This window comes from Streptomyces sp. 2-1 (genome assembly GCF_048564895.1).
GTDB classification, from domain to species: domain Bacteria; phylum Actinomycetota; class Actinomycetes; order Streptomycetales; family Streptomycetaceae; genus Streptomyces; species Streptomyces phaeochromogenes.
Window position 1 is genome coordinate 8,180,354 of sequence record NZ_CP183383.1, and the last position, 115,343, is coordinate 8,295,696.

Genomic DNA, 115,343 nt, shown 5'->3' on the forward strand with positions numbered 1-115,343 from the left:
TTCGTCATGAGTTGCACGCCCTCTCACCGGGTGCACCGGACCTACGGTCGGGGTATGGCACGGTCTCCTTCCTCACCCTCCTTCTGGCGCAGCCCGGTGCGCGGCCCCTGGTTCACCTCCGTCCTCGGCGTGGTGCTGCTCGCCGGGATCACGGTGCTCTTCCTGACAGGGCTGCTGTCCTACGCCGCCTACAACCCCGGCCTGGCGCCGGTGAACGACAAGACCCCGGACAAGGGACTGCTCGGCTTCTACCTGTTCGCCTGGCCGACCGACCCGCACTGGCTGTACCGCCTCAACCAGGGCGTTCACGTCACACTCGGGATCACCCTGGTCCCTGTCCTGCTGGCGAAACTGTGGTCGGTCGTACCCCGGCTGTTCCAACTGCCGCCGGCCCGGTCGCTCGCGCACGCGCTGGAGAGGATCTCGCTGCTCCTGCTGGTAGGGGGCGCGCTGTTCGAGTTCGTGACGGGTGTGCTCAACGTCCAGCTGGACTACCTCTTCCCCGGCTCCTTCTATCCGCTGCACTTCTACGGCGCCTGGGTGTTCTTCGCCGCGTTCGTCGTGCATGCCGTCCTGAAGACGCCGGCCGCGGTACGCAATCTGCGGCGGCTGCGGGAGGAAAGGGCGGGGGAGGCCGGTTCGGGGGAGGAACCGGCGGAGGCGGTGCCCTCGCTGGTCTCCCCCGACCCGGTCGCGCCCACCACCTCGCGGCGCGGGGCGCTGGGGCTGGTCGGAGGCGGCTCGCTGCTGCTGTTCGGCACCACGGTCGGGCAGAACTTCGACGGTCCGCTGCGGCGCACCGCCCTCCTCGCGCCGCACGGTGGCGCCGATCCCGGCAGCGGTCCCGGCGGTTTCCAGGTCAACAAGACGGCCGTGTCCAGGGGGATCAGCGCGGCGGAGACGAGCGAGGAAGCGTGGCGGCTGGTCGTCACCGGGCCCTCCGGTACCGTCCGGCTGAGCCGCGCCGAGCTGCTGGAACTGCCACTGCACAGCGCTGCGCTGCCCATCGCCTGCGTCGAGGGCTGGTCCACCTCCGACCAGTGGTGGCGAGGCGTACGACTGCGGAACCTCGCTGCCCTTGTCGGCTACGAGGCCGATGCGGCGCCCGACGTCATGGTGGAGTCCCTCCAGCGACGCGGCGCCTTCCGCCGGGCCGCCCTGCGGTCCAACCAGGTGCGCGACATGCGCTCCTTGCTCGCTCTGGACGTCAACGGCGAGCCGCTGACCCCTGACCACGGCTACCCGGCCCGGATCATCGTGCCCGCGGCGCCCGGTGTGCTCAACACCAAGTGGGTGGCCCGGATGACGTTCGGAGACCTGTGATGAAGAAGCTGCGCCTGAGCGTGGGCAGCCCGCTCCAACTGCTCCTCCTCGCCTGCTCGTTCACCCTCGTCGGATACGCAGGAGTACGGCTGCTCGCGGACGACTGGCTCCAGGTCGCGCTGTGGTTCGTGGGCGCGGCGGTGGTGCACGATCTCGTCCTGCTGCCGCTGTACGCGACGCTGGACCGTGCGGTCGTACGGGCATCCGGCGCGATCGGCCACCGGGAGCGGGCTGTGTACGTACGCGTGCCCGCTGCCTTGGCCGGGCTGCTCCTGCTGGTGTGGTTCCCGCTGATCAGCGGCCGGGTGGCGGACCGCTACGAGTCCGCCACCGGGCTGTCGGCGAGCGACTTCCTCACTCGGTGGCTGCTGATCACGGCTCTGCTGTTCGGCGCTTCTGTGCTGCTTCTGGTGCTGCGGCTGCGCAGGGAGACGAAGGACCGGCCGCCTGCCGTCCACTGATCGGTGGTGCACCAGCCGAGCGGGTGGGCGTGCCGCAGCAACGCCGGGGAGCCGAGCCGGGCCCAGGGGAACGTGGCGTCGGCCGAGCCCCCGGTTGCGGCGGCCCCCACGAGGTGGACCTCGACGCGCTCGTCCACGTCCACCGGGGCCGTCTCGGCGATCAACAGGCCGCCTGGACACAGCAGTTCACCCAGTCGCCGGAGCAGGGCGCGTGGGTCGCCGCCGATGCCGAGGTTGCCGTCCAGAAGCAGGGCGGTGTTCCAACGGCCCTCGCCCGGCAGCGGTTCGAAGACCGAGCGCCACAGGGCAGGCCCGCCGAGGCCCAGGGTGTGGGCGACGGCGGCCTCGCTGACGTCGACACCGAGCGCGGTCCGGCCCCGGGCGGCGAGCTCCGTGACCAGCCTTCCGGGCCCGCAGCCGACGTCGAGAACGGCACTCTCGCATCGGTCCAGGACCTGCCGGTCCACGGCGTCGGCCCGCGCACACCAGCGCTCGACGTCCAGGGGCAGCAGCCAGCCGTCACTGCGGCGGAGGAAGAGGGGTCCGCGTCCGGCCCGGAGGGCGTCGGCGTAGGGGTCGGCCGACCAACTGTGGTCGGCGGGGCCCCGCGCCATCACCTCATGCGCTGTGCTCATCGGCGGTCGGCCGTCCGCAGCCGGGACAGTTCCGCGGCGAAGCAGCCGTGCGGCGCCAGGGCGGCGACCGCTTCGGTGTCGGCGGACGTGTCCACGTCCCGCAGGCGCGGCAGGTCGCGCACCCGCAGGCCGGCGGCGACGAGCCGGGCGCGCTGTACGGCGCCCGTGGTGGGCGTCGACATCGGGACCCCGCGCAGCAGGTCCGGGTCCGGCTCCGCCAGCCCGAGCGCCCAGAAGCCGCCGTCCTCGGCCGGGCCGAAGCAGGCGTCGTACCCGTCGAAGTCCGCAGTGAGCAGGCCGGGGGTGACCTGCGGTGTGTCCATCCCGATCAGCAGGGCCGGTCCGTCGCAGCCGGCGAAGGCCGCGGCCAGGCGCTCGTCGAGGCCGCCCGCACACTGCGGTACGACGTCGAAGCCGGGCGGCAGCCAGGGCCCGGGTCTCCCGTCGAGGACGAGGACCCGGCGTCGGGCGGGTGCCGCGGCCACCGTGCGCAGGGTGTCGGTGAGGGCCGCCTCGGCGAGCGCCGCCGCTTCCTCGGGTGTGAACGGCGGTGTGAGCCGGGTTTTCACCCGTCCCGGCCGCGGTTCCTTGGCGATGACGAGCAGGGTGGTCACCGGCGGGATCCTCCTTGTGCTTGTGCTTGTGCCTGTGCCGTGGCCGCCGCGGGTACGGCGGGTCGCTCGGCCAGGACACGGCTCATGTCGCGCACCGCCTGCCAGGTGCCGCGCCAGGTCCCGGTCACCTTCGAGGCACCGGACCGCGGCAGATACGGGACGTCGTGTTCGGTGACGTGCCAGCCCGCGTCGGCGGCCCGGACGACCATCTCCAGCGGGTAGCCGCTGCGCCGGTCGGTGAGGTCCAGGGCGAGCAGTGCCTCGCGGCGGGCGGCGCGCAGTGGACCGAGGTCGTGCAGGCGCAGACCGGTGCGGCGGCGCAGCATCAGCGCGAGTGCGAGATTGCCCGCCCGGGCGTGCACGGGCCAGGCGCCCCGGCCCTGCGGTCGGCGCCGCCCGAGCACCAAGTCGGCCTCGCCGCCTCGGGCTTCGGCCACGAACGGCACGAGTAGGGCCGGATCGAGCGAGGCGTCGCAGTCGCAGAAGCACACGATGTCGGCCGTGGCCGCGGTCAGTCCCGCATGGCAGGCGGCGCCGAAGCCGCGGCGCGGTTCGTGGACGACGGTGGCGCCCAGTTCCCGGGCGATGTCCGCCGAGCCGTCGGTGGAGCCGTTGTCCACCACGAGGGCACGCCAGCCGGGCGGAATGCGGTCGAGTACCCAGGGCAGTGCCTCGGCTTCGTTCAGGCAGGGGAGGACGACATCGACGTCCTCGGGTGTGGAAGAGGTCATCACGGCTCTCACCCTACGAACACGAACGGCACATATCGGACTTCGGCTCCTTACGAAACACGGACGTCAGGGCCGGTTCGTGCCGGGTGGGCGCCGCAGTAGCAGGGCGTGGTGCGAGGCTGGCCGCATGGAACAGCAACCGAGTGGGCCGGCACCGACTCGCATCCTGGTGGTCGACGACGACCCCACGGTCGCCGAGGTCGTCGCCGGATACCTCGACCGGGCCGGGTACGCCGTGGACCGCGCTGGAGATGGACCGGCCGCGCTGGCCAGTGCCGCCGCGCACTGGCCCGAGCTGGTGGTGCTCGATCTGATGCTGCCCGGCATGGACGGCTTGGAGGTGTGCCGCCGGTTGCGGGCACGCGGCCCCGTGCCGGTCGTCATGCTCACCGCCCGGGGTGACGAGGACGACCGCATCCTCGGTCTTGAGGTGGGGGCGGACGACTACGTGACCAAGCCGTTCAGCCCTCGGGAGCTGGTGCTGCGGGTGGAGTCGGTCCTGCGCCGCACGCGGCCCCGCGCGGGCACGCGTTCCCACAGCGCGGCCGGACTCACCGTCGACCAGGCCGCCCGCCGCGCCACCAAGAACGGCGGCGAACTCGCCCTGACCCTGCGCGAGTTCGACCTGCTCGCGTTCTTCCTGCGGCATCCGGGCCGGGCGTTCAGCCGGGAGGACCTGATGCGGGAGGTGTGGGGCTGGGACTTCGGCGACCTCTCGACCGTCACGGTCCACGTCCGGCGCCTGCGCAACAAGGTCGAGGACGATCCCGCCAGGCCCCGCCTGATCCAGACGGTGTGGGGCGTCGGCTACCGATTCGACCCGGCCCGGACCGATCCCGACTGCAAGGGGGTCTGACCATGCGCGACACTCTGCTCATAGCTCTGTTCGCCTTCTGTGGCGCCGGCGCGGCCGGGCTGCTCGGCGCGGGTGCGCTGTGGATGCTGCGCCGCCGTTCGCTCACCGCATCGCTCACCGTGGTGGCCGCCGTCGCGGTGACCGCGATGCTCGCGGGCACCCTGGCCGTGGCGCAGGCGATGTTCCTGTCCCCGCACGACCTGACCGTCGTGACCATGGTCGTCGCGATGGCCGCCGTCGTCTCCCTGGCCACGGCGCTGCTGCTCGGCCGCTGGGTCGTCGCCCGCAGCCGCGCCCTCCAGCTCGCCGCCCGCGACTTCGGCGACGGCGGCGACTTTGCGGCACCCCACGGTGCGGCCACCGCCGAACTCGCCGCACTCAGCGGCGAGTTGGCCGCCACGAGCGCGAAGCTCGCCGCATCCCGGGAGCGGGAGCGTGCCTTGGAGGCCTCCCGGCGTGAACTCGTGGCCTGGATCTCGCACGATCTGCGTACCCCGCTCGCGGGCCTGCGTGCGATGGCCGAGGCGCTGGAGGACGGGGTGGCCGCCGATCCCGACCGCTATCTGCGCCAGATCCGCACCGAGGTGGAACGCCTCAACGGTATGGTGGGCGATCTCTTCGAGCTCTCTCGCATCCACGCGGGCGCCCTCGCTCTCACGCTCTCCCGCATGTCCCTGTATGACCTGGTCGGCGACGCCCTGGCAGGTGCCGACCCGCTCGCCCGCGAACACGGGGTACGGCTGGTGGGCGGCCGTGTCGAACCCGTGCCGGTGGAGGTGGACGGCAAGGAGATGAGCCGGGTCCTCGGCAACCTGCTCGTCAACGCGATCCGCCGGACACCGGCCGACGGCACGGTCGCCGTGGCGGCTGAGTGGTCTCCGGACGGCGTGGTGTTGTCCGTGACGGACGGTTGCGGCGGCATCCCCGAGGAGGACCTGTCGCGCGTCTTCGACACCGGCTGGCGCGGCACCCACGCCCGTACCCCGCCTGCCGGGGCCGGCCTGGGCCTGGCCATCGTCCGGGGAATCGTGGAGGCCCATCAGGGCTGTGCCACCGTACGGAATATCCCCGGTGGCTGCCGCTTCGAGGTGGTGCTGCCCGCGGCCGCTTCCTGAAGCGGGCAGCACCACCGGTCCAAGGGGCGCTACGCGCCACGCATCCCGGCCCGTGCGAACTCCCGCATGCCCTCCGCGAAGGCGACCTCCGGCTTCCACCCCAGCTCCGCCCGCAGCCGGGACGAGTCCGCCGTGATGTGCCGCACGTCGCCCAGCCGGTACTCGCCGGTCACGACCGGCTCGGGCCCACCGTCTGCCGCGGCCAGCGCCGTCGCCATCTCTCCGACGGTATGCGGCTCGCCGCTGCCGACGTTGAACGCGGTCAGCGCTCCGGCGGGCGAATCCGCCTCCAACGCCGTCGCGTTGGCAGCCGCCACGTCCCGTACGTGCACGAAGTCGCGCCGCTGCCGACCGTCCTCGTACACGCGCGGGGCCTCACCCCGGGCGAGCGCCGAACGGAAGAAGGAGGCGACCCCGGCGTACGGCGTGTCCTGCGGCATCCGGGGCCCGTACACGTTGTGGTAGCGCAACGACACCGCCGACCCGCCCGTCGAGCGTGCCCACGCGGCGGCCAGATGTTCCTGGGCGAGCTTGGTGGTGGCGTACACGTTGCGCGGGTCCACCGGCGCGTCCTCCCCGACCAGCCCTGGCGACAACTCCTGCCCGCACACCGGGCACCGCGGCTCGAAACGCCCGGCCGCCAGGTCGGTGACATCCCGGGGCCCGGGCCGTACCACCCCGTGCCGCGCGCACGTGTACTTGCCCTCCCCGTAGACCACCATCGAGCCGGCCAGCACCAGGCGCCGGACGCTCTTCTCGGCCATGGCCGTGAGCAGTACGGCGGTGCCGAGGTCGTTGCGGGAGACGTACTCCGCCGCGTCCGTGAATCCGGTACCCAGGCCGACCATCGCCGCCTGATGGCACACGGCGTCCACACCGGCCAGCGCACGGGCCACCGCCTCCGGGTTCCGCACGTCCGCATCCGGGTCGTCACGAACGTCGAAGACGACGGGCTCGTGCCCGCACGCCTCAAGCGCCTCGACGACATGGGACCCGATGAACCCGGCACCGCCGGTGACCAGTACTCGCATGCGCCCACGGTAGGGCGGCCCACCCGTCGCGACCGCGGACCGCGCGCACCACGTCACGAGTCCGTAAGGGAAACAAGACAACAGACGCGACCTGCCGAGCCGTCCCCATGCCCGCACGCGTACCCCCGTGCCGTGGCGTAAGGATTTCGTCACCGGCCACCCCAGCCCGGACGGCCCTCTTTTCCGTTGAATAGGAAGTGACGAGGCAACTCCCGGAACGGAAAGAGGAACGGCATGGGGCGCGTGCGAGTGGGGCCGTTGGCCATCGGGGTGCTGGTGGCGGTGGTCGTAGGGGTAGGTGCCGGGCTGTACTGGTTCCAGCCGTGGAAGCTCTGGCAGGACGAGACGGTGACGGAGGCCCTGCCCGGCGTCGAAGAGCCCTCCCGGGCCCCGGAAGCGAAGCCCGGGACATCCGCCCTGCCCGGCGTCGAAGAGCCCTCCCGGGCCCCGGAAGCGAACCCCGGGACGTCGTCCTCCCCGTCGGCGCCGCCCGGGCCCGTGACACTGGCGAGTGGTGAGCTGATCAGCCACGAGCACACCACATCGGGCACGGTGAAGCTCGTACGTCTGGCCGATGGCTCCCACGTCGTGCGACTGGAGAGCCTTGACACCAGCAACGGTCCGGACTTGCGTGTATGGCTGACCGACGCGCCGGTCAAGCAGGGGCGGGCCGGCTGGCACCTCTTCGACGACGGCAAGTACGCCAGCCTCGGCAAGCTCAAAGGCAACAAAGGCAGTCAGAACTACGCCCTGCCGGAAGACGTCGATCCGTCCCGCTACAGCAGCGTCAGCATCTGGTGCGACCGCTTCGACGTCTCCTTCGGCGCCGCCGAACTCATCCGCGGCTGAAGGAAGTCCACGATGAAGCCGCGAGCCGGCACCAATCCGGTGCCGGAACCGCTCTGCTGAGGCGGGGTGGGCCTGCCGCCCCAAAGGGAAGAAAGGGGTGCTCCCTCATCCTTTCCCGGGGCGGCGAAGGCTGGCCTGTGGTGCGATAGTGACGAGAGGTTTGCCGAGTACCTGTGTTGTTGACCAGGTCGGCATAGGCCTGGAATGTCTGCGGTAAGGGCCCCGGCCTCGGACCGTGGAAGGCGCTGGTCTGATGACACGCCGCCTCACCCGCCAGAAGAAGAGTCCGGCCCCTGCCCATCACCCCACCAGCACGGACTCAAGCGGCCTGACCAGCCCGGTCACATCAGATGGCCCGCAGGACCCCCGCCGGGGTCGTCGGCCAGCACAATCGCGGCCTTCACGCGCTTGCCCACCGGCTCGCGCCGCACCTCGAAACTGCGGCACACCGCCATCGCGATCTCCAGGCCATGCTGCCCGACCCGGCCCGGATCAGCAGGACAGGCCGCCGGCAGTGTCGGATCGGTGTCCCACACGCTGATCTCCACGGCACCGTCGCTGAGCTCCAGGTCCAGCAGGCACGGTCCGGGCGCGTACTTATAGGCGTTGGTCACCAACTCGCTGACCACCAGTTCCACCATGCCCATCGCACGCTCCGACACTGGGAGCCCGTGAACGGCCTGCACCTCGGCCATGAAACGGCGGGCCGAATGCCGGGCCTCCGCGATCGGCTCGCTGCCGTCCAAGGCCATGACGGACAGGATCGGGTAGCTGGCTAGCGCCTCATATTCGTCCTCATGCACCACTGAGCCACACCGCCACCCTCGTCCTGAGCAACACGGGTACCGACGCCCGCATACCCCTGAAACGGCGCCGCACACCAGACCTGAAATCGGAAGATCCGACCCTGACATGCATCGTCGCCTCGCCGGCCGGCTGACCGGCAGCCACTGACCGGGTCGGCCGTCCTCGCCGACCACGGACGTCGTGGGGAGGGCGGTCTCTCTTTCCCGCAACCCCGGCCCGGAACCGTGCTCTGACGGCCCAGGCCTGGCCCGCGCTGATCACTGGCACCGCCCTGGCGCGGCGCTCGGGTCTGGAAGCAGTCGCCGGGGTGACGGGCACGGCACGGCCCTACCCCCTCAGATGTTCTCGTGTTCAGAGCGCGGACCGACGCTGCCACCGTGATGAACAGCGACCTCACCATCTCGGCGAGGGCACGGACTCCAGCCCGCCGGCCCGTTACCCGGCCCTGCGGACTGCCCATCGTCAGGACGTACCGGGGCCGTCGAGGTGCCGTCCTCCGAGCGGGGTGCCTCAGCAGGCAAGGGCCGCCTACGAAGATGGCCCCGCGGAGCCGGATTCGCGCGGGAAGTGAGATGCGGTGGACAGCTCACTGGGCGCTTCCTCCAGCCGCTGCACGGTGGTGTCGTCCGAGGTGTCACGCGGGAGGTCCCCGCCGGTGGACAGCAGTGACCAGGCCCCGAGGGCCAGAGAGATCGCGGCCGCTGTGGAAGCCACGCGGCCGACGCGCCGGAGCCTGGCTCGGCCGCCCAGGTCCCGCCAGGCCGGTTCGGGCCACGGGCCCTCCGGCTGCCACAGGTCGCCAACCGCGTGCGTACCGCATTCCGCCGGCTCGATGTGCGGACGACACGCCCGCCGATCAGTTCTTCCGACGTCAAAAGGCCGGAGGTGCAGTCCTTGGGCCCGTTCCAGCGCGGAGGGTTCCCTGAGAGCCGACTGGCGGATGGCACGCTCACTGTCGGTGAGGAACTTCAGCCAGACCTCCTCGGGCCGGGACGGCACGCCGTCCGGCTCTTCGGGCGGCCCATCGCCGCCCCGCCCTTGGATGTTCACGGTCCCCTCTCCCCCTGCGTTCACGCTTTACAGGCGGCACAGGCTTCGCCCCGTGAAGTGCCGCGCGGCTCCGTGACCTGTGGAGCGTCATCGATCCTGATGTCGCGGAACCGTGGGAGGCGAGCCCGCCGACGGCCGGAATGTCGGCTCGTGCCGCATAATTCTGCCGCTGTACCTCCTGGGCGCCGAACAGCAATCGGCCGTCGGCTCGCCCCCGACTCGATCATTGCACAGTGCAAAATGAGATCGCCAGCCATTCCGGTCCGCTTCTCGTGACGTGCGCCCGACTGCTTCCGGCGACGGAGCGCGTTCCCGGGTGGTGGCCGGTGGATGTTGCGGCCCCGGGGGCGCGGACCTTGCGAGAGCTCACGCGGCCGTGAAATCCGCCCTGCCTCGCTCGCCCTAGAGGTGACTCTGATTCCGCCTGCTCACCCCGAGGGGCTGAAGCTATTGCAGGGTTCGTGCCTCTCCCCGGACCGGTATCACTGATCAGCAGTTGGTGCGGCCGGTTGTAGCGCAACAGGAGCAGCGGTCTCCCGAAGGGCGGGCCGACCCTGTGTGAAAGAACAGGATCGGCGGCCGCGCCGTCAGGTCCCGTCGTCCGTGGGGGGGTTGGGGAGGGCTGCAGGGTGTGGTTTCTCTGGGTGTCATCGCTGCCTGCCGCAGGCCGGGAATGTCGGCTATCGGTCTCAATCAGTCAAAGGTCCGGGGTTGAAGGCCATCGCAAGCGAGCAACCTTTGCATAGCCTAAAGGTGGGAGAGGGCCGCCTGCGGAGACGAGGGGGCGGCTCTCGAAGCGCTGCGACCCGCTGGAGTACGTCATGACCGACCGGAAGCCGTCATCGAACTGGACGGTGCTGTCCTGGATGCCGACCGTGGTGATGGCGGTGGTGGCGGGCGTGGACGTGGTCGCCGGACCCGGAGTGGGCCTGTTGCCGCTGGTGTCGCTCGGACCGGCCTTCTCGGGGCTGATCGGAGGATGGCGCCGCACGGCCGGGACCGGCGCGGCAGCGCTGCTGCTGTGTGTGGGGCTCGGCTTCTACAACGGGCAGTTCGACGAGAGCCGGGGCTTCGCGGCCCTCGGGTCGGTGGCGGGCGTGACTGGTGTGGGGATCGCGGCGGCTGTGATGCGTTCGCGCCGGGAGGCGGAGCTGGCCAGCGTCCGGTCGATCGCCGAGGTGGCCCAGCGGGTGCTGTTGCGGCCGGTGCCGTTGACCGCGGGTCCGCTGCAGGCGGCGGTGTCGTACACCTCGGCGGTCGCGGAGGCGCGTATCGGCGGGGATCTGTACGAGGTGGTGGCCTCGCCGCACGGTATCCGGGTGATCGTGGGTGATGTGCAGGGCAAAGGCCTGGCCGCGGTGGAGACGGCTGCCGTGGTGCTCGGCGCGTTCCGGGAGGCGGCGCACGACGAGCCGGACCTGGTCGGGCTCGGCGAGCGCCTGGAGCGGAGCGTGGCCCGGGAGCTGGAGGGTGAGAAGTTCGTCACCGCGATCCTCGCCGAGATCGGCGCACGCCATGAGGTCGTCTTCCTCAACTACGGCCATCCGGCGCCGATGGTGGTACGTCGGGACGGCGCCGTCGACTTCCCGCAGCCGCCCGCCCATGCCCTTCCGCTGGGGCTGGGCGCACACGGAGGCGAGGACCCGAAGTCCTATCGGGTGGACTTCGCTCCCGGTGAGCAGCTCCTGCTGTACACCGACGGCGTCACCGAGGCCCGGAACGAGGACGGCCACTTCTATCCCGTCGGGGAACGCGCGCATCTGCTGAAGGACCCCGACGCGCACCGCGCCCTGGAGACACTGCGCGCGGACCTGGCCCAGCATGCCGGCGGACCGCCCCACGACGACGCCGCGATGCTCCTGCTCCGGTACCACGGTCATGAGGAAGGAAAATCTGCCCCCATCACGTGAGCGAGCAGCGACTTCGGCACGGTAGAAAGGACACATGTCAGAGCGCGAGACCCCCGCGGGGGCGATGGACGATGTTCGCACGGTGAGCCGTGCGGTGCTGACCGCAACCCGGCTGTTGGTGGCGGTCTCCGCGCGCTCTCTCGCCGCGGTTGAGGAAGGCGTGACGCTGCCGCAGTTCCGGATGCTGGTGGTGCTGTCCACGCGTGGGGCCACCAAGCTGGTCGCGCTGGCCGACCTGCTCCAGGTGGCGCCGTCCACCGCGATGCGGATGGTGGACCGGCTGATCGCGGCCGGGCTCGCCGACCGGCAGACCAACCCCGCCAACCGTCGTGAGACCCTGCTGCAGCTGACGGACGAGGGGCGACGCACGGTCGAGGACGTCACCACCCGGCGTCACGCCGAGATCGCTGCGATCGTCGAACGGCTGACCCCGACACAGAGACTGGCACTAATCGAGGCCCTTGCCGCCTTCAACGAGGCCGGGGGAGAGCCACCAGCGATGACGCTGGAAGACGTGGAGCCGTACCCGCTGGGCTGGGCGGTGGATCTCCCAGTGGCCCGCGACGCCTGACCTGCCCGCTGCGCCCTCAATATTCTGGCCGGTCTTCTCCGCCCCTGGTGCATTTTGCATAATGCAAGGTGGTGATGCGCGGCCGACCTGTCGGCCGTCTTCCGGCGATGCGGGCCGTGCCGCCGGTGTCTTGCCGACAGCCGCCCCGACCTCGCGGCGACCCACACGGCCGATGGCGATGACCGGCCGCCGGGCCTGTTCTGGGAACTGCACTCCGGATACGTCCTGCACCCCGAGGACCGGGTCGCGCCGGCCTCGACCCGTCAAGGTCTCGCCGAGCTTCTTGGCCGCCGTCCCCGCCCGCGCGCGGCCGCACCGTAGGCGGCGACACGACTTCGCCGGGTTCCGACAGGAGGCGGGAACGGTAGGGACCCCGCACTGGCCGCCGAGCTGAACGGTTTCCAGTACGACGCCACCGCCGTACCTGCAGCCCGGTTTTCCTCCGTACCCACTCCCGTTCCGTTCGGATCAGCCCGTTCTCCGCCCCCACCGTGTGTCGATCCGCTCCCACTCTGCGGCCCACTGCGCCATGCGCCACCGGTCCAGCCCCAGGCGTGCGCCCCAGGTGAAGCCCAGCACCGCACCGCCCGTGCCGACCGCCGCCAGCAGGCCTCCGAAGGCTGCCTGGAGCTGCGCTTCGCCGCTGGTCGGGGGCTTGGCCGTGGGGTTGCCGCTCCTGTCGATCCACACAGTGACCCGGCTTCCGGCCGGTGTGGTGGGTGGCACCCTGGCCTCGTCCGTACGCATAGATCCGTCCGGTGCGGTCCAGTGGACGGTGGCCCACACCCGGTGGTCGCTCATCGCTCGGGCCGGCGCTTTGTCGTCCGCGTCTTCGGCGAGGACGGCCGAGACTGTGCGGCGCTCTGCCCGCTGCTGGTCGGCGGCCCTCTCGACTGCGTTCGCCGCCCCCAGACCCGCCCAGAGACCGCTCACCAGGGCGAGGATCCACCCGGCGAGCACGACCCAGGCTTCGATGACGTCGCTGTGCCGCCTCAGCGGATTGCGCCGCCACCGCCACGAGCGCATGGCGGCCTGCCGTGACGTTGCCATCGGTCGACACCCCCTCGTGGGCACCGACAGCCTCCTTCCAGTGTCCTACGAGGAAGGACGATCGACCCCATCTGTTCATCGCTTCCGGCCACGTCCACGGCCGGTGCTTCCCGCTCCTTGGCTCCGTCCGGGCCGTGCGTCCGACAAACGGGCCCGGCCGGCTGTGGCACCACGTGTCCGATGGGCGATGCCAGGAACTGGCCGATTGCCGGGGAAGCAGTGTCGGGGTGGGTCAGATCACCTCAGCGGTCCCCGGGGCCAGGGGCCGGGCGTACGGCGTGGCGGGCTGTGGGGTTGGCGATGAGGTGGCGGGGGTCGGTCGCGCGCGTGATGGCCGACTCGACGGCGGCGACGCGGTCGGCGAGGAGACCGAGGGCGGCGACAGCCTTGCTGAGCGGGTCGCCTTCTGCGCCGCCGAGGGCCTGTGCGCGAACGTACGAGGCCTTCAACTCGGTCCAGCGTGCAGCCTGTTCGGTGCTCAGGGTGCCGCGGAGCTCGGCCAGTTTGAGCAGATTCGCCTCGGCTCCGGTGGTGAGGGTCTGGGCCTCGGCCGTGTAGTGGTCGTCGATGACGGCGGCGAGTTCGGCGTCGTTCATGACGGGCTGGATGCGCTGGGAGAGCTTGTTCATGTTGCGGTAGGAGCCCTGGAGTTGGAAGGGCGGTTCCGTGCGGGTGGCATCGCTCTGGGCGGCGGAGGCGATGTAGGCCGTGTTCACGGCGAGGACTGTCTCTCGGGCGGTGAGCAGGTGGCGCAGGACTGCGAGGATCTGCTCCAGTTCGGCCGGGGCGTACGGGTGGGTGAGCTGGTCGGCGCGGGCCATGGGGTCACCCTCGGCGAGCCGGGTCAGCAGGTTGAGGTCGGTGCGGTCGCGGCCTGCGAGGGGGGCCAGGACCGGGTTCGCGGTCAGGGCGTTCTCGATGAAGCTGGCGGCGAAGGCGTCCTGTTTGCCGGTCAGTACGTCGCCGAGGTTCCAGACGTCGGCGCGGTTGGCGAGCATGTCCGGGACGTGGAAGCGGCTGCCGGACTCGGTGTAGGGGTTGCCGGCCATGCAGACCGCGAAGCGCTTGCCGCGCAGGTCATAGGTGCGGGGCTCGCCGTTCCATACGCCTTCGATGCGGCGGGTGGCGTCACACAGCGGGATGAACTTCTGCAGCAGCTCGGGGGAGGTGTGCTGGATGTCGTCGAGGTAGAGGAGGGTGTTGCTGCCCGCCTCAAGGGCAAAGTTGATCTTCTTGATCTCCTGGCGTGCTGTGGCGTTCGGGGCTTCGGCAGGGTCGAGCGAGGTGACGGAATGGCCGAGAGCCGGACCGTTGACCTTGACCAGGACGAGCCCGAGGCGGTCGGCGACGTACTCCATGAGGGTCGTCTTGCCGTAGCCGGGCGGGGAGATGAGCAGCAGCAGGCCACCGGTGTCGGTGCGCTTGGTGTCTCCCGTGGTGCCGAGCTGTTTGGCGAGGTTGTCGCCGATGAGCGGGAGGTAGACCTCGTCGATGAGAAGGTTGCGGACGAACGCGGACATCACGTGCGGGCGATATTCGTCCAGCCGCAATCGAGACCGCTCCGCGGCTACGAGGGCGGTGCGCTGCCGCTGGTAGGCGCGGTGGCCGGGGACGTCGCGGGTGCGGAAGTTTGTGGTGCGGGTGAGGAGTTCGTCGATGCGTAGGGTGAGCGTGCCGCCGGTGACGCGGGGGTGGGAGCCGAGCAGCCCCTCGACCGTCTCGGTCAGCGGCGCGTCGGACTCGTAGCGCGTCAGATCCGGGCAGAGTTCGGCGGCCACGGCTTCGGCGAGGTCGCTAGGGCGCAGGTCCGCACCCGTGGCGGAGGTGTACGACGACAGCCACGCCTCGATCACCTGGCGGCGTGGGGGCAGGTCATCGAGCGCGACGAGGTCCTCGTCGTAGGCCGAAGTTCCCACCGTGCGACGGAACTTGTCCAGCAGGGTGCGCGTGGTCGTGCTGATGACGAAGCCCTCGGGGCCGGCCGTGAGTTCCTCGAAGAGGTATGCGGCGGCGTGCGCCCCGGTCTCCGCATGGCCTATCGCGGCTGCCAGCTCCGCTTGGAGTTCCGCGATCGCCGGGGTGAGCCCGAACGTGTCGCGGGCACGCGCGAGGGATACCGCGCGGCGCGCCCAGGCCGCGCGCTCGTCGAAGGTCGTGCCATGAGTCCAGAAGAGCTGGGCGGTGGCCCGGGCCGCGGGCGCGTGGCGCAATGGACCCGCTGCCTCGTGCAGGCGCAGCAGCGCCGTGAGGATCGCGGTCGTGTCGTGGTCGTGCACGCCGCGTTCGTAGCCCTCGTCGTAGGCGGCTTCCGTAGCCTGTCGTACGAGGGTGGCGAGGTCGTCGGTCCCGGCCAGAGTGGCCGGTCCGTGTTCGTCGAGCAGGCGGGCTGCGAGGTGCTCGGCCCGGTAGACCTCCGGGGACTCGGAGGGCAGCGGCCGGTCCCAGTAGGGGCGGGTGGTGGCGAACTCGGGGTCGATCACCGGCGAGCGGTAGTCCGTGCCGGTGAGCGCGAAGGCGAGGCCGTCGCCGTGCGGGACCAGCGTGAGGTCGAGCGGCTGGGTGTTGACGGCGAAGCGGTGGCGGCCCAGGCGGAGGGTGTGGCCGCCGTCGGCGTACAGGTCGGTGCGGTCCCGCAGGGCGCGGGCCGCCTCCTGACGGGCGGCTTTGAGGCGGCCCGCCAGCTCCTCGGCCCGTACCTGGTCGCCGAGGTCGCGCAGCTCGTCCGCTGTCCGCCGGACCTTGGCGACCATCGGGTCCGAGGCGAAGTACGTGGCGACCGCGTCCGCGTTGGGGAGCGCGGCGGCACGGCGGGTGACCGTCTCCAGGACCCGGTTCGCCGAGTCCGCAAGGCGCTCGGTGCGGCGGGCGCGGGCGTCTGCGAGGGTCTGCTTTCGGGTGGAGAACGCCTCATGGATCTCGTCGCGCTTGTCCGCCAGCTCGCCCAGGAAGTCGTCGAACTCGGCGAACCGGGATTCGAGGTTCTCGACCTGCACCAGCATGCGGGAGAGCTGCTCGTCGCAGGTCTTAGGACTGTCGGCGGCCGTGAGCGCGCCGGTGACCGTCTGCCCGAAGAGCGCGAACTCGGCGGCGAACTCGGCCCGCCCCTCGTGGTCGAGGAGCGCGCGGCGGCGACCGTCGAGGACGGCGCGGGCACGGTTGACATTGCCGAGGACCTCGGCGATGCGCTGCAGGATGGAGGTACGGACGGTGGTGTCACCGATGTCGAGCCCGGCGACGACCTCGGTCACTGTGCGCAGCTGGTCGGCGAGTTCGTCGAGGCGATCCGTGACGGGTGCGGCTTCGGCGACGGTGGCGATCGACTCGGCGTCTGCGACGAGGTGTTCGATGTCGGCTTGGTGGTCGGCGAAGGCGTCCTCTCGGGCGAGGTGGGCGACGGCCCGCTGCCCGAACGCGGTGAGGTCGGCCTCGGCATCCGCTGCCAGTTGGTCGATGCGGACGGTGTCCGCGTACCGCATCTCCTTCAAGGTGAGCAGGTGCCCCTGCGCTTGCCGGAGGTCGGCCAGGCCCGACACCCAGGCGGCAGCACCGCGCGGGACCTCACCACGCAGCCGGCGCACCACCGCCGCGACGCGGCTCGCCGCCTCGCTGAGCGCGTCGGTGGCCTGCCGGGTCAGTGCCTGGACGGTCTCGAACTCGGCCAGCACCTGCTCGGCCGTCGCCTGCACCTGCTCCAACGGGCTCAGCAGATCACCGAGTTCGGCGTCGCCCAGCCAGTGGTAGGAGTCCGTTGCCCGGACGCAGGCGGCGGCCAGCGCCTCGTACACCTCGCCCGTCGGGGAGGTCTCGGCCACGGCGCGGGTGATGGACAGGCAGTCGGAGAGGCCGCGTACGAGGTCGGCGTTGCCTATACGGGCGAGCGGCCCGGTACCGGTCGGCCGGATGGCGGCGTGGGTGTCGGAGACGTACGGGGAGCGCCACAACTGGACCGGGTGCACGCGCTGCGGCTCATCACTGTCGGCGCGCAGCACCACAAGCGTGCCGTCGTCGAACAGGGCCCAGCCGTGGCAGGACAGCGGCGTCGCGACCTCCTTGCGGATCACGTTGTAGGGCAGCAGCAGGCTGCGGCCCTCCGCGCGCGCGTGGAACGCGAACAGCACGTCCTCGCCGTTGGGCGAGCGGACCGTGCGCTCGAACTCCAGGGCTGCCATGTCAAGGGGGGCGGCCGTGCCGTCGAAGGTCTTGTACGCGCCCGTGGCCAGGCAGTAGCCGCCGGGGAAGACGATGCCCTGGTCCTCGGGCAGGCGGCGGCAGGCCTGCCCGATGCCGTCGAGGCGTACGACGGTCTTGGTGAGGGTGTTGAACACCAGGTGGCGGTGGGTGCCCTCCTTGTAGGGGCGGATCCGCAGCAGGATGAGGGCGCCCACGCGTGCGTGGGCGATGTCCGCGTCGGCGAGGGACTGCAGTGGCTCGTCGACCGGCTCGGCGTAAACGCCCTCTCCGGTCTCGGTGTTGTCCTCGACCTTGACGGTGAGGGTGCCACCGACCGTCTCGACGAACACCTCGCCCTGGATGGAGACGTGTGGGTGGCGGCCGAGGACGTGGTCCTCGCGCGTCGTGTCGGTCCACTCGAAGTCGTGAGAGGGCGGGAAGACGTGGTCGCGCTCTCCGCGCGCGTCGAGGAAGGCCGCCTGTCCGTCGGCGGACAGTGCCCAGCGCAGGACGCGGATGTCGGCGGCCTTCTCGCCGGTCTGGAAGACAGCCAGCACCTTGCCGTCGGTGCGGCGCAGTTGGAGGAGGTGGGTCTGGCGGTAGTAGCGGTAGAGGGCGGCGAATTCCCGGAGGAAGGCAGGGTCGTCGAGCAGGCCGGGCACGGCGTCGTCAGGTAGCCGGTTCAGGTCGCGGTCGTGGAGTGCGAAGACGTCGCCCACAGCGGTGTCCGGCTTCAGACCGAGGAAGACGTTGTGGCCGAAGAGCAGCGCCTCGCCGACGGAGACGATGTCGCGGGGCACGCAGGTGTGCTCCGTCCGGAGCCGCTCGGTGCCCGTCAGTTCGAGCCGGGTCGAGCCGAACTCCTCGGTGCGGCGGGTGTTGAGCGCCTCGGCGCGCCGGGCGAGTTCGGCGGCCTGAGCGGCGAGGCGATCACGCAGCACCTCGTAGGTCCCGGTGTCGAGTGCGTCGTACGTACCGGTGTCCAGGCCGGTTGCCATGGGTCAGTTTCCCTTCACGTTCGCGTGGTTGCGCGCAGGTCACGGGAGAGGGGCCGGAGCTGCCGTCCCCTGTGCTGCAGCTCCGGCCCCGGTCGCCGGGTGATCAGGCCTTGACGCCGCCGTTGAGTTCGGCAAGCGGCAGGTCGGCCAGGCCCAGTTCGCCTGCCCGGTCCATGAGCAGCTCCAGCCGGCCGGCGTTGACACCGTCCGCCTTCATCAGCTTCATCAGCAGCGCCGACACGGTCAGGTTCTGCACGTCGGCCGTGGAGACCGAACCGAGGACGCGGCTCACGTCGTCGGTGAAGCTCGACGTGCCGTCCAGCCAGGGTTTGGCAAGCGCCTGCGCGGTCTCGGAGTGCTGCATGAATCCGTCGACGCTCTTGCCGAGCCCGATCGAGGAGACGAGGCGGTCGAGGAAGACGGACTCGCCGCCGACGATGTTGATGTCGGCGTTCTCCAGGCCGGTCGCCAGTACCGTGGCCTGCGCCTCGGCGACCTGGCGCTGCACGTCCAGGCCGGCGAGCCGGATGTCCTTCTCGGCCTCCAGGCGCAGCCGGTACTCCTCGTGGCCGCGGGAGGCGTCGTCGAGGGCGGCCATCGCGGCGGCCTTCTCGGTTAGCCCGGCCGCCTCGGCCTTCAGCCTGCCGCCGATCGCCTCGGCCTCGGCGTGCGCCTTGGCCCGGGCGCCCTCGGCCTCCGCCTTGAGGCGTGCCTGGGTGGCTTCGGCCTCCGCGAGGCCGGCCTTCTCGATGACCTCGGCCTCCTTGTCCCGCACCTGGACGGCCGCGAGCCCTTCGGCCGCCGCCTCGGCCTGGATGCCCTCGGCGAGCCGCAGCTTGGCACGAGCGTCCAGGTCGGCTGCCTTCAACCCGGCTTCCGCCAACGTGAGTTGCTCAGCCGCCCGGTGGGTTGCGGCCTGCTCGGCGGCCTCCGCCGCCTTGATGTCCTTGACCAGCTTTTCCTGCGCCTGGGCCTCGGCGGCGATGATCACCGTCTGCCGGCCGCGTTCGGCCTCCTCCACGGCACGCAGCTTCTTGATGGACTCCTCCTGCTCGGCGACGGTGCGGTCCACCGCGACGCGCTCCCGGACGACCTCGGCGATCTCCCGCTTCTCCGCCTCCACCTCCTTCTCGGCGGAGATCCGGGTCAGCTCCGTCTCCCGCTCCCGGGCGATGACCTCAAGGACGCGGTCCTTCTCGATGCGCTCGTTCTCGATGGCGATGACCCGCTCGCGGTTCTTCTGCGCGACCGCGACCTCACGGGCCTGGTTCTCGCGCTGGATGCCGAGCTGTTCCTCGGTCTTGAGGAACGCGCCCTGTGCCCGCAGCCGCTCCTCCTCCACCACCCGCGCGGTTTCGGCCTCCTCACGGGCCCGTACGGTGTCGATCTCCCGCTTCTGCTTGATCTCCGCGTCGGCCTGACGGCGCTCCAGTTCGAGGATGGCCTCCCGGGCATCCACGTTCTGCCGGGTGATCTCCTTCTCCTCGGTGCGCTGGAACTCGTTGGTGCGGACGTGCTCGATTGCTGTCAGCTCGGTGATCTTCCGGATGCCCTGGGCGTCCAGGACGTTGGCCGGGTCGAGCTGGGTCAGCGGCGTCTGCTCGAGGTAGTCGATCGCCGCGTCCTCCAGGTGGTAACCGTTGAGGTCGACACCGATGACCTCGATGATCCGGTACCGCAGCTCCTCGCGCTTGGTGTACAGGTCGGTGAAGTCCAGTTGCTTGCCGACGGTCTTGAGCGCCTCGGAGAACTTCGCGTGGAACAGTTCCTGCAACGTGTCCCGGTCACTGGCCCGAGCGGTGCCGACGGCCTGCGCGACTTTGATGACGTCCTCGACGGTCTTGTTGACCTTCACGAAGAACGAGATCCGGATGTCCGCGCGGATGTTGTCCTGGCAGATCAGACCTTCCCGGCCGGCCCGCATGATCTCGATGGTCTTCACCGAGATGTCCATGACCTCGGCCTTGTGCAGCACGGGTAGGACGACCTGCCCGGTGAAGGTCACGTCGACCTTGCGCATCTTGGAGACGATCAGGGCCTTGCCCTGCTCCACCTTGCGGAACAGCCGGGAGAAGACGAACAGCATGACGAGGGCGACGAGCAGGCAGACGGCGACGAGCGCGCCGATGCCCACGGTGATGGCATCCATGAGTGACGTCCTTGAGGCGTAAGGGAGTTGGAAGTGTGAGCGAGGGAGGGCGGAGCGCGACGGTGCGGCGGTCCTGCCCCAGGTGGAGGTGAGGCTCAGGCGGCGCGGTCGCGAGCGTCGGACGTCACCTTGTACGGCGTGTCCCGGACTTGGTCGTCGGTCCCGCCGGGAGGACGGGGCACACCGATGCCGCCACTGGCGAGGGCCTCGACGGGCCGGGGCGCCCCGGGTTCATCGGGGAAGAGGCGGTGCAACGGTCGTACGAATAGACGCGTCAGTCGCCAGGCGGCGAGCAGCGCTCCGACCGGCATCACGATCTTCAGCAGGCCGATGGCGACTCCCGCGGGAGCGGCAGCGTGCAGCAGGACGACTGTGCCGAGACTGAGGAGCCAGGCGAACGCCGCCAGCATGGAGAACGCGACCGCGACCGGTACTCCGCCCATACCCCAGGCGTCGAGATCCGCGTCCGCGTCGAAGCTGTCGGCGCCGGCCGCGCCGAAGGCGACGAGAAGCCAGAAGGCGAAGATCACGATCATGGCGGCCGTGAACAACAGGGAGGGGAATCCGGTGGCCGCTTCGAAAAACGCGCGCATACTCACCCCCCGATACCCGTTGCCCGACGATGCGGGCTGTTGGGGAGTCTTCGTGGCCCCGGCGCAACGCACCTGCCGGTGTCCGGCACCGGGGCCATCCCCCTGTGCTCCCCGCCACCCATCGTGCCTGCTCAACGGCGACGGGCGCATTGCCGGGTCCCGGCAGTATTCGCCGTGGTTGGTATGCCGGTTGCTGTTAAGGGTTCGTCAGCGCTGCGTCAGGATTCGGGGGAGCGAGAGGCACGCTCTTGAGGTCCCGCGGACCAGCAGGCAGCGCACGGTGCCGGAACCCGGCGCGTGGCCCGGCTGGGTTTGTGCGTGGGAGTCGGTTCTGGCTCGTTTTCCGCGAAGATCCAGTGCCTGGTCGTGGACGTCGCGCGAGTGCCAAGATACGTGGCCAGGGCGATTGCAAAGTCGTGGTGATCTCTCGGATGTGCAGGTCACGGCGGTATGACGATGCTGGGCGGGTGCGCGACCGGACACAACGAAGCTCCGTTGTGGAGGTGACCTTGCCAAGTCGCCGTCCCACAACGGAGCCTCGATGTGCCGTCAGCCTGCCACCGTCTGTCTGGTCAAGTCGCCCACCTGTCAGCACCGTGCGATCGGCCCGTTGGCCGAGCGGCTGCGGGCACTGGCCGATCCTCGGTGCCGACGCGGGAAGCGCCACCCCTTCAAGGCAGTACTGCTGATCGCCTGCTCCGCCGTGGTGACCGGTGCGAGGAGTTTCGTGGCAATCAGCGAGTGGGCGGCCAAGGCCCCGCAGGACGTCCTGGCCCGGCTCGGTGCCCGCACCGCAACCGCCCTGACCGTGCGCATCCCGCCCAGTAGCGCGACGGTCCGCCGGGTCATCAAGGACACCTGCCCCGGCAGCCTGCCCCGACCTCCTCGGACACGACCCGTCCGGCACCGACACCCTCGCGATCGACGGCAAGAGCGCCCGCGGCTCGCGCCTCGGCGCCACCCCAGCCGCGCACCTGCTCGCCGCGATGACCGGCACCGGGATGACCGTCACCCAGCTCAGGGTCCCCGAGAAGACGAACGAGATCACGTGCTTCGCCGCCCTCCTGGACCCCTATGACCTGCAAGGAGTCACCGTGACCGGCGATGCCCTGCACACCCAGCGCGAGCACGCCCGCTTCCTCGTCGAGGCGAAGAAGGCGCACTACGCCTTCACCTTGAAGCGGAACCAGAAGAACCTCTACGAGCACCTGCGGACCCTGCCTTGGGAGAAGGCGACGGCGAAGTTCTACGACCGCACCACCGGCCACGGCCGCAAGGAGACCCGGGTCGTGCAGGCCCTGACCGTCACCGGTCTCGGCGTTGGCTTCCCCCACGCCGCCCAGGTCGCCAGGGTCGTACGCCACCGCACCGACACCAAGACCGGCAAGCAGAGCCGCGAGACCGTCTACGTGATCACCGACCTGACCAGCCGTCAGGCATCTCGCCACAGCGCTCACGCCAGGGCGTCGCACGCAGCACCTCCCAAGATCCACTGCACCACACGCGTCGCCTCCCACCAGGACGGGTGAGGTTTTCGGCAAGGACAGGGCTCATGCCTTCCTCAGAAAATCCTCAGACTTCCACCAAGCGGCGGCCTGGTGCCAGGCCCGATGTTTGAAGCACTCGCGCTGCAACGGTGCCAGGTCATGCATCGATGGCTCATCGCCACCCAACACCGCAGTGCTCGCGAATCCGTCGTGTCGAGGGAGGGCGAGTCGGAAAGGGGCCCGTGAAGTGTCGGCACTCGCCGAGTGGTGAGCGGTCCCAGGATGCCCATTCGGCTGGGCCTGCGGCACAGCCGAACAGTCGAACAAGCTCTGCCGGTCCAATCGGAGGGAAACAAGATGTTGATTCGTGCCTTACAGGCTGCGGCCACGCTCGGGGCCATGGCCCTGTTCACAGCTTCGGCCGCCGCTCCGGCTGCCGCCGCCCCGGTCCCGGTGACCGGCTTCGCGTGTGACGGGAACACCTACAAGTGCACGGCGGCACTCGACTTCGGCGACGGAAACTGGAAAGCCGACTGGAGCGTCAACGGGTACCACTCACGGGCCGCCAAGGTGAGCGCGAACCAGGCACTCGCTCCGGTCCCGGTGACCGGCTTCACGTGTGACGGGAACACCTACAAGTGCACGGCGGCACTCGACTTCGGCGACGGAAACTGGAAAGCCGACTGGAGCGTCAACGTGTACCACTCACGGGCCGCCAAGGTGAGCGCGAACCAGGCACTCGCTCCGGTCCCGGTGACCGGCTTCACGTGCGATGGGAACACCTACAAGTGCACGGCGGCACTCGACTTCGGCGACGGAAACTGGAGAGCCGACTGGAGCGTCAACGTGTACCACTCGGCCTGACACCTTCCGCCCGCCGGCGATTCGCCGGTGGTCGTGGTCGACGCGAGCGGCTCTCGCACCGAGGGCGTGAACCCTGGATGGCGATGAACCGGTAGGCCCTCACGGTCACCCGGCGCTCAGGCCCAGTACCTGAACGGCGGCGGCCATCGGGCTTCCGCGGTAACCCTTGCGCCTGCTCAACCGCAAGACCCGCAACGCCGCTCGGTTCGCCAAGGCGGCCGTCGAAGCCACCGAGCGGCGGTACGCCGCACTGCCCACCACCCATGAAGTGGCGGGTCCGCTGGTTGTGTCCCGATGCCGTCACCAGGACACAACCAGTTCTGTGCCTACCGTACGGGGGTGAAGTCGCGGGCCCCGATGAACTCCGGTCTGCGGACGGGGGCGGCGAAGGGCTCGGCCGCGGTGTTGTCGACGCTGTTGAAGGCGATGAACACGTTGGAGCGAGGGTAGGGGGTGATGTTGTCACCGGAACCGTGCATGGCGTTGCAGTCGAACCAGACGGCCGAGCCGGCCGGGCCGGTGAAGAGGCGGATGCCGTGTGCGTCGGCCAGTTCCTTCAGGGTGGACGTCCTGCGGGGCCTTGGCCGCCCACTCGCTGATTGCCACGAAACTCCTCGCACCGGTCACCACGGCGGAGCAGGCGATCAGCAGTACTGCCTTGAAGGGGTGGCGCTTCCCGCGTCGGCACCGAGGATCGGCCAGTGCCCGCAGCCGCTCGGCCAACGGGCCGATCGCACGGTGCTGACAGGTGGGCGACTTGACCAGACAGACGGTGGCAGGCTGACGGCACATCGAGGCTCCGTTGTGGGACGGCGACTTGGCAAGGTCACCTCCACAACGGAGCTTCGTTGTGTCCGGTCGCGCACCCGCCCAGCATCGTCATACCGCCGTGACCTGCACATCCGAGAGATCACCACGACTTTGCAATCGCACGGGTTACGTGGCCCGAGCGCAGACGGACGCGGAGGGAACGTACGCGAGCGTTGTTGGCAATGCGTGAGTGGAGTACACGGCGAAAAGTGACTGCTGCTGTGATGCTGCAAATGCTATGGCTTGGCATGCTGATCACCGCCGTGATCATCTGGGATCTCTCACTTTCTGTCCCCGTCGCCATCGCGATATGGGCCGGGCCGGCCTTGGGAGGAGTGGCAGGCACCTGGGCCGCCTCGAAGGCACCTGCTGGATGAGGCTGTGGCCGTGGCTGAGACCGTTCTGGGCCGACTGACAACCCTCGGATCTGCCACTCTTGACCATCGTGCGTTAGGAATGGGTCAGCAGAGCGTCAAGGACAGAGGAGAACAGGTGACAGGGCGGGAGATACCCGACGAGTATCTGGAGGGGTATGCCCAGATACTGGCCGAGGCGGGTGCAACCGGTCGTCGCCTCACTCGGGACGAGCTGCAGTCCCTGCGTGCCCGTGGCGAGCGCGCGGCCGAGGCCGGTCTCGGGCTACGAGCTCTGGTCCGCGGGCACCTGTCCGCGACCCGGGAGAGCTGGCCCACCCTCCCTGCCACAGAAGCCGCTCCAGTGCTCGCCGCGGTCGAGCAAGCCATCGACGCCTTCGCCGAAGGCCACGAGCGGTCGCAGAAGCTCGCGGTACGGCAGGAGGAGGCCGTACGGCGGGAGTTCATCGACGACCTGCTCTACGGCCGCAGCGACCTGGGGCGCCTGGCCGAACGCGCCGAACGCTTCGGGCTGCTCCTTGCCCGGGCCCACGCGGTCGCCGTCGCCCAGGGCGGCAAGTCGCTCGAAGACATGGACCCGGCCACCCGGCAGGTGGAGAGTGCCCTGGTCGGCCGGTTCGGCCAGCGGCGCATCCTGCTCACCACGAAGGACGGGCGGCTGATCTGTATTGCGCCCGGAGACCAGGAGGACGTGCTGACGTTCTTCGCCAAGCAGGCACACGCGGCCACGGACGGCGGCCGGGTCGCTCTCGGACGGCCGCACCCCGGGCCCGGGGGAGTCGTCCACTCCTACGAAGAAGCCCTCAACGCCCTCGACCTGGCCGACCGGCTCCGACTCGACGAGCCAGTGCTGCGCGCCGCCGACCTCCTCGTCTATCCCGTGCTCACCCGGGACCGGCAGGCCATGGCCGACCTCGTCCACAACACACTCGGCCCGCTTGACACCGCACGTGGAGGGGCGCAACTGCTCATCGACACGCTGACCGCGTACTTCGACACGGGCTGTGTCTCGGCCGAGGCGGCTCGCCGCCTGAACCTGAGCGTGCGGGCCTTTACCTATCGCCTGGAACGCGTTCAGAAGCTGACCGGCGCCAATCCGGCGGATCCCGTGCACCGCTACACCTTGCAGACCGCGGTCATCGGAGCCCGGCTCCTGGGCTGGCCGGACAAGGAAGTGTGACGGGCCGGGCGTCGCGAAGCGGCTGGTGAAACCGCACTCTGTGCGTCTAACGTCAGTGTTCTTGAGTCACCGGATGGTGCGTGTGGCACAGAAGCTGGGGGAGCCGGAGTGTCCTTCCTGAAGTTCGCGGGCGATGAAGTGCTGGAGATGGCGGGCACGCTGGAGACCAGCGGGGGTCAGATGAAGTCGGCTTCCAAGGAGATGAAACACGCCGACTCGAAGCAGATCGGCCACGGTGGCCTCGAATCCGCGTGTGACGACTTCGCGGATTCCTGGGACTACGGCTTCGGTGAGCTCTCCAAACTCACCAAGGGCGTCTCGAAGTTCGCCAAGAAGGCCGCGGAGGAGTTCCGGAAGCTGGACGACAAGCTGTACGAGGAGTTGAAGAAGGCGGGCGAGGGCAAGAAGTAGCCCTCGCTCAGCCGACTTCGGCCGGTTCAGGGTTTGGCCGGCTCCGGAACGTCGAAGGTGAAGGTCCGGCCGATCTGCGCCAGACGGCCGCAGTAGGAGTCCAGCAGGAACACCGATGGCGTGGAGATCGTCACGTACGCGCAGTAGTCGCGCGGCGCCGGAACGATCAGCTGGAGCAGGGCCATGGGAAGAGTTGGGCGCACTGCCTCCCCCGTACCGGCGACGTCCGCGATGCCGGTCTCGGCCGCGAAGCTCGCGGGCAGGGTGAGCATGCGCAGGGAGGCGGACATGACGCCCGGCCCGGACGGCAGTTTGGCCGCCAGCAGCATGTCCTGCCTGCCCTGCACACCCTTGCCGAGAGCGAAATCCAGCTCCTGGAGGTGGCCCTCGCGGGCGAAGAACTTCTGTTCCTTCGCGCGGTAGATGCCCTCGGCGGCCAGCAGCCGGTCCCGGTGCCCGCTCGGCTTGACGGTGACGGCGAGCAGGCCCATGGACAGCCGCTCGTCACCGGCCACGTCCTCGGTGCCCAGACACATGGCGGTGAGGGCGACGGTCTCCTCACCGCCCGCGGACAGGCCGGGCAGGGTCGCACGCAACTGCTCGGTGGCAGAGGCGAGTTGCTGCTCGTCGGCATCCGGCATGAGTTTGGCCAGTGCGTCCTGCCAGCCGTCGGAGGCGGCGGGGTCGGGCAGGCGCACGAACTCGTCGGGGACGGTGTACTGGAAGGCGTACGGAATTTCCCGTGCGATGGCGGCTTCGACTGGGCTGTGGGTCATGCGACGGTTCCGAAGTTCGAGGGCTGCAGGCCTTTGGTGAAGCTGTCTCCGGCGGAGGTGAGCGTCGTGGCGGTGTCGAACTGCGGTCCCAGCGGGCCGGGGGCCATGGTCGTGGGCTCGTTGTCCGGTGCCTCGTAGTCGAAGAACCCGGCTGCCGGGCCGACGACGGGGATGTCGGAGATGTTCCAGTCGCCGTCCAGCCACCGGCCCTCGTTGGTGTTGGAGCCGAACGCGAAACCCGCCCCGGTCACCGTGCCGACCACGTCGAGGGTCCGGCCGGCGGCGACATGGACCCAGCCCTGCCCCGCCATGGCGAAGCCGCGCATCGAGTTGGCCATGCCGCTGGGGATCTTGGCGATGTTGCCCCAGGCGCCGGGGCCGATCCTGCCGAGTGTCGCCATGAAGCCCTCGGAGGCCCGCAGTGTCCGCCCGGACTGCACCATCAGCCGGCCCGCCTGGGCGAGCTTGGCGCCCGCGAGACCCACACCGCCGGCGACCACGCCGAGCGCGTCCCAGGCGAGCGTCTGCCAGGTCACGCCCTCGGCACCGCCGATCATCGCGGCACTGTGCGCGGCCAGCGCACCCACGCCGACGATGAAGCCGATCAGACCGAGTGCGCCCACCCCGGTACCCAGGGCGAGGGCGACGAGGCAGATCACACCGATGACCATGGCGATGTCGGCGAGGATGTCGCCGACCAGCTTCCAGAAGTTCGGGTCCGACAGGACGTTCCAGGCATCGGACAGAAAGTCCGTGAACCCGTCCACCAGGTCGTCGAACCAGCCGGGTTCGGGCGGAGCGTCGTCCGCCGCGTCCTTGATCGTACGAGCCGTCGCGTCCGCCGCGGTCGTGTACTCCGTGTGCAGAGTGCGGGCACGATCTCGGATGGCCTCCAGCTCGTCGTTGGCTGTGTCGTACGCCTTCTGCTTGTCCTTCTTGTCCTCGTCGTGCTCGTCCTTCTCCTTCTCGGAGAGCGTGGATGTCTCCTTCGGCAACCCGTCGAGAGTGCCCTTCGTGGTGCTCACCTTCTGCGCGGCTGCGGCGGCTTCCTCCTCCAGTTTGCGGGCCCGCGTCTGGAAGCCGTCCAGGCTGGTCTCCCAGCCGGACAGCGCCCGGTGGGCCGAACTGATCGAGCCGAGCGCCTTCTTGAGATACGGGGGAATCTTCTCCACGGACTTCGTGAACGTGTCGGCGGACTTGCCCACCCAGATCCCGTCGGACGTACCGATCTTGCTGAGCTGCGTCTGCGCGGTACCGCTGTCCCGGTCGACCCGGCCGATCGCGGAGACCATCAGCCGCACGGTCTCCAGGTCGCCCGGCGCCGGATCGAACCCGAGATGGGGATACTTCGACGAACCCACTGCTTGTCCCCCTACATTGCTGTTCGCCTCCCGCCGGTGGGGAGACGGATCATCCAGGTGATAGGAAGCTATCCGTGAGGTGAGTGGTTCCGCCATCGGCGTGACCACACCGCTACGGCATGCTGACAGTGCCTACAAATCCGGATCCAGGAGGCGCGATGTTCCTGCAGCCCCAGCTGAAGGCTCTGTTGAGGGACGGCTCGCAGGGCTCGCAGCGGCACGATGCCCGCAATCTTCAGCGGTCCTGGCGGAAGTTCGCCGCCTTCGCCTACATCGCCGAGCAGTACGGCTACGAGTACGACGGCCTCTCCCCGATCTCGCCGAAGGGAAGCCCCAATCCGTACTTCGCCTTCCGCCGCACACCGGACGCGATGGAGCGCGCCACCCAGACCGCAGGGCAATACCCCACCGCGCTCCAGGGCGGCCCGCTGCCGGGCATGCGCCCTGGTGGGAACCGCCTGCGCCCGGTGGCCGAAGCCCGGCGGGACGTCGACCTGCTGCACGCCCGCATCATGGTCGACTACAGCCGCACCCACCGGCGGCGCGGCCTGATCGCGCTGGTGATCCTCCCGCTCGCCATGCTCATCCCGCTCTCCCAGACCGGCTTCACCCCGGCCGCCCTGGGGGTCTGCGCCGCTGTCTGGCTGTTCTTCGCCGCCCTGTGGGCCCTGGGCCTGCTTCTCGCCAGGCGCCGCCTCACCAAGTACGGACGCGTACTGACCGCGGCCGGAATCGACTGGCCGACGGCGCAGGCGCGCACGTGATTGCCGGACTCCGGAAGACGCCCAGGGCAGGTATGTGCCGGTGACGGTCAGTGATCCGGGCAGGCCGCGTCCGCAGGATTGAGCGTGTGTCCGAACTCCATCCTGTGAGGTGGATGAGGAGTTGGGGCGGAGGGCTTCCGGTTGGCACCGGCAGAAGCCCCTGACGAACGGGGATACGGATGGTCCTTGTGGTGATCACCGGCGTCGCTATGGTCATGCTTGTGACCTGGGCAACGGGGGTTCTTGTCCGGCGAGAGCGCCGACGGCTCGGCACCAGCGCCGAAGCGCACCGGATCGAGTCGGCGGCCACCCGAGGTATCCGAGACGCGCGCCGCCATGCCCGGTCCCTTCACCACATCGGGGGTGCCGGAGGCATCAGCCGGCTGCCTGACCACGATTCGCGCCACTGAATGCGTGCTGTTTCAGCGGAACGACCGGTCTTCCAGCCAACGCTGCCGTGTCCGTTGGAACCAGCCCGTGAGGTGGGAGCACAACGGGCCACCACGCGGCAGCGCCACCGTCGTCTCCCGCGCCATCGCGGTGAAGAATCCCCGCCCGGCTCGGCTCTGCAACGTGGTACTCCACCGGTAGCCGGGGCGGCGGGCGAGCAGCGAATGGACCAGCTCGCGTCCCAGCCCTTGACCTTGCCAGATGTCGCAAATCCAGATGTCCAGAATCCGCCCTGCACGGCACGTCTTGCAGGCGCGGAAACGCAGCTGTCCAATGACGCGATTTCCCCGGTTCAGCGAGACGATCTCGGTGGATGCGGCCGGGACGGACGAGGTAGTCCTGTTCACCCGTTCCGGTTGATGATTCTGAGCGCTGCCAGTCCATACCCAGACCAATGAATTCCGCCTTCCGAAATCGCCGATGCACGGTGAGGAGCGGACTGAAGGAGGAGATGCGACGCTGGTCCCGGCGTCGCCGCCGGTTCAACGATGCGCATCGTTCGAGTCCTCCCCCCTCACTGCCGCAGGGCCGGTACGCAGGTCGACGATGTGGGCGACGAGCGCCCCGGCAAGCACTGCCCAGGCCGTCGCGGCGAAACCGACCGCCTGCCAGCCGCCGACGGAGACAAGCGAGACCGTGGCGCATCCCGCAGCCATCGCACAGCGGTTGGAAAGGAAAGACCACTCGCGGCGGCAGCTTCCCGGCTGACGGATTTCCACCAGAGCGGTCCGGATGACCAGCATGGCCACGACGGTCACGGGCGCGATCACTGACGAATCCACGTGTGCTCTCGTTTCGATCCAAGTCGTCGGGGTACGGCGGCGGGCGGTGCCTGAGCGAGGCACATCGAGCAAGTGTCAGGCGGAATGCCTTGCAGGCCCAGGCTGCGGTCGAGGAGGCGGGCGGGCGCGAAGCAGCCCTGCCAGACACAGTTCGCAACCATGGCCGCACCAGTCGCTCATGAACCTCCGGTGAAGTGCTCCAACAGCGTGGCCGCGGTGATCGCGCCGATCAGGGCGGCTTTGTGGCCACTGTGTTCGACGACCGCGACGACCGAGGTGTCCTTGCGCGCCATCAGCGCCGCGATCTGCATGGCCGAGGCGTCCGGGCCGACCACGGCAGCGGTGATGGTGCGGCGCGGCAGCCACTCGATCACCGATCGCCCCACCATCGACGCTCTGACGTCGTCGTCGAACCGGTCGTCGATCACCGATGCGAGGAGCGGGTCATCCTGGACGCTGTCGGGCACAAGCGCCGTGACGAGACGGGTGGCGGACACGATCGCATACGGGTACTGGTCCGGGTCGAGGACCAGCAGGGCCGGTACCTGCCCGCGCGCCACCAGCCGGACTGCATCGAGAGCGTCGTCGTCCGCGGACACGGTGGGATAGCTCCTGGCCAGATCACGTGCGTACATCAGCGGAGGTCTCCTTGGTCGGTGCGTCGGCGTCCTCGCGGCCCGACGGGATCCCGGCGAGGTCGTCGACGTCGAAGGCATGGGCGATCGGCACGTCCGTGGAGCTGTGGGCGATGATCGAGAAGGCGATGCAGACCGCGATCAGCGTGAACGCCGCTTCGGCCTGCGGGATGCCGGACTGCAGCACCAGCAGGCCGTAGACCACCGACGCGAAGCCCTTCGGGCCGAACCAGGCGGCCACCAGCCTCTCCCTGCGCGAGATGCTCGTGCCGAGCAGGGAGAGCAGCAGTGACGCCGGGCGGATCAGGACGATCGCCAGGACTGCTGCCACGTAGCCGCCGACCGACAGGTCGCCGAAGAGCTGGGGCGTCAGCAGCGCGCCGAAGACCAGCAGCGCCGCGAATTTCGCGAGCTCTGCCAGAGCCTCGCCGAGCGGCTCGAAGGACTGCTTCGCCTCCGGAGAGACGTGGACCAACGTCGCGCCGGCCGAGAACGCCGCCAGGTAAGGGTTGGCGTGGGTCAGGTGGCAGGCCGCGTACAGGATGATCCCGGTCGCCAGCGGCAGCAGCGGCTGCAGCTTGGGCTCCGCGCCCAGCAGCCGGAAGCGCACCAGCCCACTGACGAGCAGCGGGAGCGCGACGCCGAACACGAGGCCGAGCAGCAGCTCCAGAGCGATCTTGGAACCCGAGGCCTCAGCACTGTCGGCCGTCGGGCCCGCGGCGGCGATGAGGATGAGCACGATCGGCAGGGCCAGGCCGTCGTTGATGCCGCTCTCCACGTTCAGCAACTGCCGCAGCTTGGCGGGGACTTCATGGCGCCCCACGATCGCCGAGGCGAACACCGGGTCGGTGGGCGCCAGGACCGCACCCACCAGGAACGATGTCGTCCAGTCCAGGCCCACCAAGAAGTGCGTGATCAGCGCCATGAAGACAAATGCGAGAGGCATGCCCAGCCCCAGAGCACGCGCCGGATTCTTCCAGTTGGCCCGCAGCTTGGGCAGGGAGACGTGCATGCCGTCGGTGAACAGCACCGCGAACAGCGCCAGGTCGGCCGTTATGGCCACGATCTCACTGTCCGGCGTGATGTGAATCAGGCCGAGGAAACCGTCGCTGACGAGCGCTCCGCCTACGAGGAAGAGGAATGACGTGGAAAGCACCGTCCGGGCCGCCAGACCCGACAACAGAACCGCCACCAACAGTGCAACACCGAACACCGCCACAAGCACCATGACGGACCCCCGATCGGAAGAGAGAGTGATCCCCTACTCGCCGACCAGGCTTCCCGGCACACCGAGGGAAACCCTACAGGTCCTTGACGCATCTTTGACAGAGTCCGCCTGCGCACGATGCGCTCCCCGCGATTGCTGGATCTCGGCAATCCTGAATGCCAGAAGTAGCCTCGACGTGCGTAGACGCCGTTCAGCGCAATGCCCGGTCCTCCGAACGGCGGCCGCGGCGCGAGGCCCGTACGCTGATACTCAGGTGCGCCGGGAAGTCTGGTCGGCAGGTAACCGCCCACTGCCCTGGAGCCCCGCATGCCGGACTCTTCCCCCGCCCAGTACCCAGCCGGACATCTTGCGCGGCTGGATGCGGGCAGTCGCCTGCGTCATCCGTTCCGAGGGCGCGGGCTCAGAACCGAGATCACGCGTGACCGGGCCGTCGTCCATCTGTCGGGGGAGATCACCTCGGAGAACGCGAGACGGCTCGGAACGGATCTCGCGGAACTCCTGCGCTCGGAAATCGCCTTGCTCGTGATCGACTTCGGCAAGGTGACTTACCTCAGCAGCGACGGCGCGGGGATGATCTTCATGGCGCTGCGGGCCGCGCGATCGCACGGCACACGAGTGATCGCCACCCACGTGGGTCCTCAGCCCCGCGCCACCCTCGAACAGCTGGGGCTGCTCCGGATTGTCGACGTGTACGCAGGCGACGGCCCGAACCTGTCACAAGGCAGTGGTGAGTAGCCGCTGCCGACACCCTTGCCGTCCCCGGGCGCCGGGCAGCAACCGCGCGTCAGGATCGCGGTCGCAGACCCTACCTGCGAGGACGTCGGATGGACCGAGGCTTGCGCAGCCTGGCCAAGCCGATGCGGTCTCCTTGGCAGAAGACTGCCGGGCTCCGGCATCGACGGCGCAAAGACAGCCGATCTACTCTCGCCCCGGCAAAGGAGGTCGGGGCCTGGTGGTCTTCTTCTGGTGCTGCATCGGCCTGCCACCACGGCCCTGCTGCCCTTCGGTATCGCCCCCCTGAGAGGCCGGGCGCCGCAGCGAACGCGCGAGCGCTGGTCCCGGAGTACGGTTCTCAGGCCGACGCAGCCGGTATCCATGCCAGATCGGCCATGGAGCGGCGCAGGAAGACGGAGTCTTGCTGCGTAGACGATCCTCGGCTTTGGTACAGCGGCGGGGCGGGGCCACCGCGATCGGTCGCGGCTCGGGCTTTGCCGGCCGGTCGGGTTACGGGGTGCTGCCCATCGCCGCGGTGAAGACCTCGGGGTCGCTGTCGAATCCCCGGACCATCTTGTGGAACTCCCATGATGTGGAGGCGTCCCGGGTGAACTCCGCGACCGTTGTGGCGGTGCATCCGGAGACCTGCGCGAAGTCGTCCTTGAGGAGTTCCTTGTAGCCCTCGGCGACGAGCACTCCGGCGTTCGACAGGTCACCGAAGGTTTTGGGGCCGCTGTTCTGGTGGATTGCCACGCCCACGACCACCCGTGCGAAGGAGGGGGCGAGGCGATCGAGCTCCAGGGTCATCACTTCGACGTAGCCGAAGCCCTGGCCGGTCTGGCTGTGCCGGCTCATGTTGATGGTGCCGTCCGGTGAGCGGCTGTCGAAGTGGACGATGTACACCGGTCTCCCGTACGGGGCGTCCGCCGAGTAGGTCGTGGCGATGATGTCGAGATGGTGGGGTGGCTGGTTCCAGGGACTCGGATCCCACTTGAGCCGTACCTCGGCCTTCCGCACGCCCTGGTTGCCGCTGCTCACCGGATTGCTGCCTCTCGCGTATCGAGTCGTCAAAGGATGGTCCCCGCATGGTCAAGTATGGCTCTCGGGCATCCTGTTGAAGCCTCGGGCGGCAGCCCGCGTATGGGATCGAGGTGTGCACACGCTTTGGTCGGCGCAGGGGGTTGAGGCGTATGGCGAGCTGCGGGGCGGCGCACGACTTGGATCGTCTGCAGTGCCTCGTCTCGTAGGCGGCCCGTGACTGGGGCTGCAACTGGCGCCGCGTTCGCTCAGCACCGCTGGGCCTGAGCATCTGGCTTCTTGGCCGCGCATGCAAGGGTGCAATTCGTTCAACGTCACCCGGTCCATGAGAAGCCCCAGTTCAGGGCCTGGGGCTTCTGTTGTGGAAGGCGGCTCTCCGATTTGGAGGAACCTTCCGGGCGGCCGCGGAAGTCTGTGCTTCTGGATGGGCCTCTATGTGACGGTCGTGTCCGTGTCAGACGGCGGCGATGCCCTCCATGCCGGACTCGTCGAAGGCGGGCAGGCCTTCGGCCGTCGTGACTTTGGTGAGGGCACCGTTAGCCTCGACGCGGAAGCCGTCGACGGTGCCGGAGACGGCGTTCTGGACGTAGACGAACCTCTCGTCCTCCGTCACGGCGAGGTCGATCACGCCCTGCGAGTTGGCGGAGGGCGGGGTGGCGATACCCACCTCGTTGGTCAGGGCCAGCTTGCCCCGCTTGTCCATGCGGTACCCGGTGACGGTGGAGTTTCCGGTGTTGCCGCCGTAGAAGTAGTCGCCCGCGCGCTCCAGCCAGCACAGGACCTCCTGGCCACTGGCCAGGGGCTGTTGAAGGACCTTCAGCTTGCCGTCGCGCTTCACCTTGTACGTGGTGACGGTGGACTTCTCGGCCTCGGCGACCAGCATCCGCTTCCCGGTCCTGTCGAAGCTGATCGCGAACGGCACGCCGCCGGCCGACTCGTTGACGACCGGTTCGGCGACGGCGGGCAGGCCGTTGCGCTTCATTGGGAAGACTTCGACGGTGTTGTTCCCCTTGGTGGTGACGATCAGATTGCGACCGTCCGGGGCGAATTCGACCTCGCCCGGCGAGGTGTCAAACCGGGGGATGTCCTCGTTGTCCAGGCCCAGGGAACGGTGGGAGCCCGTCAGCGGTTTGAGCCCCTTGCTGGTGATCCTGAACCCCTGCACGCTGCCCTCGCCGCCGGCGTTCATGACGTACGCGATCGTGCCGTGCACCGCGATACTGGCCGGGAACTCGCCGCCGGAGTCCACGACGCGCCGGTCCTTGAGCTGTTGCCCTTCGACGCGGAAGGAGGTCACCGTGCCGCTGCCCGCGTTGACCGCCAGCAGCATGCCCGAAGCGTCGTCGTAGACGAGTGAGCCCTGGGAGGCGAGCGAGTCGGTGGGTGCGTCGACCTGGTCACCGCCCTGGCCGCCGGTCGCGAAGGTCCCTGAGGGACTCAGTTTGCCGTTGTCGTCCCGCGCGAACACATGGATGGTGTTGCCGTCCAGCTCGTTGCCCTGGACGAAGACCGCATGGTCGGCCCCGGCCGTGCTCCCGGAGTACTGGCTCGCCGAGGCCAGTGACACAGCCACCGTCGCGGCCCCGGCGATGGCCAGGGCCCCGCCGCCGACCACGATGCGCCGTGTCCTGGACTTCACCCGGTGACCGCCATGTATGTCGGCGGACCGGCTCGTGCGACGGTGGGTCTTGCGGCTGCTGTGCATGTCTATGTCCCGTTCCTCTGTGTCGGCGCAGTGCGGTACACGGCTGTGGACGACACCAGAGTGGCCAGTGGGAGCGGTGTGCCGGTACGGAACGGTGGCCGCGTCAGACTCTCGTAAGACGGTCCTGGCAGGACGACAGGGCTTACCCCTGGCGGCGGGCAGGCGACGAAACCTCCTCGCCGGGCGCGGGTTCTCGTGCCCGGCAAGCCCTGTGTTCGCGAATCACCGAGTCAATCGGTCTGAGGACGGCAAGCGTCTTACGGAACTCTTACGCGGCCGTTTCGGAGGCCCTCACGCACCTACGCTCGCAGGCATGTCGACCATCCGACGCATTGCTCTCGTCACCGCCGCCCCACTGGTCCTGGCTGCGGCGGGCATCGCGCATCCGCACGGGCTGTCCAGATCGACGGCCGCGGACTGGGCGCACCTTCACATCGCACTGTTGCCGGTCTTTCCGCTGCTCACGGTCGGCATCCTGGTTCCTTTGTGGCATCGGCCCCGGCTCGGCCTCGCGGGCTTTGCCACCGTGGTGGCCTGGGCGGGTGCCTTCGTCTACGCGGCCTTCTACACCGGCCTCGACGCGGTCGCCGGCATCGCGGCCGGAACCGCGGTCGAGCACGCCGGCGCGACAGCGAGCCTCGGACCGGTCAAGCGCCCGCTCTACGACACGGGCGAGGCGCTGGGGCAGGCCGGCGCCTACGCCCTCATCGGCGCCATCGCGGCCACCGCGGTCGCGCTGCTCGCGAAACACGGTGTCCGAGTACTTCCCGGCACGGTGGTGCTCCTGGCGGCGGGCTGGTCCTTCGTCGACAGCCACATCTTCTGGCCACGCGGCGTATGGACGATGCTCGGCTTCGCCCTGGGCTTCGCGCTGCTCACCTGGGGGACCGCGGTTGAGCGACCCACCGGCGAGACCGGCGTGCTGCCCCGCCACCCAGCGGGCGATCACGGGACCGGAGAGTGACCGTGCCGCAGCCCATGCCGAACAGGTGCAGGACATCTACCGATCCGGCATCGTGGAAGGCAACGCGACCGCCGGGACCGAGCCCCGGCTGTGGCCGCCTACGACATGACCCTGCTGTACAGCCCTCGCCTCGGCGCCAAGGAGCGGGCGCACAGTCCTCTTGCTGGATCGCCGCTCCACGCGTCTTCGACAGCTGCAGGAAGTCGATGCGACCAGAAGGGACATGCGGCAGGTCACTACGGTGTGGCAGTCGCCGACACTGGGCCCCGGATGACCGGCGTTGGCTGCCGGTAACTCCCGACGGTCTGTGTCAGCTGTCGTCCTGGACGGCGAGGGCGTGGTCCGCTTCGGTCGCGGAACGGACTGGATGGTCGGCTGGGGCAACGGTCGCCGTGGCTCGGACGGCTGCGGTCGCCAGGTATCCGCCGCCGATGACACTCAGTGGACTCGGTGCTGCGGGCTTGTGGTTGTCGCGCTCGTTGGGCCTGCTCATGCTCGACTCCTCGCGGTTCTGCCACCGCCGCTTCGGTCCGGTGGCGAGGGGCCAGGCTTGCCGGTTCAGGAGCCTGAGTGGAGCTGGTTGGTCACCGTGTCAACCTCTCGTAAGAACTGGTCCGTACGCCTCCCGCTTCAACTACGTTGACCCGAACCTGCATGGTTCACCACGCATCGGGGCCCGCATATACGAGCCCGGTCAAGAAAGAAGAACGCGACGTCCTGGCGCCCTCGGCCTGTGCAGCGCCGCGATACCGGCCCGACAGCCTCCTGGAACTGGCAGTCATCACGTCAGCGGTAACGGAGGCCGACCCCAGGTACGCACCTGCCCGGCGCCCTGACGTGTCGCCGCTGTGATCCTCCGGTGGAGCGGCGTAGTACCACCGCACGCCTGCGAACCGCAGTCGGGGTGAGGGCTGATTCCAGCGTCGCGGGCGTCATCAGCCAACCCAGCCCTCCCGAAGTCGCGGCTCAGCGCGGCGAGTTCTTACGAGAACCTGACGCGACGACCCAATGCCTCCGTCACAGCAGCCCCATGGACAACTCTGGTTCCTGAACGAGACCTCGACGGAAGCGTCGAGAGCCAGAGAAACCCGCGAGTGAACAGACCAAGCAGGCCCGAGGGACGAGGGGCGAATGCTTCGCACGACAGCCCAACCGACCCTTCGTCGGCAACACGCCCCTCAACGGGACCACCTGGCAGGACATCGCTTTCTTCTGGTCCGACCCGCCTCGTGAAGTGGCGTTTCGCCCAGAAGAGTTCGGAGGAAAAACATGCGGCGCAACACACGCAAACGATCGAAGACCACGGGCGGCAAGGCGATAGCCGCCGCCGCGGCTCTCACGCTCGGAGCAGGCGGGCTGGTGGCCGTGAACGTGTACGCCTCCGCCCACGAGACATCGGGCGACAACACCGTCAAACAGTCGCCTCAAGGCGGGACCGGCCAAGCTGCGGCCTCGGAGGCCTCGACCATCGACTGCCCCGACGTCGGTAGCCGACTGCAGCAGGTGCCGGACCAGGCCCGGGCGGAGGTCGACAGGGAACTTGCCGCACTGGACAGCCAGGTATCGGAGGCTTACCAGAGGCTGCAGAGTTCAACCCGGGCCATACAGCAGGACAACAGCTTCGCAAACAACGCGATCATTGTCCCCCTCAAGGACAAGCGAGCTGCGACGATCGACCGGATCTCCATTGCCATCGGGAGGGTGGGGAACAAGCCGCAGGGACTCAAGGCACTGGCCGCCTGTACGCTGCGCGCTTCCGGCAACCAGAGCGACACCGGCGGCAACCAAAACGGCCAGGAGCAGGGCCAGGAGAACGGCCAGGGACAAGAGCAGGGCAACGGGCAAGGCCGGCCCGCCAATGGCGGACAGGCAGGCAACGGGCCTGTCGCCGCCGACTTCGTCGACATCACCTCGGTGAAACCCAACGTGACAGCACCCCGAGGGTCGCAGCAGGCCTCCCGGGGTTCCTTCGCCACCCAGTGCGGTGTGAACGAGAACAAGCTGTACAACAGCGACAACGTCATCGTGGCGCCCGGTGTGGACAACGGTGCTCATCACACGCATGACTACGTCGGCAACCAGGCGAACGACGCGTTCGCCGACAACGACGACTTCGCGGGCGGCGACACGACCTGCCAGAACCAGGGGGACAAGTCGTCCTACTACTGGCCGGTCCTCCGGCTGCAGGACGGCACCAAGGAATTCGACGCCGAGCAACAGGGCGGAGGCGCCGAGGGCAACGCCGGCAAGATCCTCACCGCATCGCAGGTGACCCTGGACTACGTGGGCAACGCGAGCAGCAAGGTCGTGGCCATGCCCAAATTCCTGCGGATCATCACCGGCGACGCCAAAGCATTCACCAACGGCACGACGAACGCCAACGCGGCGTGGAGCTGCACCGGCTTCGAGAACCGCCAGCTGACGGACAAGTACCCGATCTGTCCCGCGGGCAGCAGCCTGGTGAGGACGTCGAAGTTCCAGAGCTGCTGGGACGGCCAGAACGTCGACAGCGCCAACCACCGCGACCACGTCGCGTTCGCCGATCCGAAGACAGGCGCCTGCCCGAGTGGCTTCAAGGCCGTTCCCCAGCTCGTACAGCGGCTGGTCTACGACGTGGACGCACCCAGCCTCAACGATAGCGGCCAGTCCAGCCCGTTCTACGCGGTGGACGGCTTCCCGGAGCAGATGCACAAGCCCATCACGGACCACGGTGACTTCGTCAACGTCTTCGACGAGCAGCTGATGAACAAGATGGTCCAGTGCATCAACACCGGCCGCCAGTGCCAGTGACGACCTGCCTTGAGCACCACGGTGCACGCCGCGGCCGATGGCGAGATCCGACTGCACGGTGATGCTGTCCGCACCTTGGACGAGGGTCCGCAACGCCCACCGGCACTCACAATCCGGCCTACAGGAGCAGGAGTTGCACCATTCCTTCCCGATGCGGCTTCGCGCTACGGGCGTGTGAACACCGCGTGCGTCAGCTCTGGGCGGGCGCTTCGCCGCCCGGTCGCGTGGTGGACTGGGGTGCATCGGTGGGCGGTCTGCCGGGTGTGCTGGTCTCGCCCAGGATCACGCGGGGGCCGGCTGCTCCCCGGCCGTACCCTGCTCCTGCTTCATCTCCTTCATTGCTCTGGCCTCCGCTTTGAGGATGCGTGCCGGCTTACCCGCAGAGCGGGCGAGTTCGGGCAGTTTCTTGGCGGCGAGGACGGCTATGACGACGATGAGGATGATCGCGAGCTCGCTGAGTACGAACATGCGGGTCCTGCCTGATGGGGCCCGGTCCGGGTACGGCCGAGGGCATCGGGGGAGGCGGGCGGGGCGTCCTGGTCTACAGGTGGAGGCGCGATGGACGGCCGCAGGTCCTGGAAGGTGCGGCCGGTGGCGGGTTCGCCGATGGTCCTCATCTGCCAGCCGCTGCCGGCGCGCTGGACCTTGGCCATGATCTGGGCGGTGGCTCACCGCCGCCGGTGAGTGTGTAGCGGGCCAGTTCGGCTCCAGTGGTCTCGTCGACCAGGCGGCAGAAAGCGTTTTGTACTTCGGTGAAGGTCTGGCCGGCGAAGGAGTTGAGCGTGGAGACGATCTGGTCGACCTGCGCGGGGACGCGGGGGCCAGGTCGACGAGGACGGCTTCGTCGTCGCCTCCGGCGCTGGCCCCGCCGGTGGTTGTCGCCGGTGAGGCGGACGGAGCCGTCGTCGCTGCCCCGTCCGGGCTCAGCAGATGCACACCGTCGACCATGCGATCACCCCGGCCGAGCTGGAGCGGACGGCCGCCCGCGTTGGGTACTCCCGCTTGCCCGCCGCCGGATCGGACAAGGTCCTGCTCGGCTACCTCCACATCGAGGACACCCTCGGCATCGCCGACCGGGACCAGCCCTCCCGCGCAGCGCCCTGCATCCCGTCACTTGCGGTCTGACCGCCCTGTCAGGTGTAGATACGCCCAACCGGATGCCGAGACCGTGAGCACTATGGCGTACCCCAGCAACATGCCACGTTTGAACGCGAATATGAGGGTGTCGTGGTTGATCACGACTGCCAACAAGCCGACGAAGACCAAAACCCCCAACGCCACCAGACCGCAGATCCACTTCGCAAGGTGCCTGGCCACAGCCATCGGCTCCACGTGGTTCCGCTGACTCACGTCCACTCCCGTCCGATAAACGGCCTGGCTCCCAGGCGCGATACAAGAAAGCCCGGGAGCCAGACGTCTCATGCGTACTGGTCAGCCTGCGAAGCGTTCCAGTTCGGGGTGACCCCTTCGACTACTTCGCCGTTGTCCGAGGTCTCGGTATGCCTCTTGCCTCCAGTGGTGGTGCCGTTGCTGGTGTTACTACCAGATGACGGTGATCGTGTAGCAGTACAGGCCTCACGGCACACACTGCATGGCCACCACCCCCAGGACGCGGCCGAGAGGGGAGCGTGCAACGCCTCAGGCAGGGTGGCAGTGGGAGACGGACGCGCAGCCCGTACCGAAGAGCGCTACGGGCTGCCTGCATGCTGGTCCGGGACTCTGGGCGAGGCAACTGAGGTTCCCGGACCTGCATGGATCCGCACAGCCGATCACGTTGAGGGTGCAGGGCAGAGGAGTCAGGCGGTCGTGACGCTCTGCTTATCCCCGGGGTTGGTGGAACTCTGGACGCTCCGGCCCCGGACGAAGTCTGTGAAGGAGGCGAGCTCCCGCTTGACGACGGGGGCCAGCAGATAGAGGCCGATGATGTTGAACACCGACAGCAGGAAGAGGGCCGAGTCGGCCAGGCTGATCAGTGAGTCGAGGGAGAGCAGGGAGCCCAGGATGACGAACACGCTCCAGATGATCTTGAAGGCGATCTCGCTGGTCCTGCTCTTGCCGAAGAGGTACGTCCAGGCCTTGAGGCCGTAGTAGCCCCAGGTCAGGATTGTGGAGAAGGCGAAGAGCAGCACCGCGACAGTCAGCACGTCCGGGAACCAGGGCAGCACCGTCCCAAACGCGTCGGAGGTGATGGTTACTCCGCCGATGCTTTCGCCCGCGCGGGCCTCGGCCCAGCTGGCCGGGTTGGCGATGATGATGGTCAGCGCGGTCATGGTGCAGATGACGACTGTGTCGATGAACGGCTCCAGCAGGGCGACCAGACCCTCGCTCGCGGGGTGCTTGGTCTTGACCGCGGAGTGGGCGATCGGGGCAGAGCCCAGACCGGCCTCGTTGGAGAAGGCGGCACGCTGGAAGCCGACGATCAGGGCACCGATTACACCCCCTGTGACGCCGTCGGCCTCGAACGCGCCCTTGAAGATGGCCTGGATCGCGTCGGGCACCGCGGTGACGTTCGTCAGGATGACGACCAGACAGGCCACGATGTACATACCGGCCATCGCCGGGACCAGCCGGCTGGTGACCGAAGCGATGGACCGGATGCCGCCGAGTAGCACGAGGCCGACCAGTGCGGCAACCACCAGACCGAAGAGGACGGCACCGGCAGAGGAGGCCATGAAGCCGTCCTCGCCGCCGACGGTCGAGGCGATCTGCGCGTAACTCTGGTTGGCCTGGAGCAGGTTGCCGCCGAACAAGCCGAAGAAGAGGATCATGATGGAGGCGAGGACGGCGAGCACCTTGCCGAGCTTGGCGCCGCCGTTGCCGAAGCGCTCGGCGAGACCCTTGGGCAGGTAGTGCATCGGGCCGCCGGACACGGTGCCGTCCGCGTGCTCTTCCCGGTACTTCACGCCGAGGGTGACCTCGACGAACTTGGTGGCCATGCCGAGCAGGCCGCACAGGATCATCCAGAAGGTGGCGCCGGGGCCGCCGATGGAGACGGCGACGGCGACGCCGGCGATGTTGCCGAGGCCGACGGTGCCGGAGACGGCGGCGGTCAGCGCCTGGAAGTGGTTGACCTCGCCGGGCGCATCCTCTTCGTCGTATTTACCGCGCACCACCTTGGTGGCGAGCGTGAACTTGCGTATCTGGACGAGTCCGAACCAGGTGGTGAAGATCAGGCCGGCGACGACGAGCCAGGCGACGATGAGCGGGAGTTCGGTGTCACCGACAGGGACGGCGTAGAAGACGACCTCGCTGACTTTCTCGGCAATTGGTTCGAAGAAATCACTAACGGCGTCGTCGATGGATTGCGTGATGGAGTCGAGTGACATCTGACTACCTCAGGGCGCGGGGACGTGCTGGCGTACTACAGCGGAGCGGGTGTCGTGCGCACCGGCGGTGGCCGGCGCCTCAACCACGGCAGGCGTGCAGCCGTAACGAAGTTGGGAAGTCTTACCACGTTCTTTGCCGACCCTTTAGTGACTCAGATCACGCAGTCGCGCCTCTGGGGTGCAATCGCCTGCGGTGGTGACTGGATCGTTATCCGGATTTGAGCGTCCCATGAGTGAACGTGCTCAGAAATGCAACGAACAAGTCAGGACACAATTGCCTGGACGGTCATGACATTGGGCCTCAATCAACGTCTCTTGCAGCCCGTCGAGCTGTGAAAATATGTGACTTTGTCCTCGTCGTCCGCTGTACGTTGTGCTGGCGCATCGAAGGAGAGGCGTTGCGTGGGCGGCCCACCGCGGCTCGGCGTTCTCACCGCTACGAGGTCGTGGAAGGGCCAGGAGCAGTGATCGCCGAGGCGCTCTCTCTCACCGCTGAGGTTCACAGGTGCCCGGCTGGTGTGCACGCGTTGTGCGCACGGGTTCTACAGCCCATGTGTTTCCGCAGATCAGAAGATGTCTTGAGGTATTTTCACAGTGTTCCTGACGTACAGCCGGTCTGGCCTGCTGTTAGGCCTCTGACCTGGTCGTATGGCCCGGTGAGGGCCATTTTCCCTGGGGATCGGCTTCCCCCTTCTACCTGGGAGTTCCCGGGAGTTCCTGTGGAAGTGTGCACTCGTTGTGCACTGGGACGGTTCGTCGGATCGGCTGCTGATGCCCACGTGGAGGGCACAGAAGGCGAAGGACCCCTTCGCGCTGTGCCGGGCGGTGGTGGGTCTGATGGGTGATGCGACGGGACCCGAGGAAAGAACCGCCCGGAGCGGGGGCTTCGAACTCGACGAGTTGATTCGGCACTTGTGTGCCCTCGTGGTTGCCGGCGTCGCTGCGTACGCCTCGTATGTGCATCAGCGGGAGTTCGCTCTGCAGGGCGGGGCGGATGCGGTCAGTGCTGCGTTGTGGCCGCTGTCGGTGGATGGACTGCTGCTTCTTGCGACGGTGGGACTGCTGAAACCCTCTCAGCTCCGCACGCGCCGGGCCCGGGGTGCGATCTGGTCGGCGTTCTTTTTGGGGATTGCGGTGTCGTTGGCGGCGAACATCGCGGCAGCTCCGGATCTGGTGTGGAAGGCGGTGCTGGTTGCTGGGTGGCCGCCTGTTGCGCTGCTGCTGTCGGTGGAGCTCCTCGTCCACCGTGGGGTCGATGCTGTGGTCGCGAGAACTGAGCACCTTTTGGGTGGAGATGAATCTGCGAGGAGCGAGCGTCCGCATGAGGGCGACGATCCTTTGCTGGTTAGGGCTCGGGCACTTGATGCCCGGCACCGGGAGCTGTACGAGCGGCCCGTTTCGGCTGAGACTCTGCGCAAGGAGCTGCACGTCGGGGCCCGTCGATCGAGGCAGTTGACTGCTCTCGTGAGGGGCCCTCAGAGGGACGGCAAGGGTGGCGACGGGTCACCTCTGTCGGCAGACACCTGAGCGGAAGCAATGCGTCCCGAGAGGGCTGAACCGGTTGACGGTTTGACGACCGATGAGGCGGGACCGGGTGTGCCGCAAACATGGGGAGCGGCCTGAGGCTCGCGCCCGCGGCGGGGCACCGGCAGCATCTGTACGGGCCCGCCGCGGCCGTGAGCTGGTGCTTTCCGGCACGGTCACTGTGCCGCAGGTGCGTCGGCGCCGTCGTAGGGGTGGTGCCCGGTGACCGCCCCGAGTGGAACACCGCGCGGTGAGTCTGCGGGCATCCGTGACGCTCCTCCGAGCGCCGTGGGTGCAAGCCTTGACGTTGAGGTATGGGTGCGGCGCGGCTGCGGGCTGGTGGTGGCGTCGGTGGCCGCGTACACCTCGTACGTGCATTGGTGCGAGTTCGCCCTGCAGGGTGCGGCGGATGTAGTGAGCGCGACGTTGTGGCCGTTGTCGGTGGACGGTTTGTTGCTGCTCGCGACGGCTGCGAGGTCGGCCAACATTAGGTTAGGCCCGGAAATCGGTTGGCGGCTCTGACACAGCGACTTCTCAATCGATTGAGTGGAGCCCGGTTTAAGAAGGAGACTTGCGCGAACGCCAGTCGCACGCAGAGTGCCGACCCACGATGCACTCCACACAGGAGAAATATCTTAGATCCGGCGAATGGGTGTAATTTCGATCGTCCGGGATGTCATTCCGCACGGCGATCCCTGCGCCGTCGAAGCCCCGTCATGCGTGAGGCTTCGACAGGTAGAGCCGCCTCCTGCAGTCCCTGGCTGGGGCAGCTGCGACCGACGGGTGGGATCGGATATCGCGTTGTGGTTGTCCGCGTCGGCGAGGATCCTGAGGCAGCGTGAACGAAGATGTACGAACTGCTCTGACCGGTGCCGTGCGTGGACTGCTACCGGCACCGGACCCCATGCGTCGACGCCGAGTCCGTGGGGCTGCACGTACGCTAGTGGACTGCAACCCGTGGCCGGCGGACGATGCTACGACCGGGGTTGATGTCGCCAAACTGGCGCTGTTGCGGGTACTGCACCTTCAGTCGGAGAGTCACAAGGCTGCGCATGTTTCGGGTGAGGCCACTGTGCTGCTCGCACGCTCCTCTGTCGAAGCATGCTTGCTGGGCCTGTACGCGCTGGACGAGCCGGACATTGCCACCCAGTTGAAGGGCGCGTACGTGAAGGCCCTGGATGGGCTGCTGGGCTACCTCATCGACGACGGGCTGGTCTCGCAGGAGCTCGTCTCTCAGTCCGTGACAGCGATGGGCCCGTCCAGCAATATGGCCAGTGTCTGGAAGATGGCCCAGCGGGTCGATGTCGCCATGAACAAAACGCATGCAAGGGGCCTCTACCGCCGGTTCTACGGACCTACCAGCACGCTATTCGTACATGCCAATGCATCGTCACTCCTGCGGCACGTAGGCACAAACAATGCCCTGGCCGGGCGGCCGTCGATGCCGTGGACGCGTCGTTCCGCCGTTCACATCGGCGACGCGTGCGTGGGGATCTTGGCCTCGCCCATCGCCGCGCGCGAGGGCAAGCCTGTTGCCGCATTCGACGAATATGCGGAAGTGCACTTGGCGTCCGCGTACACACCGCTCGGGGCCATGGTCGTGAAGAATCTTTTCCGGTCTGTGCGCCCCGCGCAGTTGCCCGCCTTGGCCGGGGCGATGAAGGCTCTCCGCGCCTACGGCAACTCGCCCCAGGCGGCAGAGGACTCGCCTGACGTTCGCGAGGCGCGTGCGCAGGCGGGCTTCGATCAGTTCATCAAAGTACTTGGTCCTGGCCTCCCCAATGACATCGTGCTCCTGCTTCGCGAAGACTTTGTTGCACGTTTCCTGGAGGCGATCGTTGAGCACACCACGGAGAGCAAGGGAACTGCGTCGGCTGGAGCTTGATGGCCGCCTCCGTCGAGGCTTGCCTTTTGCGCTCCCTGAGCTGCCCGCCTCCCCGTGATACGGCCCCGTACGAAAGACGCCCCCGGCTCGTGTCGAGCCAGGGGGACAGGAGCGTAGGAGGGTGGATCTTCGCTGTATTGCCGCACTCTCCAATGGGCGTCTATAGCCTGTGTGGATGCCTGCCCTCCAATCGGCTCATCGCGGCTACGAGTACCAGGACCTGCTCTGCGCGATGCGGCTGGTCGACCTCACGCTCGGGACACTGTCCGTCGTGCGGGTCGATGAGAAACTGGTGCCCGACGATCGATTCGACGATCTCACGGTAACGACGGCGAGCGGTCGGCACGAACGTACTCAGTTCAAGCACACGGATAGTGATGACAAGCAGCTAACCTGCCAGACGTTTACCAACGATAGGCGAAGCCTTCGTCTGGACAGGCTTGTCGCAGCAGCTACTGCATACCGTGACGGCCCAGGCTCCGGAGTTGAGTGCCTGTTCCGTGTGATCCTCCGTGACGTGCGGCCGGTGGAGGGTCTACTCACAGAGGTCCTGGTGCCCGCCACCCCTGACCCTGGGCCGTTCGTCGAGGGCATGTCCACGCTACGCCTTCGTTTTGATGTTGATCGTCTGTGGCCGCTGATTCAGGGCGGTGGGACGGCAGTGCCCTCACCGTTCGACTTCCTGCGCTCCGGACCGAGGGCGGTGGACCGCTCGGATCTCGTATGGATGTGTGAGCGCCTGTTCGTCGAAGTGGAGGCTCCGAGCTCAAGCGGAAGCCTGGTGGCGCCCGATGGCGCAGAGCGGATCTTGCTGACGAGGATGCGCGCTGAGGTTGGTGCGGGTTCTTACCCGAACGCCAGCAGATCCGCCGAGGATGTCGCGGAGGCATTTGCGAGCTACGCGCGGCAGGCTCGGCAGGGTCGCGTGGTGCCTTCCACTGCGGAACTGCTGCGTCGTGCAAAACTCCGACAGGACTTCGGCGCAGTCGACCGGGTGGACCCGGTCGACCATGCGATCGAGGTGGGACGTCCCTCGGCGCTCGCGCAGGTTGAAGACGCCGCCGGGCAGGCAGCCCAGCATGGTGTGCCGTTGTTGCTGACCGGCCCCCCGGGACAGGGAAAGTCGTGGTTGAGCGCCCAGTTGATCAAGACGCTGGAGGTATCCGGCTGGCTCGTGGCCGAGCATTTTTGCTACCTCAATGACACGACCGATCAGCGCGATGAACGGGTCAATGCAGAGTCTGTTTTCGGTAGTCTCCTCGGGCGACTAGCGGACCTGGATGGGGCGTTGGTCTCGGACTTGAGGCCCAGGTTCGCAGCGGACGAGTCCGCGCTGATTGGCACTGTAAAACAAGCCGTTCTGTCCCGCCCGGACCGGCCAGTGGCGTTGATCGTCGACGGCCTCGACCATGTCGCGCGCGTTGCTCCCGCGCGCCCAGGAGCCGATCCATCCACAGCGCTGGCTGCGGAGCTCGCTGCGATGGAGCTGCCGACCGGCAGCGTCTTGATCGTGCTGAGCCAGCCGGGCGTTCACCTCGATCCCCTGCGGAAAAATGAGGCAAAGGAACTATCGATCCCTGGACTGAGTGACCCAGAACTGCACGAACTCGTCGGCCGCTTCGGACTGCTCGAAGCCGCCGGGGCGCCCGAGCAATTGACTGGCGAAATGTTGGAGGGTGACTTCATTGCGGCCCTGAGAGACCGATCTCGGCGTAATGCGCTGTATGCAACGTATCTGTGCCGCGAAGTGCTACGGCGCCCCTCAGGCCAGGCAGACCTTGTCGGTTTGTTGCGTTCTCTGCCTGAGTTTGACGGCACGCTGGAGAACTACTACGCCCATCTCATGGTGAGGTTGGGGTTTGGCTCCGTCGTTGCTGAGGTTGTGGGTCTACTCGATTTTCCGGTCACCAGGACTGAACTGGCTGAGATGAGGCCGGACCTGGCCCATTGGCTCGACGAGTCCCTTGCGACACTCGCCCCTGTACTAGCGGAACGCGCCACTCAGGGCGGCTTGCGTGTCTACCACGAATCCTTCGCACGCTTTCTGCGGCGCCGAATGGATCAGCAGCCGGGCGCGCTGGCCGCAAATCTGAGCTTCATCATCGACTGGCTCCTAAAGCGGGGTTTCTTCCGTGACGAGAGAGCATTTCGGCATCTGCTGCCAGCTCTCGCGGCGGCCGGTCGGCACCGAGAGGCGCTCGACCTGGTAAACGTCAATTTCGCCGCAGATGCGGTCACCGCAGGACATCCGGCCTCGGCCATTTCCGTCAACCTCGCTCTTGCCAGTGGCAGCGCCGTGCACCTCCGTGATGTGCCGGCGCTGGCGAGATGTGTGGAACTGGCCCGCGCAGCCGAGTCCTTCGAGTACGAGCGCTTGGACTCCGTCCTGCTTGAACACGTCGACGTGCCACTAAAGTTGCTTGGAGAGCAGCAATTTGTCAGCCGTCTCCTGTTTGACGGTAAGCCGTCCCTGCCAGCGAGGGCGGGATTGCAGCTTTGCGGCGCACTCGACGTGGCCGGTGTAGCGCCACCGTGGCCAGAATATATCGCCGCATATGCGGCTTGGGAGAGTAGCGATAACACATCCTACGGACCTGAATCTGACATGGCTGTCGGGCTAGCCTGGCTGCGCGGCCAACTTCGACAGTTCACAGGTGATTTGAGCGATGATGATGGACGCGCCAGGATCACCGAATACCTCAATGAAAGCGATTTGCCGGTTGACGAAATCATTCCGATTGTCGCGAACGTATTCGGCATCGAGGAGACCTCACACCTGATCGATCTGCTCAATGTCCCAGGACATGCGGCTCTCGCTCTGGCCGAAGTCGCCATTTTGGACTCGGGGTCGGTGGAAGACGGCCTCATTGCACAATTTGTGGCCAGCGCCTCGCGCCAGTACCCGCTCGGTCGCGCCCACCGACTTATCGCGCTTGGTGCCGAAGCTCAGAGCCTGGGGCCATCCAAGAACGCTGACTTGAGAATCCAACTGATCGAAGCGGCCCGCTCTGTGACCAGCGATCAGGCAGTACACATTGACGGCGCGGTGCCTATGTGGCTGGACCTATGCGTTCTTGCGGCTCATCGAGATGGTGCGATCCTCGCGACGGTCGAGGGGATGCTGACCGGTGAGGGATGGTATCGGTGCTGGCTTCGATTCACGCTGGCGCTGGCTCAGGCGGAAGCAGCCCCAGCCAGAGAGCGTGCCAGCCAGGCGCTTGGAGCGCTCGACCTGCTCACCGGCGACCTGCGCCCCTTCAAAGGCACACCTCGGGCATGCGACCTGCATCCGATCCATCCCCAGATCGGTGAGACCCTGCGCCGCGTGGTCGCCCTGCTCGGTGACGAGCAGTGGCCAACGGCACTCTCGATTCTCGCGAATGTTACCGATGGCCTGGGGCTGTCCTTGCGAGGAATGGATGCTGGCCCGCTAACCCAGGATGCCCTGCTCGACATCGCGATTCGTGAGACCACCGCACCGGCACGCCGCCCAGCTACCCATGCGCTCGTTGACAAGGCGCTGGCAGAAGGAGGGAGAGGTCGATACTACTCGGCATCGGCTGAATACCAGCTCAAGGCTGCGCGCCTGGCCATTGCTTTCGAGGAATTCGACGAGGCGCAAGAGCACTGGCACGCGGCTTGCCGACTGATGACCGCATACGGCTGGCGAAAGGACGCCACCGTCTACGACATTCTCGACCCCTTGTCAGACCTAGTTTTGGCGGACCGAAACCGCGCCCGTGTCCGCCTGGCGCGGGCACAGGCGACCTGCGAGCGAGTGGCCCTTCACACGGACGGCAGAGGAACCCGGAGGGCTTGGGCTCAATGGTGGACTGTCCTGGCTGAGGCCGATCCCGCTGCTCTGGTGGATCTCACCGTGCCGGCGCTTCTACGTCGATGTGGCAAGGTCGACGACCTCTACAACGAGGCTCTCGGGGACGTATGGCAGGCCTGGCAACACGTAGCCAACCCGATCGTCGCAGCCCTACTCCGCCTAGCGCTGCCTGCTGCCCTGTATGACCAAGACGTCGACTTGGTCGAACGGGTTGCGGCGCTGGCTGACGGGTCGGGGGCAGATCTGCCCGGCAAACTGCTGAATCTTCTGCTCGCTCGCCTCGACGAGCGCAGTCTGAAGGAGTCGGACACCGATGATCAGGAGACCCACCAGACTGCCGAACGCGTCGAAGCGCTCAACACGATCGCGGCACAGGTGAACGCACCGCAGGTTGCCATTGGTCCGGCCTTTCCCTCGCGTGGAGCCCCAAGGAGGTCACCACAACCGACTAAGCTCAACAACTGGGTTCGTACTTCATTGCCTGAGGGTCCGGCAGGTATTGCCCGCGCGGTCAGGGTTTGGCGACAACGGCCCTACGAGAGTGCGGATTCCGCCTGGGACGTGGACCGCTTTGCCAACGCCATTGGCTACCGTCTCGTGGAGCTCGCCGACGCCGGTGACGAACCGGGTGCCGTCGTGGCCCTCCACGCTCTCGCGACTTCACCAGGCCTTATGGAGAGTGACGGCCTACTCGCGTCTGTAGGGCATGGACTCGAACGGCTCGGTTACCCTCGCCTCGCTGCAGTGGCGCTCGCCCTTGCTTGGACACATGCCCGCGGTCAGGGCGGCTGGATGAATTTCGGCGGTCAGACTGAACTCGACTCTCTTCATCGTGCGACCAACTTGGCTCCAGACACAGCGCTTGCGACCGTCACCTCCGAAATCGCCAGAGTGGTCGCTAGCGGGCGTGGCACCACATACGGAGTGACTCAGGCCCTTATCTTCGCCCTCACTGACGGGGCCCTTGTCGCAGGATCCGCGCCGCTCGACACGGCCTTTGCTGCTTGGGACCAGGCACACGCAGTGATCGCGGCTAGGACACCCCGTATGGCAGATGACGATGACCCCGATGAGCCCTACATGCCCGAGGCAGCTGTGCCCGACAGCGAGGCGCCTGCCGACATCGACCTTGTTTTCGCCAAGGCGATCATTGGAGCGCTCGCCCATCCCGGTCAGGAGAGTCGCCGCCGCGTGCTCCTAGGCTTCACGATCCTGCTCGACATCGAACTAGACGTTGCTGCGGCCGCTCTGGGCGCAACCCTGCCTAGCCTGACGGAGCCCGCTGTCCTTTCCTGGCTGTTCAAGATTGTTGACGACGCAGGCGAACCCGCGCGTCGTGCCATCGCGCGGGCCTGCCAGGACACCCTCGACACCTTGGCCCGCGGTCCTCACCTGACCGTGCGAGCCTTGGCGGCTCAGTTGCTGGGAGAACAGGCCCCCGAACTGCCGATGACCACACCAGACGATTCGTTGCTCCATGGCGGTGACGGGCTCTGGCTGCCCGATTTTGATGAGATCCCGGTCAGTGATGCAGCTCGGATGGTCGCAATGCTGGCCGGGGAACGACTTAGTGCTGCTGAGCCGATGCTTCCGCTCCTCGGACAAGCCGTCACGGCGCGCTTTGAGCGTGCCTTGGCTGAACCTGGTGTCGCCGAGGCCATCGATCATGAGCACCAGGAGCTCTCCGACAGAATGCACAGGCGCTGGGCCGATGCCTTCACTGGGAGGCCGAGCCTGCTTGAAGACACACTCCAGCAAACAGCGTCAGGTGGGCGTGCAAGCTTGGTTGCCTCTGGTGTGCCGCCTACAGATCCCGCCGCATGGGAATACGCTCTTGCACACCTTCTCGTTAACGACCCCGCACTGCCACTAGCGATCGAGGCAACACGCCACCCTCGGATCAGCACGCCGCCGCCGCCAGGGCCAGGCGATCCGGCCTGGTCCCAGATCCAGCCCGAGTGGCAACCGCGACCGGCCCAGAGAGTCAGGGCTGACCTGCTCATCACCTCACTCATTGCGCCGTTGGAGTGTTGCACTGTCCTGGAGACAGGTCGGTTGCAGGGTTGGCGGATCATTGCCGCGTCAGAGGAGCACACCTTTGACGCACCAGGCTCGGCGCGTCATCCGCTGCGTGTTGCCAGTCGAGCCCAGGCCGTGGAGTTGCGACTGCCTGACGATCAAGCGGGTCTTGACAGTCAGCCTTTCGCTGTCGGCCACGTCTCCGACTGGTTTGATGCGGCACTACCTCAGCCCGCAGCTCAGGTCCCTCGCCGCAGTGGACCTCTCATTGCAATTGACGTGGAGGGAGTCGGCAATGGCCTCGATGATGCTCGCCTGGGACTGGGCGTCCACCAGCCACTGCTCGCCCCGACCTCACTTCTCAGGTCGGCCTTGGGACTACGTCCTGACGAGCGTTTCGTCCTCCACGATGACTGCGGCCCCGCCCTCGCTTTGATCATCTGGCGCAGCCACTACGAGACCGGCGCGTACCACTTGCCGTGGCCTCGCCGGCTCGGCTCAGCCGTCGCAGTGAGCCCATCGGCATTCGACCGGCTTCTGAACTGGGGGGAGGGACGCCTGTCAATGCGCGAGGTCATTGAAGGCAGCCCCACGTTTGCCGAACTCAACTAGGGCCGACCGATATCTGGGGGCCCATCTCGTTCCCGCAGCACAGAGCCTCGGAGAACAGTGAGTCACGTGAGCACGCCACCAGGTCAGGCCTGGGCGTGTTCACGACGCTAGCCCCGTAGAACGTCCGCGGTGTTCGACATGATGGCCCGTCAACTGCCAGGCTGGCGGAACCGAGAAGAGAGCGCGCCCACGATGACGGACGAGAAGAAGGGCGTGGCGCTGGCCGTGCAGGCCGCGCTGGCGATGGGCGGCGAGGACTTGGCCACCGAGGTCCATTACCCGCCGGTGGACAACGGCCTGGACTACCTGGCCAGCGGGGTCGATCACCTACGTGGCGAGGAAGTCGGGCGCTGGGAGTGCCTTTTCGACCGGAAGAGCTGGATCGTCAGTTCGAAGAATTTCGACTGGAGTGTGTCAGACTTTGTGACAGGGCCCGAGGTTGACCGGCGGTCACTAAGGCTGTCTGGGTGAGCAGATCGCAGAAGCCGTCCCGGCAGGTGTCCGTGGACGAGTAGATCCGCTGTCGGGCACTCATCGGTCAGGCCACACCGAGGGCCAGTTGACCACCACGCCAAGCAGATGATCCGTACGAAAAGGAAACCTCCGACGTACCGGCGGGGACGAGACGAGCCCGCCGCCACCGCTGTGATCTGCGCTGTTGCAGATACCCCTATGGTGAAAATGGCACTGACCGGAGGCTGAACATACACGGGCTGAGCCCAGGTATACCAAGATCAAACCCTGCCAACTCCTGACGCATGACACGATGTGGCAGCACTTTCAGTGGCAGTTGGCTGCCGGTCGTGTTCCCAGCGGTGCAGAGCTGGACCGGGTGGCGGGCACGAACAACTACGGCTGCGCCGTACTGGCCCGTCGGTGGAGCGATGGCCGGATCCCGAGCAGAGTGGACCGAGCCGACCTGAACGGAAGCCGTGGCCGCCCATGAGCCCGGTCCGGATTCCTTGGCATGGCTGGGGAAATGGCACTGGTCCGGCAGTGTGACCTGGGATTGCGGGTGGCCTGGTCAGACCGGGACCGTTGTCTTGTCCGGCTTAGCGGATTTGGCGGTGTCGGTCAGCGCGGCGAGATACTTCTCGGCGTCCAGGGCGGCCGCGCAGCCGCTGGCGGCGGCGGTAATCGCCTGCCGGTAGGTGTGGTCCACGACGTCACCGGCGCCGAAGACGCCGGAGATGTTCGTGCGCGTAGACGGCGAGGAGACTTTGAGATAGCCCTCGGAGTCCAACTCCAGCTGTCCCTTAAACAGTTCGGTGCGCGGGTCGTGGCCGATCGCGATGAACAGGCCCGTCACGTCGAGGCCGCGGGTCTTGCCGGTGAACACGTCGCGGAGCATGACGCCGGCGAGCTTGCTGTCCTCTTCTTTGATCTCCGCGATCTCGCTGTCGAAGGCGAAGGAGATCTTGTCGTCGGCGAAGGCGCGGTTCTGCATGACCTGGGAGGCGCGCAGGGCCGAGCGGCGGTGGACGACGGTGACCGAGCGGGCGAAGCGGGTCAGGAAGGTGGCCTCCTCCATGGCGGTGTCGCCGCCGCCGACCACGACGATGTCGCGGTCGCGGAAGAAGAAGCCGTCGCACGTCGCGCACCAGGACACGCCCCGGCCAGACAGCTCGTCCTCCTTGGGCAGATTGAGCTTGCGGTAGCCGGACCCGGTCGCGACGATCACCGTCTTGGCCCGGTGCACGGTGCCAGTGGTGTCAGTGACGGTCTTGACGTCCCCCGACAGGTCGACCTCGACGATGTCGTCGTCGACCATCTCCGCGCCGAACCTCTCGGCCTGAGCGCGCATGTTGTCCATGAGGACCGGGCCGTCGATTCCCTCGGGGAAGCCGGGGAAGTTCTCGACCTCGGTGGTCGTGGTCAGAGCGCCGCCGACAAAGATGGCGCCGCCGAACACGAGCGGCTTGAGCTCGGCCCGGGCGGTGTAGAGGGCGGCGGTGTACCCGGCGGGGCCGGAGCCGATGACGATGACCTCGCGTATGCCGTCCGTCGCGGTCACTGTGTTCACGCCTCCTGCTTGGCGTCGATCTCGGCGATCAGGGCCTCGATGCGGGTCTTGATCTCGTCGCGGATGGGGCGTACCGACTCGACGCCCTTGCCTGCCGGGTCTTCGAGGGCCCAGTCGAGGTATTTCTTGCCGGGGAAGATTGGGCAGGCGTCGCCGCAGCCCATGGTGATGACGTAGTCCGACGCCTGCACGGCCTCGGTGGTGAGGATCTTTGGCTGCTGGTCGGAGATGTCGACGCCGACCTCCTTCATGGCCTCGACCGCGGCCGGATTGACCTGGTCGCCCGGAATCGAGCCCGCGGAACGGACCTCGATGCGGTCGGCGGCGAGGTGGTTGAGGAATCCGGCGGCCATCTGCGAACGCCCTGCATTGTGGACACAGACGAACAGCACCGAGGCGAGCGGAGTCGAGGACATCGGTTCTTCCTTCACGAAGCGGTTCAAGTGGAGCTCTGGTGGTGTCGGGGCCGGCAGGTCAGGCGTGCGGCAGGGAGTCGAGGAGTTCGGTGATGTGGGCGTCGATCTCGTCGCGGATACCGCGGACGACGGTGATCGGGGCGCCCTCGGGGTCCGTGATGGGCCAGTCGAAGTATCGACGGCCGGGCAGGATCGGGCAGGCGTCGCCGCAGCCCATGGTGATGACGACGTCAGCGGTCTGGACCACTTCCTCGGTGAGTGGCTTGGGGAACGCGTCGGTCAGGTCCAGGCCGGCCTCGGTCAGCACTTGGGCGACGGCCGGTTCGACCTCGGCGGCCGGGTGCGTGCCCGCGGAGGAGACGGTCACGCGACCTGCCGCGCGGTGGGCGAGGAGGGCGGCGGCCATCTGTGAGCGTCCGGCGTTGTGGGTGCACACGAACAGCACCCGCGTCAGGCCGACGCCGGGCGCACCCTCGACGTGGGCGAGCGCGTCGAGCCGGTCGGTGGCCAGGTGCTCGGCCAGGACGACGAGGTGGGTACGGACGCGTGCGTGCTCGGCGAGACGCTCGTAGGAGTCGGTGACGAGACGCTGGATGGTCTCCGGCGAGAAGTGGCCGCGGTAGCGCAGGGCGAGGCGGGCGATGCCGGACGCGAGGCGTTCGTCGGGCAGGACAGGCGGTGGGGAGGCAGTCACGGGAATCCCCTTCGGGGTGTGGGCCCCCACGGATGTGAGGATGCGGGTCCCAGGGATCAGTCCGGGCTGGTATCAGCTCGGAGTGATGTGAGAGTATCAGTCCATGCTGACGTCAGTCGACACTGATCTGATGCGGGTTCTCTCGGACCCGCTCCGCCTCCAGATCGTCACCCTGCTTGCCCGGGAGACGCTCTGCACCACGCACCTGATCGAGGAGACCGGTGCGAAGCAGACCAACCTCTCCAACCACTTGAGAGTCCTGCGCGAGGCCGGAGTCGTCGAGACCGAGCCGTGCGGCCGGTACACGTACTACAAGCTGCGCCCGGACGTCATCGCCCAGCTCGCAGGACAGTTCGCCGATCTGGCCGAGTCCGCTCGCACTGCCGCCGACAACAAGAGGGCCTGCCCGTGACCCCCACCGAAGCACCCGCGACCGCCGCCGAGGACCCCTCGGTCGTCGCGAAGCTGTCGACGCTCGACCGTTTCCTCGCTGTCTGGATCCTCGCCGCCATGGCTGTCGGCCTGGGTCTCGGCAGGCTCATCCCCGGCCTGAACGGCACCCTGGCCAAGGTCGAGATCGGGGGCATTTCCCTGCCCATCGCTATCGGCCTGCTGATCATGATGTACCCGGTGCTGGCCAAGGTCCGCTACGACAAGCTCGACGCCGTCACCGGCGACCGCAAACTCATGGCCTCGTCGCTGGTCATCAACTGGATCGTCGGCCCCGCGATCATGTTCGCGCTGGCCTGGATCTTCCTGCCGGACCTGCCCGAATACCGCACGGGCCTCATCATCGTCGGGCTGGCCCGCTGCATCGCCATGGTCATCATCTGGAACGACCTGGCCTGCGGCGACCGCGAAGCCGCCGCCGTACTCGTGGCGCTGAACTCGGTATTCCAGGTGCTGGCGTTCGGCCTGCTCGGCTGGTTCTACCTCGACCTGCTGCCCGGCTGGCTGGGCCTGGGTGACGGCGAGCACCTCGACATCTCTATGTGGAAGATCGCCCTGAACGTCGTCATCTTCCTCGGCGTCCCGCTGCTGGCCGGGTTCCTTACCCGCCGCATCGGCGAGAAGAGGCTCGGCCAGGAGAAGTACGAGTCCAACTTCCTCCCGAAGATCGGCCCCTGGGCCCTCTACGGCCTGCTCTTCACGATCGTCATCCTCTTCGCCCTGCAGGGTAAAACGATCACCTCGCAGCCCCTGGACGTCGCACGGATCGCGCTGCCGTTGCTCGTGTACTTCGCCCTCATGTGGTTCGGCACGTTCGCCCTCGGCAAGGTCATCGGTCTCGCGTACGACCGCACGGCGACGCTCGCTTTCACCGCGGCGGGCAACAACTTCGAGCTGGCCATCGCGGTCGCCATCGCCACCTTCGGCGTCACCTCCGGCCAGGCCCTGTCGGGTGTTGTGGGCCCGCTCATCGAGGTGCCGGTCCTGGTCGCGCTCGTCTACGTGTCTTTGGCCTGGCGGCGGAAGTTCGGTGCCGACCGGCAGCTGACGGCCGCGTCGCAGGAGAGCTGATGCACTGTCTGGACTGCTCCGGCATCGGGGCGCAGGTCGCCGCCGTCGGCATCTGCGCCCAGTGCGGAGCCGCCGTCTGCCCTATCCACTCCGAGCTCTCCGAACAGTTCCTGACCTGCACGAAGCCGATCTCCCGCCCGGTGGCCACCGAGCCACCGGTGCGACGGCTGCTGTGCGGCGCCTGCGCCACGGCCCACCGCGCCCACGCGGCGTGCTGCCCGCAGTCTGCCCACGTCATCCGCACCTCGTGATGGGCGACCGGCACAACGCAGGTGGTGATTGTCGGCGGCGGCCAGTCCGGACTCGCCGCCGGGTACCACCTGCGCCGCCTCGGCCTGGACTTCGTCATCCTCGATGCCAGGCGGAACCAGGCGGCGCATGGCAGCACATCTGAGACGCGCTGCCTGTTCTGCCCGGTGGCTTTCTCGTCTCTTCCGGGCAGGCTCATGCCCTTGCAGGCGGGCGTGGAGCATCCGGGTCAGGTGGTCATCGGCGGGTCGGTGAGCAGGTCGTCGACATGCTCACCGGTGGCGAGGTAGACCACGCGTTTGGCCACTGCCACGGCGTGGTCGGCGAACCGTTCGTAGTAGCGGCCGACGAGCGTGGCATCCACGGCCGTCTCGACGCCGTGATGCCACCGGTCATCCATGAGGTGCTGGAAGATCGTGCGGTGCAGTTCGTCCATGCGGTCATCGTCGCGCTCCAGCTGGAGTGCCGCATCGATGTCCTGGGTGATGAGCACCTCGGCGGCCTGTGCCATCAAGCGTTGCGCGAGCTGGCCCATCTCCAGGATGGTGCGGCGCAGATCGCGGGGAATCGCGTGGGCGGGATAGCGCAGCCGGGCCAGCTTGGCCACGTGTTCAGCGAGATCTCCCGACCGCTCCAGATCAGCGCTCATGCGCAATGAGGTGACCACGGTGCGCAGGTCCGTGGCGACCGGCTGCTGCCTCGCTAGCAGCGTGATCGCCCGGTTCTCCAGGTCGCGCTGCAGATCGTCGACCCTCTCATCACCTGAGATCACGTTCTCTGCAAGCTGTAGATCAGCATCGAGAAGAGCAGCGGTGGCTCGACCGATGGCCGAGCCGACGAGGTTCGCCATCTCCACCAGGCCGTCAGTGATCGATTCCAGCTCTTCGTGGTATTGGTCCCGCATCGCGTGCCTCCCCGCGTCATCGCTCGTGCGCCAGCCTCCGCCGACGGCCAGGTTTGCACATCTCACGCGCGGGCCAGCGGCCCACCCGCCGCCAACGCGTTTGAGCGCCAAGGTGGCTAACTTAAGTAGACCGTGGCCAAGGAGGACGCTCAGTCACATCGGCGTTGGCCGCCCGGCTCGTGACACGGCTCGCGAGATAGTCGAACACCTGTGTGACTGGCAGGCGAAGGAGCAAGGCACCGCCTGCACCCACCTCCCGGTCCGCCAGAGCAGTTTGCCGATGTCCTCACGTACCTGGGTGGCGATGATTTCCGGCAGCGGTGCGTAGCGAATCCTCCGGAATATCTTATGACCTTCCTCGCCCACGGTGTGGGTGAGGAACGACTTCACCACGCCCAGGATCTCGGCCGTAGTTGCTTCGGTCGGCCGGGTGACTCTCAGGCGAACCCCATCCAGCCTGCGGGGCCAATTCCCGTGAAGAGGTGGCCAGTTCACGGCTCGCTGTCCGCGAGCTGTCACTCAGACCATGAGCATGCCCTCGGCAGCACTGACGGTTGAGGAAGCGCCTGAGTCAACGACGCACCGCACCAAGCGAAGAGTCGCAGCCCTCGCCTTGGGTGCCGCGCTCGTCACCCTGCTGGGAGCACCCTCTGCGGGGGCGGGCGTGCCCGGTCTTCCGGTGGTGACCGCCACCAGCGAGAGCGCCGCGCCCTTGTGAGCCCGCGCTCTGGCGGACGGGTATCGCCACCAGGGAGGATGCCCGTCATGGCCACCGACCAGAACACCGTTCCCGCACGTTCTACCCATCCAATGCCCCTGGTCTTCGGTGCGGGAGCGGCCATCGGCGTCCTGGGCGGGATGATCGGCCTGGGCGGCGCGGAGTTCCGGCTGCCGCTGCTGATCAGCCTGTTCGGGTTCGCCGCGCTCTCCGCGGTCATCCTGAACAAGGCGATGAGCCTGGTCGTGGTGCTGGTCGCGCTGCCCGCCCGGCTCGCAGCGGTCCCCGCCACTGTGCTGGCCGCGCACTGGACGATCGCGGTCAACCTGCTGGCCGGGAGCCTGATCGGCGCCTGGGCCGGTGCGACGTGGGCGGTGCGGATGCGCAGCTCCACCCTCTACAAGGTGCTGGCCGCCCTGATGGTGCTCATGGCAGCGGCCCTGCTGGTCACCCACGTCACCACCGTCGGGACGCTGTCGATGCCGCTGTGGGCGCAAGTGCCTCTGGGTGTGGTCGCCGGGTTCGGCATCGGGGTGGTCGCCGCGATCATGGGCGTGGCCGGCGGCGAACTGCTGATCCCGACGATCGTGCTGGTGTTCGCCGTCGACATCAAGACGGCCGGGAGTCTGTCCCTGCTGGTGTCGCTGCCGACCATGCTGGTTGCCTTCGCCCGATACAGCCGGGACGGCAGCTTTGCGGTGCTGGGCGCCAACCGCCGCTTCACCCTGGTCATGGCAGCGGGCTCGATCGCCGGCGCGCTGCTGGGCGGTCTGCTGGTCGGCGTGTTCTCGGACCTGGTGCTCATTCCCGTGCTGGCCATGATCCTCTTGGTTTCCTCGGCCAAGCTCGCACGGCACGTCTGACGTCGCGCAGGCGGCGGCCAGCCCCTGCGGCCGCTGCGGCTACGGGCTGCCGCGTTGTCCGACACCTCCCAAAGCGGAGTCACTTCTGATCTACCAAACGAGACCCTCCGGCCGCCAGGTGGAGTCAGAACAGACCTACCGATGGAGCCGGTTGCCACCTACAAAGCCAAGTGCGAGGGCGGCTTGCGGATCGGGGCCGCCACGTCGACGCTCGACAGCGTCGAGGAGTGTGATAGCGCCGTGCTCAACGCCCCGTTGGGGGTGCGGTATCCGCGCGGCTGCTGGTCGTCCAGGACGGCAAGGAGGCCCCAGCGGTGCCGGACGGCGAGGGCGGCACGCGCACGGCGACCGGCTTCAAGTTCGTCGACCTCGGCGCCGTGGTGGACGCGGCCGACATATGAGTGCCCGCGGTACGTCAGGGCGTGGTTCAGCGCATTCAGTAGCTGTCGTGAGGCGGGTCAGGCCACCTTGGCGGAGGCGGGTGTAGGTGTCAGGAGATGGCCCATGGCGGCGAGCACGGACGGCTCGACGCGGTAGTAGACCCAGGTGCCGCGTCGCTCGGAGGCGAGCAGTCCGGCCTCCTTGAGCTTTTTCAGGTGGTGGGAGACGGTCGGCTGCGAGACGCCCACATCGGCGATGTCGCACACGCAGGCCTCGTTGTCCGGGTGGGAGGCCACCTTGGAGAACAGGCGCAGCCGGACCGGGTCACCCAGGGCCTTGAACATGGCGGCCGTGAGTTCGGCCTCTTCCACCGTCAGCTCCCGCTCAGTGAGGGCGGGGCAGCACGGCTGGGCCGGGAGCGCGGCCACCGTCTCCTGAAGCTTCGACATACGTCTATGTTGACACTCGTTTACCGAGATGCCAAGATCGACTGTTTAGATGACCGTCTAATCAAGGGTTGCGGGGGACCGGTTGATGGCAATACCCACTCAGTCGCGTACAGCGGTGATCACCGGGGCCAGCAGCGGCATCGGTGCGGCCACAGCGCGGGAGCTTGCCCGCCAGGGCTACACGGTGGTGCTCACGGCACGGAGGGCGGACCGTCTGGAGGCAGTCGCCAAGCAGGTTCATGCCGACGGCGGAACGGCCCGGGTGTATCCGCTGGATGTGACCGACCGTGAGGCCGTGACCGCCTTCGCCGGGCAGCTGGAGTCCTGCGACGTGCTGGTCAACATTGCAGGCGGCGCCTACGGGACGGAGGAGATCGCCCAGGCCGATCCGGCCGACTGGCAGCGCATGTACGAGGTCAACGTGGTCGGCGCGCTGCACATGACCCAGTCCTTGCTGCCGCTGCTGGTGGCGAGCGGCGACGGTGTGGTCGTCGTGCTGTCGTCCACCGCTTCCTTCACCTGCTACGAGGGCGGCGGCGGTTACAGTGCGGCCAAGCACGGGGCCCATGTGCTGGCGCAGACGCTGCGGCTGGAGGCGAGTGGGCAGCCTCTGCGGGTCATCGAGATCGCGCCGGGCATGGTGCAGACGGAGGAGTTCTCCCTCAACCGCTACCGCGGCAGCAGCGAGAAGGCTGACGCGGTCTATGCGGGCGTGCCCGACCCGCTGGTCGCCGAGGACGTCGCCGACGTGGTGAGCTGGGCGGTGATGCGTCCGCCGCACGTCAACATCGACTTGCTGGTGGTGCGCCCGCGGGCGCAGGCCGCCCAGCACAAGGTGCACCGCATCTCCTGACCAACGGGAGTGGGGCCGTCTCCTCCCTCGCTTGGGGGGTGGAGACGGCCCTTGGTGTGCTGTCAGCAGCCGGTGGCGCCGGGTGCGTCGAACTGATCGGCGGCGTAGGCGGCCAGTTGCAGTGCCGCGGTGTGGTCGATGCCGAGTTCGGTGGCCGCCGACAGGACCGCCTCCGCGGCGCTGGAGGAGGTGCCCAGGTGCTTGGCGGTGACCTGCAGCAGCTGCTCGTGCTGTTCCTTGCTCAGTCCCAGGCGCAGTGCGATGGCCTCGCCGCCGGCCGTCACCGAGCACACTCCCGTCTCCGGGAGCTGCAGTTCCACCGACTGGGCGGCCTCAAGGTCGCCTGCCAGGGCGGCGGCGATGGACCGCACCTGCTCGTAGCCGGTGAGCATGAGGAAGGTGGGTGCGCGGCCGTAGCTCTTCATGCCGACGATGTAGTAGCCCGGTTCGGGGTGGGCCAGTTCGCGGTAGCCGTGCGGGGTGACGGTGCCGCAGGAGTGCTGGTTGGGGTCGATCAGCGGAGCCAGCGCGCGGGGCGCGGACATGATCGGGTCCAGTTCCAGGCGCAGTTCGTCGCTGATGCTGTAGTCCGGGCGGAAGCCGGTGGCTGCCACGATCCGGTCGGCTGCGATGGTCTGCTCGCCGCCGTCGCGGGAGACCAGCTCGACCTGGTTGTCGCCCAGGCGGCGGATGCTGTGGGTGCGGAAGTTCGCCGCCAGGGTGACGCGGCCGGTGTCGACCAGCATCTTCAGGCCCGAGCCGAGGGCGCCGCGGGCGGGCAGTTCGTCGTCGCTGCCGCCCCCGAACGAGGCGGCCGGGTCGGCGCTGCGGATGGCCCAGGTGATGGTGGTGTCCGGCGCGCTGTCCGCCAGCTCGGCCAGAGCCAGCAGGGTGTTGGCGGCCGAGTGCCCGGCGCCGACGACGACGGTGTGGTGTCCGGCGTGCTGGTCGCGGTCCGCGCCGAACACGTCGGGAAGCCCGTGGGTGATCCAGGCGGCTGCGTCGTGCTCGCCGTGGGCGGGCAGGCCGTTGGCGCCCACGACGTTGGGCTGGCGCCAGGTGCCGGAAGCGTCGATGACGGTGCGGGCCAACAGTTCTTCACCGTCGTTTAGGCGGACGACGAAGGGGGCCTGCTCGCGGCCTGCGGTGCGCAGCCGGTCGATGCCCAGGCGGCTGAGGGCGGTGACGGTCGCGCCGTAGCGGATGTGCGGGGCCAGGGCGGGCAGTTCGGCCAGCGGCTGCAGGTACTGCTTGACCAGGTCCCCGCCAGTCGGCAGCTCTGATGCGTCCGGTTCCTGCCAGCCGGCCTCGGCGAGCAGGCGGCGGGCGGCGGGGTCGGTGTTGTACTCCCAGGGGCTGAACAGCTGGACGTGGGACCAGGCCCGCACTGCTGCTGCCGGTGTGTCGCCGGCCTCCAGTACGACGAAGGGGACGTTGCGTTCGGCCAGGTGTGCGGCGGCGGCCAGGCCGATCGGGCCCGCTCCGATCACGGCGACGGGGAGCTGGTCGAGGCTGTGGTCAACCACGGTGTCGTGTCCTTTCAGACGCTGGGGGTAAGGCGGTCGGCGGCATTAGGCGACGCCGGAGGGTGCGGGTGACGGTGTGTTGCCGTCCGCGCCGGGCTCGGTCTCCTGCGCGCGAAGTGCTGCGGCCTGTTCGGCCCGCACGCGCAGCTCGGCGATGGCGGCGCAGCAGCCACCGTTGCTGGGGGCGGTCTCTTGCCCGGGGTCGACCGGGCCCGACGCTGTGGTCTGTTCGCTCAACGAGATCGACTCCTGTCGAGGCTCTCCGCATGGCGTGTCCGGCGGTCCATGTGTCGCCGTCGCGGCAGGTTCGCCGCTGTCGCCTATATAGATAAATGACGAATCAAGACTCCAGGATCTTTCTTGATTCGATGGATGTCAACCTGAACCCAGAGATCTGCAGCGTGTGACGAGGGTCACTTTGACGCTCGTTGCGAAGTGCCCCTTCACAAGCCAATCTCGATACATGTCGAAACAACGGGGGCGTTCGGCAAGGGGCAACCGCTCTTCGCCGCAACGACGTTGGAAGACCGGCGGCTTCGCCGACAAGCTGCCACGGCTCATTGACCGCACGACGCACTCGCCATGCGCCGTGCCACCGTCCTTCTAGACGGAGCCGATCTTTCCCTTCACCCTCGAACACCATCCGCGTGCATGCCCGCCACCGAGCCGGCATTGCTGCCCGCTCGCCGCGTGCACGCATGGGTCCCCACGTGCTGCGTACCAGTGAACGGCTTCGCCATGCCCGGAAGGACACCTATGCCGCACGACCCCATACCTGCCGCAGCACTTGTCAGCGAACCGATCGCGATCATCGGCATGGCCGGACGGTTCGCCGACGCCACCAGCCCTCAAGAGCTGTGGAAGATGCTCATTGAGGGCCGCGACGCCATCACCGAGATCCCTTCCGAGCGTTACGACATCGACGCCGTCTACGACCCCGCCCCCCGCACGCCCGGCCGCACCGTCAGCCGCTGGGGTGGCCTGCTGCGTGACATCGATGCCTTTGACGCCGAGTTCTTCGGCATATCGCCACGGGAAGCGGACCGGATGGATCCCCAGCAGCGGCTGCTGCTGGAGACCACCTACGAGGCACTCGAGGACGCCGGTCAGTCCGCCGCCCGCCTCGCGGGCAGCGACGCCGGGGTATTCATCGGCCAACTCGGCGGTGACTACTGGCACTTGCAGTACGACCAGCGTGACCGGCTCGACCTGTACGCGATGACGGGTGCCGCTTCCCGCGCCATCATGTCCGGCCGGCTCTCCTACGCCTTCGACCTGCGCGGGCCCAGCTTCACCGTCGACACCGCCTGCTCCTCCGCCATGGTCGCCGTGCACAACGCCGTCCAGGCCCTGCGCCTGGGCGAGTGCCAACTGGCCATCGCCGGAGGCGTGAACATCGTCCTGCTGCCAGAAGAAGGCGTCGTCTACTCCGGTGCGGGCATGCTCGCCGGCGACGGCCGCTGCAAGTTCGGCGACGCGTCCGGCGACGGATTCGTCCGCAGTGACGGCATCGGTGCGGTCATCCTCAAGCCGCTGAAGTCGGCCCTCGCCGACGGCGACCGCATCCGCGCCGTCATCCGCGGCTCCGCGATCGGCAACGACGGCCAGAGCAGCGGCTACCTGGTCACCCCCGCCGTCGAGGGCCAGCGCGATGTCCTCAAGCGCGCCTACGCCAACGCCGGAATCGCCCCGTCGGCTGTCGACTACATCGAGGCCCACGGCACCGGTACCAGCGTCGGCGATCCCGTCGAACTGCAGGCCCTCGCCGACGTGATCGGCCCCCGCGCCAGCGACGACCGCTGCCTGGTGGGCTCCATCAAGACCAACATCGGTCACGCCGAGGCCGCCGCCGGCATCGCTGGGCTCATCAAGGCCGTGCTGGTCCTGGAACACGGCACCGTGCCGCCCAACCTGCACCTGAAGAACCCCAACCCGGCTGTGGCCTGGGACGAACTGCCCCTGGAGATCCCCACCCGGCCCACCGCGTTGCCCGACCGCGGCCGACCGTCAGTGGCCGCGGTGAGCAGCTTCGGCTTCTCAGGAACCAACGCCCACCTGGTCCTCGAAGCAGCCCCCGCTCTCCAGGCCGAAACCCCGCAGGATCTAGCGCCGGCCCGCACCGAGCTGCTGACCCTGTCCGCGCAAAGCCCTGAAGCGCTCGCCGATGCTGCCCGCCGCATGGCGGACCACCTGACCGGAGCCGGGGCCGAGCACAGCCTGCGCGACATCGGCTACTCCGCGGCCCTGCGCCGCACGCTGCACGATGCCCGCCTGGCCGTCCCCGTCGACAGCCACACCGAAGCCGCCGACGCCCTGCGTGCCTTCGCCGACGGGCAGGACGAACCAGGCCTGTCCTTCAGCGACTACACCGACCCCACCACACCGCCCAGGATCGCCTTCGTCTTCCCCGGACAGGGTTCGCAGTGGGTCGGCATGGGCCGCCAACTCCTCGACACCGAACCCGTGTTCCGTGACGCCATGCAGGAGTGCGACGCCGCCATCCACACCGAGACCGGATGGTCGGTCATCGACCTCCTGCGCTCCGGCGATGAGGACCGCTTCAAGGAACTGGACGTCATCCAGCCCACCCTGTGGGCCATGGAGATCGCTCTCGCCCAACTGTGGCGCTCCTGGGGCGTGGAACCCGACGTCGTGATCGGTCACAGCATGGGCGAGTCCGCCGCGGCCTACATCGCCGGATCCCTGAGCCTGGCCGATGCCGCCGCCGTCATCTGCCGCCGCAGCCGTCTTGCCAAGCGGCTCTCGGGACGGGGCACCATGGCATGGGTCGGACTGCCCGCCGAGGAAGCCGCCCAAGCGCTGGCCGGGTACGAGAACGACGTCGCGGTGGCCGCGATCAACAGCCCCACCTCCACCCTGCTGTCAGGTGACGGAGAGGCACTCACCAAGGTGCTGGCCGACCTCGACGCCCGTGAGGTCGCCAACCGGCGGGTCAACGTGGACTTCGCCTCCCACTGCCCGCAGATGGACGCCCTGCGCGAGGACCTCCTTTCCGAGCTGGCGCACCTGGCCCCCGTGCCGGGCACCATCCCGCTGCACTCCACGCTGCTCAACGAGGTCATCGACGGCTCGGCCATGAACGCCGACTACTGGGTGCGCAACATCCGGCAGCCCGTCGACTTCGTCGGCGCCGTCCGCGGCCAACTCGCCCTCGGTGACACCGTGTTCATCGAAGTCAGCCCGCACCCCCTGCTGGTCAACGGCATCCGGGAGACCGGACGCGCAGACGGCCAGGAGGTGACGGCCGTCGGCAGCCTGCGCCGCCAGGACGACGAACGCGGCTGCCTGCTCACCTTCGCCGCCTCCTTGCACACCGCGGGCGTGCCTCTCGACTTCGATGTCCTGGCCGGGCCCGGCTCCTTCGTGCCCCTGCCCACCTACCCGTGGCAGCGCACCCGGCACTGGATCAGCCCCGCTCCCCAGACGGCCGCCACCCCCGCGCCCGCGCCAGCGAGCACGCCGGCTCCGCGCGCCTCGGCCCCGGTCTCACCGCACCCGCTGCTCGGCGCGGAGATCGCGGGCGAGGGCGCCACACGGATCTGGCAAGGTCCCCTGGATCTCCAGCGCAACGACTACCTGCGCGACCACCGCATCCAGGACACGATCATCCTGCCCGGCACCGCCCACCTCGAACTCGTCGCCGCGGCGTCCCACGTGGTGATCGGCGACGGCGCCCTGTCGCTCTCCGACGTGCACTACCACCGCGCGCTGTTCCTGGAGGATTCCGCACCGCCGCCCCAGGTACGCGTCATCGCCACGCCCGCCGACGACGGCAGTCTGCACTGTTACATCTACAGCCAGGACGCCGACACCGACAGCGTGGACTGGACGCTGCACACCGAAGCCACCGCCCGCCCGCTCACCACGGAGGCCGCCGCCGGGACGGAGTCCCTGGAGGCCATCCGCGGCCGGTGCGCGGAGCATCAGGACGCCGCGGGCTTCTACCCCTGGAACGCCGAGCGCGGCAACCAATGGAACGGCGCCTTCCAGGGCGTGGCCGAACTGTGGCGCACCGACGGCGAAGTCCTCGCCCACCTGGCCTGTCCCACCGAGCTGCTGGACGGCCTGGAGCAGCACCACTTCCACCCGGCCCTGCTGGATGCCAGCGGCCACTCCATGGCCGCCGCCCGGGCGCTGACCGCCCCTGGCGAGGAAGGCGTCTTCGTCCTCGGCGGCATCGACGAAGTCCGCTTCTTCGACCGGCCGGCCACCTCCATGTACAGCCACGCCCGCCTGCTGCCCGCCACCCGCGCCGACTCCTTCAGCGCCGACATCGACATCCGCGGCGATGACGGCCGACTCCTGGCACAGATGCGCGGCCTGCGCCTGCAGTACCTGGCCGGCCACGCACCCGCACCGCTGACACCGCACCGCGAGGACACACCCGTGACCGCCAACGCCGCTGCCCCGCCTGTACCCGCCGCCGGCGGCGGACAGGAATCCTGGCTGCACACCCTCACCTGGGAAACCGCCCCGCACAATGCTCCGGCCACCGGCGGACAGCCGGACGGCTTCTGGCTCGTGCTGACCGACAGCGGGCCCACCGGCCGTGCCCTCATCCGTGAACTGACCTGGCGCGGCGAGCGCGTGATCGCCATCACCGCCGCGGCAGGCCGCATGGCCGGCGCCGGGGAACGCTATCGCCTCGACCCGGCGAACCCCAGCCACTACGTCGACACCATGGCCGACATCGCCCGCGAAGGCACCTGCCGCGGTGTCATCCACCTGTGGGCGCTGGACGCGCAGGTCGGACTCGACGCCACCGCCACCGAGATCGGCCGCACCCAACTCCTCACCGGGCACAGCGTCCTGCATCTGATGCGGGCACTGGACAAGCATTCCCTCGGCCACCCGCCACTCTGGCTGATCACCCAGCTCGCGCAGGCCACCAGCCCCACGGACACGGTCCGCAACCCCTTCCAGGCGCCGTTGTGGGGCCTGGGACGCACCATCGCCGCCGAGACCCCTTCCCTCAGCCCTCGCCTGGTCGACCTCGACCGGTCCGCAGACAGCATCCCGGCTCTGGCCGACCTGCTGCGGACACCTGATGCGGAGAACGAGACGGCCCTGCGCGACGGCCGGCGTCTGGCCGCCCGTCTGCGGCCTGCCCCCGCGGCTGCCGGCGGGCCGCAGAACCTGTCGCTGCCAACCCCCGGCGTCCTGGACGACCTCCAGCTCCAGCCCGCCCCGCACCGCCCCCTCGGGCCCGACGACGTCCGCATCCAAGTCGGCCACGCCGGGGTCAACTACCGCGACGTACTGCTCAGCCTGGGCATGTATCCCGGACAGGACGACCAGCCGCCGACCCTCGGCTGGGAGTGCGCGGGCACCGTTACCGAAACCGGCAGCCGCGTCACCGACGTTGCCGTCGGCGATGAGGTCATCGCCTTCGCCGAAGGCGCCCTGGCCAGCGAAGTCATCACGCGTGCCTGCCTGACCGCTCCCAAGCCGTCCCGTCTCACCTCGGCCCAGGCCGCGACGCTGCCCGCCTCCTACCTGACCGCCTACCACGCTCTGCACGACCTCGCCCGTATCGACCGCGGCGACAAGATCCTCATCCACTCCGCCACCGGCGGCACCGGGCTGGCCGCCTTGAACGTCGCCCGCTGGAAGGGCGCCCGCATCTACGCCACCGCCGGGAGCGACGCCAAACGCCAGCTGCTGGCCAAGCTCGGCGTGGACCGCGTCGCCGACTCCCGCAGCCTGGACTTCGCCGACACCTTCCGCCCCGCTCCCGGCGAGAACGGGTTCGACGTCATCCTCAACACCCTGGCAGGAGAGGCCATCGCGGCCAACCTCTCCCTGATGGCGCCCTACGGGCACTACCTCGAACTGAGCAAGCGGGACATCCTCGACGACAACCCGCTGCCGCTGGGCGCCTTCGCCCGCAACCTGTCGTTCCACGCTGTCGACGTCGTCCACATGATCCAGCACGCGCCCGAGCGGGCCGGACGTATTCTGCGCGCTGCGGCTGCCCTGGTCGAGCGGGGTGATCTGCAGCCGCTGCCGCACACGGAGTTCGCGGCCGACCAGGCCGCCGACGCGTTCCGGCTCATGGCCCAGTCCCGCCACACCGGCAAGATCGTCCTGTCGTTCAGCCAGGTCACCGCACCCAGCGCACCGTCGTCAGCACGCACGCCGGCTGTCACCATCCACGGCGAGGGCACCTACCTGGTGACCGGGGGAGCCGGCGGCATCGGAGGTCGACTGGCCCTGTGGCTCGCCGACCAGGGCGCCCGCCACCTCCTGCTCACCGGCCGCAGCCCGCTGCCCGCCCCCGGAACCCGGCTGCCCGACGACCACCCTCATGCGGCGGCTCTTGCTGTCCTGGACGAACTCGCCGGGCGCGGCGTCAGCGTGCAGTACGAGGCCGCCGACGTCGCCGACCACCACGCCATGCAGGGGCTGCTGACCGGCCGCCACCGCCAGGGTCTGCCGCCCATCCGCGGTGTCTTCCACGCGGCAGGCGTCATCGACTACGCCCCGCTGAGCGACATGACCCCCGCCGACCTCGACACGGTCCTGGCCGCCAAGGTCTCCGGAGCGTGGAACCTGCACCGCCTCCTGCACGACCAGGAGGTGGACGCGTTCGTGCTGTTCTCCTCCGGATCAGCCCTGCTCGGCTCGCCCATGCTCGGCGGCTACGCGGCCGGCAACGCCTTCCTCGATGCCCTGGCCCACCACCGCAACGCGCACGGCCGACCGGCGACCGTCATCAACTGGGGCTTCTGGGACAGCGTGGGCATGGTGGCCCGCAAGGAACAGCAGGAAGAACGCACCCTGCTGCCCCAGGGCATGTCTTCCTTCAGCCCTGACGACGGGTTCTCCGTGCTCGGAAGCATCCTCGGCGAGGGGCGCCTGCACACCGCCGTCCTGCGTGCCGACTGGCCCGCCTGGGCGCAGGCCTACCCGACAGCGGCCACCGCGCCCCTGCTGCGGTACCTCACCGCGACCGACCGCCCGGCCCCGTCCGGCACGGACAGCCCCACCCCGGCGGCGCCTGCACCCGTCGCAGCACAAGCACCCATCCCGAGCGAGCAGCCGACCGCACCCAAAACCCCGGCCGCGGAGCCGAAGAGCGGCAGCATTCGCATCCCCGCACCCCGCGCGGCCAACGGCTCCCCGACACCTGAGGCCGACGTGTCGAGCACGGACGTGCTGGCCTTCGTGAAGGAGGCGGTGGCCGTGGTGATGGGGCTGCGTGCGGAGCGGGTGAACGTGAGCCGGCCGTTGAACAAGCTCGGTATGGACTCGCTGATGGCGGTGGAACTGCGTAACCGCATCGAGCGGGAGTACCAGGTGAAGCTGCCGATGGTGCAGCTGCTGAAGGACGGCACGATCACCACGGTCGTCCAGGCGCTGACCGCGGAACTCAACTCCGCCGACACGACGGCACCCCAGCCCGACACCACACCCGCCCCCGCCACACCTGCACCGGCGCCCGTCCCTCCGGCTGCGGCTCAGCCTCAGAAAGCAGCCGAGCCCGAGCAGCCGAAGCCGCAGCCGGTCGCCGATGCGGCGCCGTCACGCGGAGCCGACGACACCACAGTGCTGGCCTTCGTGAAGGAGGCGGTGGCTGTCGTGATGGGGCTGCGTGCGGAGCGGGTGAACGTGAGCCGGCCGTTGAACAAGCTCGGTATGGACTCGCTGATGGCGGTGGAACTGCGTAACCGCATCGAGCGGGAGTACCAGGTGAAGCTGCCGATGGTGCAGCTGCTGAAGGACGGCACGATCACCACGGTCGTCCAGGCACTGACCGCCGAACTCAACTCCGCCAACGCCTCGGCCTGACCGAGCGACAGACGAGGATCGAGCCACCTGTGAAGACCACCGACATCCGCATCGCCGGCCTCGGCGCCTACATCCCCGACATCGTCGACGCCCAAAAGGCCGTCGCGCTCGGCCTCTACGACGCCGACGACTACGAGTGGTACGGCTGGACCGGCGCCGCCGTCGCCGACGACATGCCCGCACCCGACATGGCCATCGCCGCCGCCCGCCAGGCCATGGAACGCTCCCAGGCACACCCGCACGACATCGACCTGCACATCCACGCCTGCGGCCACGAACAGGGCCCCGAGGGCTGGTCACCGCAGCACTACATCCTGCGCCACATCACCGACCGCGACGTGCCCTCCTTCCGCGTCTGGCAGGCCTGCAGCGGCCTGATCGGCTCGCTGGAACTGGCCGCCTGCTACCTCCAGGCCGTCCCCGAGCGCACCACCGCCCTGCTCACCGGCGCCGACAACGTCGGCACCCCGAACTTCAACCGGTGGGCCTTCGGCATCCAGAACGGCGTGCTGGGCGACGCCGGCAGCGCAGTCCTGCTGTCCAAGACCGACGGCTTCGCCAGCCTGCTGTCCATCAACACCGGCTCCACCGCCGAGGTCGAGGAGCAGTACCGGGGCGCCGAGCCGCTCTTCCCGCCGTCGCTGACGGTCGGCCGCAGCATGGACTTCAAGGAACGCCTCGCCGCCACCGGCGGACTGGAGGAGACCGTCGCCGAAGTCGTACGCCGCCAGGGCGAACTACGCACCGAGATAGCCCTGCGCACCCTGGCCGAAGCCGGCCTCGAACCGGCGGACGTCACCCGCGTCGCCCACGTGTTCACCGGCCAGGAGAGCTACCTCAAGGTCATCCTCGACCCGATGGGCCTCTCACCCGAGCAGGGGTTGCTCGACTTCGGCCGCAACCTCGGCCATCTGACGGTCAACGACCAGATCGTCGGCCTCGACCACCTCGTCGCCACCAGCCAGGTCGGGCCGGGCGACCACGTACTCATCGTCGCCCACGGCGGCGGAGTCTCCATCACCTGCGCCGTCGTGCGCATCGACCACCGACCCCACTGGGCTCAGTAGCCCGCGCTCCGGGAGCCGGCCCTTTGGGCTGGCTCCCGGCCCCGTACTCTCACCGCCTCACCATCCAGGGACACCGGCCATGCTGAACCTCGCCTCATCACCCTTACTCGACGCCGAACAACTCATCTCCACCTTCGGCCTGCTGGGCATCATGGCCACCGTCTTCGCGGAGTCGGGCCTGATCGTCTGCTTCTTCCTGCCTGGCGACTCGCTGCTGTTCACCGCGGGCCTGCTGGTGGCCAACGACCAGATCCTGCACCAGCCGCTGTGGGTGGTCATGCTCGCCATCGCCGTCGCTGCCGTCCTGGGCGACCAGTTCGGCTACGCCTTCGGCCGCAAGATAGGCCCCGCACTGTTCAAGCGTCCCAACTCCCGCTTCTTCAAGCAGGAAAACGCCGAACGCGCCCAGGGCTTCATGCTCCAGCACGGCCCCAAGGCCCTGGTGATGGCCCGCTTCATCCCGGTCTTCCGCACCTTCATCCCCATCACCGCCGGTGTGGGCCGCATGACCTACCGCACGTTCTTCCTCTTCAACGTCATCGGTGCGGTCCTGTGGTCCGTCAGCCTCACCCTGGTCGGCTACTACCTCGGCCAGATCGCCTTCGTCCGCGACAACATCGAAGGCATGGTCATCGGCATCGTCCTGATCTCCGGCATCCCGATCATCATCGAGGGCATCAAGATGCGGCGCCGCAGCCGCCAGACACCGCCCGCCACGACACCCGCCACGGAAACGGAGCTGCCCCGTCCATGATCTCCGCCCAAGACTTCTGCGACATCCTCGCCAGCCGAGGATTCACCACCGCCAGCGGCGTGCCCTGCTCCCACTTCGGCGGGCCCATCGCCCACCTCAGCACCCAGCCGGGCCGCTATGTACCCGCCCCCAACGAGGGCAACGCACTGGCGGTCGCCGCCGGAGCCGCCCTGGGCGGGCAGCGCGCCTACGTCATGCTGCAAAACTCCGGGCTGGGCAACCTCATCAACCCGCTCACCTCGCTGGTGATGACCTATCAGCTGCCCATCCTCACCTTCGCCAGCCTCCGCGGCTGGCCCGACCCGGCCAGCGACGAACCTCAGCACGCCGTCATGGGCCCGTCCACCCACCGCCTCCTCGACAGCGTCGGCACCCCGCACTACACGCTGCACGCTCAGGACGGCATCGAGCGGTTCACCGAGATACTCGACGCTGCTGACAAGGACCTGGCCGACCGGCGGGCCCCCTTCGTCCTGGTGGAGCGCGGAGCCATCGGCAAGGCGGCCGCCCAGGAGGCAGTTACGCCCACGGGCCTGGCCAGCAGCACCGCCATCCGCGTGGTGACCGACACCTGCCCCGAAGCGTCCGTCATCGCGACCACCGGCTACACCGGCCGTGACGTCTTCGCGGTTGCCGACCGGCCCGGCAACTTCTATATGCAGGGCTCGATGGGGCACGCCTCCTCGCTCGGTCTGGGCGTGGCGTTGGCCCATCCGGAGCGGACGGTTGTCGTCCTGGACGGTGACGGCGCCGCGCTGATGCACCTCGGCGCCCTGTCGATGATCGGACACGAGGCACCCGCCAACCTGATCCACGTGGTCCTCGACAACCAGATCCACGAGTCCACCGGCGGGCAGTCGACGACCTCCAGCAGCACCTCGTTCCCGGCTGCGGCGCTGGCGGCCGGTTACCGCACCGCCGAGGGCTGCGACAGTGAAGACGGCCTGCGCAACGCGGTCTTGAAAGCCAAGACCGCCTCCGGGCCGCACATGATCAGCGTGCGGACTCTGCCGCGTACCGGCGCGATCCCGCCACGCGCCACCAACGCCCTTACCCCGGAAGGTATCCGCGACCGTTTCCAGCAGGACCTGCAGGGCAGCTGAGGATTGCGCTGTGGTTGTGTGGAATCCCCTGTTGCGGATTCCACACAACCACAGCGCTCACCCGGCACCATATTCTGCCGAAGAGGCCTGAGTGGAGGACGCAGTGCCGTGTCGGTTGCTTCCTCTATCAGGAGCAGAAGCGTGGCGACGCTTGAGGAATGCGTCTACAACGAAGGCCGGGGAAATCTCTTCTCCGGATTACCTGGGCGGCGCAACCCCCTTGGCCGCACGGCCCACTCAGGCGGGGCACAAGGGCAAGTTCACACGGACGAATGTCCAGGCGCTTTGGCTGCCCTGCTCGTCTGTCGCACGGAGTGCGTAGACATGGAAGCGCTGTACCGCGGCGCGGACGTTGATGCTGGTGGCGGACCCTTCGTTCGGATTGAGTGACTTCTGGGTCCACCTGCCATCCATTTCCTGGTCGTACAACTCGTAGTGCGAAATGCGGTTGGCGGAAATGGGCCTCCAGCTCAAGGTGAGCTCGCCTGGAATGGTGCCACAGCTCCAAACCGGGTCCGTCAGGAAGGGCGGCAAATGCGCCAACTGATCATTTGTAACCAGCAAGTTATGCAACCGGCCTGCTAGATCGTCTGCCTGGTCACTCGTCAGCTGTGGGCAGCTCTTGAGTGTCAACGACATCACGGTGTTCGAAGCGTCGAGAGCACGAAGGTCTGCCCGGCCGAGGTAGCTCCGAACATCGGTTTTCGGTCCTCCGTAACGCTCGGACTCCTTGCACAGTGCGTTGCTCAGGTCGAGAACGTTCGCGGTGGTCACGTTGCTAGCCCCGGAGCTGTTGAAGAGGCGTGCTGCGTCGACTGCGGCCTCCAGGTCCGTCTTAGCGGCTGGCTGTGGGAAGTACGCGTCATAGCTTTCGCGGCTGGTAGCACCGGGCTGCCGCTCAAGGTCGGGCCCCAAATAGGACAATGACTGAGCAGCAGGGATCATGGTCTGAGGCGGGCAGAACTCCTTCGTGAACTTCAGTACGAGCCCGGAACCGGTTCCGTATTTGCCGCCCATGTCCCGGGCCTGGACAGGGGAGAAACCCCTGCGCTTGGCGATCGCGATCGCCAAGCCCTTCACTGCAACTTTCAGGACCAGCTTTTCGGCCTGTTCGCCATACCACTTGGTGCGTTCGAAGTGGTCGCACAAAGGGTCCAAGAGACCCGCCGCGGCGGGTCTTGTCTGCGCCGCTGCGGCCGCTCCCGCGGATGACAGCGGGGCCGCCAAGACCACGGCCAATGAAACGGCGAGAGCGCGACGGCTCAGTCCCGAGAACGGATTCCAGGTGGAGAAAGACATTACCTCACTACCCCTCAGGGATAGCCCGCCGAGTCCACTTTACCTCCACAGTGATAGGAGGGCGCGGCGAGTTCGCGGACGGCGGTCAGACCGGACCGTTGGTGGCAACGCTGATCGCAGCTATGCAACCGAATCGGCACGTTCTCGCAGGGGATGGCTATCGCCTACGCGCGAGCGGCGATGTTCACACCCGTGTGGAATCTCGTATTCGCTCAGCAGCTTCCGGGGTATTTCTTGCGGGTCCAACCTCGGTTCAACAACCATGCGCGAGTTCACCGCCAGTGCGCTGCACCGGGGCTCTGCGCCCTGCGCAAGGTGAACATTCTTGTAGGCGACTGTGTTCTCGGTCGGGGATCCGTACCTCTGAAACAGTCCTGCCTCCGCCCGACGGGCGGAGGCAGGACTGAGCGTGCGCACGAGGCGGCCCGTTAGCCCTCGGCAGCGGGAGCAGGGGAGCCGGGCTGAAGGCAGGCCGCCACCGTCTCGGGATCCATGGCCGCGAGACTGGCGAACATGCGCAGCGGTTCGGCCAGGGCCGAGCAGCACATCACGTACTGGTTGCTGCGCCCCTTGGGGATGGCCTCCACCAGCTCCTGCTCGCGCAGCGGCGCCAGGTGATGGCTGACCAGGGTCTGGCTCAGCCCAGTGGCCTCCTGCAGCTCCTTGACCGTGCGCGGGCGTTGCGCGATCAGCAGAATCAGCGTCAGCCGAGTCTCGTCCGCCAGCGCGCGCAGTTTCGGCGCGAGCACCTGAGCTCGCTCGCGCTCACTGAGCCATTGGCCGGGATCGCTGACCGCGACCCTCAGTTTTGATGGCCGGGCCATCACCACCTCCTTGTCACCCCCGCGCCCGTCGCTCGGGCCGGCACCGGCGGCGCGGGTGCCATTGGAGGCGGGGCGAACTGCGCGTTCGATCCTACGCATGGTGACCATGCCCGACTACGAGCCGGTCCGGGCGTCGGCGTCGGGCTGCGCGGGAACGTCTGCTGCGAGTCTGCCGTCCTCGTCCACCGTCTGCCCGCGGGGCAGGATGAACGCGGAGGCGACCGCGCCGACGACGGCGACCCCAACGGCGACCATCAGGGTGCCGGTGAAGCCGTGTACGAAGGACTGTTGAGCGGCGGACAGCACCCGCTCGCCGGCGGCCCCGCCCATCTGTTGGGCGACCGCGGTGGCACCCGCGAGAGACTCGCGTACGGCCTCCCCGGCCTCGCCCGGTACCTGCGCGGCCTGGGGAAGGTCGTTGCGGTAGAGGGTGGCGATGACACTGCCGCTGACCGCGATGCCCAGGGCACCGCCGACTTGCATGCCCACATCGGCCACTGCGGAGCCCGCACCGGCCTGGCGGGCGGCGGACACAGCCAGAATGGCGTCCACGGCTGCGGGAAGGGCGATGCCCATGCCCAGGCCGAACACCGCAAGACCCCACAGGGCCTGTGCCTCGTCGTCGACCTGCAGTCCGGCGAGGACGCCGAGTCCGGCCGCACACAGCACCAGGCCGATCACCACGGTGGCCTTGAGGCCGGTGCGCTCGACGAGCTTGGGGGACAGCGGAGCGCCGACCATCATGGTGCCGATGGCCAGCATCCGCAGGCCGGCGCCGAGCGGGTCCAGTTCGAGGACGGACTGCAGGTACTGGGTGAGCAGGTACAGCCCGCTGTAGAGACCGAAGGAGGTGCAGGCGATGGCCAACGTGCCGCCGCCGTAGCGGGCGTTGAGGAACAGGCCGACTTCGAGCATGGGGTGTTCGGTGTGCTTTTCCCAGAGGATGAAGCCGACCATGAGCGCGACGCCGGCGAACAGAGAGCCGAGGGTCACGATGTCGCCCCAGCCGTTGTGCGGGGCTTCGACCAGGCCGTAGACGATGGCGACCAGGCCGGCCACCGAGAGCAGGGCACCGACGAGGTCCAGTCCGGGGTGGCCTTCGGCCTTGGACTCGGGAATCAGCTTGAACCCGCCGATGAGAGCGATCGCCGCCAGCGGCACGTTGATGAGGAACATCGACCCCCACCAGAAGTGCTCAAGCAGCAGGCCGCTGACGACCGGGCCCAGTGGCACGCCGACCGCAGCCGCGCCCGACCAGATGCCAATGGCCTTGCCCTGCTCCTCGGGCGGGAAGACGTCCTTGATGATGGCCAGGGTGGCGGGCATCATCAGTGCTGCCGAAATACCCATCGTGGCGCGGAAAGTGATGAGCATTTCGGGACTGGAGGCGAACGCGGCGCCGAGACTGGTGACCGCGAAGGCGGCCAGCCCGATGGCCAGCAGCCTCTTGCGGCCGAAGCGGTCCGACAGGCCTCCCGCCATCAGCAGCAGCCCGCCGAAGGCCAGCGCGTAGGAGTCGACGGTCCACTGCAACTGGCTGCTGGTGGCGTCCAGGTCTTTCTGGATGCTGGGCAGGGCCAGGTTCAGGATGAGGGTGTCAAGCCCGATGAGGACCAGGCTCAGGCAGAGGATGGCCAGAATCTGCCACCGGCGGGGATGTCCGGCAGGGCGGTTCACGAGGATCTCCTCAATGACGTATCAGGATGGGTGACGTCGGCAACGGCGGCGCGGGCCGCGCTGGTCCGCGGTGCCGTTCGCAACGAATGGCCGGAGGCCGGGTCCGACGGGGGATGAGGGCCGACCTCCGGCCGCCCACAGACTAACCAGCCAAGAGTGGTATCAACAGCGGACGCTGTTAATAACGGCTGGCTTTGGATGCTCGTTTCAGCCATCTCCCCGAGATCTCCACGCTCCCCTTTCGGTCGGCTCAATGCGGCTGTGACCTGCCAGGACTCAATGCGGTCCGGTCATGGCCGCTGTGGCAAGCCCTTGCGTCGAGGCGGCGCGCCGCTCGCTGCGGGGCGGGTCGGTGATGTGCCGTGAGGTCTGCTCGTTCCCTGCTGGCCTGCGAAAAGGCGCCCCGTGGCGGTTGTTCAGCGGCGACGGTCAGCGGAGTTGGCGGAAAAGGACCTCAGGCCGAAAACCGGGTCTCGAATACTTTGACCGACATCGATACATTGAGCGAGAAGCAGCACGGGGGCCTGCTGAGAGGGTCCCGTCTTGGTGCCAGGGGGGCTGGAAGACGTGCATGGATCCGACAGGCAGACGGTTGGCTCATCGACGCGCCCAGTCTTGCCGTAGGCGTCATCGCACGCCCCATTCACCCTCAGACCGCGCTGTGGCGGCGCGGTTCCTGACACTGCATCACACCCACCAGAACGCAGCGGCCTTGCGGTCGGCGCACTGTCTGCTGCGGATTTACAGGGCTGGAACGGTCATTGGCGACGGCCATGCTCCATGCCTGACCTGCAATCCTTGAAAGGGAAACGATGTCAGACTCTGCTCAGCCTCGCCTTGCCCTGGTGGGCGACCGCGGCAACCACGACGAGCCGTCCCATCCCAAGATCGACGCCATGCGTGAGCAGTGGGACGTGCGTACGGAATGGGTCCCCACGGTCGACATCCACGATGCCTCCCAGCTGGACGGCTTCGACGGTATATGGGTGGTCCCCGGTGCGCCCTACTTCAACCAGAAGGGCGTGCACACCGCCGTCCGCCACGCCCGCGAGAACGCGCTGCCCTTTCTCGGCACCTGCGGCGGCTTCTTCAGTGCACTCATCGAGCACGCCCAGAACGTGCTGCACCTCCCTGAAGCGGAGGGCGTGGATGAGGACCCGGAGAAGCTCATGCCGCTGGTCACCCCCCTGACGTGTTCCTTCCGCGGGGAGAAGGCCCCCCTGACGGTCAAAGAGGACTCGCTGCTCGCCTCGATCTACGGCACGACCAAGGTCGACGAGATCTTCCACTGCGACTACGGGCTGACGGACGACTTCATGGGCGCCGCGAGCCAGGGCGCCCTGCAGATCAGTGCCTGGGACAGCGACGGTGCGCCACGCGCCCTGGAGATCACCGGCCACCCGTTCTTCATGGGCAGCCTCTTCCAGCCCGAACTGTCCTCCGCCCCCGGCGCCGAGCACGTGATCCTCAAGACCTTCCTCACCGCCGTGCGGACCTCCGCGAGCAACTTGTCGGCCCACCACGCCATCTGACGCAGCCTCACTTGCCGCTGCGTCTCTGACACGGCCGTGCGCCCGGGCGCACGGCCGAGGGCACCGCCATGCCCGCCTCGTCCCCACACCAGGCGGAAGGACCACTCACGCGCATGAAGCACGACCAGCACGGGATCTCCCGAAGAGGATTCGTCCGCGGCAGCGTCGTCGGCAGCGCCGGCCTCGGCGCCCCCGTCCTGCTGCCGCTGGTGGCAGCCAACGCCGCGGAAACAGGCAGCCCCGACGCCGCTGGCAGCGTGCCGGGGGCGAGTTTCACCGACCAGTCGGCGGCCCTGACCCCGGACCGGACGGTGGCGACGGCCTGTCAGTTCTGCAACTCCAACTGCCGTCTCAACGTCGACCTCAAGGCCGACCGCATCCTCGCCGTCCGCGGTGAGGACGACGACCCCGTCCAGAACGGGCAGTTGTGCGTCAAGGCCGAGATGATGCCGCAGCTGGTCTACAACAAGGAACGCCTCACCACACCGTTACGCCGGGTGTCCGGCAAGAAGGGCTCCGCGAACTCCAAGTTCGAGGCCATCAGTTGGGACGAGGCCTACCGGACCATCGCCCGCAAGTTGCTGCACCTGCGTGACACCGGCCAGGTGCACACCATCGCCAACCGCACCACCGGCCGCATGCCCCGGGGCACGGGCTCCCTGGTGGCCCGCCTGTTCGCCATGCTGGGCAGCCCCAACAACACCGACGTCGGGCCGGTCTGCAACGACGCCGGTGCCAACGCCTTGGCGGCCACCTTCGGCCTGGGCAACTTCACCAACGGCTACGGCACCGACGGCGCCACCGGCAAGGACGATCTCGGATCCGCCCGGCACTACCTGTTCCTGGGCACCAACCAGGCCGAGACCCACCCGGTGACCTTCGACTACCTGCTGCGCGGACGCAAGAAGACCAAGGCCACGCTCACCGTCGTCGACCCCCGCCTCACTCCGACCGGGGCCGCCGCGGACCGGTGGGTGGCGCCCAAGCCCCACACCGACTTCGCCCTGCTGCTGGCCATGCTCCACCACATCGTCGAACAGCGCCTGTACGACCAGGCGTTCATCGACAAGTGGGTGACCGGCTTCGACGAGCTGCGCACCCACCTGGCCAAGCACCAGTACACGCCCGCTTGGGCGGCGAAGGTGACCGGCGTGCCTGCCGCCACCATCACGGCCATGGCCGAGGAGTACGCGGGTGCCGCACCCGCCGCGATCTTCTGCAACGCCGGTATCTCCCACCAGCTCGGCGCGTTCGACACCTACCGGGTGGCCGCCTTCCTCGCCGCGGTCACCGGCAACATCGGACGGCCCGGCGGCGGCTGCAACTTCATGCACAACACCTGGCCCGGCGACCTGCACCTGCCGCCCCTGGATGCCAAGACACCTGAGCGCCGTGAGGCTCTGCCCGTCGGTCCGGACTACTTCGCCCAGTCCATCCTCACCGGGCAGCCCTACCGGCTGAACGCCGTCATCACTCAGGGCAACCCGCTGGTGTCCTCGGCCAACACCACCAAAGTCCGCAAGGCCTTCGAACAGCTCGACTTCTACGTCTACACCGGCCTGTTCATGGAGGAGCCGGCCGCCTACGCCGACATCATCCTGCCCGTCTGCAGCGGACTGGAGATGGAAGGCGTCTACATGCGCCGCGACGACCGCGCCATCCGCTGGCAGGACCAAGTCGTCGACCGCGTCGGCCAGTCCCGCCCGGACTGGGAGATCTGGATCGGCCTCGCCCACGCACTCGCCGAGCTCGACACGCGCCGCCCCGCGAAGGAATGGCGTGAGGCCTTCCCCGAGCGGTGGATGGACTACAAGAACCTGTGGGCCGACTTCACCAAGTACACCCCCGGTGTGGGCGGCATGACCCGTGAGCGCATGAGCGAGCGCACCGAGCCGCTGCGCTGGCCGTGTCCCACACCTGAGCACCCCGGGGTCAGCACCCTCTATCTCGACCACCCCAGCTGGTACGAGGCAGCGGAATCCCTGGACAAAGCGCATCGCGGCAAACGCTTCCTCACGCCCAGCGGCAAGGTCGAAATCACCACCGCCGCGCTGGAGAAGAGCCTGTCGGCGACCGGACATACGGCGCTGCCGATCTTCTACACCCACCCCGAGGTCACCGGCGCCCATCCGACCGTGGCCTACAGCAAGAAGCTGGTCACCAGCCCGATCAACCCGCAGGCGCTCACCCACCCGGTGCGCCTGGGCGTGCCGGGGAACAGTGACGTCCACCGCCGGTTCCCGCTGATGGGCATGACCGGCCGGCCCAGTGTCGTGCACTTCGCCGAGATCACGCACTGGACGCCCACCGGCAAGCAGCTCAACGGGATCCGCTTCATCCAGATCCACCCGGCAACGGCCCAGAGCGCCGGTATCGCCGACGGCGACGACGTCCGGGTGGAGAGCCCCCGGGGCGTCGTGGCAGGGACCGCTCTGCTGTGGGACGGCATCCGGCCCGACACCGTGTTCGTGCCCAACACCTTCGGCCCCGCGCAGAAGGTCGGCGACCTTTTCGACGACCCCCGTTACGAGCCGGCCAACACGCTGCCCGACGACCAGTACTACGACAACCTCTCCGGCCAGCAGGCGTACAAGTGCTTCGCCTGCCGCGTCGTCAAAGCCTGACCTGCCCCAAGGCCCCGCACCCGCTCAACCCCACGGAGGACCGGATGAACGCAACACCCGACCCGCGCCTGAAGGCAGAAGAGGTCACCGTGCTGCCCCTGGCGGCCTTCGACGAACGCGTCCGCGTCCTGGGCTCCAAGAGCTACACCAACCGCTACCTGGCCATCGCCTCCCTCTCCGGCCGCGAGACCGTCATCAACGGCGCCCTGCTGTCCGACGACACCCTCTACTTCGCCCGCGCCATCGAGACGTTCGGCCACGTCACCTGCGCCGTCGACCACTCCACCGCCAGCATCCACGTCACCCCCACCGGGCAGCCCATGCGCGCCCCGAAGGAGGACATCTTCGTCGGCGGCGCCGGCACCCCACTGCGCTTCCTGATCTCGATGGCCGGCCATGCCCAGGGCACCACGGTCATCACCGGCAACACCCGCATGCAGGAGCGGCCCATGGGCGACCTGCTCGCGGCGCTGCCGCCGCTGGGCGTGGACGCCACCGCCGTGCGCGCAAACGGCAGCCCGCCGATCCGCGTCGTGGGCGGCTCCTTCAAGGGAGGTGCCACCTCCATCAACGGCACCGTCTCAAGCCAGTTCACCTCCAGCCTGATCATCAACGCGCTGCGCGCCGAGAACGACACCGAGATCACCATCGCGGACGAGCTGGTCTCCAAGCCGTACGTCGAGATGACGCTGGCCGCCCTGAAGGAAATGGGTGTGAGCGTCGAACGCGACGGCTACCGCCGCTTCACCGTTACGGCCGGCCAGCAGGCCCGCGGCGGCGAGGTCACCGTCGAACCCGACGCCTCGGGCATGTCCTACTTCCTGGCCGCCGCCGCCATCCTGGGCAGCCGAGTCGTCATCCCCGGCATCGGCTCCGGATCCCACCAGGGTGACGTCCACCTCGTGGAAGCACTTGAGCGGATGGGCTGTCAGACCCAGATCACCGACGACGAGATCACTCTGACCGGTGGCCATCTGCGCGGCATCGACATCGACATGGAAGCCATGCCCGACGTCGTACCGTCGCTGGCCATCGTCGCCGCCTACGCCGAGGGCACCACCCGCATCACCAACATCGCCTCGCTGCGCGTCAAGGAGTGCGACCGCATCGCCGCCGTCACCACCGAACTGCGCAAGATGGGCATCGAGGTCGAGGAACTCCCCGACGCGATGTACATCACCGGCGGCACCCCGCACGGCGCGACCATCGACACCTACGACGACCACCGCATCGCGATGACCTTCGCCATCGGCGGTCTGCGTACCGAAGGCGTCGTCATCAAGGACCCGGGCTGCGTCGCGAAGTCCTTCCCCACCTTCTGGCAGACCCTCGACACCCTCCACCCCACCCTGAAGAGCACCAAGTGACCGCGCCGGACTCCGCGCCCGGCGGACCGGGCATCCTTCTGGTCCTGGACGGGTGGGGCCACGCTCCGCCGGGTGCCGACAATGCCGTGGACGCTGCACGCACTCCCGTCCTGGACGAGCTGACCCGTCGGCATCCCTCCACCCTGGCCGACGCGTCCGGGGAAGCCGTAGGCCTGCTGCCGGGCACCGTCGGCAACTCCGAGATCGGCCACATGGTCATCGGAGCGGGACGTCCGCTGCCCTACGACAGTCTCCTGGTCCAGCAGCACATCGACTCCGGTGAGCTGCGGGAGAACCCCCGGCTCGTCGCTCTCCTGGACGCGCTCGCGGCCGGCGGAGGTGCCCTGCATCTGGTCGGCCTGTGCTCGGACGGCCAGATCCACGCGAACGTCGGGCATCTGAGCGAGCTGCTGGCCGCGGCTGCTGCCCGCCGGGTGCCGCGCGTGTGGATCCACGTGATCACCGACGGACGGGACGTGGCCGACGGCACCGCCGACACCTACCTGACACAGGTCACCACACTGGCCGCAGCAGCCGGTACCGGACAGATCGCCAGCGTCATCGGCCGCGGCTACGCCATGGACAAGGCCGGCAACCTCGAACTCACCGACAAGGCCGTCCACTTGGTCGCCGACGCGGTGGGCGCCGAGGTGAACACCGCGTCCGAGGCCGTGCACGCCTCCGAGCGCGGCGACGAATGGGTGGCCCCGAGCATCCTTCGGGACGCGACGGCAGCGGGCATCGCCGACGGCGACGGCCTGGTGTGGTTCAACTTCCGCAGCGACCGCATCCAGCAGCTGGCCGACCGCCTGCTGGACCACGTGGCCGCCACCGCACGCACGATGCACACCCTCAGCCTGGCCCAGTACGACACCCGCGCCGACATCCCGGCCCTGGTCCAGCGCGCCGACGCCTCCGGCGGCCTGGCCGACGAGCTCACCGCCGCAGGGGTGCGCAGCGTGCGCATCGCCGAGGCCGAGAAGTTCGAGCACGTCACCTACTACGTCAACGGACGCGACAGCACGGTGCGCAGCGTCGAGGAACACATCCGCATCACCGGCCCCGGCGCCCCCGACTACAGGGCCCGCCCGGAGATGAACCTCGACCAAGTCACGGACGCCGTCGTTGAGACCGCGGCCCGCCCCGGCGTCGACCTCGTTATCGCCAACCTCGCCAACATCGACGTCGTCGGCCACACCGGCGACTACTCGGCCACGGTGAAAGCGTGCGAGCACACCGATGCCGCCGTGGCACGCATCGTGACCGCAGCCGCCCAGTCAGGGCGGTGGCTGCTGCTCGTGGGAGACCACGGCAACGCCGAGAAGATGACCAAGCAGGCGCCCGACGGCACCACCCGCCCCTACGGAGGGCACACCACCCATCCGGTGCCCCTCGTCGTGGTGCCGTCACACGAGGGTGCTGGGACTGCGCTGCCTGAACGGGCAACGCTCGCCGACGTCGCTCCGACGGTCTTGCACCTGCTGGGACACAAGCCCGGATCCGCCATGACAGGAAGGCCACTTCTGTGAGTCCGCTCAGCCCGACCACCGCCCCCACCCGCACGGACGACGCGGTCCCCGCGCTGCTCGCGTCGCTGCAGGCCACCCTCCAGGGCCCATCCGAGCAGCCCGGTTGTCCGCTGCCGCCCTCCATCGTCTCCGCTTTCGCTGACGACTCGCTCGTACGACCGCTCGCCGCCGGGAACGTATGGGCGATCCTCCGGGAGCCGTCCGACCGCTCCCGCCAGGTGCTGTGCCTGCACAACCCTTCCGAGGACGCCGTGTCGGTGAGCCTGGACGCTCTGCTGCCCGAAACCGCAGGCCAGCAGGCCCACTTCGTCCGGGGCGCCCTGCACACCACGCAGGAGACCGACGGACTCCACGTCCACCTGGCCGCGTTCGGCCACGCCTGGATCACCTTCACCCGCTAAGGAGGAGCACCCCCTCACCGCGGTGCCGACGGCCTTGAGCCGACGGCACCACAGCCATGACGACGTACAGCGCCGTCCCTACTGCACCGCTACAGATCCGTCTGCAGCCTGCGCAGGCAGCCGCCCTCCGGGGGCGGTGCTGCCCGCGTAATCCCTTCAGGGCACCGCCATTCCCTAAGGATCTGACATGTTCATACGCACGACCCTCGTGGCGCCGGCTCCAGCCGGTGCCCACGTTCCGCTACCCCTGCACCCGCTCCAGCCCCGCCCGCCCGGCCGCCTCGCCCCGTTCTGCACGAGCGAGATGAACACCAGCCACAGCGCGGACGGCACAGGTGTGCACCTGTCACCGCACAGCTTCGTCAGGTCGGTTCCCCTCCAGCCGTCACCTCAGTGACCGCCCCAGGCAGGACCGAGACATGTCGCACACCCATGCCCCCATCCACGCCGCGGTATCGCACGAAGACAGAAAGGCCCCACTGGTGTTCAGCACGAAGCGTCGCCTCGCCTACCTCGCCTCAACCGCTCTGGTGTTCACGTCCCTCGCCACGGCCTGTGCCGACGGCGGAGCCGGTTCCTCAGGCGCCCTGCAGGTCAGCGGTTCCACCACGGTAGCCCCGGTGGCCGCGGACGCCGCCCAGACCCTCAAGGCCGACGGGCTCGACATCACCGTCGCCACCCAGGGCGGCTCCGCCGGCGGCATCTCACAGCTCGCCGCGGGCCAGATCAAAATCGCGATGAGCTCGAAGCCTCTCGCGGACGAGGACAAGGCCGCCAGCCCCGACACCGACTTCCGCTCCACACAGATCGGAGCGGACGCCGTCGGCGTCATCATCACCAAGAAGGTCGCCGACGCCGGCGTCAAGAACCTCACCGCAGCCCAGGTACGGGGTCTGTTCGAAGGCAAAATCACCAACTGGTCCGAAGTCGGCGGCCCGGACCTCAAGGTCTTCGTCTACGACAAGGAACCCGGCCGCGGAACCCGCGAAGTACTCGACAAGTACATCTACGGAGACAAGAAGCCCCCGGCGCCGCCGGAGTCGGACAACTTCGCGATCGTGGGCGGCAACCTCGAAACCCGCAACAAGCTGAAGTCGACCCCCGGTTCGGTGGCCCCGCTGTCCACCAGCTTCGTCGAAGGGCACAAGGACCTGGCAGCGGTGACCCTGGACGGGATCGCCCCCACGCCCGACAACATCGCCTCCGGCACGTACCCCATGGCCCGGCCGCTGTTCTTGATCACGGACGGCAAGCCGGAGGGAACAGCCAAGAAGTTCATCGACTATGTCCTGACCGCCAAGGGCCAGAAGCTGATGACCAAGCACGGCTACCTGACGCTCAAGGAAATCGGGAAGTAGCCGATGACCACCACACTCGCGCCGGATTCCGCGCCGCCCGATGCCAAGACACGGCCGCGCCCGTCGAAGTGGGTCTGGACCTGGACGGGCGCCGGGGTGTTCGCCGTGGCAGGCCTTCTCCTCGTCGTCGTGGGGTACCTCGTCGCGGGCGTCACCAGCGGATCAGTCGACTGGCTGACCCTGCTGAGCGACAAGTCCTGGAGTCCTCCCAATGCCGCCTTCGGCGGCCTCGCCATGATCTACGGCACGGCCGTCGTCTGCGCCCTTGCTCTTGTCCTGGCCGTACCCGTCAGCTGGGCTGCTGCTCTCGCGCTGTCGGAGTACCTGCCGCCCCGTGTCGCCCGACCACTGCGTATGTGCGTGGAGTTGCTCGCCGCCGTCCCGTCCATCGTCTACGGCCTGATCGGCATCATCGTCGTCCGCCCCGTCATCGCCTGGATGGGGGACGTCCCCGGCGGGGACAGCCTGCTGGCCGCCGGGATCGTCCTCGCCGTCATGATCACTCCCACGATCGTGGCGGTGAGCGTCGACGCCCTTGCCGCAGTGCCCGACCGCTACCGCGAGGCCGCCTTCTCACTCGGCCTGACCCGCCGCGAGGTCATCCGCTCCGCGGTACTGCCACTCGCACGGCCCGGCATGCGCTCCGCCGTCCTGCTGGGCCTGGCACGCGGGCTCGGCGAAGCCATCGCCGTGTTCCTGGTGGTGGGCCGAGCCGACGGACGGCTGCCCACCAGTTTCGACGGGTTCCTCGACTCGCTGATGCACCCGGGGCAGACACTGACGACGAAACTGGCCGGCCCCGAGCCTGTGCTGGCCGGCACCTCCGGTCCCTACTTCGCCGCGCTATGCGGTCTGGGTCTGATCCTCCTGGCTCTGGTGGCCGCGGCAACCGTGTGGGGCACACGAGGCCGGCGGCGCGATGCGACGGCCAAGGCAACTCCGTCGTATCGCGGTATGCCCCGGATGCGTGTGCAGCGCGATCGGCTCGCCATGGGGCTGCGCCTGGGGGCGCTGTTGCTGCCCACCGCTCTCCTCCTCGGCATGCTCGCACTCCTGGTCACACGAGGAAGCAGCGCGTTCAACCCGTCCTTCTGGTTCACCTCGGCCACCGGCGCAGCGGGCGGAGGCGTACGCGACCAGATCGTCGGCACCCTGCTGCTCATCGTCACGACGGGGCTCATCGCCCTCCCGCTCGGCTTCGGCGCAGGCATCCTGATCGGCGTCCACACATCCGAGCGCACCGCGCGTGTGCTGCAGACCCTGACCGTCGTACTCGGCGGAGCCCCGACCATCCTGCTGGGGCTGGCCGGATTCGTCATCCTGTCCAGCGCCATGGGATGGGGCAGGTCCTGGCTGGCGGGAGCGATCGTGCTCGTCCCCGTCGTCATCCCCGTGATCGCCCTGGCGACCTCCGCCCGCGTCCGGAGCATGCCACCGGAACTCACCGAAAGCGCGCTGTCCCTGGGGCTGACGCGCGCACAGCTCATCCGGTCGGTCGTCGTTCCCTACGCCTGGCCCGCCACGGTCACCGGCCTGCTCCTCGGCCTAGCCCGCGCAGCAGGCGAAACCGCCCCCTTGCTGTTCACCGCCACCGTCTTCTTCGGAGCCCCAGCCTTCCCGGGCGGCATCGTGGAATCCCCGGTACAGGCGCTGCCCACACACATCTTCACCCTCTCCCAGGACTCAGGTGACCCCCAGGCCGTCACCCAGGCATGGGGCAGCGCCATGGTCCTGGTCCTGATCACCGCAGTACTCCTCAGCGCGGCGGTCGCGCTGCGCAACCGCTTCGAAGGAGAGCGATGGACAACGTAATCACCGTGCGTCAGCTACGTGTGCTCAGCCGCGAGAGGACTCTGGTCGGCCCGGTCTCCTTCAGTCTTGAGCACGGTTCCACCACGGGGTTGTGCGGGCCGTCAGGCGCCGGCAAGTCGACCGTCCTGCGCGCCCTGGTCGACCTGCTGCCGAACGGGCTCACCCGAGACGGACACCTGGAGGTGCTGGGCCGGCCGATCGGGCCCGGAAAGGGAGACGCCGACCTCAGGGCCAAGATCGTGCTCGTACCCCAGACACCGGTCGTCTTCGGAGGCAGCATCCTCGACAACGCCCTCTTCGGTCTCCGCCACATCCTGCGGGCCTCCCAGGAGATTCTGCGAGAACGCGCGGAACAGGCCCTGCATGAGGCGGGGCTGTGGAAGGAAGTCTCCGACAGACTCGACTCACCGGCCCAAACCCTGTCCGCGGGACAGCGCCAGCGACTGTGCCTTGCCCGTGCACTGGCCCTGGAGCCGGCGGGACTCCTCCTGGACGAGCCCACCAGCGCCCTCGACGAACAGAGCCGGGACAAGGTCGAGCAGTCGATAGCGGCGCTGCGCGGTCGCCGAACGGTCCTTCTCGTCTCCCACGACCCAGCGCAGGTCGAGCGCCTCTGCGACACGACAGTCCACCTGGACCAACCAGCGACCGTATCCCCGGCCGCCGCAGTCTCCTGATGACCAGAGCTCAACAGCACACCCTCGTGGGGGCGGTGGCACTGCGCTGACCAGGGGGCCCTGAGCAGGCAACGCTCGGGGCCCGCGGCCCTTTCCGGCCCGGTGCCGCTGTGCCAGCGTCACGGCGACAGGGGCCCGGAGTTTTGTGCTTCTGAAATCGAGCTGATCATGGGCGCATCGGCCGGGTCGCGCTGGTGAAGTATCTGCATCAGCGCCGAACGGACCCCCGCTCCCATGCGGTAGTAGACGATGCGCCCCTCTCGCCTGTTCTCCACCAGCCCCATGTCTCGCAGCCGCTTGAGATGGTGGCTCACCGTGGACTGCGCCACTCCGACGTCGCAGATGTCGTGCGCGGCGACTTCCGCTCCCCCCAGTGCCGCCAGGTGGACCAGCAGTTGCAGGCGCACCGGATCGCCCAGTGTTTTGAAGACGCTGGCCCACCACACCGCATCCGCCGCGCTCAGCTGAAAGCACGCCACGTCGTCGCCAGGATTTGCGACCTCATGGGACATCTCTGCTCCTCACCCCAGCGCCGTCCGGCTGGGTAACCGGGTGAACGGGCACGGCACGGTCAGGGGCGGCTCAACCCTCGACCCACCGGCGTGCGCCGTCCGCTCGGCGGCCGGCTCGGATCACGCTGCTGCTGACAACAGACCGGCCATGCCTGCGAGCACTCCCGGCGCGACCCGGTAGTACACCCAGCTGGCCCGCCGGTCAGAGACCAGGAGACCCGCTTCGCGGAGTTTGCGCAGGTGATGGCTGACCGTGGGCTGCGAGACTCCGACATCCTGGATGTCGCAGACGCAGGCCTCACCACCGGGCTGGGCGGCGATCCGGGAGAACAGCCGCAGGCGGACAGGGTCCGACAGGGCCTTGAACATGGCGGCGATCTTCTCCGCGTCGGCCGCGGAGAGTTCCTCCTGCCCCAGCGGCTGGCAGCAGGCCAATGACGTGGTGGCGTCCTGAACGCCGGAGATTGAGACCAACTTCGACATGCCTCTATGTTGACACCTATCTAATCACCTGCCAATAGCTGAACGGGGACGCCTGTGCCCGAATGGGCATCGTTATTTCGATGAACCTCTATGTTGACGTACGTCGAACCCGGGTGCATGCTGATGACCAGAGCACATCGACAAACATCGAAACCGAGGAGAGCCACCGTGACTGCGCCCGCTGCCCAGGATCTGCCCGTCGTCGTCATCGGAGCCGGCCCCATCGGCCTGGCCGCCGCTGCCCACCTGCTTGAGCGGCAGCTGACACCCCTGGTCCTGGAGTCGGGCCCGGTGGCCGCCAGCGCGGTACGGGACTGGTCCCACGTCCGGCTCTTCTCCACCTGGGGAGAGCTCACCGACCCCGCCGCCGAGAAGCTGCTGGCACCCACGGGCTGGAGCCGACCCGACGCGGCGACCTATCCCACCGGCGGCGACTGGGCCGAGCGCTACCTGCAGCCGCTCGCCGACGCCCTCGGTGACCGCGTCCGCTACGGCGCCACCGTCACCGGCGTATCCCGTGCCGGGCGCGACCGCATCGTCGACGCCGACCGCGACAGCCAGCCCCTCGTCGTCCACCTCACCACCGCCGACGGCAGCGAGGAACGCCTCTTCGCCCGCGCCGTCATCGACGCCTCCGGCACCTGGACCACCCCGAGCCCGGCCGGCGGCAGCGGTCTGCCCGCGCTGGGAGAGAAGGCCGCAGCCGACCGCATCACCTATCGCGTCCCCGACCTCAACGACCCCGCCGTCCGAGCCCGCTACGCAGGAAGGCGCACCGCGGTCATCGGCTCCGGCGCCTCCGCCTTCACCGCGCTCGCGACCCTCGCAGGCCTCACCCAGGACGAACCGGGCACGCACGCCGTGTGGATCCTGCGCCGGGGCATCAGCGGCTCCACCTTCGGAGGCGGCGAAGCCGACCAGCTCCCCGCCCGCGGAGCCCTCGGCCTGGCCGCCAAGGCCGCCGTCGACAACGGCCACGCCGACGCCGTCACGGGCTTCCGCACCGAGGCGGTCGAACGGGACGACGACGGCCGCCTGGTCCTGATCGGCGAAGACGGCCGACGCCTCGACGCGGTCGACGAGGTCATCGTCCTGACCGGCTTCCGCCCCGACCTCTCCTTCCTCTCCGAGATCCGCCTCGGCCTCGACGAGCGCCTCCAGGCCCCGACCGCACTGGCCCCGCTCATCGACCCCAACGTCCACTCCTGCGGCACCGTCTACCCGCACGGCGTCAATGAGCTCTCCCACCCAGAGAAGGACGTCTACCTCGTCGGCATGAAGTCCTACGGCCGCGCCCCCACCTTCCTGGCCATGACCGGCTACGAGCAGGTCCGCTCCATCACCGCAGCCCTCGCCGGAGACCAAGAAGCAGCCGAACGGGTGGAGCTGACCCTGCCCGAGACCGGGGTGTGCGGCGGCGCCGGACTCTTCGACGAAGCGACAGCTGAGGAAAGCGGCGGCGGATGCTGCGCACCCGCGCCCGCCCTGGTCCAGATCGGATCGGCCGGAGCCGCCCTCCAGATCGGCAAGCCCGAGGCATCCGGCGGCTGCTGAACAACCTGAACCACAGCGCCCCGGCCACGCCCGGCCGGGCGCGCATCCTTCCTGCAGCAGGAGGAACCACCATGTCCCGCATACAGCTCGCCCTGCGCGTCCCCGACCTTGAGGCCTCGATCGCCTTCTACAGCAAGCTGTTTGGCACCGGGCCTGCCAAACTCCGCGACGGCTACGCCAACTTCGCCATCGCCGAGCCCCCGCTCAAGCTCGTCCTCATCGAAGGCACGGCAGGCGAGGACACCCGCATGGACCACCTCGGCGTCGAGGTCGAGACCACCGAGTCGGTACACGCCGCCACCACCCGGCTCGCTGAATCCGGGCTGGTCACCTTCGAGGAAAACGACACCACCTGTTGCTACGCCCTCCAGGACAAGGTCTGGGTCCACGGCCCCGGGCAGGAAAGCTGGGAGGTATACGTCGTCAAGGCCGACGCGGACACCCTGGCCAAGCAGCAAGGCAGCAGTTGCTGCACCCCCGACACAGCCGATGCCGACGCCAAGGCGGGCGAACCTGTCGCCGCCGGTGGCTGCTGCTGATCTCACGATGACCCACCTGCATACCGAGGCCGCGACCGGTACGAAGAGCCGCTCGCGGCCCCGCGCCGCTCTGCCCGCCCTCTGCGCCACCCAGATCACCAGCTGGGGAATCGTCTACTACGCCTTCCCCGTCCTGCTCCCGCACCTGACAGCGGACACCGGATGGTCCACGAGCGCCGCGACCGCTGCGTTCTCCGCCGCCCTCTTGGTTTCGGCCGGCGCCGGCATTCCCGTCGGGCGCATCCTCGACCGCCGAGGCCCGCGCACCGTCATGACCGCCGGATCCTTGCTCGCGGTCGCTGCCCTCCTGACCATCGCAGCAGCTCCGAACTTCTACGTGTTCGCTGCCGGCTGGCTCCTGGCCGGTGTCGCCATGGCCGCCACCTTCTACCAACCCGCCTTCGCTGCCCTCACCCGCTGGTGGGGACCCGACCGCATCCGCGCCCTGACCATCGTCACCCTCGCCGGAGGACTCGCCAGCACCGTCTTCGCCCCCCTCACCGCCCTGCTCGCGGACCACCTCAGCTGGCGCACCACCTACGTCGTGCTCGCGATCATCCTCGCCGCCGTCACCGTTCCCGCGCACGCCCTGGCCCTGCGTGCCCCCTGGCCTCCCGCACCGCCGTCCGCAGCGAACGCCAGCCGCACACCGATCGCCCGCAGCCGCCCCTTCCTGCTGCTCGTACTGGCCTTCACCTGTTCCGGCTTCGCCATGTACGCGGTCGTCTTCGGCATGGTCGCCCTGATGATCGAGCGCGGTGCCACGCCCTCAACGGCCGCCTGGGCACTGGGACTCGGCGGAGCCGGCCAGACGCTGGGCCGTACCCTCTACGCCACCCTCAGCCGCACCACCAGCGTCACTACCCGCACCGCTGTCCTGTTCGCGGCGGGCGGAGCCACCACGGCGGCCCTTGCCCTCGTACCAGGCCCCATCCCGCTGCTGATCCTGCTCGCCGTACTCGCGGGAGTCGTACGCGGCAACCTCACACTGCTCCAGGCAACCGCCGTCAGCGACCGCTGGGGAACCACAAACTACGGCCGCCTGTCCGGACTCCTCATCGCCCCGGCCACCGTCGCGGCGGCCCTCGCGCCCTGGGGCGGCGCAGCCTTGGTGGGACGGCTGGGCGGATACGACGGATTGTTCCTCTTGCTTGCCGTCGGTTCTGCCCTGGCGGCCGTGCTGGCGCTTGCCTCAGGGCCCCGCACGGCATCCGGCGCGTAGCGGCCACAAGCGAGGGACCAGAGGAGGCGAAGCCGGACGCCACTCGGCAGACTGCGCGCGGTCCATAGGATCTAATGGTCTGGCGCAGGCGGGACAGAGACCGATCAACACCGATCGACAGCGCCGCTTCGGATCCGCGTTGCCCTCGACCCTGGATGGTTGTGCATGACTCCTGCCTCTCCTCATCTCGAAACTGACCGACCCGTACAAAAGACAGCAGCCTCGCCGCAGCATCACGATCTGTTTCTCCAGCCGCACTACACCGTCGATTTGCCGCCCTTGGATGAGGAAGACGACGCCTTCTCACCGCCTCCGTCGGCCCAACGGCGGCGCGCAGCTACCCGAGGCCGGTGACTGGAGCCTCCCTATCGCGCTGGACAGCGTTCTGCCGGCCGGGCTGGGCCCCGGTAGCCCGGAGGAAGAGGCACTCTGAACTACAACTGCGACAGCAGTTCTGGCACCAGCGGTTCGACTATCCCCATGCAACAGACAACGAGCTACGGTCATTCGGGAATCGTCTTACGCTGTTCTTGGTTGCGTGTTGTTGAGGTAGTGCCTGGCCGCCTCGATGAAGTTGGCCGCGGCGTTTGTGAAGCTGTCGCGATGTTCGCGTGAGGTCTGAGGTGTGCCCTCATCCTTGGAGGATACATCCCACAGCAAGTCGGCGGCTTGATCCTCGGTCAGAGCCCCAACTGCAACGGCTGAGGCGAGAGCCGACTCTGCTGCCTCACATGCAGCAAGCCACGCTTCGCCGTACTCACCCATTCTTTCTGCGCGGACCTGGCGATCGGCATCATGAAGCGAGCGATGCGTTATCGGGATCGCCCGCGCAACGTCGTGCACCCTGAGAACTGCTGTGTGGGCGCGCCGAAGCTCGTCCACATGCCCAGTCACTAGGGTTCTCCACGATTCCAGGATCTCACCCTGCTCATAGAGCACGTTCGCGAGTTCAACAGCACGCTGTGTCACTGAACGCGCGGCAGCCAGTACTTCTGATGGGCCTTCGAGCTCGACTGCCGTGATTGCCGTATGCAGATGGTCAAGTGGCCCCCGCAGCGGCTCTGGAGTATCGCGACCGGCACGCCCCTCAGCTGGAACCATCGCACGCTGAAAGGCATCGGAGGCTGCGATGAACCCGACGTAGGCAGCCCGTTGAGCGGCGCGGTTCTGCTGTTCGAGGGTGGCGGCGTACTGAGTTTGAGCTGTGGTGACGGCAGCGCGATAGGTGGCCTCGGCCTGGGCATGGCTTCCCTTGGCCTGTATTCGTGCCGCCATTAGTGTGCCGATGATGCCCAGTGCCACACCAGCCAACGCAGCGCCAGCGCTCAGTAGCTCGGAAGTCATTGAGGCGGCACCTTCGTCACGGCGTAATGGGTAGATTCCGGAGGGCTGCCGCCCGCGCCGCCATGATGTCTCAGCCCGGCAACGTAGTGCGCAGTCTGCTTCTGGCGCAACCGTTCTGCAAGTGCGGCCAGAAACCGAGTTGGCTCTGGCCGCGCTCGCGCAACGCCTTATAGCCGATGCGCTGCCGCGTTATACCAAGCCACTCCTCGACGGCGCGCACCCCCCTCCCGACTCAGATGCGACGAGCGCCTCTGGGCGGCTCCGCGCCCCAACCCCCTCAACGTCAGCCCGCGCCACGCGTTGCCTGTTCATCTAGGCGACCGCGACGCTTGGCGCGACCAGCACTTCTTCGCCGTATTCGTCGACGAGCGCTGGCCCACGCTGGCAGCGTTAGAAGGCCGTGTCATGGCCCGGGGCCTCCACCTCGGTGGGACGCTTGCGACCATGCCAACCGTCGGCCCAGTCACCGTTTGCGCCGTTTGCGGCCCGGCTTACGGTGGGTGTGCCGAGGGGGTTCCGTGTGGTCCCACGCCACGAATGCGGCCGTCAGTAATCCCCCTGTGGCGGCCGTGTGGAAGTGCTCCGCGAAAGCCTGGTCTGAGGTGAACGCGGGCCGCCGCTCGGCTGGCTCCTCCAGTTCGAATCCGAAGCCGTACAGCACGAGCACGCGGCGCTTTGTGATGGCCGCCTGGTGCCACTGGGAGGGAAGGCTGGTCAAAGCGCGCGCCCAAACGGTGCCGTCCGAGTCTCGTAATTCCAGGCGGTTGGCGCGTCGGCGTAGCCGCCATCCGGGAGCGGTGGGGGTGGTGAGAGCCTCGGGGACGATGCGCCGAAATCCTGCGCCACTGATCCTGTGGACCTGGTACTCCATGGGAGGTCCGCCGTTGGGAGCGGCAGTCAGCATGTGGAGGGGCTCCATCAGCAAGATGGGCGTGCCTGTGGTGTGTGTCTCGTCACCGCCCGTCAGGGGCCCGCGGTTGATGCCGATCTCCTGGAAGGGAGTCTGGCCGCTCAGTGCGCAGTGGACAACGACGCGAGCGTCGTCGACGATCCGGCGGAAGTACGCCCGCTGCTGAAGGGGCATCCGGTCCAGATCGAAGAGGCTCTCCCCGGCAGCCTGAACGAGGTCATGGATCTGCGTGCTGGCAGTGGTCTTGATCCGGTCCACCAGAGCCTGCAGCAGCCGTTCCCAGGGTGCAGAGGGGTCGATGCCATGTTCGTCGAACGGGTTGGCGCCCAGTTCATGCATCAGGGGAAGGAATGCGTTGGTGTCGTTGTGGGCTGCGGCATCGACGGCCTTGAGCAAGGTGAACCGTGCCCGCTCGTGGTCACGCAGTGCGGCATCGAGGTGCTCGACGCCGCACTCTGCCAGCACGCGGCGCAGCAGAGCTGCGGCTTGGTCGTCGGTGAACTGGATCCAGGTCAGGGCGCAGGCGAGACCGACGTTGTGGACGAAGTCCTGGACGGAGGAGCGGTACAGAGAACGAGGTCCGGTATAGGCGAGGAACTTCTCGAACTCGGCTTCGGCCTCCTGCCAGCGGTGCTGGTAGACGAGTGCTTCGATGAGGTGGCGCTGGACTTCGGCTGCCTGGAAGGAGTGTGCTTCCTGGGGGACGTGGAGCAGGCTGCGGGCGGCGTTTTCGGCGCCTTGGATATCACCGTCGTCGAAGAGGCGGGCGATCCGGTCGGCTTCGATCAGTTCGGTGACCGCCGGGGTCTGAGGCAGCTGGACGGTCAAAGCGGTGAAGGCATCCAGCAGGGTCTGCAGACGCCTGTCATCGGGGTGTTGATCGGTGAGGTTCTGCAGGACCAGACGGACCTTCGTGGCCAGGAGTGCGGCGGCTGATTCGCCGGCGTCGTCGTTACGCAGCCGGTCGATGTAGTCCACGAGCGGGGGCAGGAGGGCCAGGGCCTGGTCTGCGGCGTGGATGGAGTCCTGGCGCGCGTACATCTGGGTCAGGGAGATGCGAGTCTGCGCGATCAGCAGCTCGTTGGGCTCGGCCATCTCCTCAAGCCAGTCAAGTTCCAGGTGCAGCAGTCGAAACGCTCCGTCGATCTGCCCCTGGATGTGCTCGAATCCGGCGAGGTTGCCGATCAGGAGCGCGGTGTCGTTGTTCTTGACCGCCTTGTCCTGGATGTGGCGCACCAGGGCCGCCGCGTGCTGGGCGACCTCCCAGGCCCGGTCGCCGTCGTCGGAGTCCATCGCGGCGCTGAGCCAGCGCGCTGTGTGGAAGGCGCTGTGAGAGAGCGCCTTCTCAACTCGTGCGCCCCGCGTGAGACGTTGGCGGAGCAGATGCTGCAGGACGGTGTTCATCGACACGGTGTCGTCGCTGCCCGCGAACTCGGAGAAGCGCGACGGAATCGGCTCGGCGTAGCGGACAAAGGACACCTGGGTCAGTGCCCGGATGATCTCCCTCACCGGGACAGTGGCTTCGTCCAGGACGACGGCTGCCTTGCCGTCGGGGACGACGTGGGGTGGGATGAACGCGGACGCCATGGCCAGGTGCATGGGAATGCGCTGGGATGCGAAGTGGCAGATGTAGCCCAGGAGTTCCCGGACCTGGTGGGGAAGCTCGGTGTCACCGGCAGTGTTCTGGGTCAGTCGCTCCAGGCTCAGCTCGACGGCGGCGGCCAAGGTGCGTGGATAGCCACCCAGGGGTTTGGAGTCGCGGTCGGCCAGGGCCCGGTCGAGCAGGCGGGAGCGGTAGTGGTCGACACGCTCGACGGGGATATTGCACGTGCGCATGTATCCGCAGGCCAGCTCGATGGCCAGCGGCCATCCCTCCAGCGTTTCGGCCAGCGCGTCCAGGCCTTCTTGGTGGGCTGCCGCTGTCTCGTCGTTCAGCAGCAGACGGCGGGTCAGGAGTTCCACCGCCTGGGCGTGGCTCATTCGTGAGATGCCGATGCGAGGGGTGGTGTGCCAGCCGGCGCTGTCGATGGATGTGAACAGCACATCACCGCGACCCAGCCGTGGGATCCACGGGTCGGCAGAGGCGGGGGAGGCGTCGTCGAAGACGATCAGCCAGCGGCCGGGGAGCGCTGCAAGCAGTTCGTGGACTTGCTCGCGCACGTAGGGGGCGCTCGCGGACACCGGGCTGTCCTGCGAATGCCCGTTCAGGTGTCCCCAAACGCGCCGGAAGGAGGCGGCTAAGGACTCTTCCGTTGCGGCCTCAACCCAGAAGACAAGGTCGTACTGGTCGGCGTGTTCTGCGACGAATGCGGCGGCTGTGCTCGACTTCCCGATCCCCGACAGCCCGGACAGCACGCAGGAGTTGACCGACCGGCTACGCGGGTTCGACGGGGTCAGGGCCTCGGCGAGGTCAGCGAGCAGGCGCGGACGGATGACGTCGGGCACCGCCGGAAGGGGTCCGAAAACGGAGCCCCAGTCCAGCCGCCCCAGCGCTTGGGCCAGTACATCGTCGTCGACCAGAGCCTCTTCGGTGAAGTCCGCGATCGTCCAGTACGCCTCGCGGGGGTCGGCTGCGCGACGCATGATGTCGGCGATGAGGTGCCCGGTGATCAGGCCCGCCGAGCGGCTGCCCAGTCCTGCGCGGTGGCGGGCCCGCCTCTGGCGCAGCCGCTCGTGCAGGTCCTGGCGGATGTCTTCGGTATTCCTGGCGTCGAACACGACCCTGGCCCGGGCCAGCCGTTCCAGTTCCTGCTCGGTCAGGGTCTTCAAGCGGGCCGTGGCCGACGGGGCCCTCTCCAGCAGTCCAGCCAGCACCTCCTTGAGCTGACGGGGAGACGGAAGGGGTGCATCGAGGGCTTTGGCCAGTGCCCGGCAGTTGCGGTCGGGCAGCGCGGCGGTGATCAGCTCATACCTCTCGGCCTCGACCTTGGAGACCAACTCGGCCAGGATCATGAAGGATTCCGGGGCGCTGACCTGGCGTCCCGGCGAGGCGCTCTTGACCTGTGCGGCCAGCACACAGTCGCCGACCTGGTCCACCAGGTCGAAATCGACCACGTCGACGGCCGAGACTGACGTCCGGTCAGCTGGGCCCTCGATGCGGCATCCATGTACCTGTGCGCGGTCGGAGGCAGTCAGCATCGCTTCGAGCGTGCGCAGGTACTGGTACTGAAAACCTCGGGCAGCCAGCCGACCGCCGTCCATCCGCGCCATCGAACCCCCTGATTGTTCAACGCAGCCCAGATACAAGGAGGTTAGCGAGCAGCACTGATATCTGCCGTGCTGTTCTCGGCGCGCACAAGGCGACCGACACATTCCGGCCTAGTGTGCCGGAGGGCTTGCTGGTCCGCCCACGTTGAGGGCGGAAGGGATGGCGCGGCGGGAAGCTGGTCATACGGTCGGTCGTTCGGTAGCGGCGACATTGCGAGGTCGCTGAGGCCCTTCTGCACGCACACGCGCTGCCTGGCATGGCCAGGGAACCTGGTGAGGACCCGACCGGTCCCGCCGAGCTTGAAGGTGCACGATGGTGCCCGCTCCACCGCAGTACTCAACGGTTGAGGCGCAACGCGATCCCTCTCTCCTTCTCTGCGCGGGAAAACGCCAAGAACAGAGCTTCGGCCCAGGAGACGACGCGAGGAGCAAACCTCACGGTCTGACAGGCGACATCGGAAGGCATCAGGTATTGGGAAACCGACGATGTTGATCGGTGACGTCATATGCCCTCCATGCGCCTACGAATGAGCACATACGCGGGATAGCAGGCCGTGATTGCTATGATGAGCGCGATCAAGACAAACGAGATTCGTACCGAATATATCCCGCTGACCAGTCCTATGGTTGGATTTGCGAGCAGTGAGCCCGCCGCGCTGCCCGTCGCTACTATCGAGATGCGACTGGCTGAACCGCCCTTTTCTGATATCGCGGCAATCTTCAGGATGTCCGGATATGCAATACCCATCGCTGCGCCGAGCAGGAACAGCGCCAGCAAGATAACCGCAACCTGCTCGGAGTGGATAGCAGTCAGGAGAGATATGACCGCAAGCGGGCTCAGGAGCACGAAGAGGAAGAAGATCCCATGCTTCCGACGTATTCGGTCTCCGGAGAAACGTACTAGCAGTCCTCCTAGCGCGTAGGTGGCATAAGCGGCTCCCGCGTATCCGTGGAATCCAGCGGCCTCATCGACGAAAGTCGAATGCCAGGTATTGACGGCAGACTCGACGAATAAGACAGCCATCCCCATAAGCGTCAGAGAGACAAGCCCAAGGTGCGGGAATGAGGAAGAATCATACTTGTTCTCTCTGGATTCTCGTCTTCCATTTTCCCTGCTACGTAGAGAGTTGGGACGGAAAACCAGTAGGGCGACGGACGCGGTGACGGCCATAGAGGTACAGAAGAGCCATACACCAAGATCCAGTTGCTCCGCCACGAGCGCGGAGAGGCCGGCTATTATCACGCCCGCTGAAAAATACCCGTGGCACGATGCGAAGATTGGGGAGCCGCTGTACTCCTCTATCTCGTGCGCTCGACTGTTGGATTCGACTTGAAGGATCGCGGAGAGCACCCCCAGAAGTGCCAAACACGCACCCAGTATCGCCTGGGACGGTGAATATACCAAGGCGATCGTAGTGAGCGGAAGGGTGAATAGTGCCGCACTGAAGACTCGGTGCCTGACCGCATCGGAAATCATTCCAGCATACAGCCGTAGGCTGATCAGCGAGGAGACGGGATAGACGGTGAGCAGCAGACCCCAGGAACTGGAGGGAATGTCTAGTCGCTGTTGTGTGACAGCAACATTGGAGTACCACGAGCCAAGCGGGAAGCTCGTCGCGAAATATGACGCCCTAATCAGGAGGACGTCTCCCTTTGTTTCACCGGCCCAGCGTCGTTCAGTCAAGCCACCAGCCAAGAATTGCCTCCAAGCCGTATGCGACATTGTCATTGTGCGAACCGTGAGGGAGGCTGCTGGCCGCGGTGTAGCCATGGCGATAACTCGCGGCCAAGAGAGATTCAGCTATACCTTGGGGTTCAAGTGAAGGGAACGGGAACGAAAGCGGAAGCGCATCGACGAATTGTGCGATCGACGGAATATCATGCCACGCAATCCTGAGGTTGCGGTTCCCGAATCGCAGCGCCTCCAGCACGGACAGCGGTGCTCCTTCGTAGCGGGACGCGAAGACCGCGACCTCAAGAGAGGAGTGGCGCAGGAGAACCCGAGGCAGGAGGTCATCGAAGGTGCGTATCGCCGTCACAGATGACTCTGGCAGGTCGGCGATCGCCGCGTCTATTAATTCGACATACTTTTCTGACGCGAGCTCCTGGGGCATCAGAAGGACCAGGTGCCAGTCTTCTGGCACATCGACACGGTCGAGAAAAATGGCGAATGCAGGGACTAGGGCATCAAACCCCTTCTGGGCGTTGCATCGCCCCCAGGAGAATATGATCCTCTTATGAGAAGGAATTCCCCAGCTGCTGAGCGCAGACTCTTGCACTTCAGGCGACTGTTCGGGGACTTGGAAGCTTCGAGCTGGTATCGCGTTCACGAACGGAGCGAGTTGTCGTGGCTGGCAACCATACTGCTCGACCAGCATGTCCCGAAAGTAGGGGCCAATGTAGCCAAATCTGTCCTGGGGGTGACGGGCCATGTTCTCGAACGCCTCGTGTTCCCAGGTCTTCCTGCGCGATTCGATTGAATCGGCGAACGCATACCCGAGACTGTGGGCGACGTACACGATTTGCACATTACTGCAGTCCTCTAGAAAGGCCCGCACGCCCAGAAACATGAGACCGTGTACTAGCACGGTGACTCGATCGTGCTGCGTGCTGAGCTCCCGTATGGCGCCGGCCAGCGATTTGCTCATATCCCGCCAGCGGCCAGGATCGCTATGGGACCAGATTCCGCTCAGGCTTGAGGAATCGGGGCCATCGATCCAGATGAGCCCCCCTCTCCGCGACCGGCATGCCCGCTCGACTGTCGCATGGACTGCCTCGGAATAGTCAGCAGATTCGGGAGGGAGATACGGACTAATGGCATACATCGACCAATTTGACGTCCCTAGTACGTCGACCCGATGGTCGATTTCGTCCAATTCCTCGAAGAGCCAGTGGACGACGCTCCCTAAGCCACTTTGGAGAGTCACTAAGCCATCGACAGCGGCCACAACGAGAGCGTGGGAACCCGGAACGCCGACAGTCATATCGCCTCCTCTTCGCCGAGCGAAAATCATTCCCGCGCTTGACGCAGACAAACGCAACCAACTAATCAAGCCAACGTGACCCATATCACAATATCCGGCCGGCTGGTGCGGTGTTAACGTGCTAAATCGGCTGGCCTCAATCAAGGCCGCACCCGTGCTCGTGAACTGACTAACACCTGAACTGCTGTCGTCCATCAGGGAGGGAACGTCATGACATTACCGAGTTTCTACGAAGATGTGGTCCCGGATGAGGCGTGGGCATCGGAGGTCAAGCGACTCGCCCGGGAGCAGAATGCCGTGATCTTGGCCCACAACTATCAGCTTCCCGAGATTCAGGACATCGCGGACCATACCGGCGACACTCTGGCGTTGAGTCGTATCGCGACGAACAGTTCGGCGGATAAGATCATCTTTTGCGGTGTCCACTTCATGGCCGAGACGGCCAAGATCATCGCTCCGCATAAATCGGTTCTCATCCCTGACGCTCGCGCGGGCTGCTCGCTCGCTGACTCGATCACGGTGGATGAGCTGCGGGAATGGAAGAGTGAATATCCGGGCGCCGTGGTCGTTTCGTATGTCAACACAACGGCCGCTGTAAAGGGCGAGACCGATATCTGTTGCACATCTTCCAACGCCGTGGATGTCGTCGCGTCGATTCCAGCGGACCGTGACGTTCTCTTCTGTCCCGATCAGTTTCTCGGCGCCCACGTAAAGCGGGAGACTGGCAGGCAGAACATGCATATCTGGGCAGGCGAGTGCCACGTGCATGCCGGGATCAATGGCGCCGAGCTCTCCGCGCGTGCCGCGGCCAAGCCCGACGCCGATCTGTTCATACATCCTGAGTGCGGGTGTGCTACCTCGGCCCTCTACCTGGCGGGAGAGGGAACGGTGTCGCCAGAACGGGTGAAGATCCTTTCCACGGGCGACATGGTCCAGGCGGCACGGTCGACCAGTGCCGAGTCCGTACTCGTGGCCACTGAAGTCGGCCTGCTGCATCAACTACGCAAAGCTGCGCCTGAGATTGACTTCCAGGCGGTCAACCCGCACGCCACATGCCGGTACGTAAAGATGATCTCTCCTGGGGCCCTGCTGCGGTCCCTCCGCGAGGGGAAAGACGAGGTCATCGTTCCCCAGGACGTCGCCGACCGAGCCCGCAACGCTGTCGAACGGATGCTGGCCATAGGCCGCCCTAAAGACGGCGTGTGAGCACCGGCCCCACCGCCACCTCGCTCGGGAACGACCGCCACGCTTACTCATTACCGCTCTACGGATTCCGCGTGAGCCCTCAGGCTCCGCAACCTGGAGGTTCACCCCTGCCCCGCCGTTATCGCCCTACGAGTTCCTGATCACTGACCCGTCGCTGTTCACGAACTCCCGGCAAACTCTGAGCGGGGCGACGTCGACGAAAGGACTCAGGTGGTCGGCCGCCTTGAGTGCGGCGGTGCTGCGGTGGATGCCGTAGCGGACCAGAGAGGGGGCGGCGGGTCGGGTGGCGAGGATGAGGTCGATACGCCTCTCGCCCCACGGGTCGGGGTCGCCCTGGCCGTCTCGCCAGTGCCCTACCGTCGCGTGTGGGGGCACTCTCAGGTGGGGTGCTGCGTCGACCATGAAGCCGCGGCGCAGCAGGTACTCGGTCTGCCGCCGGTCGGCCAGCTGCTTGCCTCCGATCGTGCCCTCCAAGACCTGGTACTCCAGGTCGTCGTGGTCCTGGTCGCGGTACGCCTCGTCGTCGTAGTAGCGCAGCTGACCGTCAGGGCCAGGGACTTGAGCGGCGGAGAGCGCGTTGAAGTCACCCAGCACGAAAAGCCGACGGGTTCGCGGAATCTCACAGGGGTTGATGAAGGAACCCAAGGGTCACTCGCCCAATTATGGTATCCAGCACGTGAGTTCGTGGCCGGATCAAGGGATGGCGATGGCGAGTCACTGCCTACTGCGGGACTGCCGACTCGCGGCGCCTGGTGGCACAGACGTCGCGAGCTCGCACTGGGTCTTGTGCCTGCGACCCCCTGTTGGCCGTTTCCAGCCGGTCCAGAATGACGTAGGCGTGGCGTTCAAAGTCGTGATCTTCACGGGGCCGGGCGTAGGGGAAGATCCCGGCTGCAGCCCACAGCCAGACAGCGTCGATCTCGTCGTGCCGTACGTGCCCGGCCTCGCACCTGCCTCGCTTTGGCGGTAGCCGCTGAGGAAGGCTTCGCGGTCCTCGGGGGCGTGGAGTTCGCGGTCCCATAGTTTCGCGAAGTCCAGGAGCGGTGATGTTGAGCGACGCTGAAGATGTGTATGAGGGCGACGTGCTGGTTGTCGACGGAGTGGTGTGAAAGGACCCCGGCGGCCGTCAGGCCGCCGGGGTCTTCGTGGTCACGGTGTCGGCTTCGTGGTCACTCTGTCGCGTGGGTCTCGGTGATGGCGAGGCGGGTGGAGGACTCGTCGACGATGCTCTTCTCGTCGGCGAACGCGGCGATGAGGGACTGCAGGGCGATGTTGTTGACCGAGCGGGGCAGGCCGCGGCTGGTGAGGTGGATCAGGTCCACGGCGTCGTCGGAGAACAGCGGGTCCGACCGGCCGGCGATCGTCAGATGGTGCTTGATGTAGCTGGAGGTCTCCTCCTTGTTCATGGTCGGCATCTGGTAGCTGATCGCGATCCGCTGGTCCAGGGCCGCCAGGACGCCGTGTTTCATCCGTTTGCGCAGGGTCGGCTGGCCGATCAGCAACACCGCGAACGGCGTCGTGGAGTCCATGTCGTAGTTGGTGAGCATGCGGATCGCGTCCAGCTCCTGGTGATCGAGGAGGTGCGACTCGTCGATCACGACCGCGGGGGTGCGTCCGCGTTCGTCGACCTCGGCGGCCAGCGCGGCGGACGCCTGAGCTGCGAGAGCGGCGGACTGGTATTTCGGGGTGCCGCCCAGGCTGGTGACGATGCGGTCGTAGAGGCCGCGCATGCCGACCTCCGGGTTGGGCTGGTAGATCACGGTGAAGCGAGCCGGGTCGAGCGAGGCGACGGCGCCCTTGAGGGCGACGGTCTTGCCCGCGCCGACCTCGCCGGTGACCACGCCGATCGCCTTGTTGTTGATGCACCACGCGATGCGGGCCGCGGCCTCCCGGTGGGAGTTGTGCTGGTGGAGCATCGAGGGGGCCAGGTCCCTGCCGAAGGGGACGCGGGTGAATCCGTAGTAGCCCTGGACGCGGTCGATCAAGGAATCCTCCTGGGGCAGGGGCAGAACTCCGCCTGGACGGCGGCAAGTTCGGCCGATTCATCGGGCGGCCCGCTGCCCGGTCCGGACGGCGAGACGGACCGCGCGGAAAGCGGTGCGGACGGCGGGAGTGTCGAGGGGGCCGGCGTCCTGTTCGACCCGGCGGCAGCAGACCTCCGCCAGGGCCAGGGCCCGGTCGGCCGGCTCGCGGGGCGTGAGCATGAACAGGTCGGGCTCGGGATCGAAGTACAACTCCTCGGCCCGGGTCGGCTTCACTGCCGGCCCCGCGAATCGTCCATCAGGGACGAGTAGTTGATGCCCCTGGCGGTGTTCGCGGTGTGCGCCTCGTCGAGGATCTTGAGGTAGTCGATCCCGGTCGGTGCCGCCGGCTCGGCCGGCGTCTCCGGGCTCGCCTTGGGATGGGCATGGCGGCCGACGTGGTGCGGGACCGCCTTGCCCAGGGCCTTGCCGGAGGCCCGCACCTCGATGTCGGTCAGGTCGAACGGGTCGAAGACCAGCTCGATCCTCATCCCGGCCAGCGACGGGTCAACCTCGTAGGAGTTGCCGTGCAGCGACACCGTCGCAGTCTTCGTCACCGTGCGGAACTCCGACCACAAGAACGCCTCCCGCAGATCCGCCGTGGACGGCAGCGGCAGCGGCTTGGGAATCGAACCCAGCCAGCGTTCGATCGGCGGCTGCCCGGTCTCCGAGTGCACCGCGCGGTGATAGACCGTCTCCACCCACGCCGTGAACAGCCTGTTCAGCTCGGTGAGATGCGTGATTTCACCGACTCTCCTGTCGTCCAGCTCGACGAGGAACTGATCCCTGACGGTGCGGAAGAACCGTTCGATTTTGCCCCGGCCCTGTGGCCGTCCCGGACGGGAGTGGGTCAGCCGGATCGCCAACGACGCGCAGGCCCTCAACAGCCACGTGTCGACGAACGCGGACCCGTTGTCGACATAGATCGCCTCCGGGACCCCGCGGGCCGACAGCGCCGGCCGCAGCGCGGCCGCGAGGCGGACGGTGTCCTCGGCGAACCCGAACCGGTGCCCCACGATCGCCCGGCTGTGATCGTCAATGAAGGCGAAGAGATACGTCTTCCTGCCGCCCAACTTCGGCCCGTGCAGGGCGTCCCCCGTCCACAGTTCGTTGGCGCGGGACGCCTCGAACCGGCCGAACACGCTCGTCTCGCCCCCGCCGGTGCCGGTCAGCCCGGCGTTGACGAAGTGCCGCTGCAGCGTGCGCTCGGTCGGCGACCAGCCCTGCGTGGTCCGCAGGATCCGCTGGATCTGCGCGGCCGTCCGGCCAGGGTTCTCCCGCTTCAGCGCGGCCGCCAGCTCCAGCACCTCCGGCGGCGTCCGGGGAACCGCCTTGCGCGGTTCGGGGACCAGCGCGGCGAACCCGCCGCCGCGGTAGTCCCGTGTCCACCGGTCGATGGTGCCCCGGGACACCTTCACCTGCCGGCCGAACGGGTCCGTATGTTCCTTCTCCGCCAACTCCCTTGCCAGACGCCCGCGTTCACGGGTCGTCATGACCGGGTCGAGCAGGTCCTGGATCAGGGCATAGCGGAACAGGCCGACCTGCCGGGCCTTCTCCGCCCGACGGCGGTCCTCGTCCTCACTCGATGCCATGCGCGGGCTCACCTCGCATCTCGATGCGTCTCCGTCTCCGCGCGGACGGACACGATCAAGACTTCCGGCGCCTCCGATCGCCGCCCAGGGGCGGCCCGTGTTGATCAACTAGCAGGAAGAGAGCAGGCCAGAACGCGTCCTGTTATCGCGCGGCCGGCGAACTCCCACCGCGACACGGTGTTCATGTGGGACCACTTCGTCGTGGCCGCCCGATGGGCGGCCACGACTGCCGAGACGGCGTCCGCCAGCGGAGTCCCGGACGGATCGGGCATCACGGGATCGTCGGCGAGCGCGACCAGGGCGACGGTGAAGTACCGGCGAACGTCCTCGGCCCGGCTCGTGAAGCGTCGGATCCAGCCGCGGACCGTGCCCTCGGCCAGGCCCAGATGCACGGCGACCTGGCGGTGCCCCATGCCCAGGGCCGCTATCTCCAGCCCGGCCCCGATCACCTCGGCCGCATCCGCCCGGCGCGGCCAGATCACCTCCGGCAGCAGCACGTGCGTGACCTGGCAGCCCGAACACCTCGACCGGCGAGGACGTACGAAGAAACGAGCCCCGAGATCACCGCGTACTTCCCGCGGCCGCCCGTGCCCCCAGGGTGTGAGGACCGCACTGCAGGCCGGGCAGGTCAACCGGCCGGTCTGCAGCTGGCGTTCCACGCTCACCGGATCGGTGTCGACGATCAGCACGGGGAGGCCGCAGGCTCAGCGTCGGGACATGTAGAGGTCGAGGGCCTTGTGGAGCGTCTTGTTGAGCGGAAAGTCCCACTCGCCGAGGTATTCGACGGCCTCGCCGCCGGTGCCGGACTTGAACCGCAGCAGTCCCAGCAGGTGGTTGCTCTCCTCCAGGGTGTCGGTGATGCCGCGGAAGTCGTAGACACCGGCGCCGAGCGCGTGGGCATCGGTCATCATCCGCCACTGGATGGCGTTGTTCGGCTGGACCTCGCGCTTGCGGCTGGTGGAGGCGCCGTAGGAGTACCAGACGTGCTCGCCGACGGTCAGCATCGTGGCCGCCGCGAGCACCTCGCCCTCATGATGGGCGAGGTAGAGGCGCATGCGGTCGGGATCCTCAGCCGTCAGCGCGGTCCACATCCGCTGGAAGTAGGCCAGCGGGCGGGGCATGAACCGGTCGCGCTCGGCGGTCTCCACGTAGATGTCGTAGAAGGCGGGCAGGTCCTCGTATTCGCCTTGGACGACCTTGACGCCGGCCTTCTCCGCCTTCTTGATGTTGCGGCGCCACTGCTGGTTGAGGCCCCGCTGGATCTCGTCCAGGGACCGCCCGGCGAAGGGCACTTGGAAGAGGTAGCGCGGCTGGCCCGCGGCGAAGCCGTCCTCGCCTCCGGGCTCGGTCTGCTGCCAGCCCATCCGGCGCAGCCGGTCGGCGATGTCGAAGGCCCGCGGCTCGTGCACGGTGGCCTCCACGTCCCGCAGCCGCCCCGCCTGCGGGTCGGCGATCGCCGCCTTGACCGCCTCGGCACTCCAGCGGCGGGCCACCACAGGCGGCCCCATCTTCACCGAGAACGCCCCCTGTTCCTTCAAGTACGCGAGCATCGGCTCAAGCCACCGCTGAAGATCCGGCGCAGCCCAGTCGATGACCGGCCCCTCGGGCAGGTAGGCGAGGTACCGCTTCAGCTTCGGCAACGGCCGCAGCAGTACCAGTCCCACGCCAACGAGACGGTTGCTCTCGTCGAACCAGCCCAGGCTCTCCGCCCGCCAGTCCGGCTTCACATCGCCCCACGAGGGAACCTGCATGTGGCTCACCGACGGCCGGGCCCGGACGAAGGCCAGATGTTCCTCACGGGTGATCGCCTTCAGGTGAAAGCTCATGCGCAGCACTCCTTTGATCGACGCACAAGCCTACTGAGGTGTACGACACGTCCAGGTACTTCGTGCACACGCTGTCGTCGTGCACGAAGCAGGCACAGGCTTCCCAGCAAGATCACAAATCATGCTCATCGCGCGTGTCGCGAACCCGATGCTTCATCAACATGCAGAGCGTCGTCCAACAGGTGACCGGCGGCGGCATGTTCGAAGTCGAGCAGCTACATCTGGTCGCGGGGGTTGTGTGGACGTTCCGCCAGCCCATATTGCCGTAGAGGAGGCACACGCGACCTCCGGGAATGGCAGTGTGACCACGGGTGAAGAGCCGGTCGCTGATCTTCCGGACCCGCTCGGACAGCGGCTGGAAAGAGGGCGCTCCTTGCGGTTCAACCCTGGCCGTTGGGGATGTGGGGGCAGCGGGTCCGGGTAGCGGCGTCGTTCCGCAGCCAGGGCGCGGGCGGGCACGCGACTCGGCCCCGGCCTGCGACAGGCCAGGCGTGTGCGGTCACGGCAGGTTCAACCGGTCTTTCCGCCGCGCCGGATGTCGGCCCGCGCCCAGGCTGCGTCCCACTGTTCCATGCGCCGCCGGTCCAGGCTCGCCCGTGCGGCGAAAGCGCCGCCTACCGCGGCGCCGCTGGTGATCACCACAGCCAGCGCGCCCGCCAGAGCGGCCTGCAGTTGCGCCTCCTCGTGCGTGACGGGCTTCGACGTGAGGTGGCCGTGCTCGTCGGTCCATACGGTGGCCGGGGTCCCGGCGGGGGTGTCGGGCCGTACCTTGGTCTGGCCGGTGTGTGTCGAGCCGTCCGGGGCGCGCCAGCGGACCGCTGCCCACACCCGGTCGTCGTCGGCCGCGCTCACGGACGGCTTGTCCCTGGCGTCTTCGATGAGCTGGGCGGAGACCGCCTGGCGCTCCGTCCGCTGCCGGTCGAGGTCCTGCTCCACGGCGGTCTGCGTCGCGAGGCCCGCCAGGAGACCTCCCGCCACCGCGAGGGTCCCCGCGGTGAGAAGGATCCAGGCTTCGATGATGTCGCTGCGCCGCCTGAGCGGGTTACGTCTCCACCGCCACAGCCGAACCCTCGTGCACCGTGTTCGCGTCGCCACCCGTCGACACCCCCTTTGCCTGCGCCGGCATGCCTCCTACGTCAGTGTCCTCCCCGGAGCGCACTAAGGCTCCCGCACGGGCCGCGGCTGGGACCTTCCAGTAAGGAGGGATGACGGGGATCGCCAGAGGTGTGAACTGACAGGTTCTGTGATCAGCCGACTGCCATCGACCGCCGCGATGGAGGGGATGGGGTAGGCCACCCTGGGTGAGGGGGCGCGGCGGGCCGCAGACTGGCTGGATGGCATAGATGGACGTCGGCGTGCTGTCTGTGAGTCTTCGCCATCTTCGAACATGCAGGTCGGAGGCTCTGGCGTGGCGCTCGCTCGGGATACTCATGCTGGTCTCGGGCGGGAGTCTGCGGTCTTGGTCATCCGTCATGTCATCGGTCGAGGCTGTCATATTTGGGTTATTTAACCCAGCCCGGCCAGTCGGGTTGTTAATGTCAATCAGCCGCTCGCGGCGGCGCGGCCCGAAGGGCACATCAGCCCCCAGCGTCATCTCCCGGTGCGGTACGCTCTCGCGGCCCACGGCCGGCGACGGCGTCCGCGAGGGGCGCAGCCAGGTCTCCGTCGTATGTAGTGTGCGGAAATGACAAGAAGCGAGCGGCTCGCGGAGCAGTTGGACTGGTACTGGCGCAAGAACCTGCGGCCGCGGCTGGACGGTCTTGCCGATGAGGAGTACTTCTGGGAGCCGGTGCGCGGCTGCTGGAGTATTCGCCCGCGTGGCACGTCGGCCGCACCGATGTCGGCAGGTTCGGGGGAATGGACGATGGACTCCGCGTCCCCTGGGCCGGTGCCGGCGCCGGTGACCACGATTGCCTGGCGGCTGGCGCACATCATCGTCTCGTGCCTGGGCTATCGGGTCGGATGGTACTTCGGCGGCCAGGACGTCGACTCCGAGACATTCGCTTACGCGGGGACCGCTGACGAGGCGCTAAAACAGCTCGATGAGATGTATGGGAGATGGAACGCGGGGGTCCGCGAGCTCTCGGACGCTGACCTGGACAATCCGCCCACGGTGGGTCCCGAGCGGTTTCCCATGGAGAACAGGGTCCTGCACGTCAACAGGGAGCTGATCCATCACGGCGCCGAGATTTCCCTGCTGCGGGACCTCTACCGCTGGCAGGACGGAGCCCTACCGCGCCGAATATGACTTTCCGGTAACCGGCGATCGAGCCTCGGAAACCTACGTGGACTCCGTGACGCTCCGTGGCTGCGAGCTTCACTCATTTTCGGCATGGCGCGCCCGCCCTCTGCCGGCCGCGTACGGTTGACCTGGGCCAACGCCGGGGACCCGGCGCCGCTTCTCATCCCCTGACACGGCCGGGCACGGTTTGTGGCCGACGGCCAAGGCATCCCGCTCGGAGTGGACTCAAGCGTGCTGCGGGACCCAGCGGCCGCCACGCTGCTCACCGCAGGCAGCCTCTTCCTCCTTTACACCGACGGTCTCATTGAGCGGCGCGGGTCGCTCCCTCACCCAGCGATGACATCGCTGTGCTGGCGCTGTGGCATGCGTCCGCGTCTTACTGATCGCACTACCCGAGCCCGCTGGACGCCGGATGGTCAACGCGCCCTTTCCCGTCGCGCGGCTTGCGGGGGAGCCGTTCGGCGAGGACGGCGACCTGGCTGTGGGCGACATCGTCCGGCGCGGGACACCGGCCAACCTCCTTCCTAGGCGGGACCCGGCAGCCCGCAACGTCATGGTGCCTTCCCCCATGGCCGGGCGGAGAATGGTGGTATGGCTCTGCTCGCCGGTGGGGCGGTGGTCGCGATGACGCAGCAGTACCTGGTCGGGGAGACGTCGGTGCTCCTGGCACAGTTGCAGGCGTCGGGCGCCGATCCGATGGTCGTACGCGAGCTCGCGCGGCTGCGCCGTGAGGCGGAGTCGGGGCCGGTCAGCAGGCTCGGCTCGGTGGCGCTGCGCGCGCTGGAGCTGACCGACGAGCTGTGCCGGGACTCGCTGCGGCAGGGGGACGTCCACGCCTTCGTCAGCCAGTGCGCCTGCGGCGCCGACCTGCGTGAGTTCTGCGTCTGCGCGCGGCTGCTGACCGACACCTAACGATCCCGGCGCAGATGGCCCTGTGCGCCGCCCCGGTCATTCCAGGAGAGGTTGATGTCGATGGCAATCGAACCGGAGCCGCAGGTGTCGCAGGCGCAGATCGCGGTCCACTGGCGTGAGGAGGGGTACTACCGGCCCCCGGCGAAGTTCGTCGCGCAGGCCAACGCCGGCGACCCGGCGATCCTCGAACGGTTCGGCGAGGAGTACTTCCCCGAGTGCTTCAAGGAGTACGCGGACCTGCTCAGCTGGGACTCCTACTGGCACACGACGCTGGACGCGAGCGATCCGCCGTTTTGGAAGTGGTTCGTCGGCGGCCGTCTCAACGCCTGCTACAACTGCGTCGACCGACACCTCGCAGGCAGCCGGAACAAGGCCGCCTTCATCTGGGTGCCCGAGCCCGAGGAGGCCGCGCCGCAGGCGATCACCTACCGAGAGCTGTACCGGCGGGTGAACGAATTCGCTGCCCTGGTGCGGGACTTCGCCGGTGTGAAGACCGGTGACCGGGTCACCTTCCATCTGCCGATGGTCGTCGAGCTGCCGGTGGCGATGCTGGCCTGCGCCCGGCTGGGTGCCATCCACTCCGAGGTGTTCGGCGGGTTCTCCGGCGCGGCGTGCGGCGACCGGATCGCCGACTCGGGCAGCCGCGTGCTGGTGACCATGGACGGCTACTACCGGAGCGGCACCCTGGTCGACCACAAGGCCAAGGCCGACGAGGCCGTGGCGTCCGCGGCCAAGCGCGGCCAGAAGGTCGACAAGGTGCTCGTCTGGCGCCGCCACGCCGGAACGTACGCCTCCGACAGCCCGATGGTCGAGGGCCGGGACTTCTTCGTCGACGAGTTGCTCGACGGCTTCCGCGGCCACACCGTGGCACCAGTGTCGATGCCGGCCGAGGCCCCGCTGTTCCTGATGTACACCAGCGGGACCACCGGCCGGCCCAAGGGCTGCCAGCACTCCACCGGCGGTTACCTCGCGTACGTCGCCGGCACCTCGAAGTACTACCAGGACATCCACCCCACCGACACCTACTGGTGCGCCGCCGACATCGGCTGGATCACCGGACACTCGTACATCGTTTACGGGCCCCTCGCGCTCGGCGCGACCAGCGTGCTGTACGAGGGCGTGCCCAACTACCCGGACGCGGGCCGCTGCTGGCGCATCGCCGAGCGGCTCGGGGTGAACATCTTCCACACCGCGCCGACCACCATCCGGATGCTGCGCAAGCTGGGCCCGGACGAGCCGGCCAGGTACGACTACCACTTCAAGCACATGACGACGGTGGGCGAGCCGATCGAGCCGGAGGTCTGGCGCTGGTACCACGACGAGGTCGGCAAGGGCGAGGGGGTCGTCGTCGACACCTGGTGGATGACGGAGACCGGCGGCTTCCTGGGCGCCACGCTGCCGGCGCTGCAGCCGATGAAGCCGGGCAGTTGCGGCCCGGGCGCGCTGGGCATCTACCCGGCGATCTATGACGAAGAGGGTGAACTGGTCGAGGCGGGCAGCGGCGGGGCGGGCAACATATGCATCCGCAATCCGTGGCCCGGTGTCATGCAGACCGTCTGGGGCCAGCCCGAGCGGTTCATCGACATCTACTACCGCCGCTACTGCCGCGACGCGGAGAGCACGGACTGGCGCGACTGGCCGTTTTTGTGCGGGGACGGCGCGGTGCAGGCCGCCGACGGCTACTTCCGCATCCTGGGCCGCATCGACGACGTCATCAACGTCTCCGGACACCGGCTCGGCACCAAGGAACTCGAATCCGCGACGCTGACCGTCGATGAGGTGGCCGAGGCCGCCGCTGTGCCGGTGATGGACGAGGTGCGCGGCCGGGCCGTGGAGATGTACGTCGCCCTCAAACCCGGCCTGACCGCGAGCCCGGAGATCGAACGCAAGGTGGCCGGCGCCATCGAACGCGAGATCGGCAAGATCGCCCGGCCCAGCAGCGTGTGGATCGTGGCCGACATGCCAAAGACCCGCTCCGGGAAGATCATGCGCCGGGTGATCGCCGGGATCTCCAACTTCGCGGACGTCGGCGACGTCACCACCCTGGCCAACCCCGAGATCGTCGACGACATCCGCCACCACGTCCAGAGCCAGAAGCTCGCGCGCGGCCAGGTCCCCCGGGAGCTCTCGCCCGGGGAGGCCAAGGAAATCCAGGCGTTCGGCGGGGCTGACTAGTCCGACGGCTCGCAGTTGCAAGTGGCGCACCGCAGCTCATGGGACGCCACCGTCGTCACGGGGCTGCGGCCGTCGTCCACAGTGCCACCACGACCACCACCCCGGCTGCTGTCACCATCGCGGCTCGCGCAGCCACCCGACCGCACCATCCTGCCGATCCGATCCGATCCGATCCGTCCAACGGCGGGAGCGGGCCCAACGGGTCCGGCGCAGGAGCGTTGGCCGCCAGCCGGTACGTGCCCAGCGGTGCGGCTGGAACGCAGGGTGCCAGTACGCCGGCCTCGTCTGGATCCATGTCCGGCCCAGCAACGCGCACCCGGCGCAGAAACGCTCCTGTCAGCCCGATGCACGCGCGGCTGCCCGGTCGACGCAGCACCGGTGTAGGGCCACTGACAACCCGGGTGTGATCATCTGCCGGGGCCCACGCCGTCAGCGTCCTCAGCCTTCCTCCGCCCGGCCACAGCCTCACCGACGGTGGCATGCACGTCCAGAACCGCATCCGTACCGGTCAGCGACAACAGTCCCCACATCATGCCGGGCACGTTCGCCAGCGCCAGCGAACCGCCCCCCTCGACAGCCCAGCGGCTCAGCGCCAGGAGCTCGTTCAGGCCCGCGGAGTCGAAGAAGTCCACCCCCGACAGGTCCAGCACCAACCGCCGGCGGCCGTCGAACAACGCGTGGACGCGGGGCCGGAACGTGGACGCGCTCACGTAGTCCAAGTCACCCGTAACCAGGGCGACGACACAGCCCTGCGCGCCGTTGCCCACGCTCAGTTCGATCTCGGCCACGTCTGCACCCTCTCCACGGTTCGTGCCGACCACGCCCCGATCACAGGACGAGACGTCGACACCACTGCACTGGCCTGAACGGGCATCTCCGCCCGTTGAACCGCCTCTCCTCGCGCCCGCTCCCGAGCCTCCGGCCCCACCCGCGGCGCCCTGCCCCACCCCGCCCGTACGGCGGGCATCCTCGCGGCGAACCAATGGAAACCACCGGATCACCAACGCGACAATGCGCTCATGGCACGCCCGCGTGGCGGGGAATGACCGAAATACTGCCGCTGGAGCGCGACAACGGAGACTACCGAGCGGACTGCGTCACACGCCACGGCACCCAGGAACTGATGGTCACTCAGGCAAGGGCGAGGAATGCCCCAACACGGAGATGGATACGGCGCCGGCCCGGCGCGGGGACGTCAATGGAGATCGTGGTCATCCGGACGCGTGTGCTCGCCGAGACTTCCGCTCAGGTGTGGATGGCCGTCAGCGGAACGCTCGGCCCCACCACGGAGCCTCGCCTGCGGCAGGAATTGCGCGCCCGTGACGACGGTCAGCGCAGCGAGTTCTACGTCGATCTGAGGGAGCTCCGCTGCGGCGCGGACATGCCGGCCGAGGCCATTGGGAGGCTCTTCGCGTTCAGCTTCGACGCACGGTTCCACCTCATCGGCGCCCCCGAGGAGATCCGCAGGTGCGCCGCGGGCGATCCACGCTTCACCCTGCACGCCACCGTGGAGTCGGCCTGGGCCATGTGGGAGTAAGCCCCCCAACCGCAGTCGCGAGGATCCCGTGCCGTCCGACCGCCACGTCCGCCACAACCAGACTCGGCGCGCCGGGCTGGTCCGGGCCCGTGATGAGGCTGGTCCTCTTCAGCTGCTTGCTGCTCAGGGTCTGCACAGAGCTACAATTGAAGAGTTCTTCAATTGGTTAGTTGCGGTGATCGTTAGGTTGTCCAGAG

General features: G+C 67.9%; 89 protein-coding genes and 8 pseudogenes. 50 read left to right on the plus strand and 47 right to left on the minus strand.

Annotated features, from left to right (window positions below):
- Positions 1-54 precede the first annotated feature (54 nt).
- Complete coding sequence (locus ACN20J_RS35980) at positions 55-1,323, plus strand: molybdopterin-dependent oxidoreductase (protein ID WP_266760889.1); 1,269 nt, start codon at positions 55-57, stop codon at positions 1,321-1,323.
- 316 nt (positions 1,324-1,639) lie between these two features.
- On the opposite strand, the gene ACN20J_RS35985 is transcribed toward ACN20J_RS35980, so the two are convergent.
- From ACN20J_RS35985 to ACN20J_RS35995, 3 genes are read right to left on the minus strand one after another with little or no spacing between them, the layout of a single operon-like run.
- The gene (locus ACN20J_RS35985; protein WP_266760891.1) at positions 1,640-2,419 is read right to left on the minus strand and encodes a class I SAM-dependent methyltransferase; all 780 of its coding nucleotides are present in this window, start codon (positions 2,417-2,419) and stop codon (positions 1,640-1,642) included.
- The gene (locus tag ACN20J_RS35990) at positions 2,416-3,033 is read right to left on the minus strand and encodes a TIGR04282 family arsenosugar biosynthesis glycosyltransferase (RefSeq protein WP_266760893.1); all 618 of its coding nucleotides are present in this window, start codon (positions 3,031-3,033) and stop codon (positions 2,416-2,418) included. Before ACN20J_RS35990 ends, ACN20J_RS35985 begins: the two co-directional genes overlap by 4 nt.
- Complete coding sequence (locus ACN20J_RS35995; RefSeq protein WP_419667582.1) at positions 3,030-3,764, minus strand: glycosyltransferase family 2 protein; 735 nt, start codon at positions 3,762-3,764, stop codon at positions 3,030-3,032. The genes ACN20J_RS35990 and ACN20J_RS35995 overlap by 4 nt, the downstream gene beginning before the upstream one ends.
- Positions 3,765-3,891: 127 nt before the next feature.
- On the opposite strand from ACN20J_RS35995, the gene ACN20J_RS36000 reads away from it, so the two are divergent.
- Positions 3,892-4,620: a response regulator transcription factor gene (locus tag ACN20J_RS36000; protein WP_266760897.1), complete on the plus strand. Its 729-nt coding sequence runs from the start codon at positions 3,892-3,894 to the stop codon at positions 4,618-4,620.
- Positions 4,621-4,622: 2 nt separating this feature from the next.
- Positions 4,623-5,735, plus strand: a complete 1,113-nt coding sequence (locus ACN20J_RS36005; protein ID WP_266760899.1) for a sensor histidine kinase — start codon at positions 4,623-4,625, stop codon at positions 5,733-5,735.
- 29 nt (positions 5,736-5,764) lie between these two features.
- Here the strand turns inward: ACN20J_RS36005 and ACN20J_RS36010 are convergent, their stop codons facing one another.
- Positions 5,765-6,766: an NAD-dependent epimerase/dehydratase family protein gene (locus ACN20J_RS36010; RefSeq protein ID WP_266760901.1), complete on the minus strand. Its 1,002-nt coding sequence runs from the start codon at positions 6,764-6,766 to the stop codon at positions 5,765-5,767.
- A gap of 234 nt (positions 6,767-7,000) precedes the next feature.
- Here ACN20J_RS36010 and ACN20J_RS36015 point away from each other — a divergent pair, with 234 nt between their 5' ends.
- Positions 7,001-7,615 carry a DM13 domain-containing protein gene (locus ACN20J_RS36015; protein WP_266760903.1) on the plus strand — a complete coding sequence of 205 codons (615 nt, stop codon included), beginning with the start codon at positions 7,001-7,003 and terminating at the stop codon, positions 7,613-7,615.
- A gap of 341 nt (positions 7,616-7,956) precedes the next feature.
- Here the strand turns inward: ACN20J_RS36015 and ACN20J_RS36020 are convergent, their stop codons facing one another.
- The gene (locus ACN20J_RS36020; protein WP_266761276.1) at positions 7,957-8,367 is read right to left on the minus strand and encodes an ATP-binding protein; all 411 of its coding nucleotides are present in this window, start codon (positions 8,365-8,367) and stop codon (positions 7,957-7,959) included.
- A 583-nt stretch (positions 8,368-8,950) separates the two neighbouring features.
- Positions 8,951-9,472 (minus strand): hypothetical protein, encoded by a 522-nt coding sequence (locus ACN20J_RS36025; RefSeq protein WP_266760905.1) that lies wholly within the window; start codon positions 9,470-9,472, stop codon positions 8,951-8,953.
- Positions 9,473-10,293: 821 nt separating this feature from the next.
- On the opposite strand from ACN20J_RS36025, the gene ACN20J_RS36030 reads away from it, so the two are divergent.
- Together ACN20J_RS36030 and ACN20J_RS36035 are read left to right on the plus strand one after the other, a co-directional pair.
- Complete coding sequence (locus tag ACN20J_RS36030) at positions 10,294-11,382, plus strand: PP2C family protein-serine/threonine phosphatase (RefSeq protein WP_189841189.1); 1,089 nt, start codon at positions 10,294-10,296, stop codon at positions 11,380-11,382.
- Positions 11,383-11,416: 34 nt separating this feature from the next.
- Complete coding sequence (locus ACN20J_RS36035; RefSeq protein ID WP_266760908.1) at positions 11,417-11,953, plus strand: MarR family winged helix-turn-helix transcriptional regulator; 537 nt, start codon at positions 11,417-11,419, stop codon at positions 11,951-11,953.
- Between the two features lie 468 nt (positions 11,954-12,421).
- On the opposite strand, the gene ACN20J_RS36040 is transcribed toward ACN20J_RS36035, so the two are convergent.
- The 4 genes from ACN20J_RS36040 to ACN20J_RS36055 form a co-directional block, all read right to left on the minus strand.
- Entirely contained in the window at positions 12,422-13,003 is a 582-nt protein-coding gene (locus ACN20J_RS36040) for a hypothetical protein (RefSeq protein ID WP_266760910.1), read from the minus strand.
- Between the two features lie 242 nt (positions 13,004-13,245).
- A complete protein-coding gene (locus tag ACN20J_RS36045; RefSeq protein WP_266760912.1) occupies positions 13,246-18,171 on the minus strand; it encodes a DNA repair ATPase in 4,926 nt (1,641 codons plus the stop codon).
- Between the two features lie 103 nt (positions 18,172-18,274).
- Positions 18,275-20,320 carry a flotillin family protein gene (locus ACN20J_RS36050; protein ID WP_266760914.1) on the minus strand — a complete coding sequence of 682 codons (2,046 nt, stop codon included), beginning with the start codon at positions 20,318-20,320 and terminating at the stop codon, positions 18,275-18,277.
- A gap of 95 nt (positions 20,321-20,415) precedes the next feature.
- A complete protein-coding gene (locus ACN20J_RS36055; protein ID WP_266760916.1) occupies positions 20,416-20,913 on the minus strand; it encodes a hypothetical protein in 498 nt (165 codons plus the stop codon).
- 541 nt (positions 20,914-21,454) lie between these two features.
- Between ACN20J_RS36055 and ACN20J_RS36060 the strand changes: the two are divergent.
- The 3 genes and pseudogenes from ACN20J_RS36060 to ACN20J_RS36070 all read left to right on the plus strand — a co-directional run.
- Positions 21,455-21,772 (plus strand): annotated as a pseudogene (locus ACN20J_RS36060) (transposase family protein); the annotation flags it as partial.
- Between the two features lie 55 nt (positions 21,773-21,827).
- Positions 21,828-22,442: pseudogene (locus ACN20J_RS36065) on the plus strand (ISAs1 family transposase); the annotation flags it as partial.
- Between the two features lie 357 nt (positions 22,443-22,799).
- Positions 22,800-23,264: a hypothetical protein gene (locus tag ACN20J_RS36070; protein ID WP_266760918.1), complete on the plus strand. Its 465-nt coding sequence runs from the start codon at positions 22,800-22,802 to the stop codon at positions 23,262-23,264.
- 326 nt (positions 23,265-23,590) lie between these two features.
- Here ACN20J_RS36070 and ACN20J_RS36075 read toward each other — a convergent pair.
- Positions 23,591-23,824: pseudogene (locus ACN20J_RS36075) on the minus strand (phytanoyl-CoA dioxygenase family protein); the annotation flags it as partial.
- Entirely contained in the window at positions 23,727-24,056 is a 330-nt protein-coding gene (locus ACN20J_RS36080) for a transposase family protein (protein ID WP_353963674.1), read from the minus strand. The pseudogene ACN20J_RS36075 and the gene ACN20J_RS36080, both read right to left, overlap by 98 nt.
- Positions 24,057-24,566: 510 nt before the next feature.
- Here ACN20J_RS36080 and ACN20J_RS36085 point away from each other — a divergent pair.
- Both ACN20J_RS36085 and ACN20J_RS36090 read left to right on the plus strand, forming a co-directional pair.
- Positions 24,567-25,628, plus strand: coding sequence for a PucR family transcriptional regulator (locus tag ACN20J_RS36085; protein WP_266760920.1), 1,062 nt, complete (start codon positions 24,567-24,569; stop codon positions 25,626-25,628).
- A gap of 108 nt (positions 25,629-25,736) precedes the next feature.
- A complete protein-coding gene (locus ACN20J_RS36090) occupies positions 25,737-26,039 on the plus strand; it encodes a hypothetical protein (RefSeq protein WP_266760922.1) in 303 nt (100 codons plus the stop codon).
- Positions 26,040-26,065: 26 nt separating this feature from the next.
- On the opposite strand, the gene ACN20J_RS36095 is transcribed toward ACN20J_RS36090, so the two are convergent.
- On the minus strand, positions 26,066-26,815 hold the full coding sequence (locus ACN20J_RS36095) for a hypothetical protein (protein WP_266760924.1): 750 nt from the start codon (positions 26,813-26,815) through the stop codon (positions 26,066-26,068).
- Positions 26,812-28,176 carry a phage holin family protein gene (locus tag ACN20J_RS36100; protein WP_266760926.1) on the minus strand — a complete coding sequence of 455 codons (1,365 nt, stop codon included), beginning with the start codon at positions 28,174-28,176 and terminating at the stop codon, positions 26,812-26,814. Before ACN20J_RS36100 ends, ACN20J_RS36095 begins: the two co-directional genes overlap by 4 nt.
- A 158-nt stretch (positions 28,177-28,334) precedes the next feature.
- On the opposite strand from ACN20J_RS36100, the gene ACN20J_RS36105 reads away from it, so the two are divergent.
- The gene (locus ACN20J_RS36105; protein ID WP_266760928.1) at positions 28,335-28,940 is read left to right on the plus strand and encodes a hypothetical protein; all 606 of its coding nucleotides are present in this window, start codon (positions 28,335-28,337) and stop codon (positions 28,938-28,940) included.
- Positions 28,941-29,872: 932 nt separating this feature from the next.
- On the opposite strand, the gene ACN20J_RS36110 is transcribed toward ACN20J_RS36105, so the two are convergent.
- From ACN20J_RS36110 to ACN20J_RS36120, 3 genes are all read right to left on the minus strand, one after another.
- Positions 29,873-30,172: a hypothetical protein gene (locus ACN20J_RS36110; RefSeq protein WP_266760930.1), complete on the minus strand. Its 300-nt coding sequence runs from the start codon at positions 30,170-30,172 to the stop codon at positions 29,873-29,875.
- Positions 30,173-30,348: 176 nt separating this feature from the next.
- Positions 30,349-30,807, minus strand: coding sequence for a CBS domain-containing protein (locus ACN20J_RS36115; RefSeq protein ID WP_266760933.1), 459 nt, complete (start codon positions 30,805-30,807; stop codon positions 30,349-30,351).
- Positions 30,794-32,035 (minus strand): cation:proton antiporter, encoded by a 1,242-nt coding sequence (locus ACN20J_RS36120; protein ID WP_266760935.1) that lies wholly within the window; start codon positions 32,033-32,035, stop codon positions 30,794-30,796. Before ACN20J_RS36120 ends, ACN20J_RS36115 begins: the two co-directional genes overlap by 14 nt.
- Positions 32,036-32,341: 306 nt before the next feature.
- Here ACN20J_RS36120 and ACN20J_RS36125 point away from each other — a divergent pair, with 306 nt between their 5' ends.
- Positions 32,342-32,770: an STAS domain-containing protein gene (locus ACN20J_RS36125; protein ID WP_266760948.1), complete on the plus strand. Its 429-nt coding sequence runs from the start codon at positions 32,342-32,344 to the stop codon at positions 32,768-32,770.
- 489 nt (positions 32,771-33,259) lie between these two features.
- Here ACN20J_RS36125 and ACN20J_RS36130 read toward each other — a convergent pair whose 3' ends face one another.
- Both ACN20J_RS36130 and ACN20J_RS36135 read right to left on the minus strand, forming a co-directional pair.
- Positions 33,260-33,787 carry a TerD family protein gene (locus ACN20J_RS36130; RefSeq protein WP_266760950.1) on the minus strand — a complete coding sequence of 176 codons (528 nt, stop codon included), beginning with the start codon at positions 33,785-33,787 and terminating at the stop codon, positions 33,260-33,262.
- Positions 33,788-34,241: 454 nt separating this feature from the next.
- On the minus strand, positions 34,242-35,492 hold the full coding sequence (locus tag ACN20J_RS36135; protein WP_266760952.1) for a lactonase family protein: 1,251 nt from the start codon (positions 35,490-35,492) through the stop codon (positions 34,242-34,244).
- Positions 35,493-35,805: 313 nt separating this feature from the next.
- Between ACN20J_RS36135 and ACN20J_RS36140 the strand changes: the two genes are divergently transcribed.
- The gene (locus ACN20J_RS36140; protein WP_266760954.1) at positions 35,806-36,456 is read left to right on the plus strand and encodes a hypothetical protein; all 651 of its coding nucleotides are present in this window, start codon (positions 35,806-35,808) and stop codon (positions 36,454-36,456) included.
- A 310-nt stretch (positions 36,457-36,766) separates the two neighbouring features.
- Here ACN20J_RS36140 and ACN20J_RS36145 read toward each other — a convergent pair whose 3' ends face one another.
- On the minus strand, positions 36,767-36,949 hold the full coding sequence (locus ACN20J_RS36145; RefSeq protein WP_266760956.1) for a hypothetical protein: 183 nt from the start codon (positions 36,947-36,949) through the stop codon (positions 36,767-36,769).
- A 776-nt stretch (positions 36,950-37,725) separates the two neighbouring features.
- On the opposite strand from ACN20J_RS36145, the gene ACN20J_RS36150 reads away from it, so the two are divergent.
- On the plus strand, positions 37,726-39,246 hold the full coding sequence (locus ACN20J_RS36150; protein WP_266760958.1) for a DUF1996 domain-containing protein: 1,521 nt from the start codon (positions 37,726-37,728) through the stop codon (positions 39,244-39,246).
- A gap of 282 nt (positions 39,247-39,528) precedes the next feature.
- Here the strand turns inward: ACN20J_RS36150 and ACN20J_RS36155 are convergent, their stop codons facing one another.
- Entirely contained in the window at positions 39,529-39,714 is a 186-nt protein-coding gene (locus ACN20J_RS36155) for a twin-arginine translocase TatA/TatE family subunit (protein ID WP_189841207.1), read from the minus strand.
- A 90-nt stretch (positions 39,715-39,804) separates the two neighbouring features.
- Here ACN20J_RS36155 and ACN20J_RS36160 point away from each other — a divergent pair, with 90 nt between their 5' ends.
- On the plus strand, positions 39,805-39,930 hold the full coding sequence (locus tag ACN20J_RS36160; RefSeq protein WP_353963675.1) for a hypothetical protein: 126 nt from the start codon (positions 39,805-39,807) through the stop codon (positions 39,928-39,930).
- 55 nt (positions 39,931-39,985) lie between these two features.
- On the opposite strand, the pseudogene ACN20J_RS36165 reads toward ACN20J_RS36160, so the two are convergent.
- Positions 39,986-40,096 (minus strand): annotated as a pseudogene (locus tag ACN20J_RS36165) (hypothetical protein); the annotation flags it as partial.
- Between the two features lie 65 nt (positions 40,097-40,161).
- Between ACN20J_RS36165 and ACN20J_RS36170 the strand changes: the two are divergent.
- Positions 40,162-40,361 (plus strand): annotated as a pseudogene (locus ACN20J_RS36170) (hypothetical protein); the annotation flags it as partial.
- Between the two features lie 681 nt (positions 40,362-41,042).
- Here ACN20J_RS36170 and ACN20J_RS36175 read toward each other — a convergent pair.
- The gene (locus ACN20J_RS36175) at positions 41,043-42,572 is read right to left on the minus strand and encodes an alanine/glycine:cation symporter family protein (protein ID WP_266760960.1); all 1,530 of its coding nucleotides are present in this window, start codon (positions 42,570-42,572) and stop codon (positions 41,043-41,045) included.
- Between the two features lie 771 nt (positions 42,573-43,343).
- Between ACN20J_RS36175 and ACN20J_RS36180 the strand changes: the two genes are divergently transcribed.
- The 5 genes from ACN20J_RS36180 to ACN20J_RS36200 all read left to right on the plus strand — a co-directional run bounded on the left by ACN20J_RS36180 (position 43,344) and on the right by ACN20J_RS36200 (position 52,918).
- Positions 43,344-44,099, plus strand: a complete 756-nt coding sequence (locus tag ACN20J_RS36180; RefSeq protein WP_419667583.1) for a DUF2637 domain-containing protein — start codon at positions 43,344-43,346, stop codon at positions 44,097-44,099.
- 339 nt (positions 44,100-44,438) lie between these two features.
- Positions 44,439-44,618, plus strand: coding sequence for a DUF2637 domain-containing protein (locus tag ACN20J_RS36185; protein WP_419669019.1), 180 nt, complete (start codon positions 44,439-44,441; stop codon positions 44,616-44,618).
- Positions 44,619-45,168: 550 nt separating this feature from the next.
- Entirely contained in the window at positions 45,169-45,981 is an 813-nt protein-coding gene (locus ACN20J_RS36190; RefSeq protein WP_266760964.1) for a hypothetical protein, read from the plus strand.
- A 175-nt stretch (positions 45,982-46,156) separates the two neighbouring features.
- Positions 46,157-52,447 carry an ATP-binding protein gene (locus tag ACN20J_RS36195; protein ID WP_266760966.1) on the plus strand — a complete coding sequence of 2,097 codons (6,291 nt, stop codon included), beginning with the start codon at positions 46,157-46,159 and terminating at the stop codon, positions 52,445-52,447.
- A gap of 129 nt (positions 52,448-52,576) precedes the next feature.
- Entirely contained in the window at positions 52,577-52,918 is a 342-nt protein-coding gene (locus ACN20J_RS36200; RefSeq protein ID WP_266760968.1) for a hypothetical protein, read from the plus strand.
- Between the two features lie 553 nt (positions 52,919-53,471).
- On the opposite strand, the gene trxB is transcribed toward ACN20J_RS36200, so the two are convergent.
- From trxB to ACN20J_RS36215, 3 genes are read right to left on the minus strand one after another with little or no spacing between them, the layout of a single operon-like run.
- Positions 53,472-54,461 (minus strand): thioredoxin-disulfide reductase, encoded by a 990-nt coding sequence (gene trxB, locus ACN20J_RS36205; protein ID WP_266761282.1) that lies wholly within the window; start codon positions 54,459-54,461, stop codon positions 53,472-53,474.
- A 5-nt stretch (positions 54,462-54,466) separates the two neighbouring features.
- On the minus strand, positions 54,467-54,886 hold the full coding sequence (locus ACN20J_RS36210) for an arsenate reductase ArsC (protein ID WP_266760970.1): 420 nt from the start codon (positions 54,884-54,886) through the stop codon (positions 54,467-54,469).
- 58 nt (positions 54,887-54,944) lie between these two features.
- Positions 54,945-55,580 carry a three-helix bundle dimerization domain-containing protein gene (locus ACN20J_RS36215; protein ID WP_266760972.1) on the minus strand — a complete coding sequence of 212 codons (636 nt, stop codon included), beginning with the start codon at positions 55,578-55,580 and terminating at the stop codon, positions 54,945-54,947.
- A 103-nt stretch (positions 55,581-55,683) separates the two neighbouring features.
- Between ACN20J_RS36215 and ACN20J_RS36220 the strand changes: the two genes are divergently transcribed.
- From ACN20J_RS36220 to ACN20J_RS36235, 4 genes and pseudogenes are all read left to right on the plus strand, one after another.
- Complete coding sequence (locus tag ACN20J_RS36220) at positions 55,684-55,992, plus strand: ArsR/SmtB family transcription factor (RefSeq protein WP_266760974.1); 309 nt, start codon at positions 55,684-55,686, stop codon at positions 55,990-55,992.
- Positions 55,989-57,101: an ACR3 family arsenite efflux transporter gene (gene arsB, locus ACN20J_RS36225; RefSeq protein ID WP_266760976.1), complete on the plus strand. Its 1,113-nt coding sequence runs from the start codon at positions 55,989-55,991 to the stop codon at positions 57,099-57,101. The genes ACN20J_RS36220 and arsB overlap by 4 nt, the downstream gene beginning before the upstream one ends.
- Positions 57,101-57,352 carry a DUF2180 family protein gene (locus tag ACN20J_RS36230; protein ID WP_266760978.1) on the plus strand — a complete coding sequence of 84 codons (252 nt, stop codon included), beginning with the start codon at positions 57,101-57,103 and terminating at the stop codon, positions 57,350-57,352. The genes arsB and ACN20J_RS36230 overlap by 1 nt, the downstream gene beginning before the upstream one ends.
- A 21-nt stretch (positions 57,353-57,373) precedes the next feature.
- A pseudogene (locus ACN20J_RS36235) lies at positions 57,374-57,577 on the plus strand (NAD(P)-binding protein); the annotation flags it as partial.
- Positions 57,578-57,579: 2 nt separating this feature from the next.
- Here ACN20J_RS36235 and phoU read toward each other — a convergent pair.
- Positions 57,580-58,254, minus strand: a complete 675-nt coding sequence (phoU, locus tag ACN20J_RS36240) for a phosphate signaling complex protein PhoU (protein ID WP_266760980.1) — start codon at positions 58,252-58,254, stop codon at positions 57,580-57,582.
- Positions 58,255-59,019: 765 nt separating this feature from the next.
- On the opposite strand from phoU, the gene ACN20J_RS36245 reads away from it, so the two are divergent.
- Entirely contained in the window at positions 59,020-59,835 is an 816-nt protein-coding gene (locus ACN20J_RS36245) for a sulfite exporter TauE/SafE family protein (protein WP_266760982.1), read from the plus strand.
- Positions 59,836-60,009: 174 nt separating this feature from the next.
- A pseudogene (locus tag ACN20J_RS36250) lies at positions 60,010-60,236 on the plus strand (hydrolase); the annotation flags it as partial.
- Positions 60,237-60,293: 57 nt separating this feature from the next.
- On the opposite strand, the gene ACN20J_RS36255 reads toward ACN20J_RS36250, so the two are convergent.
- Entirely contained in the window at positions 60,294-60,665 is a 372-nt protein-coding gene (locus ACN20J_RS36255; protein WP_266760984.1) for an ArsR/SmtB family transcription factor, read from the minus strand.
- An 85-nt stretch (positions 60,666-60,750) separates the two neighbouring features.
- On the opposite strand from ACN20J_RS36255, the gene ACN20J_RS36260 reads away from it, so the two are divergent.
- Positions 60,751-61,518, plus strand: coding sequence for an SDR family oxidoreductase (locus tag ACN20J_RS36260; RefSeq protein WP_266760986.1), 768 nt, complete (start codon positions 60,751-60,753; stop codon positions 61,516-61,518).
- Between the two features lie 62 nt (positions 61,519-61,580).
- Here ACN20J_RS36260 and ACN20J_RS36265 read toward each other — a convergent pair whose 3' ends face one another.
- Both ACN20J_RS36265 and ACN20J_RS36270 read right to left on the minus strand, forming a co-directional pair.
- Complete coding sequence (locus tag ACN20J_RS36265) at positions 61,581-63,044, minus strand: NAD(P)-binding domain-containing protein (RefSeq protein ID WP_266760988.1); 1,464 nt, start codon at positions 63,042-63,044, stop codon at positions 61,581-61,583.
- Between the two features lie 45 nt (positions 63,045-63,089).
- Positions 63,090-63,281: a hypothetical protein gene (locus ACN20J_RS36270; RefSeq protein WP_266760990.1), complete on the minus strand. Its 192-nt coding sequence runs from the start codon at positions 63,279-63,281 to the stop codon at positions 63,090-63,092.
- A gap of 519 nt (positions 63,282-63,800) precedes the next feature.
- Here ACN20J_RS36270 and ACN20J_RS36275 point away from each other — a divergent pair.
- The 4 genes from ACN20J_RS36275 (at position 63,801) to aepY (ending at position 73,780) form a co-directional block, all read left to right on the plus strand.
- On the plus strand, positions 63,801-70,856 hold the full coding sequence (locus tag ACN20J_RS36275) for a type I polyketide synthase (RefSeq protein WP_266760992.1): 7,056 nt from the start codon (positions 63,801-63,803) through the stop codon (positions 70,854-70,856).
- Between the two features lie 29 nt (positions 70,857-70,885).
- On the plus strand, positions 70,886-71,923 hold the full coding sequence (locus ACN20J_RS36280) for a ketoacyl-ACP synthase III family protein (protein WP_266760994.1): 1,038 nt from the start codon (positions 70,886-70,888) through the stop codon (positions 71,921-71,923).
- 79 nt (positions 71,924-72,002) lie between these two features.
- On the plus strand, positions 72,003-72,677 hold the full coding sequence (locus tag ACN20J_RS36285) for a DedA family protein (protein WP_266760996.1): 675 nt from the start codon (positions 72,003-72,005) through the stop codon (positions 72,675-72,677).
- The gene (gene aepY / locus ACN20J_RS36290; RefSeq protein ID WP_266760998.1) at positions 72,674-73,780 is read left to right on the plus strand and encodes a phosphonopyruvate decarboxylase; all 1,107 of its coding nucleotides are present in this window, start codon (positions 72,674-72,676) and stop codon (positions 73,778-73,780) included. The genes ACN20J_RS36285 and aepY overlap by 4 nt, the downstream gene beginning before the upstream one ends.
- Before the next feature lie 237 nt (positions 73,781-74,017).
- On the opposite strand, the gene ACN20J_RS36295 is transcribed toward aepY, so the two are convergent.
- The 3 genes from ACN20J_RS36295 to ACN20J_RS36305 all read right to left on the minus strand — a co-directional run bounded on the left by ACN20J_RS36295 (position 74,018) and on the right by ACN20J_RS36305 (position 77,580).
- On the minus strand, positions 74,018-75,079 hold the full coding sequence (locus tag ACN20J_RS36295) for a hypothetical protein (RefSeq protein WP_266761000.1): 1,062 nt from the start codon (positions 75,077-75,079) through the stop codon (positions 74,018-74,020).
- A 428-nt stretch (positions 75,080-75,507) separates the two neighbouring features.
- Positions 75,508-76,011: an ArsR/SmtB family transcription factor gene (locus ACN20J_RS36300; RefSeq protein WP_266761002.1), complete on the minus strand. Its 504-nt coding sequence runs from the start codon at positions 76,009-76,011 to the stop codon at positions 75,508-75,510.
- A 6-nt stretch (positions 76,012-76,017) separates the two neighbouring features.
- Positions 76,018-77,580, minus strand: coding sequence for an MFS transporter (locus tag ACN20J_RS36305; RefSeq protein WP_266761004.1), 1,563 nt, complete (start codon positions 77,578-77,580; stop codon positions 76,018-76,020).
- Positions 77,581-78,392: 812 nt separating this feature from the next.
- Between ACN20J_RS36305 and ACN20J_RS36310 the strand changes: the two genes are divergently transcribed.
- From ACN20J_RS36310 to ACN20J_RS36345, 8 genes are all read left to right on the plus strand, one after another.
- Positions 78,393-79,112, plus strand: a complete 720-nt coding sequence (locus tag ACN20J_RS36310; RefSeq protein WP_266761006.1) for a glutamine amidotransferase-related protein — start codon at positions 78,393-78,395, stop codon at positions 79,110-79,112.
- A 113-nt stretch (positions 79,113-79,225) separates the two neighbouring features.
- Positions 79,226-81,736 carry a molybdopterin-containing oxidoreductase family protein gene (locus ACN20J_RS36315; RefSeq protein WP_266761008.1) on the plus strand — a complete coding sequence of 837 codons (2,511 nt, stop codon included), beginning with the start codon at positions 79,226-79,228 and terminating at the stop codon, positions 81,734-81,736.
- A gap of 44 nt (positions 81,737-81,780) precedes the next feature.
- Positions 81,781-83,103, plus strand: coding sequence for a 3-phosphoshikimate 1-carboxyvinyltransferase (gene aroA / locus ACN20J_RS36320; RefSeq protein ID WP_266761010.1), 1,323 nt, complete (start codon positions 81,781-81,783; stop codon positions 83,101-83,103).
- A complete protein-coding gene (gene gpmI / locus ACN20J_RS36325; RefSeq protein ID WP_266761012.1) occupies positions 83,100-84,632 on the plus strand; it encodes a 2,3-bisphosphoglycerate-independent phosphoglycerate mutase in 1,533 nt (510 codons plus the stop codon). The genes aroA and gpmI overlap by 4 nt, the downstream gene beginning before the upstream one ends.
- The gene (locus ACN20J_RS36330; protein ID WP_266761014.1) at positions 84,629-85,033 is read left to right on the plus strand and encodes a hypothetical protein; all 405 of its coding nucleotides are present in this window, start codon (positions 84,629-84,631) and stop codon (positions 85,031-85,033) included. The genes gpmI and ACN20J_RS36330 overlap by 4 nt, the downstream gene beginning before the upstream one ends.
- Before the next feature lie 419 nt (positions 85,034-85,452).
- Positions 85,453-86,391: a phosphate ABC transporter substrate-binding protein gene (locus ACN20J_RS36335; RefSeq protein ID WP_266761016.1), complete on the plus strand. Its 939-nt coding sequence runs from the start codon at positions 85,453-85,455 to the stop codon at positions 86,389-86,391.
- Positions 86,392-86,394: 3 nt separating this feature from the next.
- Positions 86,395-88,203: a phosphate ABC transporter permease subunit PstC gene (pstC, locus tag ACN20J_RS36340; RefSeq protein ID WP_266761018.1), complete on the plus strand. Its 1,809-nt coding sequence runs from the start codon at positions 86,395-86,397 to the stop codon at positions 88,201-88,203.
- Positions 88,191-88,880, plus strand: coding sequence for a phosphate ABC transporter ATP-binding protein (locus tag ACN20J_RS36345; RefSeq protein WP_266761020.1), 690 nt, complete (start codon positions 88,191-88,193; stop codon positions 88,878-88,880). The genes pstC and ACN20J_RS36345 overlap by 13 nt, the downstream gene beginning before the upstream one ends.
- Positions 88,881-88,999: 119 nt before the next feature.
- Here the strand turns inward: ACN20J_RS36345 and ACN20J_RS36350 are convergent, their stop codons facing one another.
- Both ACN20J_RS36350 and ACN20J_RS36355 read right to left on the minus strand, forming a co-directional pair.
- Positions 89,000-89,392, minus strand: coding sequence for an ArsR/SmtB family transcription factor (locus tag ACN20J_RS36350; protein ID WP_266761022.1), 393 nt, complete (start codon positions 89,390-89,392; stop codon positions 89,000-89,002).
- 120 nt (positions 89,393-89,512) lie between these two features.
- Positions 89,513-89,875 carry an ArsR/SmtB family transcription factor gene (locus ACN20J_RS36355; protein ID WP_266761025.1) on the minus strand — a complete coding sequence of 121 codons (363 nt, stop codon included), beginning with the start codon at positions 89,873-89,875 and terminating at the stop codon, positions 89,513-89,515.
- A gap of 168 nt (positions 89,876-90,043) precedes the next feature.
- Between ACN20J_RS36355 and ACN20J_RS36360 the strand changes: the two genes are divergently transcribed.
- The 3 genes from ACN20J_RS36360 to ACN20J_RS36370 all read left to right on the plus strand — a co-directional run bounded on the left by ACN20J_RS36360 (position 90,044) and on the right by ACN20J_RS36370 (position 93,190).
- Complete coding sequence (locus ACN20J_RS36360) at positions 90,044-91,429, plus strand: NAD(P)-binding domain-containing protein (RefSeq protein WP_266761027.1); 1,386 nt, start codon at positions 90,044-90,046, stop codon at positions 91,427-91,429.
- Positions 91,430-91,500: 71 nt separating this feature from the next.
- Positions 91,501-91,968 (plus strand): ArsI/CadI family heavy metal resistance metalloenzyme, encoded by a 468-nt coding sequence (locus ACN20J_RS36365; RefSeq protein WP_266761029.1) that lies wholly within the window; start codon positions 91,501-91,503, stop codon positions 91,966-91,968.
- 7 nt (positions 91,969-91,975) lie between these two features.
- Complete coding sequence (locus ACN20J_RS36370; RefSeq protein WP_266761031.1) at positions 91,976-93,190, plus strand: MFS transporter; 1,215 nt, start codon at positions 91,976-91,978, stop codon at positions 93,188-93,190.
- A gap of 519 nt (positions 93,191-93,709) precedes the next feature.
- On the opposite strand, the gene ACN20J_RS36375 is transcribed toward ACN20J_RS36370, so the two are convergent.
- From ACN20J_RS36375 to ACN20J_RS36390, 4 genes are all read right to left on the minus strand, one after another.
- Complete coding sequence (locus ACN20J_RS36375; protein ID WP_266761033.1) at positions 93,710-94,534, minus strand: hypothetical protein; 825 nt, start codon at positions 94,532-94,534, stop codon at positions 93,710-93,712.
- A 463-nt stretch (positions 94,535-94,997) separates the two neighbouring features.
- Positions 94,998-98,690, minus strand: coding sequence for an NB-ARC domain-containing protein (locus ACN20J_RS36380; protein ID WP_419667584.1), 3,693 nt, complete (start codon positions 98,688-98,690; stop codon positions 94,998-95,000).
- A 463-nt stretch (positions 98,691-99,153) separates the two neighbouring features.
- A complete protein-coding gene (locus ACN20J_RS36385) occupies positions 99,154-100,335 on the minus strand; it encodes an MFS transporter (RefSeq protein WP_266761037.1) in 1,182 nt (393 codons plus the stop codon).
- Complete coding sequence (locus ACN20J_RS36390) at positions 100,328-101,170, minus strand: glycosyltransferase (protein WP_266761039.1); 843 nt, start codon at positions 101,168-101,170, stop codon at positions 100,328-100,330. The genes ACN20J_RS36385 and ACN20J_RS36390 overlap by 8 nt, the downstream gene beginning before the upstream one ends.
- Before the next feature lie 675 nt (positions 101,171-101,845).
- Between ACN20J_RS36390 and nadA the strand changes: the two genes are divergently transcribed.
- Positions 101,846-102,841 carry a quinolinate synthase NadA gene (nadA, locus tag ACN20J_RS36395; RefSeq protein WP_266761041.1) on the plus strand — a complete coding sequence of 332 codons (996 nt, stop codon included), beginning with the start codon at positions 101,846-101,848 and terminating at the stop codon, positions 102,839-102,841.
- A gap of 126 nt (positions 102,842-102,967) precedes the next feature.
- Here nadA and ACN20J_RS36400 read toward each other — a convergent pair whose 3' ends face one another.
- From ACN20J_RS36400 to ACN20J_RS36430, 7 genes are all read right to left on the minus strand, one after another.
- On the minus strand, positions 102,968-103,435 hold the full coding sequence (locus tag ACN20J_RS36400) for a hypothetical protein (RefSeq protein WP_266761043.1): 468 nt from the start codon (positions 103,433-103,435) through the stop codon (positions 102,968-102,970).
- A 575-nt stretch (positions 103,436-104,010) separates the two neighbouring features.
- Positions 104,011-104,826 (minus strand): ExeA family protein, encoded by an 816-nt coding sequence (locus ACN20J_RS36405; protein WP_266761045.1) that lies wholly within the window; start codon positions 104,824-104,826, stop codon positions 104,011-104,013.
- 57 nt (positions 104,827-104,883) lie between these two features.
- Positions 104,884-105,099 (minus strand): hypothetical protein, encoded by a 216-nt coding sequence (locus ACN20J_RS36410; RefSeq protein WP_266761047.1) that lies wholly within the window; start codon positions 105,097-105,099, stop codon positions 104,884-104,886.
- Complete coding sequence (locus ACN20J_RS36415; protein WP_266761049.1) at positions 105,096-106,454, minus strand: DDE-type integrase/transposase/recombinase; 1,359 nt, start codon at positions 106,452-106,454, stop codon at positions 105,096-105,098. Before ACN20J_RS36415 ends, ACN20J_RS36410 begins: the two co-directional genes overlap by 4 nt.
- Before the next feature lie 104 nt (positions 106,455-106,558).
- Complete coding sequence (locus ACN20J_RS36420; protein ID WP_323183213.1) at positions 106,559-107,143, minus strand: DUF6431 domain-containing protein; 585 nt, start codon at positions 107,141-107,143, stop codon at positions 106,559-106,561.
- Between the two features lie 15 nt (positions 107,144-107,158).
- Positions 107,159-108,280 (minus strand): lipid II:glycine glycyltransferase FemX, encoded by a 1,122-nt coding sequence (locus tag ACN20J_RS36425; RefSeq protein ID WP_266761051.1) that lies wholly within the window; start codon positions 108,278-108,280, stop codon positions 107,159-107,161.
- A 510-nt stretch (positions 108,281-108,790) separates the two neighbouring features.
- Positions 108,791-109,258, minus strand: coding sequence for a hypothetical protein (locus ACN20J_RS36430; RefSeq protein ID WP_266761053.1), 468 nt, complete (start codon positions 109,256-109,258; stop codon positions 108,791-108,793).
- 706 nt (positions 109,259-109,964) lie between these two features.
- Between ACN20J_RS36430 and ACN20J_RS36435 the strand changes: the two genes are divergently transcribed.
- The 4 genes and pseudogenes from ACN20J_RS36435 to acs all read left to right on the plus strand — a co-directional run bounded on the left by ACN20J_RS36435 (position 109,965) and on the right by acs (position 113,609).
- Positions 109,965-110,528: a DinB family protein gene (locus tag ACN20J_RS36435; protein WP_266761055.1), complete on the plus strand. Its 564-nt coding sequence runs from the start codon at positions 109,965-109,967 to the stop codon at positions 110,526-110,528.
- Positions 110,529-110,708: 180 nt separating this feature from the next.
- Positions 110,709-111,050, plus strand: a pseudogene (locus ACN20J_RS36440) (hypothetical protein); the annotation flags it as partial.
- Positions 111,051-111,113: 63 nt separating this feature from the next.
- Entirely contained in the window at positions 111,114-111,434 is a 321-nt protein-coding gene (locus ACN20J_RS36445; RefSeq protein ID WP_266761057.1) for a hypothetical protein, read from the plus strand.
- A 54-nt stretch (positions 111,435-111,488) separates the two neighbouring features.
- Entirely contained in the window at positions 111,489-113,609 is a 2,121-nt protein-coding gene (gene acs / locus ACN20J_RS36450) for an acetate--CoA ligase (RefSeq protein WP_266761059.1), read from the plus strand.
- 407 nt (positions 113,610-114,016) lie between these two features.
- Here the strand turns inward: acs and ACN20J_RS36455 are convergent, their stop codons facing one another.
- On the minus strand, positions 114,017-114,397 hold the full coding sequence (locus tag ACN20J_RS36455) for an STAS domain-containing protein (RefSeq protein WP_266761061.1): 381 nt from the start codon (positions 114,395-114,397) through the stop codon (positions 114,017-114,019).
- A 410-nt stretch (positions 114,398-114,807) separates the two neighbouring features.
- Here ACN20J_RS36455 and ACN20J_RS36460 point away from each other — a divergent pair, with 410 nt between their 5' ends.
- Complete coding sequence (locus ACN20J_RS36460) at positions 114,808-115,146, plus strand: hypothetical protein (protein WP_266761063.1); 339 nt, start codon at positions 114,808-114,810, stop codon at positions 115,144-115,146.
- Positions 115,147-115,343 lie beyond the last annotated feature (197 nt).

What these genes read in the sequence shown, in the direction of transcription:
- ACN20J_RS35980 (WP_266760889.1), top strand. Translation starts at nt 55, where the DNA reads ATGGCACGGTCTCCTTCCTCACCCTCCTTCTGGCGCAGCCCGGTGCGC.
- ACN20J_RS35985 (WP_266760891.1), bottom strand. Translation starts at nt 2,419, where the DNA reads ATGAGCACAGCGCATGAGGTGATGGCGCGGGGCCCCGCCGACCACAGT.
- ACN20J_RS35995 (WP_419667582.1), bottom strand. Translation starts at nt 3,764, where the DNA reads ATGACCTCTTCCACACCCGAGGACGTCGATGTCGTCCTCCCCTGCCTG.
- ACN20J_RS36000 (WP_266760897.1), top strand. Translation starts at nt 3,892, where the DNA reads ATGGAACAGCAACCGAGTGGGCCGGCACCGACTCGCATCCTGGTGGTC.
- ACN20J_RS36005 (WP_266760899.1), top strand. Translation starts at nt 4,623, where the DNA reads ATGCGCGACACTCTGCTCATAGCTCTGTTCGCCTTCTGTGGCGCCGGC.
- ACN20J_RS36010 (WP_266760901.1), bottom strand. Translation starts at nt 6,766, where the DNA reads ATGCGAGTACTGGTCACCGGCGGTGCCGGGTTCATCGGGTCCCATGTC.
- ACN20J_RS36015 (WP_266760903.1), top strand. Translation starts at nt 7,001, where the DNA reads ATGGGGCGCGTGCGAGTGGGGCCGTTGGCCATCGGGGTGCTGGTGGCG.
- ACN20J_RS36020 (WP_266761276.1), bottom strand. Translation starts at nt 8,367, where the DNA reads ATGGCCTTGGACGGCAGCGAGCCGATCGCGGAGGCCCGGCATTCGGCC.
- ACN20J_RS36030 (WP_189841189.1), top strand. Translation starts at nt 10,294, where the DNA reads ATGACCGACCGGAAGCCGTCATCGAACTGGACGGTGCTGTCCTGGATG.
- ACN20J_RS36035 (WP_266760908.1), top strand. Translation starts at nt 11,417, where the DNA reads ATGTCAGAGCGCGAGACCCCCGCGGGGGCGATGGACGATGTTCGCACG.
- ACN20J_RS36040 (WP_266760910.1), bottom strand. Translation starts at nt 13,003, where the DNA reads ATGGCAACGTCACGGCAGGCCGCCATGCGCTCGTGGCGGTGGCGGCGC.
- ACN20J_RS36045 (WP_266760912.1), bottom strand. Translation starts at nt 18,171, where the DNA reads ATGGCAACCGGCCTGGACACCGGTACGTACGACGCACTCGACACCGGG.
- ACN20J_RS36050 (WP_266760914.1), bottom strand. Translation starts at nt 20,320, where the DNA reads ATGGATGCCATCACCGTGGGCATCGGCGCGCTCGTCGCCGTCTGCCTG.
- ACN20J_RS36055 (WP_266760916.1), bottom strand. Translation starts at nt 20,913, where the DNA reads ATGCGCGCGTTTTTCGAAGCGGCCACCGGATTCCCCTCCCTGTTGTTC.
- ACN20J_RS36070 (WP_266760918.1), top strand. Translation starts at nt 22,800, where the DNA reads ATGGCCCTGTTCACAGCTTCGGCCGCCGCTCCGGCTGCCGCCGCCCCG.
- ACN20J_RS36080 (WP_353963674.1), bottom strand. Translation starts at nt 24,056, where the DNA reads ATGTGCCGTCAGCCTGCCACCGTCTGTCTGGTCAAGTCGCCCACCTGT.
- ACN20J_RS36095 (WP_266760924.1), bottom strand. Translation starts at nt 26,815, where the DNA reads ATGACCCACAGCCCAGTCGAAGCCGCCATCGCACGGGAAATTCCGTAC.
- ACN20J_RS36105 (WP_266760928.1), top strand. Translation starts at nt 28,335, where the DNA reads ATGTTCCTGCAGCCCCAGCTGAAGGCTCTGTTGAGGGACGGCTCGCAG.
- ACN20J_RS36115 (WP_266760933.1), bottom strand. Translation starts at nt 30,807, where the DNA reads ATGTACGCACGTGATCTGGCCAGGAGCTATCCCACCGTGTCCGCGGAC.
- ACN20J_RS36120 (WP_266760935.1), bottom strand. Translation starts at nt 32,035, where the DNA reads ATGGTGCTTGTGGCGGTGTTCGGTGTTGCACTGTTGGTGGCGGTTCTG.
- ACN20J_RS36125 (WP_266760948.1), top strand. Translation starts at nt 32,342, where the DNA reads ATGCCGGACTCTTCCCCCGCCCAGTACCCAGCCGGACATCTTGCGCGG.
- ACN20J_RS36135 (WP_266760952.1), bottom strand. Translation starts at nt 35,492, where the DNA reads ATGCACAGCAGCCGCAAGACCCACCGTCGCACGAGCCGGTCCGCCGAC.
- ACN20J_RS36140 (WP_266760954.1), top strand. Translation starts at nt 35,806, where the DNA reads ATGTCGACCATCCGACGCATTGCTCTCGTCACCGCCGCCCCACTGGTC.
- ACN20J_RS36145 (WP_266760956.1), bottom strand. Translation starts at nt 36,949, where the DNA reads ATGAGCAGGCCCAACGAGCGCGACAACCACAAGCCCGCAGCACCGAGT.
- ACN20J_RS36150 (WP_266760958.1), top strand. Translation starts at nt 37,726, where the DNA reads ATGCGGCGCAACACACGCAAACGATCGAAGACCACGGGCGGCAAGGCG.
- ACN20J_RS36155 (WP_189841207.1), bottom strand. Translation starts at nt 39,714, where the DNA reads ATGTTCGTACTCAGCGAGCTCGCGATCATCCTCATCGTCGTCATAGCC.
- ACN20J_RS36160 (WP_353963675.1), top strand. Translation starts at nt 39,805, where the DNA reads ATGGACGGCCGCAGGTCCTGGAAGGTGCGGCCGGTGGCGGGTTCGCCG.
- ACN20J_RS36175 (WP_266760960.1), bottom strand. Translation starts at nt 42,572, where the DNA reads ATGTCACTCGACTCCATCACGCAATCCATCGACGACGCCGTTAGTGAT.
- ACN20J_RS36180 (WP_419667583.1), top strand. Translation starts at nt 43,344, where the DNA reads ATGCCCACGTGGAGGGCACAGAAGGCGAAGGACCCCTTCGCGCTGTGC.
- ACN20J_RS36195 (WP_266760966.1), top strand. Translation starts at nt 46,157, where the DNA reads ATGCCTGCCCTCCAATCGGCTCATCGCGGCTACGAGTACCAGGACCTG.
- ACN20J_RS36210 (WP_266760970.1), bottom strand. Translation starts at nt 54,886, where the DNA reads ATGTCCTCGACTCCGCTCGCCTCGGTGCTGTTCGTCTGTGTCCACAAT.
- ACN20J_RS36220 (WP_266760974.1), top strand. Translation starts at nt 55,684, where the DNA reads ATGCTGACGTCAGTCGACACTGATCTGATGCGGGTTCTCTCGGACCCG.
- ACN20J_RS36230 (WP_266760978.1), top strand. Translation starts at nt 57,101, where the DNA reads ATGCACTGTCTGGACTGCTCCGGCATCGGGGCGCAGGTCGCCGCCGTC.
- phoU (WP_266760980.1), bottom strand. Translation starts at nt 58,254, where the DNA reads ATGCGGGACCAATACCACGAAGAGCTGGAATCGATCACTGACGGCCTG.
- ACN20J_RS36245 (WP_266760982.1), top strand. Translation starts at nt 59,020, where the DNA reads ATGGCCACCGACCAGAACACCGTTCCCGCACGTTCTACCCATCCAATG.
- ACN20J_RS36255 (WP_266760984.1), bottom strand. Translation starts at nt 60,665, where the DNA reads ATGTCGAAGCTTCAGGAGACGGTGGCCGCGCTCCCGGCCCAGCCGTGC.
- ACN20J_RS36260 (WP_266760986.1), top strand. Translation starts at nt 60,751, where the DNA reads ATGGCAATACCCACTCAGTCGCGTACAGCGGTGATCACCGGGGCCAGC.
- ACN20J_RS36275 (WP_266760992.1), top strand. Translation starts at nt 63,801, where the DNA reads ATGCCGCACGACCCCATACCTGCCGCAGCACTTGTCAGCGAACCGATC.
- ACN20J_RS36285 (WP_266760996.1), top strand. Translation starts at nt 72,003, where the DNA reads ATGCTGAACCTCGCCTCATCACCCTTACTCGACGCCGAACAACTCATC.
- aepY (WP_266760998.1), top strand. Translation starts at nt 72,674, where the DNA reads ATGATCTCCGCCCAAGACTTCTGCGACATCCTCGCCAGCCGAGGATTC.
- ACN20J_RS36295 (WP_266761000.1), bottom strand. Translation starts at nt 75,079, where the DNA reads ATGTCTTTCTCCACCTGGAATCCGTTCTCGGGACTGAGCCGTCGCGCT.
- ACN20J_RS36300 (WP_266761002.1), bottom strand. Translation starts at nt 76,011, where the DNA reads ATGGTCACCATGCGTAGGATCGAACGCGCAGTTCGCCCCGCCTCCAAT.
- ACN20J_RS36310 (WP_266761006.1), top strand. Translation starts at nt 78,393, where the DNA reads ATGTCAGACTCTGCTCAGCCTCGCCTTGCCCTGGTGGGCGACCGCGGC.
- ACN20J_RS36315 (WP_266761008.1), top strand. Translation starts at nt 79,226, where the DNA reads ATGAAGCACGACCAGCACGGGATCTCCCGAAGAGGATTCGTCCGCGGC.
- aroA (WP_266761010.1), top strand. Translation starts at nt 81,781, where the DNA reads ATGAACGCAACACCCGACCCGCGCCTGAAGGCAGAAGAGGTCACCGTG.
- ACN20J_RS36335 (WP_266761016.1), top strand. Translation starts at nt 85,453, where the DNA reads ATGTCGCACACCCATGCCCCCATCCACGCCGCGGTATCGCACGAAGAC.
- pstC (WP_266761018.1), top strand. Translation starts at nt 86,395, where the DNA reads ATGACCACCACACTCGCGCCGGATTCCGCGCCGCCCGATGCCAAGACA.
- ACN20J_RS36345 (WP_266761020.1), top strand. Translation starts at nt 88,191, where the DNA reads ATGGACAACGTAATCACCGTGCGTCAGCTACGTGTGCTCAGCCGCGAG.
- ACN20J_RS36350 (WP_266761022.1), bottom strand. Translation starts at nt 89,392, where the DNA reads ATGTCCCATGAGGTCGCAAATCCTGGCGACGACGTGGCGTGCTTTCAG.
- ACN20J_RS36355 (WP_266761025.1), bottom strand. Translation starts at nt 89,875, where the DNA reads ATGTCGAAGTTGGTCTCAATCTCCGGCGTTCAGGACGCCACCACGTCA.
- ACN20J_RS36365 (WP_266761029.1), top strand. Translation starts at nt 91,501, where the DNA reads ATGTCCCGCATACAGCTCGCCCTGCGCGTCCCCGACCTTGAGGCCTCG.
- ACN20J_RS36370 (WP_266761031.1), top strand. Translation starts at nt 91,976, where the DNA reads ATGACCCACCTGCATACCGAGGCCGCGACCGGTACGAAGAGCCGCTCG.
- ACN20J_RS36375 (WP_266761033.1), bottom strand. Translation starts at nt 94,534, where the DNA reads ATGACTTCCGAGCTACTGAGCGCTGGCGCTGCGTTGGCTGGTGTGGCA.
- nadA (WP_266761041.1), top strand. Translation starts at nt 101,846, where the DNA reads ATGACATTACCGAGTTTCTACGAAGATGTGGTCCCGGATGAGGCGTGG.
- ACN20J_RS36415 (WP_266761049.1), bottom strand. Translation starts at nt 106,454, where the DNA reads ATGGCATCGAGTGAGGACGAGGACCGCCGTCGGGCGGAGAAGGCCCGG.
- ACN20J_RS36425 (WP_266761051.1), bottom strand. Translation starts at nt 108,280, where the DNA reads ATGAGCTTTCACCTGAAGGCGATCACCCGTGAGGAACATCTGGCCTTC.
- ACN20J_RS36435 (WP_266761055.1), top strand. Translation starts at nt 109,965, where the DNA reads ATGACAAGAAGCGAGCGGCTCGCGGAGCAGTTGGACTGGTACTGGCGC.
- ACN20J_RS36445 (WP_266761057.1), top strand. Translation starts at nt 111,114, where the DNA reads ATGGCTCTGCTCGCCGGTGGGGCGGTGGTCGCGATGACGCAGCAGTAC.
- acs (WP_266761059.1), top strand. Translation starts at nt 111,489, where the DNA reads ATGTCGATGGCAATCGAACCGGAGCCGCAGGTGTCGCAGGCGCAGATC.
- ACN20J_RS36460 (WP_266761063.1), top strand. Translation starts at nt 114,808, where the DNA reads ATGGAGATCGTGGTCATCCGGACGCGTGTGCTCGCCGAGACTTCCGCT.